The sequence below is a fragment of the Pseudomonas sp. Irchel 3A18 genome (genome assembly GCF_900187465.1).
GTDB lineage: Bacteria > Pseudomonadota > Gammaproteobacteria > Pseudomonadales > Pseudomonadaceae > Aquipseudomonas > Aquipseudomonas cichorii.
Genome location: NZ_FYDI01000001.1, coordinates 230,687 through 345,735, shown reverse-complemented (window position 1 = coordinate 345,735; position 115,049 = coordinate 230,687). Strand labels below are relative to the sequence as shown.

At 59.3% G+C, this 115,049-nt stretch carries 88 protein-coding genes and 5 pseudogenes (1 of these 93 cut by a window edge); 50 read left to right on the top strand and 43 right to left on the bottom strand.

Going from position 1 to position 115,049, the window contains the following annotated elements:
* Positions 1 to 488: pseudogene (locus CKW23_RS01540) on the top strand (hypothetical protein); the annotation flags it as partial.
* Positions 485 to 1,708, top strand: a complete 1,224-nt coding sequence (locus tag CKW23_RS26840; RefSeq protein ID WP_256590387.1) for a hypothetical protein — start codon at positions 485 to 487, stop codon at positions 1,706 to 1,708. The pseudogene CKW23_RS01540 and the gene CKW23_RS26840, both read left to right, overlap by 4 nt.
* 13 nt (positions 1,709 to 1,721) lie before the next feature.
* Here CKW23_RS26840 and CKW23_RS01530 read toward each other — a convergent pair whose 3' ends face one another.
* Positions 1,722 to 2,705, bottom strand: coding sequence for a TauD/TfdA family dioxygenase (locus CKW23_RS01530; protein ID WP_025260689.1), 984 nt, complete (start codon positions 2,703 to 2,705; stop codon positions 1,722 to 1,724).
* Positions 2,706 to 3,011: 306 nt separating this feature from the next.
* Here CKW23_RS01530 and CKW23_RS01525 point away from each other — a divergent pair, with 306 nt between their 5' ends.
* Genes CKW23_RS01525 through CKW23_RS01490 form a run of 8 tightly spaced genes read left to right on the top strand, consistent with a single transcriptional unit; the run spans position 3,012 to position 9,209 of the window.
* Positions 3,012 to 4,232 (top strand): PepSY domain-containing protein, encoded by a 1,221-nt coding sequence (locus CKW23_RS01525; RefSeq protein ID WP_025260690.1) that lies wholly within the window; start codon positions 3,012 to 3,014, stop codon positions 4,230 to 4,232.
* Positions 4,229 to 4,771, top strand: a complete 543-nt coding sequence (locus CKW23_RS01520; protein WP_025260691.1) for a hypothetical protein — start codon at positions 4,229 to 4,231, stop codon at positions 4,769 to 4,771. The genes CKW23_RS01525 and CKW23_RS01520 overlap by 4 nt, the downstream gene beginning before the upstream one ends.
* Entirely contained in the window at positions 4,768 to 5,106 is a 339-nt protein-coding gene (locus CKW23_RS01515) for a hypothetical protein (RefSeq protein WP_025260692.1), read from the top strand. The genes CKW23_RS01520 and CKW23_RS01515 overlap by 4 nt, the downstream gene beginning before the upstream one ends.
* Positions 5,103 to 5,675, top strand: a complete 573-nt coding sequence (locus CKW23_RS01510; RefSeq protein ID WP_095066896.1) for a DUF6162 family protein — start codon at positions 5,103 to 5,105, stop codon at positions 5,673 to 5,675. The genes CKW23_RS01515 and CKW23_RS01510 overlap by 4 nt, the downstream gene beginning before the upstream one ends.
* Positions 5,676 to 5,710: 35 nt before the next feature.
* Complete coding sequence (locus CKW23_RS01505; protein WP_095066895.1) at positions 5,711 to 6,640, top strand: metal ABC transporter substrate-binding protein; 930 nt, start codon at positions 5,711 to 5,713, stop codon at positions 6,638 to 6,640.
* Positions 6,637 to 7,398 carry a metal ABC transporter ATP-binding protein gene (locus tag CKW23_RS01500; protein ID WP_095066894.1) on the top strand — a complete coding sequence of 254 codons (762 nt, stop codon included), beginning with the start codon at positions 6,637 to 6,639 and terminating at the stop codon, positions 7,396 to 7,398. The genes CKW23_RS01505 and CKW23_RS01500 overlap by 4 nt, the downstream gene beginning before the upstream one ends.
* Positions 7,398 to 8,297 carry a metal ABC transporter permease gene (locus CKW23_RS01495; RefSeq protein WP_025260696.1) on the top strand — a complete coding sequence of 300 codons (900 nt, stop codon included), beginning with the start codon at positions 7,398 to 7,400 and terminating at the stop codon, positions 8,295 to 8,297. Before CKW23_RS01500 ends, CKW23_RS01495 begins: the two co-directional genes overlap by 1 nt.
* Positions 8,298 to 9,209, top strand: a complete 912-nt coding sequence (locus tag CKW23_RS01490) for a metal ABC transporter solute-binding protein, Zn/Mn family (RefSeq protein ID WP_025260697.1) — start codon at positions 8,298 to 8,300, stop codon at positions 9,207 to 9,209.
* Positions 9,210 to 9,284: 75 nt separating this feature from the next.
* On the opposite strand, the gene CKW23_RS01485 is transcribed toward CKW23_RS01490, so the two are convergent.
* From CKW23_RS01485 to CKW23_RS01470, 4 genes are all read right to left on the bottom strand, one after another.
* A complete protein-coding gene (locus CKW23_RS01485) occupies positions 9,285 to 9,512 on the bottom strand; it encodes an MbtH family protein (RefSeq protein WP_025260698.1) in 228 nt (75 codons plus the stop codon).
* Between the two features lie 81 nt (positions 9,513 to 9,593).
* Positions 9,594 to 10,994, bottom strand: a complete 1,401-nt coding sequence (locus CKW23_RS01480) for an aspartate aminotransferase family protein (protein ID WP_025260699.1) — start codon at positions 10,992 to 10,994, stop codon at positions 9,594 to 9,596.
* A 179-nt stretch (positions 10,995 to 11,173) separates the two neighbouring features.
* Positions 11,174 to 24,181, bottom strand: coding sequence for a non-ribosomal peptide synthetase (locus CKW23_RS01475; protein WP_177434618.1), 13,008 nt, complete (start codon positions 24,179 to 24,181; stop codon positions 11,174 to 11,176).
* 95 nt (positions 24,182 to 24,276) lie between these two features.
* Complete coding sequence (locus CKW23_RS01470) at positions 24,277 to 25,035, bottom strand: thioesterase II family protein (protein ID WP_025260701.1); 759 nt, start codon at positions 25,033 to 25,035, stop codon at positions 24,277 to 24,279.
* 320 nt (positions 25,036 to 25,355) lie between these two features.
* Between CKW23_RS01470 and CKW23_RS01465 the strand changes: the two genes are divergently transcribed.
* Positions 25,356 to 25,886 carry an RNA polymerase factor sigma-70 gene (locus CKW23_RS01465; RefSeq protein ID WP_025260702.1) on the top strand — a complete coding sequence of 177 codons (531 nt, stop codon included), beginning with the start codon at positions 25,356 to 25,358 and terminating at the stop codon, positions 25,884 to 25,886.
* 77 nt (positions 25,887 to 25,963) lie between these two features.
* Here CKW23_RS01465 and CKW23_RS01460 read toward each other — a convergent pair whose 3' ends face one another.
* Entirely contained in the window at positions 25,964 to 26,485 is a 522-nt protein-coding gene (locus tag CKW23_RS01460) for an SgcJ/EcaC family oxidoreductase (protein ID WP_025260703.1), read from the bottom strand.
* 210 nt (positions 26,486 to 26,695) lie between these two features.
* On the bottom strand, positions 26,696 to 27,217 hold the full coding sequence (locus tag CKW23_RS01455) for an SgcJ/EcaC family oxidoreductase (protein ID WP_025260704.1): 522 nt from the start codon (positions 27,215 to 27,217) through the stop codon (positions 26,696 to 26,698).
* Positions 27,218 to 27,412: 195 nt separating this feature from the next.
* On the opposite strand from CKW23_RS01455, the gene CKW23_RS01450 reads away from it, so the two are divergent.
* From CKW23_RS01450 to CKW23_RS01430, 7 genes and pseudogenes are all read left to right on the top strand, one after another.
* The gene (locus tag CKW23_RS01450; RefSeq protein ID WP_025260705.1) at positions 27,413 to 28,597 is read left to right on the top strand and encodes a sensor histidine kinase; all 1,185 of its coding nucleotides are present in this window, start codon (positions 27,413 to 27,415) and stop codon (positions 28,595 to 28,597) included.
* Positions 28,594 to 29,262 carry a response regulator transcription factor gene (locus CKW23_RS01445; RefSeq protein WP_025260706.1) on the top strand — a complete coding sequence of 223 codons (669 nt, stop codon included), beginning with the start codon at positions 28,594 to 28,596 and terminating at the stop codon, positions 29,260 to 29,262. Before CKW23_RS01450 ends, CKW23_RS01445 begins: the two co-directional genes overlap by 4 nt.
* Before the next feature lie 77 nt (positions 29,263 to 29,339).
* Positions 29,340 to 30,494 (top strand): annotated as a pseudogene (locus CKW23_RS01440) (PAS domain S-box protein); the annotation flags it as partial.
* Positions 30,495 to 30,914, top strand: a pseudogene (locus tag CKW23_RS26835) (LuxR C-terminal-related transcriptional regulator); the annotation flags it as partial.
* Positions 30,905 to 32,792 (top strand): annotated as a pseudogene (locus tag CKW23_RS01435) (ATP-binding protein); the annotation flags it as partial. The pseudogenes CKW23_RS26835 and CKW23_RS01435, both read left to right, overlap by 10 nt.
* A 74-nt stretch (positions 32,793 to 32,866) precedes the next feature.
* A pseudogene (locus CKW23_RS27115) lies at positions 32,867 to 33,238 on the top strand (PleD family two-component system response regulator); the annotation flags it as partial.
* Positions 33,235 to 33,699, top strand: a complete 465-nt coding sequence (locus tag CKW23_RS01430; RefSeq protein ID WP_025260709.1) for a response regulator — start codon at positions 33,235 to 33,237, stop codon at positions 33,697 to 33,699. The pseudogene CKW23_RS27115 and the gene CKW23_RS01430, both read left to right, overlap by 4 nt.
* 6 nt (positions 33,700 to 33,705) lie before the next feature.
* Here the strand turns inward: CKW23_RS01430 and CKW23_RS01425 are convergent, their stop codons facing one another.
* Together CKW23_RS01425 and dusA are read right to left on the bottom strand one after the other, a co-directional pair.
* Positions 33,706 to 34,137 (bottom strand): universal stress protein, encoded by a 432-nt coding sequence (locus CKW23_RS01425; protein ID WP_025260710.1) that lies wholly within the window; start codon positions 34,135 to 34,137, stop codon positions 33,706 to 33,708.
* A 184-nt stretch (positions 34,138 to 34,321) separates the two neighbouring features.
* Entirely contained in the window at positions 34,322 to 35,299 is a 978-nt protein-coding gene (gene dusA / locus CKW23_RS01420; protein ID WP_162883697.1) for a tRNA dihydrouridine(20/20a) synthase DusA, read from the bottom strand.
* Between the two features lie 338 nt (positions 35,300 to 35,637).
* On the opposite strand from dusA, the gene tal reads away from it, so the two are divergent.
* Entirely contained in the window at positions 35,638 to 36,564 is a 927-nt protein-coding gene (gene tal / locus CKW23_RS01415) for a transaldolase (RefSeq protein ID WP_025260712.1), read from the top strand.
* A 79-nt stretch (positions 36,565 to 36,643) separates the two neighbouring features.
* On the opposite strand, the gene rssC is transcribed toward tal, so the two are convergent.
* Together rssC and rssB are read right to left on the bottom strand one after the other, a co-directional pair.
* A complete protein-coding gene (gene rssC, locus CKW23_RS01410) occupies positions 36,644 to 37,129 on the bottom strand; it encodes an anti-sigma factor antagonist RssC (RefSeq protein ID WP_004881040.1) in 486 nt (161 codons plus the stop codon).
* Positions 37,126 to 38,310, bottom strand: a complete 1,185-nt coding sequence (gene rssB, locus CKW23_RS01405) for a two-component system response regulator RssB (RefSeq protein WP_025260713.1) — start codon at positions 38,308 to 38,310, stop codon at positions 37,126 to 37,128. The genes rssC and rssB overlap by 4 nt, the downstream gene beginning before the upstream one ends.
* A gap of 265 nt (positions 38,311 to 38,575) precedes the next feature.
* Here rssB and CKW23_RS01400 point away from each other — a divergent pair, with 265 nt between their 5' ends.
* Positions 38,576 to 38,875, top strand: a complete 300-nt coding sequence (locus CKW23_RS01400) for a PilZ domain-containing protein (protein WP_025260714.1) — start codon at positions 38,576 to 38,578, stop codon at positions 38,873 to 38,875.
* A gap of 76 nt (positions 38,876 to 38,951) precedes the next feature.
* Here the strand turns inward: CKW23_RS01400 and CKW23_RS01395 are convergent, their stop codons facing one another.
* Entirely contained in the window at positions 38,952 to 39,653 is a 702-nt protein-coding gene (locus tag CKW23_RS01395; RefSeq protein ID WP_025260715.1) for a VacJ family lipoprotein, read from the bottom strand.
* Positions 39,654 to 39,842: 189 nt separating this feature from the next.
* Here CKW23_RS01395 and CKW23_RS01390 point away from each other — a divergent pair, with 189 nt between their 5' ends.
* Both CKW23_RS01390 and CKW23_RS01385 read left to right on the top strand, forming a co-directional pair.
* The gene (locus CKW23_RS01390; protein ID WP_025260716.1) at positions 39,843 to 40,448 is read left to right on the top strand and encodes a phosphatase; all 606 of its coding nucleotides are present in this window, start codon (positions 39,843 to 39,845) and stop codon (positions 40,446 to 40,448) included.
* A 106-nt stretch (positions 40,449 to 40,554) separates the two neighbouring features.
* Positions 40,555 to 40,818, top strand: a complete 264-nt coding sequence (locus CKW23_RS01385) for a DUF4404 family protein (RefSeq protein ID WP_025260717.1) — start codon at positions 40,555 to 40,557, stop codon at positions 40,816 to 40,818.
* A gap of 42 nt (positions 40,819 to 40,860) precedes the next feature.
* Here the strand turns inward: CKW23_RS01385 and queF are convergent, their stop codons facing one another.
* From queF to CKW23_RS01365, 4 genes are all read right to left on the bottom strand, one after another.
* On the bottom strand, positions 40,861 to 41,691 hold the full coding sequence (gene queF / locus CKW23_RS01380; RefSeq protein WP_025260718.1) for an NADPH-dependent 7-cyano-7-deazaguanine reductase QueF: 831 nt from the start codon (positions 41,689 to 41,691) through the stop codon (positions 40,861 to 40,863).
* Positions 41,692 to 41,817: 126 nt separating this feature from the next.
* On the bottom strand, positions 41,818 to 43,062 hold the full coding sequence (locus CKW23_RS01375; RefSeq protein WP_025260719.1) for a lipoprotein-releasing ABC transporter permease subunit: 1,245 nt from the start codon (positions 43,060 to 43,062) through the stop codon (positions 41,818 to 41,820).
* 63 nt (positions 43,063 to 43,125) lie between these two features.
* Positions 43,126 to 43,809: a lipoprotein-releasing ABC transporter ATP-binding protein LolD gene (gene lolD / locus CKW23_RS01370; RefSeq protein ID WP_176767545.1), complete on the bottom strand. Its 684-nt coding sequence runs from the start codon at positions 43,807 to 43,809 to the stop codon at positions 43,126 to 43,128.
* A 7-nt stretch (positions 43,810 to 43,816) separates the two neighbouring features.
* On the bottom strand, positions 43,817 to 45,067 hold the full coding sequence (locus tag CKW23_RS01365) for a lipoprotein-releasing ABC transporter permease subunit (RefSeq protein WP_025260721.1): 1,251 nt from the start codon (positions 45,065 to 45,067) through the stop codon (positions 43,817 to 43,819).
* A gap of 101 nt (positions 45,068 to 45,168) precedes the next feature.
* Between CKW23_RS01365 and CKW23_RS01360 the strand changes: the two genes are divergently transcribed.
* A complete protein-coding gene (locus CKW23_RS01360; protein WP_025260722.1) occupies positions 45,169 to 45,756 on the top strand; it encodes a PilZ domain-containing protein in 588 nt (195 codons plus the stop codon).
* Between the two features lie 60 nt (positions 45,757 to 45,816).
* A complete protein-coding gene (locus tag CKW23_RS01355) occupies positions 45,817 to 46,539 on the top strand; it encodes a glycerophosphodiester phosphodiesterase family protein (RefSeq protein WP_025260723.1) in 723 nt (240 codons plus the stop codon).
* 42 nt (positions 46,540 to 46,581) lie between these two features.
* On the opposite strand, the gene sthA is transcribed toward CKW23_RS01355, so the two are convergent.
* The 3 genes from sthA to CKW23_RS01340 all read right to left on the bottom strand — a co-directional run bounded on the left by sthA (position 46,582) and on the right by CKW23_RS01340 (position 53,714).
* Positions 46,582 to 47,976 carry a Si-specific NAD(P)(+) transhydrogenase gene (gene sthA / locus CKW23_RS01350; RefSeq protein ID WP_025260724.1) on the bottom strand — a complete coding sequence of 465 codons (1,395 nt, stop codon included), beginning with the start codon at positions 47,974 to 47,976 and terminating at the stop codon, positions 46,582 to 46,584.
* A 144-nt stretch (positions 47,977 to 48,120) separates the two neighbouring features.
* Entirely contained in the window at positions 48,121 to 49,140 is a 1,020-nt protein-coding gene (locus CKW23_RS01345) for an FAD:protein FMN transferase (RefSeq protein WP_074568984.1), read from the bottom strand.
* A complete protein-coding gene (locus CKW23_RS01340) occupies positions 49,137 to 53,714 on the bottom strand; it encodes a dermonecrotic toxin domain-containing protein (protein ID WP_025260726.1) in 4,578 nt (1,525 codons plus the stop codon). Before CKW23_RS01340 ends, CKW23_RS01345 begins: the two co-directional genes overlap by 4 nt.
* A 292-nt stretch (positions 53,715 to 54,006) precedes the next feature.
* Between CKW23_RS01340 and CKW23_RS01335 the strand changes: the two genes are divergently transcribed.
* Entirely contained in the window at positions 54,007 to 55,299 is a 1,293-nt protein-coding gene (locus CKW23_RS01335) for an MFS transporter (protein WP_025260727.1), read from the top strand.
* A gap of 60 nt (positions 55,300 to 55,359) precedes the next feature.
* Here CKW23_RS01335 and CKW23_RS01330 read toward each other — a convergent pair whose 3' ends face one another.
* Both CKW23_RS01330 and CKW23_RS01325 read right to left on the bottom strand, forming a co-directional pair.
* Positions 55,360 to 56,625, bottom strand: coding sequence for an MFS transporter (locus CKW23_RS01330; protein WP_025260728.1), 1,266 nt, complete (start codon positions 56,623 to 56,625; stop codon positions 55,360 to 55,362).
* Between the two features lie 95 nt (positions 56,626 to 56,720).
* Positions 56,721 to 58,184, bottom strand: a complete 1,464-nt coding sequence (locus CKW23_RS01325) for a glyceraldehyde-3-phosphate dehydrogenase (RefSeq protein WP_025260729.1) — start codon at positions 58,182 to 58,184, stop codon at positions 56,721 to 56,723.
* 215 nt (positions 58,185 to 58,399) lie between these two features.
* Between CKW23_RS01325 and mfd the strand changes: the two genes are divergently transcribed.
* The 3 genes from mfd to CKW23_RS01310 all read left to right on the top strand — a co-directional run bounded on the left by mfd (position 58,400) and on the right by CKW23_RS01310 (position 65,191).
* On the top strand, positions 58,400 to 61,852 hold the full coding sequence (mfd, locus tag CKW23_RS01320) for a transcription-repair coupling factor (RefSeq protein WP_025260730.1): 3,453 nt from the start codon (positions 58,400 to 58,402) through the stop codon (positions 61,850 to 61,852).
* Positions 61,853 to 61,863: 11 nt separating this feature from the next.
* A complete protein-coding gene (locus CKW23_RS01315; RefSeq protein WP_025260731.1) occupies positions 61,864 to 62,388 on the top strand; it encodes a CsiV family protein in 525 nt (174 codons plus the stop codon).
* Between the two features lie 67 nt (positions 62,389 to 62,455).
* The gene (locus CKW23_RS01310) at positions 62,456 to 65,191 is read left to right on the top strand and encodes a DEAD/DEAH box helicase (RefSeq protein ID WP_025260732.1); all 2,736 of its coding nucleotides are present in this window, start codon (positions 62,456 to 62,458) and stop codon (positions 65,189 to 65,191) included.
* A 73-nt stretch (positions 65,192 to 65,264) separates the two neighbouring features.
* On the opposite strand, the gene CKW23_RS01305 is transcribed toward CKW23_RS01310, so the two are convergent.
* The 3 genes from CKW23_RS01305 to psrA all read right to left on the bottom strand — a co-directional run bounded on the left by CKW23_RS01305 (position 65,265) and on the right by psrA (position 67,831).
* Positions 65,265 to 66,005 (bottom strand): S-methyl-5'-thioinosine phosphorylase, encoded by a 741-nt coding sequence (locus tag CKW23_RS01305; protein WP_025260733.1) that lies wholly within the window; start codon positions 66,003 to 66,005, stop codon positions 65,265 to 65,267.
* 9 nt (positions 66,006 to 66,014) lie between these two features.
* On the bottom strand, positions 66,015 to 67,013 hold the full coding sequence (gene nagZ, locus CKW23_RS01300; RefSeq protein WP_176767546.1) for a beta-N-acetylhexosaminidase: 999 nt from the start codon (positions 67,011 to 67,013) through the stop codon (positions 66,015 to 66,017).
* A gap of 101 nt (positions 67,014 to 67,114) precedes the next feature.
* A complete protein-coding gene (gene psrA, locus CKW23_RS01295; protein ID WP_025260735.1) occupies positions 67,115 to 67,831 on the bottom strand; it encodes a transcriptional regulator PsrA in 717 nt (238 codons plus the stop codon).
* Between the two features lie 216 nt (positions 67,832 to 68,047).
* On the opposite strand from psrA, the gene lexA reads away from it, so the two are divergent.
* Entirely contained in the window at positions 68,048 to 68,656 is a 609-nt protein-coding gene (gene lexA, locus CKW23_RS01285; RefSeq protein WP_025260736.1) for a transcriptional repressor LexA, read from the top strand.
* Between the two features lie 9 nt (positions 68,657 to 68,665).
* Positions 68,666 to 69,136, top strand: coding sequence for an SOS-induced cell division inhibitor SulA (gene sulA, locus CKW23_RS01280; RefSeq protein ID WP_025260737.1), 471 nt, complete (start codon positions 68,666 to 68,668; stop codon positions 69,134 to 69,136).
* A gap of 15 nt (positions 69,137 to 69,151) precedes the next feature.
* Here sulA and CKW23_RS01275 read toward each other — a convergent pair whose 3' ends face one another.
* The 7 genes from CKW23_RS01275 to CKW23_RS01240 form a co-directional block, all read right to left on the bottom strand.
* Positions 69,152 to 69,385 (bottom strand): hypothetical protein, encoded by a 234-nt coding sequence (locus CKW23_RS01275; RefSeq protein ID WP_025260738.1) that lies wholly within the window; start codon positions 69,383 to 69,385, stop codon positions 69,152 to 69,154.
* A 63-nt stretch (positions 69,386 to 69,448) separates the two neighbouring features.
* Complete coding sequence (locus CKW23_RS01270; RefSeq protein ID WP_025260739.1) at positions 69,449 to 69,970, bottom strand: DUF6586 family protein; 522 nt, start codon at positions 69,968 to 69,970, stop codon at positions 69,449 to 69,451.
* A 125-nt stretch (positions 69,971 to 70,095) separates the two neighbouring features.
* Positions 70,096 to 72,708, bottom strand: a complete 2,613-nt coding sequence (gene topA / locus CKW23_RS01265; RefSeq protein WP_025260740.1) for a type I DNA topoisomerase — start codon at positions 72,706 to 72,708, stop codon at positions 70,096 to 70,098.
* Positions 72,709 to 72,821: 113 nt separating this feature from the next.
* Positions 72,822 to 73,058 carry a DUF1653 domain-containing protein gene (locus tag CKW23_RS01260; RefSeq protein ID WP_025260741.1) on the bottom strand — a complete coding sequence of 79 codons (237 nt, stop codon included), beginning with the start codon at positions 73,056 to 73,058 and terminating at the stop codon, positions 72,822 to 72,824.
* A 131-nt stretch (positions 73,059 to 73,189) separates the two neighbouring features.
* Complete coding sequence (gene fadA, locus CKW23_RS01255; RefSeq protein ID WP_025260742.1) at positions 73,190 to 74,365, bottom strand: acetyl-CoA C-acyltransferase FadA; 1,176 nt, start codon at positions 74,363 to 74,365, stop codon at positions 73,190 to 73,192.
* Between the two features lie 22 nt (positions 74,366 to 74,387).
* Entirely contained in the window at positions 74,388 to 76,535 is a 2,148-nt protein-coding gene (gene fadB / locus CKW23_RS01250; protein ID WP_025260743.1) for a fatty acid oxidation complex subunit alpha FadB, read from the bottom strand.
* 571 nt (positions 76,536 to 77,106) lie between these two features.
* Positions 77,107 to 77,544, bottom strand: coding sequence for a hypothetical protein (locus CKW23_RS01240; RefSeq protein WP_025260744.1), 438 nt, complete (start codon positions 77,542 to 77,544; stop codon positions 77,107 to 77,109).
* Positions 77,545 to 77,798: 254 nt separating this feature from the next.
* Here CKW23_RS01240 and CKW23_RS01235 point away from each other — a divergent pair, with 254 nt between their 5' ends.
* Positions 77,799 to 78,239 (top strand): universal stress protein, encoded by a 441-nt coding sequence (locus CKW23_RS01235; protein WP_025260745.1) that lies wholly within the window; start codon positions 77,799 to 77,801, stop codon positions 78,237 to 78,239.
* 141 nt (positions 78,240 to 78,380) lie between these two features.
* On the opposite strand, the gene CKW23_RS01230 is transcribed toward CKW23_RS01235, so the two are convergent.
* Positions 78,381 to 80,291, bottom strand: a complete 1,911-nt coding sequence (locus tag CKW23_RS01230; RefSeq protein ID WP_025260746.1) for an ATP-binding cassette domain-containing protein — start codon at positions 80,289 to 80,291, stop codon at positions 78,381 to 78,383.
* Positions 80,292 to 80,497: 206 nt separating this feature from the next.
* Between CKW23_RS01230 and CKW23_RS01225 the strand changes: the two genes are divergently transcribed.
* A complete protein-coding gene (locus CKW23_RS01225) occupies positions 80,498 to 82,426 on the top strand; it encodes a transglycosylase SLT domain-containing protein (protein ID WP_025260747.1) in 1,929 nt (642 codons plus the stop codon).
* 54 nt (positions 82,427 to 82,480) lie between these two features.
* Here CKW23_RS01225 and CKW23_RS01220 read toward each other — a convergent pair whose 3' ends face one another.
* Positions 82,481 to 83,290 carry an MOSC domain-containing protein gene (locus CKW23_RS01220; protein ID WP_025260748.1) on the bottom strand — a complete coding sequence of 270 codons (810 nt, stop codon included), beginning with the start codon at positions 83,288 to 83,290 and terminating at the stop codon, positions 82,481 to 82,483.
* A gap of 82 nt (positions 83,291 to 83,372) precedes the next feature.
* Complete coding sequence (locus CKW23_RS01215) at positions 83,373 to 84,305, bottom strand: chemotaxis protein CheV (RefSeq protein ID WP_025260749.1); 933 nt, start codon at positions 84,303 to 84,305, stop codon at positions 83,373 to 83,375.
* A 492-nt stretch (positions 84,306 to 84,797) separates the two neighbouring features.
* Between CKW23_RS01215 and CKW23_RS01210 the strand changes: the two genes are divergently transcribed.
* The 3 genes from CKW23_RS01210 to CKW23_RS01200 all read left to right on the top strand — a co-directional run bounded on the left by CKW23_RS01210 (position 84,798) and on the right by CKW23_RS01200 (position 87,024).
* The gene (locus CKW23_RS01210; RefSeq protein ID WP_038399922.1) at positions 84,798 to 85,208 is read left to right on the top strand and encodes a hypothetical protein; all 411 of its coding nucleotides are present in this window, start codon (positions 84,798 to 84,800) and stop codon (positions 85,206 to 85,208) included.
* Between the two features lie 266 nt (positions 85,209 to 85,474).
* The gene (locus CKW23_RS01205) at positions 85,475 to 86,368 is read left to right on the top strand and encodes a sensor histidine kinase (RefSeq protein ID WP_025260750.1); all 894 of its coding nucleotides are present in this window, start codon (positions 85,475 to 85,477) and stop codon (positions 86,366 to 86,368) included.
* Positions 86,365 to 87,024 (top strand): response regulator transcription factor, encoded by a 660-nt coding sequence (locus tag CKW23_RS01200; protein WP_025260751.1) that lies wholly within the window; start codon positions 86,365 to 86,367, stop codon positions 87,022 to 87,024. The genes CKW23_RS01205 and CKW23_RS01200 overlap by 4 nt, the downstream gene beginning before the upstream one ends.
* On the opposite strand, the gene yegS is transcribed toward CKW23_RS01200, so the two are convergent.
* Positions 87,008 to 87,925 (bottom strand): lipid kinase YegS, encoded by a 918-nt coding sequence (yegS, locus tag CKW23_RS01195; protein ID WP_025260752.1) that lies wholly within the window; start codon positions 87,923 to 87,925, stop codon positions 87,008 to 87,010. The two genes, CKW23_RS01200 and yegS, sit on opposite strands and share 17 nt — an antisense overlap.
* Before the next feature lie 482 nt (positions 87,926 to 88,407).
* Here yegS and CKW23_RS01185 point away from each other — a divergent pair, with 482 nt between their 5' ends.
* The 11 genes from CKW23_RS01185 (at position 88,408) to CKW23_RS01135 (ending at position 102,692) form a co-directional block, all read left to right on the top strand.
* The gene (locus tag CKW23_RS01185) at positions 88,408 to 89,844 is read left to right on the top strand and encodes an undecaprenyl-phosphate glucose phosphotransferase (RefSeq protein ID WP_025260754.1); all 1,437 of its coding nucleotides are present in this window, start codon (positions 88,408 to 88,410) and stop codon (positions 89,842 to 89,844) included.
* Positions 89,844 to 91,298, top strand: a complete 1,455-nt coding sequence (locus tag CKW23_RS01180; protein ID WP_095066892.1) for a mannose-1-phosphate guanylyltransferase/mannose-6-phosphate isomerase — start codon at positions 89,844 to 89,846, stop codon at positions 91,296 to 91,298. The genes CKW23_RS01185 and CKW23_RS01180 overlap by 1 nt, the downstream gene beginning before the upstream one ends.
* Positions 91,299 to 91,441: 143 nt before the next feature.
* Positions 91,442 to 92,218 (top strand): polysaccharide biosynthesis/export family protein, encoded by a 777-nt coding sequence (locus CKW23_RS01175; RefSeq protein WP_025260756.1) that lies wholly within the window; start codon positions 91,442 to 91,444, stop codon positions 92,216 to 92,218.
* Between the two features lie 16 nt (positions 92,219 to 92,234).
* Entirely contained in the window at positions 92,235 to 94,226 is a 1,992-nt protein-coding gene (locus CKW23_RS01170; RefSeq protein ID WP_025260757.1) for an LPS biosynthesis protein, read from the top strand.
* Complete coding sequence (locus CKW23_RS01165) at positions 94,226 to 95,404, top strand: glycosyltransferase (protein WP_025260758.1); 1,179 nt, start codon at positions 94,226 to 94,228, stop codon at positions 95,402 to 95,404. The genes CKW23_RS01170 and CKW23_RS01165 overlap by 1 nt, the downstream gene beginning before the upstream one ends.
* 1 nt (position 95,405) lies before the next feature.
* Complete coding sequence (locus CKW23_RS01160) at positions 95,406 to 96,722, top strand: cellulase family glycosylhydrolase (RefSeq protein ID WP_025260759.1); 1,317 nt, start codon at positions 95,406 to 95,408, stop codon at positions 96,720 to 96,722.
* A gap of 2 nt (positions 96,723 to 96,724) precedes the next feature.
* Positions 96,725 to 97,948: a glycosyltransferase family 4 protein gene (locus CKW23_RS01155; RefSeq protein WP_025260760.1), complete on the top strand. Its 1,224-nt coding sequence runs from the start codon at positions 96,725 to 96,727 to the stop codon at positions 97,946 to 97,948.
* Positions 97,932 to 99,032: a glycosyltransferase family 1 protein gene (locus CKW23_RS01150; protein WP_025260761.1), complete on the top strand. Its 1,101-nt coding sequence runs from the start codon at positions 97,932 to 97,934 to the stop codon at positions 99,030 to 99,032. Before CKW23_RS01155 ends, CKW23_RS01150 begins: the two co-directional genes overlap by 17 nt.
* Positions 99,032 to 100,447 carry an O-antigen ligase gene (locus CKW23_RS01145; RefSeq protein WP_025260762.1) on the top strand — a complete coding sequence of 472 codons (1,416 nt, stop codon included), beginning with the start codon at positions 99,032 to 99,034 and terminating at the stop codon, positions 100,445 to 100,447. The genes CKW23_RS01150 and CKW23_RS01145 overlap by 1 nt, the downstream gene beginning before the upstream one ends.
* Positions 100,444 to 101,265, top strand: a complete 822-nt coding sequence (locus CKW23_RS01140) for an acyltransferase (RefSeq protein WP_025260763.1) — start codon at positions 100,444 to 100,446, stop codon at positions 101,263 to 101,265. The genes CKW23_RS01145 and CKW23_RS01140 overlap by 4 nt, the downstream gene beginning before the upstream one ends.
* A gap of 11 nt (positions 101,266 to 101,276) precedes the next feature.
* Complete coding sequence (locus CKW23_RS01135; protein WP_025260764.1) at positions 101,277 to 102,692, top strand: lipid II flippase MurJ; 1,416 nt, start codon at positions 101,277 to 101,279, stop codon at positions 102,690 to 102,692.
* A 60-nt stretch (positions 102,693 to 102,752) separates the two neighbouring features.
* Here CKW23_RS01135 and CKW23_RS01130 read toward each other — a convergent pair whose 3' ends face one another.
* The gene (locus tag CKW23_RS01130; RefSeq protein WP_095066891.1) at positions 102,753 to 103,385 is read right to left on the bottom strand and encodes an NAD(P)H-dependent oxidoreductase; all 633 of its coding nucleotides are present in this window, start codon (positions 103,383 to 103,385) and stop codon (positions 102,753 to 102,755) included.
* An 88-nt stretch (positions 103,386 to 103,473) separates the two neighbouring features.
* On the opposite strand from CKW23_RS01130, the gene CKW23_RS01125 reads away from it, so the two are divergent.
* Positions 103,474 to 104,100: a TetR/AcrR family transcriptional regulator gene (locus CKW23_RS01125; protein ID WP_025260766.1), complete on the top strand. Its 627-nt coding sequence runs from the start codon at positions 103,474 to 103,476 to the stop codon at positions 104,098 to 104,100.
* A 69-nt stretch (positions 104,101 to 104,169) separates the two neighbouring features.
* Here CKW23_RS01125 and CKW23_RS01120 read toward each other — a convergent pair whose 3' ends face one another.
* The 3 genes from CKW23_RS01120 to CKW23_RS01110 form a co-directional block, all read right to left on the bottom strand.
* Entirely contained in the window at positions 104,170 to 105,810 is a 1,641-nt protein-coding gene (locus CKW23_RS01120) for a methyl-accepting chemotaxis protein (RefSeq protein ID WP_025260767.1), read from the bottom strand.
* 173 nt (positions 105,811 to 105,983) lie between these two features.
* Positions 105,984 to 106,919 carry a LysR family transcriptional regulator gene (locus CKW23_RS01115; RefSeq protein ID WP_025260768.1) on the bottom strand — a complete coding sequence of 312 codons (936 nt, stop codon included), beginning with the start codon at positions 106,917 to 106,919 and terminating at the stop codon, positions 105,984 to 105,986.
* Between the two features lie 141 nt (positions 106,920 to 107,060).
* Positions 107,061 to 108,170, bottom strand: a complete 1,110-nt coding sequence (locus CKW23_RS01110; protein WP_025260769.1) for an MBL fold metallo-hydrolase — start codon at positions 108,168 to 108,170, stop codon at positions 107,061 to 107,063.
* Between the two features lie 194 nt (positions 108,171 to 108,364).
* On the opposite strand from CKW23_RS01110, the gene CKW23_RS01105 reads away from it, so the two are divergent.
* On the top strand, positions 108,365 to 108,985 hold the full coding sequence (locus CKW23_RS01105; RefSeq protein ID WP_025260770.1) for a TetR/AcrR family transcriptional regulator: 621 nt from the start codon (positions 108,365 to 108,367) through the stop codon (positions 108,983 to 108,985).
* Here CKW23_RS01105 and CKW23_RS01100 read toward each other — a convergent pair.
* Entirely contained in the window at positions 108,969 to 109,646 is a 678-nt protein-coding gene (locus CKW23_RS01100; RefSeq protein WP_025260771.1) for a DJ-1/PfpI family protein, read from the bottom strand. The genes CKW23_RS01105 and CKW23_RS01100 overlap by 17 nt on opposite strands.
* A 115-nt stretch (positions 109,647 to 109,761) precedes the next feature.
* On the opposite strand from CKW23_RS01100, the gene CKW23_RS01095 reads away from it, so the two are divergent.
* Positions 109,762 to 110,805, top strand: a complete 1,044-nt coding sequence (locus CKW23_RS01095) for a GlxA family transcriptional regulator (RefSeq protein ID WP_025260772.1) — start codon at positions 109,762 to 109,764, stop codon at positions 110,803 to 110,805.
* Here the strand turns inward: CKW23_RS01095 and fahA are convergent.
* Together fahA and hmgA are read right to left on the bottom strand one after the other, a co-directional pair.
* Positions 110,745 to 112,040 carry a fumarylacetoacetase gene (fahA, locus tag CKW23_RS01090; RefSeq protein WP_095066890.1) on the bottom strand — a complete coding sequence of 432 codons (1,296 nt, stop codon included), beginning with the start codon at positions 112,038 to 112,040 and terminating at the stop codon, positions 110,745 to 110,747. The genes CKW23_RS01095 and fahA overlap by 61 nt on opposite strands.
* A complete protein-coding gene (gene hmgA / locus CKW23_RS01085) occupies positions 112,040 to 113,344 on the bottom strand; it encodes a homogentisate 1,2-dioxygenase (RefSeq protein ID WP_095066889.1) in 1,305 nt (434 codons plus the stop codon). Before hmgA ends, fahA begins: the two co-directional genes overlap by 1 nt.
* A 129-nt stretch (positions 113,345 to 113,473) precedes the next feature.
* On the opposite strand from hmgA, the gene CKW23_RS01080 reads away from it, so the two are divergent.
* The gene (locus CKW23_RS01080; RefSeq protein ID WP_038399924.1) at positions 113,474 to 114,250 is read left to right on the top strand and encodes an IclR family transcriptional regulator; all 777 of its coding nucleotides are present in this window, start codon (positions 113,474 to 113,476) and stop codon (positions 114,248 to 114,250) included.
* A gap of 121 nt (positions 114,251 to 114,371) precedes the next feature.
* Here CKW23_RS01080 and hppD read toward each other — a convergent pair whose 3' ends face one another.
* Positions 114,372 to 115,049, bottom strand: partial view of a 4-hydroxyphenylpyruvate dioxygenase gene (gene hppD, locus CKW23_RS01075; RefSeq protein ID WP_025260775.1) — the 3' portion only. It continues 402 nt past the right edge of the window; 678 of the gene's 1,080 nt are visible here — the last part of the coding sequence; its start codon lies beyond the right edge, outside the window; the stop codon is at positions 114,372 to 114,374.

The following is a 115,049-nucleotide window of genomic DNA, read 5'->3' as shown; positions in this document are numbered from 1 at the left end:
CATTACTGCCCAGTGGCTACGGCTCTCATGACTACACGATCACGCTGTATCACCGCTACACCAACAAGAAGATATCTCTGGCAACCAAGATGCATTCACTGGGGCTGGATCAGGCCAACACTCTGGCCTTCTGGGATTGCCTGCAACGCTATATGGACGTCACCCAACCTCTGCCCGACCTTCCGGTACTGGAACAAAGCCGCCATCTGGACCCCGTCACCGCCGCCCACGATGCCAGCACCGGCCGCAACTCACGTCGCTGGCGCGATCAAGCAATAACAGGCTGGAAAACTTCGGGAGAAAAGAAACTCAACGAGCAATTGCAACGCTATCCCTGGCAGCAACAGCCCTGCGTGATCAAAGCCCGCCTGAGTGAAGAGCTCACCATCGAAGCCTGGTACCGCGCTCAGGAAGCCAAGGGTATTCAGGCAACACCCAAGGCTGAGGACTTTGCGCCGCGCGCTGATTACGACGAGTCACAGATATGAACGCCTACGCCAATAGCGCTTACCGCAGCGACAGTCAGGAACCACTGCCGCCACCGAGATCGCTTGCTCATATTAACCGTAATGGCCTGTTCAATACACACCTTGCCTTCGGTCATTACGCCGGGCTGGACTCGGCTACGGAAATCACTCTGCAGTTGGAGTGCGAAGAGCATCGGATCTATCAGACGCAAGAAGAAGCGGGCAAAAAACAGGAGGTGTATTGCGATGCAAAGCGCTGGCGCTTTCAGAACTCCAGCAAGATTCCGTACCTTTTATTTGTTTCTAAAATAATGAGCTTTTTCCTTATATGGGGTCCATGGAGCACATGGATTTTATCCCCAATCCCGGAGGAGCTTGGATATGGTGATCCAGATACAGCACTGACATTGTTAATAGCTCTTTTATCGACTGCACTAATGATTGGCTCCTTAGTTTTTTACATGACTGAAAACAAATATCTCCACCACGTTCAGATATCTGGTTTTTTTATCTGCGCAGCCATCGTCCTCTGGCTAAAAGGAACGCTCTGGGGCAGTAGCGAAATGCACATCGCCTTTTGGGGAGGCACCCTCCTTTACTTCATGGGTGCCATCGGCTTCGATTGCCTGCTCTGGCTACACAGCACCATCAGCCGCCATGACGGCAGCGAGTTCAATCGGGTAGACGGCATGGTGCGTTTCAAGCGGCGCTTTCGGCGTTTGTTTGTCGCGCCTTTCGAGGAGTTCGATCCGGTGCTGACGTTACTGCCCAGTGGCTACGGCTCTCATGACTACACGATCACGCTGTATCACCGCTACACCAACAAGAAGATATCTCTGGCAACCAAGATGCATTCACTGGGGCTGGATCAGGCCAACACTCTGGCCTTCTGGGATTGCCTGCAACGCTATATGGACGTCACCCAACCTCTGCCCGACCTTCCGGTACTGGAACAAAGCCGCCATCTGGACCCCGTCACCGCCGCCCACGATGCCAGCACCGGCCGCAACTCACGTCGCTGGCGCGATCAAGCAATAACAGGCTGGAAAACTTCGGGAGAAAAGAAACTCAACGAGCAATTGCAACGCTATCCCTGGCAGCAACAGCCCTGCGTGATCAAAGCCCGCCTGAGTGAAGAGCTCACCATCGAAGCCTGGTACCGCGCTCAGGAAGCCAAGGGCATTCAAGCGACGCCCAAGGCTGAAGACTTTGTGTCGCCGCCTGACTTTGAGAACGGCTAAGTGAAGACCTGCATCACTTGGCCGATTCGGTATGCCCTTTGGCCATAGCCACTACCACCTTGCGCTTGCCGGTAAACGGTGAGCGCGCATGGGCCGAGAGCATGTTGTCCAGCATCAGGACGTCGTTTTCCAGCCAGGGGAAACTGACGGCGCACTCATCGAGCACACCACGAACTTCGTCCAGCAGGCTTTCTTCGATGGCTGAGCCGTCGCCGTAGTAGACGTTGCGCGGCAGGTCTTCTTCGTCCACCACATCGAGCAGGGTTTCACGCACTTCCGGCTGCAGGTTGGAGATGTGGAACAGATGCGCCTGGTTGAACCAGACCATGTCCTGAGTTACCGGATGACGCGCTACTGCCTGGCAGATCTGCCGGGTGCGCAGTTCGCCGTCGTCTTTCCACTCGCATTGAATGTTGTGGGCGCGGCAGTAGGCTTCGACAACACTTTCGTCTTCGGTGTTGAACACCTGACTCCAGTCCACATCCAGGCCATTGCCGAAATTGCGCACGTACATGAGTTTCTTTTCGACGAAGCGATCACGAATGCGTGCCGGAATCCGGCGATAGATTTCACGGCTGTCGGCAATCGGGGTTTCACCGCCGGTTTCGGCAGCGATCATGCTGTAGAACCAGATGCGCATCGGCCATTCCAGGGTGTAAGCCTGCTCGTTGTGCAGGGGGATGCTCTGGTGGGCCGGGTATTCGGTGGAGGTGTAGACACCTTTGGTCACGTTGCTGCGCGGCGTTGAACCGAACTCATAGTTGAGCAACGGGTCGCCAAACCCGGCGGCGAATTCACGAAAGGCTTCCGCACCGCCGACATTGAAGCCGCGGAACAGGATCCCGCCGCTGCGGTAAAGATGTTCGGCAACCAGTGGTTTGAACTCGCCCAGGGCTTCCATCAAGTCCAGGCCCGGCTCGGGCGCCTCCACCAGCATGGGCAAGGTACCGGCCCCGGCCCGTAATGGCCGGATATTCAAACTCAACGCATGACTCATGATGACTCTCCCTTGATGGCAAAGCGTGCGAGCCCCAACGGCCTGACGCAACACCGACGTCCTGATTTAACGTACCCGGCCACCTGAAAATTAGGCCTTTCCCGCAGAAAGACAGCTCACATCCGCCTTTTGAAACATTTACTTTCATTTGGACGAAAGAAATAATTACATCATTTGCATTCTCATTCGTCTTTATTAGATGCAGCGGCAGCATCGGCCAAAAGCCATGACCGTATTTTTACAAAAAGGAGTCTGTGCCCTTCAAAAAATGGCCGCTCTGACACCGTGAATCGAGACCGTTCCCCCATGTCAAAGAAGTCCCGCTCAAAAATCTGGTTTCTCGTCCATAGCTGGCTGGCGCTGCCGATCTGGTTCTTTGTGCTGATCGTGTGCGTCACCGGCACGCTGGCGGTGGTCAGCAAGGAAATCATGTGGCTGGCCAACCCGGAGATGCGTGCCGTCAAGCCATCGGATGATGCGCCACGGCTCAGCTTCGAGCAGATCAGGGCCACCATAGAGCGTAACGAACCGAACCTGATCATCGGCACGATGATGCAGCCGGACGGTGAATATTTCGCCCTGAGCGTCAATGTCACCTACCCCGACGGGCGTTCGGTACCGGCCTATGTGAACCCTTACACCGGACTTATCCAGGGCGTCACGCCGGCCTTCGACTTCCGCCGATTCACCCGCGCCCTGCATGGCTGGTGGCTGGTGCCTTTCACCAACGGCTATTCCTGGGGCTGGTATCTGGTGTCGATACTGGGCCTGCCGATGCTGGTGTCGCTGATCACCGGGCTGGTGGTCTACAAGAAGTTCTGGAAAGGCTTCCTGAAACCCACGTTGCGCTTCAACCATGGCGCGCGAATCTTCTGGGGCGACTTTCATCGTCTGAGCGGCATCTGGTCGATCTGGTTCATTGCCGTCATTTCGATCACCGGCACCTGGTTTCTGATCCAGGCGCTGCTCTGGGATAACCAGATCAGCATTTCCAGCAAGTCCCAGACGGCGTCCATCATTCCCCATAGCAGCGTGCCCCTCACCGCTGACGGCAGCCCTGCGCCGACCATCAGCCTGGACAAGGCCATCGAAATTGCCAAGCAACGGATTCCCGGCCTGGAAGCCAGCTTCATCAGCCCGCCCAGCAATGCATACGCCAATATGGAGGTCGGTGGCCGCAGCTGGTATCCGCTGATGTACCAGACCGCCGAGATCAACCCGTACAGCGGTGAAATCGCCACCTCACACCTGTTGTCGGACCGCAACAATCTGGAGTTCGTCACCGAGTCCATGCGCCCACTGCATACCGGCGACTTCGGCGGCATCTGGATCAAGCTGATCTGGGCCTTCTTTGGCCTGCTGCTGAGCATGATGGTCCTCAGCGGCCTGCTGATCTGGAGTAAACGCACGGCACTGGCCACCCTCAATGCCCTGAAACGCGATGCCAAGGCCGAACAGGCCACCGCCAGGAAACAACAAACAGCACGACCGTCGCTGGCCACCGAAATTCCGGAGAACAACCTGTGAGCAAGGCCGCAACTGCACAACCTGTTTCGACCCTGAGCCGCGTCTGGCACAAATGGCGTTTCCATATCAATATCTTGCTGGTGCTGATTCCCTTGGGTTTCATGCCCAAGTACTTCGCCGATGACGCCCTGCTCCGGGGCGACAAGGGGCTCGGGCAGCGGGATCTGGGCACCATCCAGGTCGGGCCATGGAGCATGAAACTGGCCGAGGAACGCAATGAAGCGCCGATCTTTTCCGGCGCCTCGGGCTACATGAAAAACTTCAATGCCTCGCTGTGCGAAAGCTGCGCCGATCAGGTCAAGGCAACTTACCTGCGCATCGGTAAACCCCGCAGCCTGCGGACTGCCGGGGTGATCTTCTTCGGCGTGGCCTATCGCATGACTGCGTTCATGCAGATCCCGGAAAACACCGATCCCGATCAGGACCTGTGGATCACCATGGAGGGCTGGGACGGATCCGTGCATCAGACCTCAATTGCGCTGCAACAGGCCTCCCCTACGACCGTAGCCTGGCTGAAAAAACAAGGAGCCAAAAAATGATCGTACGCTTCCCGCTACGCCAGTTGGGTGTCAGCGCCCTCTTCCTGCTGAGCGTCGGCTTTGCCGGCAATGCCCTGGCCCACAACCCGATGTGCGAGTGCAAACAGATCGACGCCGAGCAGATCCGCTGCACCGGCGGTTTTTCCGATGGCAGCGGCGCGCCGGGGGTGACGCTGGACGTCATCGGCTATGACGAAACCATTCTGGTGCCCGGCAAGCTGGGCGCGGATTCAACCCTGACCTTCAAGCGCCCTTCCGCCGAGTTCTATGTGCTGTTCGATGCAGGCCCCGGCCATGTCGTGGAAATCGACCAAGCCGATATCGAGGCCCCATGAGTACGCCAACCCGACAGATCGTTCGCCCGGCTGGAGCCGGTCATGAAACCCTTTACGTGCTGCTGTTGTGCCTGCTGATTCTGGGTGTCGCCGCAACTGTAGTAGGCCTGCGTGGCGAGAAGCATGAGGCGGACACTGTTGCCAGCCATCAACTGGATGCACGTCGCGACCTGAGTGCCGCCGAGCAAGGCATCTACGCTGACCTGCGCGTGACACTGGACGAAGTACGCCTGCTGACGCAGGAACAGCAGGAACCGGTCACTCCACAGCAACTGGCCGAGGAAGGCTTTGCGCCCTTTGCTCAGGACGCCAGCTCTGTCAGCCGGGGCAATCATGCCTGGCAAATGGTCGAACACTCCTATCTGGGCCTGAGCCCTACACCGACAGTCGCCGGCTCCTTCCTGCTGCGCATCGAAGCCGATGACAAGGCCGAAGCCGATATCTGGATCACCCGCAAAGACTCGCCTGCCGTCCCAACCGACCTTGGCGACCAGGCTCTGATCAGCGCCGGCTGGCAACAGGTCGTCGCGCAATTCGATGCCGGGGTTACCCGTCAGCATCGACACTGAACCCACGCATTCACTGAAAAGAAGACTGTTTACCCATGCCTATTTCATTGAAACGCCGTCCATTGCTGCGCGTCGTACTGGTTGGCCTGTTCGCCACCCTGCTCGCACCACTGGTCAGTGCCGACCCGGCCAAGCGCCTGCGAATCGGCATCACCCTGCATCCTTACTACAGCTATGTCAGCAATATCGTTGGCGACAAGGCTGAGGTGGTACCGCTGATTCCCGCCGGTTTCAACCCCCACGCCTATGAGCCCCGCGCCGAAGACATCAAGCGTATCGGCTCGCTGGACGTGATCGTGCTCAATGGCGTGGGACATGACGACTTTGCCGACCGCATGATCGCCGCCAGTGAAAAGCCGGATATCGCCACCATCGAAGCCAACGCCGATGTGCCGCTGCTGGCAGCCACCGGGATTGCGGCGCGCGGCGCGGGCAAGGTGGTCAACCCCCACACCTTCCTGTCGATCAGCGCCTCTATCGCCCAGGTCAATAACATTGCCCGGGAGCTGGGCAAGCTAGACCCGGACAACGCCAAGACCTACACCGCCAATGCCCGCGCCTACGGCAAACGGCTGCGGCAGATGCGCGCCGACGCTCTGGCCAAACTCACCAAGGCCCCCAATGCCGACCTGCGGGTTGCCACGGTGCATGCGGCCTACGATTACCTGCTGCGTGAATTCGGCCTGGAAGTCACAGCCGTGGTCGAGCCGGCTCACGGCATCGAGCCGAGCCCGAGCCAGTTGAAGAAGACCATCGACCAGTTGCGGGAACTGGACGTGAAAGTGATTTTCTCGGAGATGGACTTCCCATCCACCTACGTCGACACCATTCAGCGTGAATCCGGGGTCAAGCTCTACCCGCTGTCGCATATCTCCTATGGCGAATACAGCGCCGACAAGTACGAGAAGGAAATGAAAGGCAATCTGGACACCGTGGTCCGGGCCATTCAGGAGGCTGGCGCATGACCGCTGCCGAACCGATTTCCATCACCCGCCGCGGACCTGGCATCACCTTCGCCGATGTCAGCCTGACCCTGGGCCGCACCACCATTCTCGACCGCATCAATTTCACTGTGCGGGCCGGCAGCGTGCATGCGCTGGTCGGACCGAACGGCGGCGGCAAAAGCTCGCTGATCAAGACCCTGCTCGGGCAAATGCCGCATCAGGGCCAGCTCAGCCTGCAATGGCCCGGCTCACCCGGCCTGATCGGCTATGTGCCTCAGGCGCTGGAGTTCGACCGCGGCCTGCCCATGACTGTCGATGACTTCATGGCGGCCATGTGTCAGCGTCGTCCGGCATTTCTCGGTCTGTCCCGCCACTACGCGAACGCCATCGGCGAAGCGCTGGAACGAGTCGGCATGCAGGACAAACGCAAGCGCCGCATGGGCGCCCTGTCCGGCGGCGAACGCCAGCGCGTGCTGCTGGCCCAGGGTTTGATTCCGGCACCGCAATTGCTGGTGCTCGATGAGCCGATGTCGGCCCTCGATGAAGCCGGCATTCAGGTATTCGAGCGTCTGCTGGGCGACTGGCGTCAGGCAGGCATCACAGTACTGTGGATCGAGCACGATCTTGAAGCCGTAAAACGTCTGGCCGATCACGTGACCGGCCTCAATCGCCGGGTATTGTTCGATGAGTCGGCACAGACTGCCCTGACGCCAGAGCGGCTACTGACGCTGTTCTCCGCCCATCCGCGTGCAGCGGACAGCCAAGGGAGTGCCGCGTGATGGATTACGAAAGCTTCCGTCTGTTCATTCAAGGCCTGGCTTCGTCCGGCTACCTGCCAGAAGCGCTGGCTTACGGTTTCGTGGTCAATGCCCTGCTCGCCGGTCTGTTGATCGGCCCGGTGCTGGGCGGTCTGGGCACGCTGGTGGTGGTCAAGCGCTTTGCGTTTTTCTCCGAAGCCGTGGGCCATGCAGCCCTGACCGGGGTAGCCATCGGCATTCTGCTGGGCGAACCCTATACCGGCCCTTATGGCAGCCTGTTCGGTTACTGCCTGCTGTTCGGCATCGTGCTCAATTACCTGCGCAACCGCACCGGTCTGGCACCGGACACCTTGATCGGCGTGTTCCTTTCAGTGTCCCTGGCACTGGGCGCCAGCCTACTGCTGGTGCTGGCGGGCAAGATCAACGTTCACATCCTGGAAAACGTGCTGTTCGGCTCGGTACTGACCGTCAACGGCAATGACTTGCTGGTGCTGCTGATTGTCGGCGCGCTGGTCATGGGCCTGAGCCTGCCGCTGTACAACCGCATCATGCTGGCCAGCTTCAACCCGCAACTGGCCGCCGTGCGAGGCGTCGCGGTCAAGGCGCTGGATTACCTGTTCGTGATTCTGGTGACGCTGATTACCGTGGCTGCCGTGAAAGTCATCGGTGCCATTCTGGTGGGTGCGCTGCTGGTGATCCCCGCAGCCGCCGCACGACTGTTGAGCCAGTCGCTCAAAGGCTTCTTCTGGATTTCGGTCGCCATTGCCACCGTCAGTACCTTGTGCGGCATCCTGCTGCCTATCGTCTTCGACCTGCCCGTGCCTTCAGGCGCGGCGATCATTCTGGTGGCGGGCGTCGGCTTCGCTCTGGCCGCCATCGCCCGCGGCACAGTCCCCAGCCTCAAAGGGAATATCGGATAAATGCCTACTCTGCGCACATTGACCCTCGCCCTGGCTCTCAGCGGCCTGTTCAGCAACAGCCTGTACGCGGCCGAAAGCAAAAGCGCCAGCCCGGAACCGGTCCGGGTTCTGGCCAGCCTGCCCATCACCTACGGCCTGGGGCAGATTCTGCTCAAGGACAGCGGCGTGGTACTGGAACGCGCGGCAGCCGCCAACCTGCCCGGCTCACGCCAGACGGCCTACTTCACCGGTCGCGGTGCCGAAGCCCTGCGCAAACTGAGCGTGGAAGCCGATGCCGTGATCGGGCTGCGTTCGATCTGGGCCGATGACCCGCTTTACCCCAATGCCCGACGCAGCAATATCCGCATCGTCGAAATCGACGCTGCCCGCCCTGTGGATGGCAGCCTGCCGGGCATCGCCTTGCAACCCGGCCAGAACGTCGATGGCTTGAACAGTCAGCCCTGGCTGGCGAGCAATAACATGGGCCGCATGGCCGATGTGATGGCGGCGGATCTGGTGCGCCTGGCTCCGACAGCCAAACCGCGTATCGAGGCGAACCTGGCAGCCCTCAAACAGCAATTGCTCAAACTCAGCGCTGCCAGCGAAGCCAGCCTGGCCAGTGCGGATAATCTGAGCGTGGTCAGCCTGTCCGACCGTTTCGGCTACCTGATCAGCGGCCTCAATCTGGAACTGATCGACACCCAGGTCCTCACCGACGAACAGTGGACACCCGAGGCCCTGCAAAAGCTGACGGCAACGCTCAAGGATAATGATGTGGCGTTGGTGCTGGACCATCGCCAGCCACCGGAGCCCGTGAAAGCGGCCGTCACTGCGGCAGGCAGTAAACTGCTGGTGCTGGGAGTCGATGGAGAAAATCCGGTAGCCGAGTTGCAGGGCAATATCGAGCAGGTCATTGCGGGCCTGACGAAGTAACCCCAACCGCTCCTACAAAATGAAACAAAAACGCCCCGACATTGGTCGGGGCGTTTGTTTTAGGGCGCTACGCAATCAGTGTGCAGTAGCAGCCTGTGCTTCCATCTTCTGGCGCAGGCTCAGTGGGCGCATGTCGGTCCACACTTCTTCGATGTAGGCCAGGCATTCCTTCTTGAAGCCGCTCTTGCCCACAGTGCGCCAGCCGTTGGGGATCGCTTTGTAATCCGGCCAGATGGAATATTGCTCTTCGTGGTTGACCACGACCTGAAAGACGATGTCGTCGCGGTCGAAAACTGAAGTCATTGCTGCTCTCCATGGTTATTCAGTGCCGATGCGCCAATTCACAGCGGCTATGTAAAGTGAACGTATCGCTACGTCGAAAAATTAAAGACTGGCGACGGCTGCCGAAAGTGCTCTGCCGAATATTTCGGCCACTTCGTCGATCTGCTCGGCCGTAATCACCAGCGGCGGCAGGAAGCGCACGACGCTGCCATGGCGTCCGCCCAGCTCCAGAATCAGCCCACGCTTGAGGCATTCACGCTGAACCAGCGGTGCCAGGCGGGCAAATACCGGTGGGTGCCCAAGTGCATCGGGTGCGCCATAGGGGTCCACCAGCTCGGCACCGAGCATCAGCCCACGGCCGCGAATATCCCCCAGTTGCGGGAAGTCGCGTTGCAGGTCGCGCAGGTGCCGGGTCAAACGTGCGCCCATCGTGTTCACGTGTTCGCAGACGTTGTTTTCCTTCAGATAGCGAATGACTGCCGAACCTGCGGCCATGGCCATCTGATTGCCACGGAAGGTCCCGGCATGAGCGCCCGGCTGCCAGGCATCCAGCCATTGGCGATAGACCACTACCGCCAGCGGCAGGCTGCCGCCGATGGCCTTGGACAGCACCACCACATCTGGAATGATCCCGGCATGCTCGAAGGCAAACATCTTGCCGGTACGGGCGAAGCCGCTCTGGATTTCATCGACGATCAGGGCAATCCCGGCCTTCTCGGTGATGCGGCGCAGACCGCGCAGCCAATCCAGATCCGCCGGAATCACACCGCCCTCGCCCTGCACCACCTCGACAATCACTGCGGCCGGTAGCTGCACCCCGGCTTCGGGATCGTTGAGCAGGTTTTCCAGGTAATGCAGATTGGCCTTGACCCCTTGCGCGCCGCCCAGACCGAACGGGCAACGGTAATCGTAAGGGTATGGCATGAACTGCACGCCGGAACTCAACAAGGCGCCCAACGGTTTTTTCGGTCCCAGGCTGCCCATCAGGCTCAAGGCTCCCTGGCTCATGCCGTGATAACCGCCCTGGAACGACAACACCGTGCTACGCCCGGTCGCGGTACGCACCAGTTTCAGGGCGGCTTCCACCGCATCGGTACCGGTGGGGCCACAGAACTGGATTTTTGCTTCCTGCGCCAGTTCCTGTGGCAGAAGACCGAACAGGTCCTGGACGAACTGGTCCTTGACCGGCGTGGTGAGGTCCAGGGTATGCAACGGCAGTTCGTCGCTGATGACCTGCTGGATGGCCTCGATCACGACCGGATGATTATGCCCCAGCGCCAGGGTGCCAGCACCGGCCAGGCAATCGATGAAACGACGCCCTTCGACGTCCTCGACATGAATGCCCCTGGCACGCTTGAGCGCCAGAGGAATGCGTCGCGGATAGCTGCGGGCGTTGGACTCCTGGCGACTCTGGCGGGCCAGCAAGGGCGATTCGTCGAACTGGTAAAGCGTCTCGGCAGGCTGCGCCGGCTGATCTTCAATAAACCTGGTAGCGACTGACATCTGTGCAACCCTCAATACGCTGTCGATAAGCGAAATACTTAAGTGGCCTGATGCACGACCTTCTGGTCGTGCAACGTCAGGCGTTTATTGCTTCATTGAAAACGCGCCAGCTGTCTGCGGATTTACACCCTGTTACGGCTTTTTTATCCGCAGTGCCCTTGCGCCGACGAGAGGCTGATTTACAGCCCCTCCAGTTCAGCCATCAGGTCCGCCAGCCGGTCGAATTTCTGTTCATCGACCTTCTGCCCGCCAAGGCCTTCCAGATGCCCCGCCAACCCTTGAATGGTGTTGAACTCGAACATCGCGCGCAGCGGTACATTGCGTTGCAGCAGCTTCTGCGCCCGGGTCACCACCTGAGTCGCCAGCAGCGAATGCCCGCCCAACTCGAAGAAGTTGTCGGTGATGCCGACACGCTCGACCTTCAGCACATCAGCCCAGATCGTCGCCAGTTGCTGCTCAAGCTCGCTCTGCGGTGCCACATAATCGTTCTGCACCTGGCTGACATCCGGCTTGGGCAGGGCCTTGCGGTCCAGCTTGCCATTCGGGGTCAACGGCATGGCCTCCAGCATCACCAGATGGCTTGGCACCATGTAGTCCGGCAGGCTGGTCTTGAGGTGGCTTTTCAGTTCATCGCGCAGCAAGTCCGGGTCCTGTGCATTGCCACGCGGCACCAGATACGCCGCCAGCACCTTACCCAACGGTCCGTCGATATCCAGCACCACAGATTCACGGATCGCTTCGTGCTCCTGCAGGCGGGTTTCGATCTCGCCCAGTTCGATGCGGTAGCCGCGAATCTTCACCTGATGGTCGACCCGGCCCACGTATTCGAGCACGCCGTCAGCCCTTCTTCGCGCAAGGTCGCCGGTGCGATACAGACGCTCGCCGGTTGCACCGAACGGGTTGGGCACAAACACCGGCACGGTGCGCAACGGGTCGCTGACATAACCACGACCGACACCGGTCCCGGCCACGCACAGCTCGCCGACGGCGCCCAGCGGCACCAGCTCCAGCGCCTCGTCGAGCAGGTACAAACGGTTGTTGTCCGTTGGCGTGCCGATCGGCAGGTAGGTGCTGCGAGTCGACTCCGGATCGACGCGGAAGAACGCCACGTCGTCTGAACATTCGGCAGGACCATAAGCGTTGACCAGCCCGATATCCGGGTAGCGTTGCAACCATTGGCTGGCAAGCTCCGGCGGCATGGCTTCACCAGTGGGCAGCATCCAGCGCAGGCCATCGAGGCTTGCGCGCTCCTCGGCCAGCAACCCTTGAATCAGGGACGGCACGCTTTCCAGCACGCTGATGCGCTGAGCCTGAACGTGACTCAGCAAGGCCTGTGGATCACGGGCGATATCGTTTGGCACGATGTCCACCCTCGCACCGAACAATGGCGCTGCCAGGAACTGCCAGACCGAGATATCGAAGCTTTGCGAAGCGGTCTGGGCAATCACGTCTGCATCGCTCAGGTTCAGATAAGGCACCTTGCTCAACTGGTTATTGAGCATGCCGCGTTGCTCGACCATGACCCCTTTGGGCAATCCGGTGGAGCCCGAGGTGAAGATCACGTAGGCCAGATTGTCCGGCGCGCTGTATCGACCGGGATTGTCCTGCGACAGCTCACTCTGCTGCACCGCTTCCCAGACCAGCAAACGTGGACGACCCGCTTCAGCGATATCGGCCAGCAAGGCCTGAGCCTGGTCACGGCATTCGGCACTGCACACCAGCACCGGCGTGCGGCTTTGCTGAATGATGCCGCTCAGACGCGGGTTCGGCAGCGCCGGGTCCAGCGGCAGGTAACCGGCACCGGCCTTGAAGCTGCCGATGATCATGCCCAGCAGTTCGGGACCACGCTCGGCCAGCAAGGCTATCGGCTGATCGAAACCGGCTCCGGCCTCGATCAAGGCATGGCCAAGGCGGTTGCTGAGTGCATTCAACTCGGCATAGCTGTACTGGCGATCCAGGCAACTGACGACCGTACGTTGCGGATGAGCATCGACCTGCGCCTCGAATAACTCGGCATAGCTGCGCTCCAGCGGGTAGTCGTGATCGCTCCTGTTGCAGCCATCGAGCAGGAACTCGCGCTCCGTTTCACTCAGCAGCGCCAGCTCGGACATATCGCCATGGAAACCTTCGATCAAGGCCAGCAGCAGGCGCTTGAACTCGCCCAGCATGCCTTGCACCGTGGTTTCGTCGAAGTAGCGCTGGTCATAGGACAGATGCAGCCCCAGGTCATCGCCGGGGTAGCACACTGCCGTGAGCGGATAGTTGGTGTGGGTACGGCCTGAATCCGAAGTGGCATTGAGGCTTTGCGCACGGTCCAGCACCGAGACTTCAACCGGCGCGTTCTCGAACACGAACAGACTGTCGAACAACGGCTGGCCCTTGGGCAGCTCGCTGTTTTCCTGGATGGTCACCAGCGGCAGGTACTCGTACTCGCGCAGCTCCATGTTGCTTTCCAGCAAACGGTTCAGCCACTGGCGAACACTGCAACGCTGGTCATCCTGCGGCAAGCCCACGCGCAGGGCGATGGTGTTGATGAACAGGCCCACCGTGCGCTGCATCTGTGGCATGTCGACCGGACGGCCGGCCACGGTCACACCGAACACCACGTCCCGGTCACCGCTCATGCGCCGCAAGGTCAAGGCCCAGGCTGCCTGGGCAAAGGTGTTGATGGTCAGTTGATGCTGCTGTGCCAGTTCGCGCAGTCGTACACCATCGGCCACATCCAGACGGGTGTAGCAATCCCCCACCACCATGCCGCCACTGTCACCGGCATGCTCGCGCAGGAACGGACGGTCGCTCGGGATCGGCGTCGGACGCTCGAAACCCTTGAGGTTCTGCCGCCACCAGTCACGGGCCTGTACCAGACCGCGACGCTGCAACCAGCCGATGTAATCGCGATAGCGCGGCGGCGCGGCCAGGTGTGCCTCGCGGCCTTCGCCCAGCGCGGTGTAGATGTCGAAGAAGTCATTCATCAGCAACGAGCGGCACCAGGCATCGATCAGGATGTGGTGGTTGCTCATCATGAACCAGTAGCGGGCCTCGTCGACACGAATCAGGCGCAGGTGGAACGGCGGCTGATTGAGCAAGTCGAAACCGGCCTCGCGTTCGGACTTGAGCAAGGCTTGCAGACGCGGCTCCTGCTCGCTCTGCGCCACATCGCGCCAGTCCAGATAATCGATCGGCGTGTTGCCGGGTTTGTGAATGACTTGCAGCATGGTTTCGCCGATATCCCAGCAGAACGAGGCACGCAGGGCTTCGTGACGGGCAATGACCGCCTGCCAGGCCTGGGCGAAACGTTGCGGGTCCAGCTCGCTGTTGATGCGATAGCGATCCTGCATGTAATACAGGCCGGTGCCCGGTTCCAGCAGGGTGTGCAGCAACATGCCCTCCTGCATCGGAGTCAGCGGGTAGACATCTTCGATATGCGCTGCCGGTACCGGCAGCGCATCCAGATGCGCCTGATCCAGAGCGGCCAGCGGGAAATCCGAAGGTGTCAGGCCGCCGCTGCCGTCTGCCAGACAATGGGCAATCAGCGCCTGCAACTGCGCCAGATAAGCCTGCGCCAGTTCGGTGATGGCCTGGGTCTGGTAACGCTCTCCACTGAACGTCCAGCGCAGCACCAGTTCGCCGCCGTACACCTGACTGTCGATGCTCAGTTCGTTTGGCAACGGTGCATGGGCGTCATGGGCCGCACCCGCCGACTCATCCAGCGGACGGAACAAGGCATCGCTGCCAAAGCTCTGGTCGAACTGCCCCAAGTAGTTGAAAGTGATCGGCGCGACCGGCAAGGCTTGCATTGCAGCGCGGCTGTTGCCATCGGCCAGATAACGCAGCACGCCATAACCCAGCCCTTTGTGCGGAACCTGACGCAACTGCTCCTTGATCGCCTTGATCGATGCGCCCGGTCCATCCTCGACGGCCAATCCGGGCGTCAGGCGCAGCGGATAGGCGCTGGTGAACCAGCCCACGGTGCGGGTCAGGTCGATTTCGTCGAACAGGGTTTCGCGGCCATGGCCTTCGAGCTGAATCAACGCCGACGCCTGCCCGCTCCAGCGGCAGACCACCTGTGCCAGCGCGGTCAGCAGCAAATCGTTGACCTGAGTCCGATAAGCGCTCGGCGCCTGTTGCAGCAACTGTCGGGTGCTTTGCGTATCCAGACGCACACTGACGGTCTGTGCATGAATATTCTGCTGCCCGCCCTGCGGATTATCGCAAGGCAATTCAGCCCCCGGCCCGCTGAGCTGACGCTGCCACCAGGCCAGTTCTTCGCGCAAGGATTCGCTACCGGCGTAAGCCTGTAGACGCCCGGCCCAGTCACGGAAGGCGCTGGTCTTGGCTGGCAGTTTGACGAGTGCGGCATCGACAAGCTGGCGATAGGCGACTTGCAGATCGTCCAGCAGCACGCGCCATGAAACACCATCGACAACCAAGTGGTGAATGACCATCAGCAGGCGCTGCTGGCCCTGCGGCCCATCCACCAGCAAGGCACGCAACAGCGGGCCGCCTTGCAGATCCAGGCTGCGCTGGGTGTCCGCAAACAGTGCGGCGCACTCGCTCATGTCGGAAACACGCGCTTGCAGCAGCAGGCTTTCACCGGTGACAGCACGGTGCTCGGCCTTCCATTTTCCGGCGTTGTCCCGGAAGCTCAGGCGCAAGGCATCGTGCTGTTCAAGAATCGCCAGCAGAGCCTGCTCAAGATAACGAGGCTCCAGGGCCGTGGTCGGCTCCAGCACCAGCGCCTGATTCCAGTGCTGGCGCTCAGGGATCGGCGTCTCGAAGAACCAGTGCTGAATCGGCGTCAGGGCCGATTCGCCGGTCAGCAGACCTTGCTCGGCCTGAACCAGCTTACTGGTGGTGGCCACGGCGGCCAGGGTCTGAACGGTCTGGTGCTGGAACAGGTCGCGAGGACTGAAATGAATCCCGGCCTGACGCGCACGGCTGACCACCTGGATCGACAGGATCGAATCGCCGCCCAACTCGAAGAAGTTGTCGTTGAGGCCGACTTTTTCCACGTTCAACACCGCGCACCAGATACCCGCCAGGGTCTGCTCCAGTTCGCTGGTCGGTGCCACATAACTCTGACGATTGAGTTCCGGGTCCGGCGCTGGCAAGGCGCGGCGGTCGAGCTTGCCGTTGGCGGTCAGCGGCATGCTGTCCAGCAGGATCAGATGCGCAGGCACCATGTAATCCGGCAGTTGCGTCTTCAGATGCGCCTTGAGCGACTCGCGCAGTTGTGCCTGTTGCTCCTCGCCCTGCCCAACCACATCAGTGACCAGATAACCGGCCAGTTGCTTGCCCGCTGGCGTATCCAGCGCCAGCACCACGGCTTCGCGGATGGCTTCGTGTTCCAGCAGGCGGGTTTCGATTTCGCCCAGTTCGATACGGAAACCGCGAATCTTCACCTGATGGTCGATCCGGCCCAGGTACTCCACCAGGCCATCGGCACGCTGGCGCACCAGATCGCCGGTGCGATACAGACGCCCGCCATTGCCACTGAACGGATCGGCGACAAAACGCTCGGCGGTCATCGCCGCCCGCTCGTGGTAACCCTGAGCAAGGCCGGCGCCGCCGACATACAGTTCACCGGTCGCCCCTTGGGGCACCAACGCCAGATCGGCATCGAGGATATACGCCACCCGAGCGCCCACCACGCTGCCGATCGGCACGCTGGCTTCGCCCTCTTCCAGCCAGGCCGGTGCCAGACTGGCCAGCGGCATGACCACGGTTTCAGTCGGACCATAGGCGTTGAAGAACAGCTCAGGCTTGAACACCGCCCGAATACGCTGCAAATGCTCACCGGTCAGCGCCTCGCCACCGGTAATACACATGCGCACCGGCAACGTCTGGCCCTGAGTCGAAAGCCATTGCGCCAACTGGCTGCCATAGCTTGGGGTGAAACCGAGAATGTTCACGTGCTGGCTGCGGATCAGTTCGCAGATTTCTTCGGCGTCCCACTGCCCCTGGGCACGCAAGACCACCCGCGCCCCGCTGAGCAGTGGCACCAGCAGACGCTCGGTGGCCGCGTCGAAGTTGATGGAATAGAAGTGCAACTCACAGTCATCGGGACGCATCTCGAAGCGGCGAATCACCGCCTGACAATGCATCGCGATTTCACCGTGGGACACCACCACGCCCTTTGGCTTGCCGGTGGAGCCGGAGGTGTAAATCAAGTACGCCTGATGCTGCGGCAGGCTGATGAACGGCAACTCGCTCGCCGGGTAAGCAGCCAGCGCGGGCAAGTCATCTTCCAGGCACCAGCGACCGACGCCTGCAGGCAGTTCGCCCAAGGCCTCAAACAAGGCAGCATGGCTCAACAGCAGACCGACGCCGCTGTCTTCGATCATGTATTGCAGGCGCTCCAGCGGGTACTCCGGGTCCAGCGGCACATAGGCGCCACCGGCCTTGAGGATCGCCAGCAGGCCGACCACCATGTCCAGCGAGCGCTCCAGCGCCAGGCCGACACGCACGTGCGGGCCAACACCACGCTCGCGCAGCATCCAGGCCAGACGATTGGCGCGGCCATCCAGTTCGGCATAGCTCAGGGTTTCACCGGCGAAGGTCAAAGCCGGTGCGCTCGGGCGTGCTTTGGCCTGTTCGGCAAACAGGCTGTGGATGCACTGATCCAGACGCTGCTCACCCGCCTCGACACCCAAGCTGTCGAGCAACTGCTGACGCTCGGCGTCCTGCAACAGCGGCAGTTCGCTCAAGCGCTGCGCCGGATCGGCCAGCAAGGCTTGCAGCAGGTTGAGCAAGTGCCCGGCCATTTGCGCGATGCGCGGCTCGTCGAACAGATCGGTGCTGTAGGTCAGGCAGCAACCCAGGCGATGATCCAGTTCGGTGACTTCCAGGTTCAAGTCGAACTTGGTGGCCCGGGCATCGTTGACCAGGTATTCGACAGTCATGCCGGCCAGTTCGCGGCTCTGCTGGAACTCCCAGCGCTGCACGTTGCACATCACCTGGAACAGCGGGTTATAAGCCGCGCTGCGTGGAGGTTGCAGGGCTTCTACCAGATGATCGAACGGCAAGTCCTGATGGGACTGACCTTCGATGACCGTGTGACGAACCTGCTCGAACAGTTGCTCGACGCACATTTGCCCGTCGAGCTGGACGCGCAGCACCTGGGTATTGAGGAATGCACCAATCAACCCTTCGCTTTCCGGACGAATCCGGTTGGCCACCGGAGCGCCGATGCGCAGATCGTTCTGGCCGCTGTAACGGTAGAGCAGCACCGCCAGGGTGGCGGTCATGGTCATGAACAGGGTCAAGCCATGGCTGGCGTTGAAAGCCCGCACGCGGGCGGCCAGTTCATCGCTCAGGTCGAAACGATACAGCTCGCCCTTGTGGCTCTGCACCGGCGGACGCGGACGGTCGCTCGGCAATTCCAGCAGCGGATGCTCGTTGCCCAGTTGCGCCGTCCAGTAATCCAGTTGGCGCTGACGCTCACCCGCTTCCATCCACTGACGCTGCCAGACGCTGTAATCCAGGTATTGCACCGCCAGGGGTTCCAGCGGCGAAGCACGGCCTTCAAGAAAGGCTTCGTACAGCAGGCCCAGTTCACGGGCAAAGATATCCATCGCCCAGCCTTCGGTGACGATGTGGTGCAAGGTCAGCACGAAGTAGTGTTCCAGCTCGCCAGCACGGACCATGCTGGCACGCAGCAGCGGGCCGGTTTCCAGATCGAAAGGCGTGTGCGCCTCGCTGTCAGCGAATGCTTGCAAGCGACGCTGACGAGCGTCACCTTGCAGCGCCGAGAAATCCTGCCACTGCATGCGCAGGCCGGTTTCCTCGGAGACTTTCTGGCAAGCCACGCCGTTGATGCTCGGGAAGGTGGTGCGCAGGGTTTCGTGGCGCAGGATCAAGGCTTGCAGTGCGGCCTCGAAGCACTCGATATTCAGCACGCCATTCAGGCGCGCCATACCGCCTACGTTATAGGCCGGGCTGTCCGGTTCCATCTGCCACAGGAACCACATGCGCTGCTGGGAATAGGACAGCGGCACTGGCTGGTTGCGGTCGATCCGGGCAATCGGCTGCTGGCTGTTGCGGGCACCGGACGCCTGAATGGCCTGGACCTGCTCGACAAACGCTCCCAGCTCACTGGCCTCGAACAGCGCCCGCAACGGCAGCTCGATATCGCAGGCCTGACGCACCCTGGAGATGATCTGGGTGGCCAGCAACGAGTGTCCGCCCAAGGCAAAGAAGTCATCGCGCAAACCAATGCGCGGCACGCCCAGGACTTCGCGCCAGATACTAGCGACCTGTTTTTGCAGCTCCGTTTCGGGCTCGACGTGTTCACGGCTCTGCCAGACCGGCTCGGGCAAGGCGCGGCGATCCAGTTTGCCGCTGGGGCTCAACGGCATGCTGTCCAGACGCACCAGTTGCGCAGGGACCATGTACTCAGGCAGTTCAAGGGCCAGGGAAGACTTGATGCGCTCGATCTGCCCGGCCTCGGCGTCCTGTTCCAGCGCTGCCGTGTAGTAACCGATCAGTTGCGGGCCAGCGGCGGTTTCCCGCACCAGCACCGCAGCCTGCCCAACGCCTTCTTGAGCCAGCAGACGGGCTTCGATTTCCTGAGGCTCGACCCGAAAGCCACGCAGTTTGACCTGCTGGTCCAGACGCCCCAGATACTCCAGCGAACCGTCCGCCGCCCAGCGCACCAGGTCGCCGGTGCGGTACAGACGTGCGCCCTCTTCGCCCAGCGGATCGACGACAAAACGCTCGGCCGTCAGCCCCGGACGCCCGAGATAGCCGCGAGCCAGACCGACACCGCCGATGCACAACTCACCGGCCACGCCACGGGGCAGCGGGTTCAGGTCGCTGTCCAGAACCCGGCACAGCACGTTGCCCAGCGGACGGCCAATCGGCGAGCGCTCGCCATCCGCCAACTGACAGTGCCAGTGAGTGACGTTGATCGCGGTTTCAGTCGGGCCATAACGGTTGTGCAGTTGCACATTCGGCAGTTGCTCCAGCACCCGGTTGCGCAGTTCGGCAGGCAAGGCTTCACCGCCGGAAAACAGACGACGCAGGCTGCTGCACTGTTGCGCCAGCGGCTCATCGATGAACAGTTGCAGCAGCGGCGGCACGAAATGCAGCGTGGTGACGCCGTATTCCTTGATGCGTTGGGCAATGCGATGCGGATCGCGATGCTCGCCGGGATCGGCCAGCAACAGACGACAGCCCGTAATCAGCGGCCAGAAGCACTCCCACACCGAAACGTCGAAACTGATCGGTGCCTTCTGCATCAGCACATCGGTTTCGTCCAGTGCGTAAGTGGCCTGCATCCATTGCAGACGCTCGGCCAGTGCGGCATGGGTGTTGCCCACTCCCTTGGGTTGGCCGGTAGAGCCGGAGGTGTAGATCACGTACGCCAGGTTATCGCCATGCAGGTGCAGGCCCGGCGCGCTGACGGGCCAGTTTTCCAGGTGCAAGGTGTCCATGACGATGGTGCTGACGCCTTCGGCGCTCGGCAGATCGCCCAGCAAATGGCTTTGGGTCAGCAGCAACGCAACGCCGCTGTCGGCGAGCATGTAGGTCAGTCGCTCGGTCGGGTAATCCGGGTCCAGCGGTACATAGGCGCCGCCAGCCTTGAGGATCGCCAGCAGGCCGATCAGCAGTTGCGGCGAGCGCTCGGCGGCAATCGCCACCTTGACGTCCGGGCCGACGCCCTTGTCGCGCAGGTAGTGGGCCAGACGGTTGGCCTGGGCATGCAGGCTGGCAAAGTCGAGGCTGCCGCCGTCCCACATCAGGGCAATACGTTCCGGGGTCTGGCGGGCCTGAAGGTTCAGAAGCTCCGGCAACCATTGTTCGGCAGGTGCGCAAGGCGCAGCGCCCCAACGGACCTGCTCGGCCAGATCCTCGGCGCAGAGCAACTGCACATCGCCCAGAACGATCTCGGCCTGCTCGCAGACTTGAGTCAACAGACGCACGAACTGTGCGGCCATGCGCACGATGGTTTCGCGCTCGAACAGCTCGTCAGCATAGTCGAAGGACAGGTTCAGCCGACCGTTGCGGTCCTCTTCACTGTGCAATTGCAGGTCGAACTTGGCTTCACGGCTGTGCCACGGCAGTTCTTCGGCCAGCAAACCCGGCAGACGCCGCAAGGCGCTCAGATCCCGCTGCTGATGGTTGAACAGAACCTGAAACAGACCCTGCTCACGGGCCTGCGGGAACGCCTCGACCAGTTGATCGAACGGCAGGTCCTGATTGGCCTGGGCTTCCAGCGCCGCCTGACGGGTTTGTGCCAGCAGCGAGGAAAATGGCAGGCGCGAATCCAGTTGCGCCCGCAGCACCAGGGTGTTGATGAAGAAACCGATCAGGCCCTGGGTTTCATGGCGCGGCCGGTTGGCGCCAGGCACGCCGATACGAATATCGTTCTGCCCGCTGTAGCGATGCAGCAGGCTCTGGAAACCGGCGAGCAGCAGCATGAACGGGGTCGACTGATAAGCCTGGGCGGCCTGTTTTACTGCGGCGCTCAACTCGTTGCTCAGGCGCAGGCTGTAACGCGAAGCGCTGTGTTGCTTGCGGGCCGAACGCGGATGATCGGTGGCCAGAGTCAGGGCTGGCTGCTCGTCACCCAGTTGCGCCTTCCAGTAATCCATTTGACGCTGAGCCTCGCCCCGGCCCAGCCATTCACGCTGCCAGTGGCCGTAATCGGCATAACGCAACGACAGCGGCGCCAACTCCAGTGGCTGCCCCTGAATGGCAGCGGCGTAGAGGCGCGAGAACTCGTCGATCAGCACATTCAGCGACCATCCATCGGCCACGATGTGATGCAGCGTGACCAGCAATTGATGCTCTTCATCGTCCAGCTTCACCAGCGTGACGCGCAGCAACGGGCCAGTTTGCAGATCGAAAGGCAGGCGTGCCTGTTCTTCGCGGATAGCCTGGGCACGGGCCTGACGCTCTTCGCCGGACAGGTCGCTGATATCGATCACCTGCAACGAAAACTCGCTGACCGGATCGATACGCTGCAAGGCCACGCCGTCCTGCTCGTAAAAACGGGTGCGCAGGGACTCATGGCGTTCGATCAGGCGCTGGAAGCTGCTGCGCAGCGCCGTGATATCAAGTTCGCCCCGCAGGTGCAGGCCACCGGGAATGTTGTAGGCGCTGCCTTGCGGGTCCATTTGCCAGAGGAACCACAAGCGGTTCTGGGCCAGGGATTGCGGCAGCGCATCGGTGCCCGGCAAGCGGGCAATGCTGTCTTGTGTCTGGCCATCGCGTTGCAGCACTTCGATCTGTGCAACCAGCGCCGCCAGGGTCGGAGCTTCAAACAACAGGCGCAGGTTCAGTTCGATACCCAGCGCTTCACGCAAACTGGCGACCACCTGAGTCGCGACAATCGAGTTACCGCCCAGCAGGAAGAAGTGATCATCGGCGGCCACCTCTTCCAGTTGCAGGTGTTCACACCAGATTTTCGCCACCTGCGCCTGTAGATTGGAGCTGGAAGCCGAAGCCGCTTCCTTGGCAGCCACGATGCTTTCCGGGAAGACCGCATAACTGTCCAGGCTGCCGTCGGCCAGTCGGGTGCGGCAGGCGGAACGTTGCAGTTTGCCGCTGGAGGTCTTGGGCAAGGCACCCGGATTGAGCAGCACCACCACGCTCGGTGCTTCCTGGAAGGCCTCGGCAACAGCCTGACGAATCATCTTGATCAGCGTCTCGGGAGCCAGGCTTTTCTGCACGCTGCGGCTGACTTCTGCCGCGATGCCAATGCCTTCGTTGCCCTGCTGGGTCACGGCGAACGCGGCAATCCGGCCTTTACGCACCACATCGACGTCACGCTCGACAGCCTTTTCGATGTCCTGCGGGTACAGGTTATGGCCACGCACGATCAGCATGTCTTTCAAGCGACCGGTGATATACAGCTCGCCATGGCGCAGGAAACCCAGGTCGCCGGTGCGCAGCCAGGTACGGCCTTCATGCTCGACGAAAGACTTGGCCGTGGCTTCGGGGTTACGCCAGTAACCGTGGGCGATGCTCGGGCCACAGGCCCAGATTTCACCGATGCTGTTTTCACCCAGTACGGCAAGGGTCTGGGGATCGGCAATCAGCACGCCGTGTTCAGGCTGGCTGGTGCCGCAACTCATGACCGGATTGCCATCGCCCGGTTCGGCCACATTGCGCGCCAGGGCGCGTTCATCCAGACGCAAGGACGGAATGCCCTTGCCACGCTGACCACCCGCCACGAACAGCGTCGCTTCGGCCAGACCATAGGAAGCGAAGAAGCTGTCCGGGGTAAAACCGCAAACAGCGAACTTTTCGGCGAAGCTGTCCAGGCTGTCCTGACGAATCGGCTCGGAGCCTGAATAGGCCACGCGCCAGCGGCTGAGGTCCAGACGCGCCAGCGCCGAATCGCTGACCCGCGAACTGCACAACTGATAGGCGAAATCCGGGCCGCCGCTGATGGTGCCGCCGTACTCGCTGATCGCTTCCAGCCAGCGCAGCGGCCGGGTCAGGAAATAGGCTGGCGCCATGAGCACACAAGGCACGCCGCTGAAAATCGGTTGCAGCAAGCCGCCGATCAAGCCCATGTCGTGGTATAGCGGCAGCCAGCTGACAATCACGTCATCGGGGTTGAGATCGATCCCGAAGCCGTGGCGGATCAACCGTTCGTTAGCGACCAGATTGCCATGGCTCACCTGAACGCCCTTGGGCAAAGCAGTTGAGCCTGAGGTGTATTGCAGGAAAGCGATATCGTCGCTATTCAGGGCAGGTCCCTGCCAGCCTTCGGCAATTGCGTTGTCGAGGGTGTCGACGCACAACAGTTGCGGGGCATTGGCATCCGCCAGCTCATCCATTTGCAGCAAGGCCGTGCGCAGGTCCGAGCCGGTCAACAGCAGGCGCGGCTCGGCATCGGCGATGATCGACAGCAGACGCTCCTGGTGATGACGACGATTGGATTCCGGCGGATAGGCCGGCACCGCAATCACACCGGCATACAGGCAGCCAAAGAATGCTGCCACGTAATCCGGCCCGCTGTGGAACAACAGAATCGCACGATCACCCGGCTCGGCTCGGGCTTTCAGCGCGGCGGCGATGGTCCGCGCACGCCGGTCCAGATCACGGTAGGTCAGCACGATGCCCTGATCTTTTTCGTCAGTGAGAAAACGCAGGGCCAGGTGGTCCGGCGTCTGCTCGGCGCGACGCTGAAGGGCTTGCGCCAGGGTATCGGGGAGTTCAAACGCATCCATGATGAGGTTCCTGCTGTATTCGGCTTGCCAAATGAGGTCTGGATTTCAAGAAAAGGCGCGCGCTGTCGGGCACAAACGCGCGTGAGGCAATCAGGGGATCAACCGGCCGCCAGGGCCATTTGCCGCGCTGCGCCGTTGCGCCAGCGGGTCAGGTGCTGTTCGGCGTAACGCCGAAGGTGACGCAGCAGTTGAGCCTGCTCGTCGACCAGATAGAAGTGATGCCCCTCGAACATGTCCAGGGAGAAACCGGTGCAGGTTTCTTCCTGCCAGTCGAGCAGCTCCTCCACCGTGACGCTGTCCTGCTTGCCGCCAAAGACATGGATCGGCACGCTCAACGGCTCGCGCTCACCATATTTGAAGCTGCCGCAGGCCAGGAAATCGGCGCGCAGGATAGGCAGCATCAATTGCATCAGCTCATCGTTGGCTATCACGTTTTCGCTGGTGCCCTTGAGCTTGCGAAGCCGGGCGATCAGTTGCTCGTCGGTCTTGGCGATGGCGTATTCGCTGACATCACGGCGCACCGGCCCTGCGGAGGCAGACATGAACAGGACCAGCGGCGCAGGCAGGCCACGGGCGCGCAACACATGGGCCAGTTCAAAGGTCAGCAAGGCGCCGAGGCTGTGTCCGAAAATCGCGTAGGGCTTCTCCAGTTCAACACTGATCTCGTCGGCCAGACGGTTGGCCAGCTGTACGATATCGGTCTGCAGCGGCTCGTTCATGCGCATGCCACGGCCTGGCAGTTCAAGAGGACGAACGTTCACCCACTCCGGCAGCTTGCGCCGCCACGGGCTGTAAAACATCGCACTGGCCCCGGAAAACGGCAGACAGAACAGCGTCAGGCTCGCAGGAGTGCTCATATCAGGCCCTGCCATCCGGTAAAACCGACGAAAAAGCTGCGATGCGCGCGCTCGAAACCCATTGTGTCCTCCTGATCTGATCCATGGCCGCCGTCGTGGACGGGCCTGTCATCAATGAGAACGGATGGCATCCGGAAATAATTAGTCGCATCTGAGCCGCGCTACAAAAGTGCACAGGGGGCTAATTGCTCCCTACAGGTGCACTGATTCGATTTCGCATTTGACAATTATTATCATTAAGAATAGTTTACCCGCCGATCAGCAGGTGCCACCCAATACGGGGACACACCTTCTCCAAGATTCGCAGCAAGGTGAATTCCATGACGGAACAAGTGCTCACAAGTAAGTGTGACTCACCCTTACTCCAGGTTTTTATCGACAACTATCTGCTGTTGGTCAAAATCGCCGCCCGCATCGTTGGCTGCCGCTCACGCGCCGAAGATGTGGTGCAGGACGCATTTTTCAGATTGCGTTCCGCCCCCCAGATCACCCTTTCATTCAAGGCCCAGCTCAGCTATCTGTTCCAGATCGTGCGCAACCTGGCCATCGATCACTATCGCAAGCAGGCGCTGGAGCTCAAGTACACAGGCCCGGAAGATGAAGGCTTGAACGTGGTGGTTCAGGGTGCGTCGCCGGAAACCTCGCACATCAATTTCTCCAGCCTGGAGAAAATAGCCGACGCCCTGTCGGAGCTGCCGGCGCGTACCCGATACGCCTTCGAGATGTACCGCCTGCACGGCGTACCACAAAAGGACATCGCCAAGGAGCTGGGCGTCTCCCCTACCCTGGTGAACTTCATGATCCGCGATGCCCTGATTCACTGCCGCAAGGTCAGCGGCGTCAGAAACTGAATCCGTTTTCACCAACGCACAAAAACACATCCGGGGCAAAGGCCCCGGATGTGTTTCAGGTATTCAGACTTCTTGAATCAGCGGCTGACCTGGTACTCAGGCTGCACTTCCGGCATGGCCGAAGAGTGGTGGTTGAGGATTTTCCACTGCCCGTCTACACGCTCGTACAGGAAGGTGTAACGCGCCTGCACCTTGCTCTTCTTACCATCGGCAGCGGTCAGGGTGAAGGTGTAGACACCGCTGTCCATCGCTGCATCCGGGCTCAGACGGCGGATTTCGCGGTAGTTGATCTCACCGACTGGCTTGAGGGCCAGGAAGTGGTCGAAATAATCGGTGATTTCTGCAGGTGTGGCACGCACCTTGTTGGAAACCGTTGGCTGCAGAATGGCATTCGGCGCGTAGAGGCTGACCACGGTCTGCGGGTTGCCGGTTTTCAGTGCATTGTTCCAGCGATCAAACAAACCCGAGATTTCCTGGTCTTTCACGTTGGACGGCTGCTCGGCCACCATGCGATAGGTGTAAGGAGCGGTATCTGCTGCGTGAACCAGCGGAGCACTCAGGGCAAAAAGCATGACCAGGGCGGTTTTTTTCAGTTTCATCGCAACACTCCTACGGGGATCTGTTCAGGGATTCAGTGAGTGCTACTTTGCCGCTGCGGACAGTCGGCGCCATCGGCCAATCGGGGCTATTTGTCTATGCCGTTCGGCATATGACGTGCCCGTTTGCATGAAAAAACCACTTTCACAAACGCAAAAAAGCACATCCGGGGCAAAGGCCCCGGATGTGCTTCAAACACCAGACGTCCTGAATCAGCGGCTGACCTGATACTCAGGCTGCACTTCCGGCATGGCCGAAGAGTGGTGGTTGAGGATCTTCCACTGCCCGCCTACACGCTCGTACAGGAAGGTATAACGCGCCTGCACCTTGCTCTTCTTGCCATCGGCAGCGGTCAGGGTGAAGGTGTAGACACCGCTGTCCACAGCTGCATCTTTACCCAGACGGCGGATTTCACGGTAGTTGATCTCACCGACCGGCTTGAGGGCCAGGAAGTGATCGAAATAGTCCTTTATCTCTGCCGGAGTGGCGCGCACCTTGTTGGAAACTGTCGGTTGCAGTACGGCATTCGGCGCGTACAGGCTGACCACGGTCTGTGGGTTGCCGGTTTTCAGTGCGTTGTTCCAACGGTCAAACAAACCCGAGATTTCCTGGTCTTTCACGTTGGACGGCTGCTCGGCCACCATACGATAGGTATAAGGAGCAGTGTCTGCTGCGTGGACCAGCGGAGCACTCAAAGCAAAAAGCATGACCAGGGCGGTTTGTTTCAGTTTCATCGCAACACTCCTACAGGGCATCTGTTCAGGGATTCAGTGAGTGCTACTTTGCCGTTGCGAACCGCTTTCTCCATCGGCCAACCGGGGTTATTTTTCTATGCCAACCGGCAGATAGGCACCCCGCGCCATCACAGGTTTTAATGGCATCATGTTGTGCCCGCGCGGGCATGAACCCACGCCTGGAGTACGACACAGATGCAAAGCCCTCCACATGATCCAGCAAGTGCCCTGGCGATTCGCACACAATATCGCCAGTCACAAAGCCGTGCCGCACGCCTTCGCCTGCTGGTAGATACCGGACAGGAACTGACCCAGTTGCCTCCCGAAGCCATGCGCCAGCGCGTTTTGCAGCGAGCCTGTGCTTTCGTCGCCATGGACCACGGCCTGCTACTGGAATGGGGAAGCGACAATGTGGTGCGCACCACGGCCCTGCATGGCAGTGAAGAACGCCTGCGCAGCCTGGAAATCGTCGCCGACACTCTGGCCATCGGGCCGCAATGGCTGGAACGCGACCATGCCACGCTGCCCAATGTACTGACGCTGCCCCTGCGCGGGGCCGACGATGGCTCCTTTGGTACGCTGGTACTGGCCAACAGCGTGAATATCAGCGCCCCCGACAGCGAAGACATCGAGTCCCTGCAATTGCTCGCCACCCTGCTGGCGGCGCATCTGGAGAACAATCGCCTGCTCGAAGCACTGGTGGCGCGTGAGCGGACCATGTCCGAACTGGTCAATCAGTTGTTCACCGCCCAGGAAGACGAACGCAAGCGCATGGCCTATGACCTGCATGACGGGCTGGCACAGACCCTCGCCGGCCTGCATCAACGCCTGCAGGGTTTTGCCGGTCGCTGCCCCGAACTGCCAGAGCCGCTGGATAACGACCTGCGGGCAATCCTGACCCTGGCCCAGCACTGCGTCGGGGAAGGCCGGCAATTGATCAGCGGCCTGAGGCCAAGCGTTCTTGACGACTTCGGCCTGCTGCAAGCCGTCGACAAGGACGCCGACCGTCTACGCGAAGCCGGTATTAACGTACACTGGCGCTCACGCTCCATGACCCGCCTGCCCAGCCACCTGGAAATCGCCCTGTTTCGCATTGCCCAGGAAGGCATCAACAACATTCTCAAGCATGCCAATGCCGACAACGTGCAACTGGCGCTCGAGCTGCATGAAACCACTGCCTCGTTGCTGATCGAAGACAACGGCTGTGGCTTCATCATTGACCAGCAATCAAGGAACAACGGCGTCCAGAAGCTTGGACTGGTGGCAATGCAGGAGCGAGCCAGCCTTCTGGGTGGCCGACTGGTTTTTGTCAGCAGCCCGGAATCCGGCACACGGATACGCGCGACCGTCCCTCTCAACACAGACAAGGCAACACTATGACGAATACCTTGCGACTGGTCCTGGCAGACGACCATGAAGTGACCCGGACAGGATTCGTATCGCTCCTGGCTGGCCACCCGGAATTCGAGGTGATCGGTCAGGCTTCCGACGGCCAGCAGGCCATCGAATTGTGCGAGCAGATGCAGCCGGATATCGCGATCCTCGATATCCGCATGCCGGTCCTGAACGGCCTGGGTGCCGCGCGTATCCTCCAGCAGCGCATGCCCCAGCTCAAAGTGGTGATGTTCACCATGGACGACAGCACCGATCACCTGGAAGCCGCCATCAGTGCCGGTGCAGTGGGTTACCTGCTCAAGGACGCCAGCCGTGACGAAGTGATTGCCAGCCTGCAACGTGTCGCCCGAGGAGAAGAAGCCCTCAACAGCGCCGTCAGCGCCCGTCTGCTGCGGCGCATGACCGAACGCAACAGCAGCCGAGCCATCACCACCGAAGCCCTGACGCCCCGTGAGCGCCAGGTACTCGGGCTGGTGGCCAGCGGCTTCAGCAACCGTGAGATCGGCGAGAAACTCGGTATTACCGCTGGCACCGCCAAGGCACATGTGGAGAAAGTCATTGCCAAGCTCGGGGCCGCCGACCGGACCCAGGCGGCGGTGCGCGGCGTGGCTCTGGGCCTGGTAAGTCAGTCTACAGGCGACTGGAGGTAACCTTGCGCAACCTCAAACCCTGGGAAGACCTGTCGCTACGCGGCAAGGCACTGGTGGCGACTTCATTGCCCCTGGTCATGCTGATGTTTTCTCTGACATTCATCTATATCGCTGAACGCCAGACCACCCAGGCCGAAGAGGATGTACGCAGGGCGCTGCTGGTTCGCGGCGATATCCAGAGCGTTCACACCCAGCTCGCCGAAGCCGCTGCCAGCGTGCGCGGCTACCTGCAGACCCGTCAGGAAGACTTCCTGCCGGGCTATCTGAACGCCCAGACCCAGATCGGAGCCGCGCTGGACCGACTTCACACCAACGTGCGCGACGAACAGATGCGCGAACACCTCAAGGCCATTACGCTGCTGATCGAAAACAAGGTCGACGGCCTTGAAATGCTGCACAGCCTGAATCAGGAAGGAAAAGTCACGATTGCGGCCATCCTCATGGAGAACAAATTCATTCTCGATGAACTGCGCAGCCACCTGAATACCATGCGCGAGCGTGAAGACGCCGTACTGGCGGAGCGCACGGCAGTCGCTTCCGAAAACCGGGAACGCTTGTTCTGGGCAACGATTCTGGCCGCAGGCTCAGGCCTGCTGGGCGCCCTCCTGGCCATTGGGATACTGTGCAAAGGCATCGTGGCCCGGGTGCAACAGGTCCAAGGCAATGCACAGCGTCTGGTACAAGGCCATCCACTGCTGCCCCAGCCGCCGGAAAACGATGAAGTCGGTCAATTGGGCACTCGCCTGATGGAAGCCAGCCAATTGCTCGCCAAACGTGAACAGGCCCTGCGCGAAAACGAAGAGCACCTGCAACTGCTCACCGAGGGCGCCAAGGAATACGGGATCTTCGCTCTGGATACCAAGGGCAATGTCATCACCTGGAACACCGGGGCCGAACGCATCAAGGGCTACAGCGAGCAGGAAATCCTCGGCCAGCATTTCTCGTTGTTCTATCCGCCCGAAGAATGTCCGCGGCATCCTGATATGGCTCTTAGCGAGGCCACCCTCAAGGGTCACTACACGGAAGAAGGCTGGCGCTGCCGCAAGGATGGCAGCCGCTTCCTGGCCAGCGTGGTCATCACGGCCCAGTACGACAGCAGCAATGCCCTGCGAGGTTTCTCGAAGATCACCCGGGACATCACTGACCGCCGTGCGGCAGAAATGGCCTTGGGCACGGCCCGTGAAGAAGTGGAACGCGCCAGCCGTGCCAAAAGCGAGTTTCTTTCCCGCATGAAAGTGATGGTTTTCAACACCGACGACGACACCGACCACATGGACGCCGCCATCAGTGCCGGAGCGGTCGGTTATCTGCCCAGGGAAGCCTGCCGCGACGAAGTACTCGCCGGCCTGCAACCTGTGGCTTCTGGTGCCAAAACCCTCAGTAATGCACCGCTGCCTCGTCTGCCCGAAAGCAACAGCCAGCGCACCCTGATGACCGAAGCCCTGACGCCCCGTGAATGCCAGGTTCTGGGTCTGGTGGCCAGCGGCTGCAGCAACCGGGAAATCGGCGAAAAACTCGGCATCACCACGGGGACTGCCAAATCTCACGTGGAGAAGGTCATCGCCAAGCTCGGTGCCGCAGACCGGACACAGGCAGCGGTTCGTGGCCTGGCCCTGGGCCTGGTCAATCAGACATCCGGTGACTGGAGGTGAATTTGATCAACGTCACGCGCTGGGAAGACCTCCCGCTACGCGGCAAGGCATTGGTGGCTATTTCACTGCCACTGGTGATTCTGATGCTTTCCCTGGTGCTCATCTATATCGCCGAGCGCCAGACCACACAGGCTGAAGAAGATGTGCGCAGAGTGCTGCTGGTTCAGGGCGATATCCAGAGCGTTCACACCCAACTCGCCGAAGCGGCAGCCAGTGTGCGCGGTTACCTGCTGACCCGGCGAGAGGACTTTCTGCCGGGTTACCTGAACGCCGAGGCGCAGATCGAAGCAGCGCTGGATCGACTCAATACCAATGTGCGCGACCAACAGATGCGCGAACACCTCCAGGCCATCGCACCGCTGATCGAAACCAAGGTCGACGGACTGGAAACCCTGCGCAACCTGAGCAAAGAAGGCCAGGACACCATTTCGACCATCCTGATCGAGAACAAATACATTCTCGATGAGCTGCGCGACCGAATCCGCACCATGCGAGAACGCGAAGACACCTTGCTCGCGGAACGCACAACAGACGCCGCCGAGACACGCGCCCGTCTTCTGTGGTCGACGTTGCTGGCGGCAGGCTCGGGTGTATTTGGTGCCATCCTTGCCGTATTGATGCTCTCCAGAGGCATCGTGGCCAGGGTGCAGCAGGTGCAAGGCAACGCCCAGCGTCTCGCCCTTGGCCACCCGCTGCTGCCACAGCCGCCGGAAAACGATGAAGTCGGTCAACTGGGCACACGTCTGGTGGAGGCCGGTCAACTGCTGGCTGAACGCGAGCGGGCATTGCGCGAGAACGAAGAGCGCCTGCGTCTGATCATCGAAGGCGTCAAGGACTACGGGATATTCGCCCTGGATGCCAAAGGCTATGTCATCACCTGGAACGCCGGGGCCGAGCGCATCAAGGGCTATACCGAGCAGGAAATCCTCGGTCAGCACTTCTCCCTGTTCTATCTGCCGGAAGAATGCCCGCAACACCCCGACATGGCGCTGCAAGAAGCGACACTCCATGGCCGCTACATGGAAGAAGGCTGGCGCTGCCGCAAGGATGGCAGCCGTTTCTGGGCCAGCGTGGTCATCACCGCCCAATACGACAGCAGCGATGCCCTGCGCGGTTTTTCCAAGATCACCCGTGATATCACCGACCGCCGTGCTGCCGAAATCGCCCTTGGCACAGCCCGGGAAGAGGCTGAACGCGCCAGTCGCGCCAAGAGCGAGTTTCTTTCGCGCATGAGCCACGAACTTCGCACCCCCCTGAACTCCATTCTGGGCTTCGCTCAACTGCTGGACATGGATTCCAGCAATCACCAGAAACCTCAGGTCGGCCATATCCTGCGGGCCGGCCAGCATCTGCTGACGCTGATCAACGAAGTCCTGGACATTGCCCGGATCGAGGCAGGCCATCTGTCGCTCAACCTGGAGCCGGTGCTTTTGCCCGAGGTTCTTCAGGAAGCCTTGAGCCTGGTCTGGCCCATGGCCGCAGATGGCGGTATCCAGTTGGCCGAACTGCCGGAGCTGGCAAGCGACAGTGGTGTGATTGCCGACCGCCAGCGTCTGGTTCAGGTGCTGTTGAACCTGCTGTCCAACGCCATCAAATACAACCGCCCCAATGGGCTGGTGAGAATCGAGGTACAGCAGCAGGACGACCGGGTCACCATCAGCGTCATCGACACGGGCAAAGGCATTGCACTGGATCGACTCGATCAGTTGTTCAAACCCTTCGAGCGTCTTGAGGCCGACTCCAGCGTGGAAGGCACAGGCCTTGGCCTGGCATTGAGCAAAAGCCTGCTGGAAACCATGAACGGCAGCATGACCGTACACAGCACGCCGGGAGAAGGCTGCCGGTTCACCCTGGAATTACCTTATGCACAAGTGCACAAGGCAGAAGAAGCGCCGATTCGCCGGATCAGCGCGATGCCTGCCGAACCGCACCCTGCCCGCGTCGAGCATTACGGCAAAGTGCTGTGCATCGAAGACAACCTGTCGAGCATGGCACTGATCGAAACCCTGTTGCAGCGCAGGCCCGGCATTCAACTGCTGTCCAGCATGCAAGGGCAACTGGGGCTGGATCTCGCACGGCAACACGCGCCGCAATTGATTCTGCTGGATGTGAACCTGCCAGACCTTACGGGTCGCGATGTATTGAAGCGCCTGCGACAATCCCCCAGCACAGCCAACACGCCGGTGTTGATGATCACGGCCGACGCCAGTGACAAGACCCACCGCGAGTTGCGCCAGGCCGGAGCTACGGCAATCCTGACCAAACCCATCCAGGTGCCGGCGTTCCTCGCGCACCTGGACCAATACCTACCGGAGCCTTCATGAGCGGCGATTTCCGTATCCTGATTATCGATGACCAGCGGCCCAATCTTGAACTGATGGAGCAATTGCTCGCTCGCGAAGGCCTGACCAATGTATTGAGCAGCACCGAGCCGCTGAGAACGCTGGACCTGTTCAACAGCTTCGAGCCGGATCTGGTGATTCTCGACCTGCACATGCCGGAGTTCGACGGGTTTGCGGTGCTGGAGCAACTGAACAGGCGCATCCCGAGCAACGACTACATGCCGATCATGGTCCTGACCGCCGACGCCACTCGCGAAACCCGCCTGCGCGCCCTGGCCCTCGGCGCCCGGGACTTCATCAGCAAGCCACTGGATGCCCTGGAAACCATGCTGCGGATCTGGAACCTGCTGGAAACCCGCGCACTGTACAAAACCTTGCGCCAGTTATTGCCGCCGGAAAAGATCGAACTGCTGCGCCAGTATCGGGCACCGGCGCAGGCTTGAGTTCGATTACTTGATGAGAATGACCGGCACCGACACTTCGTGAATCACGCGGTTGGCGACCGAACCCAGCAGCAAACCACCGAAGCTGCCCAGGCCGCGAGTGCCCATCACCACAGTGTCGCAACCCAGTTGCGGCACAGCCAGCTTGACCTGATCGGCGACGTTGCCCAGATCCACGTGAGTCTGATGGGCAATATTTGCCTGCTTCAAGAGCACCACGGCCTCTGCAAGCACGCGATTGGCTTCATTGAAAAGCCCGGCTTTGACGCCCTCGATCATGTCCGGCGCCAGGTAGTCGCTATAGACGACCGGGCTGGCCTGCACGTTGAGCAAATGCACCTGCAGTGGTCGTGCAAGGTTGCCTGACAAACCGATGACGTACTCCAGCGCATGCTTCGAATGAGCCGAGCCGTCATAAGGAACCAGTACTTTGTGCATGACATCTCTCCTTGAATGGGTATGTATTCAACATAGTCCCCTTCAAGGCCAGCAACCATCGCAAAGGCGGCTTTGATTGATCCAGAGCAAATCTGGCGTGAATATTTTTGGCAGCCCGTCGCCAATGAATTCGCACAGGTATGTGTGTAGGGGGAGCGAATTCATTCGCGAAAAAAACAAACCACTAATGCCCCGCCAGAAACTCCGCCGCCTGATCCAGCAGCAACAAGGGTTTTTCCGCCTTGTGAATGTCGACTGACAGCAACTGCCGGAAACGTCGCGCTCCCGGAAAACCATGGGCCATGCCCAGGATATGCCGCGTGACATGGTGCATGGTGCCGCCGCTCTCGATATGCGCAGCAATATAAGGCCGCAACGCTTCCAGAGCCTCTGCACGACTGATGACCGGCGCGGTGCTGCCGAACAGTTGGCGATCCACTTCGGCCAGCAGATAGGGATTGTGATAAGCCTCACGCCCGAGCATCACGCCATCGAAGGTCTGCAAATGCTCCTGGCACTGCTCAAGGGTCTTGATCCCGCCATTGAGGATGATCTCCAGACCAGGAAAGTCCCTCTTCAACTGCGCAGCCACGTCATAGCGCAACGGCGGAATATCCCGGTTTTCCTTGGGCGAGAGCCCTTCCAGAATCGCGATACGGGCATGCACCGTAAAGCTGTTGCAACCCGCCTCATGAACCTTGCCGACGAAATCACACAACTCGGCGTAACTGTCCCGGCCATTGATCCCGATCCGGTGCTTCACCGTCACCGGAATCGCCACAGCGTCCTGCATGGACTTCACACAATCGGCCACCAGCTCGGGATGCCCCATCAGGCATGCGCCAATCATGTTGTTCTGCACCCGATCACTCGGGCAGCCCACATTCAGATTGACCTCGTCGTACCCCACCTCTTCAGCCATGCGGGCACAAGTCGCCAGATCCGCAGGATTACTCCCGCCAAGCTGCAAGGCCAGCGGATGCTCCGCCTCGTCGTAGCGCAGAAAACGCTCACGATCACCGTGGATCAATGCACCTGTGGTGACCATTTCGGTGTACAGCAGGGCATTCTTCGACAGGAGGCGCAGGAAATACCGGCAATGGCGGTCAGTCCAGTCCATCATCGGCGCAACGGAGAAGCGGCGGGATGGCGCAGGCTTCATGGGGCGGGCAGTTGAAGCAGTATTCACAGGTATATTCATCGGACGACTGGAACAGGACAGCGAATTCGGTACACCGAGCAGATCATGCCCGAGCGCAAAGGTTGCACAGTCTATCAGGAAGCATCAAGACTGCGGACGAAGCTTGAGACACACCAAGGGAACAACCAGCCCCAACCACGCTCAAATCCAGTCTGAACCCCTCTTCCATACCCCGAGCGTCATCTATTGCCTGCGAATGAGGAAAGCGCGTCATCAAACGTCGACATCATGGTCTGCGACCTTGAGTGGCAGGCAGCGCTCGGGTAATGTCATCCAACCGCACAGGACAGAGCACGCTAATGACTTCCAAGCTGGAACAACTCAAGAAATTCACAACTGTCGTCGCCGATACCGGTGATTTCGATGCCATTGCCCGCCTCAAGCCGGTAGACGCCACCACCAACCCTTCTCTTCTGCTCAAGGCGGCTTCCAGCGAAAGCAACGCTGAGCTGCTGGCCGAGGCGTTCAGTGGCAGCAAGGGTGATATCGGTCTGGCGTCTGACCGCTTCGCCGTTGCCATTGGTCGCAAGATTCTCGATGTCGTGCCAGGGCGCGTATCCACCGAGGTGGATGCACGGCTTTCCTTCGATACCCATGCGATGATCGAGCGTGGCGAGCGTCTGGCCAGTCTGTACGATGCAGCCGGTATTGGTCGCGACCGGATCCTGATCAAGCTGGCTTCCACCTGGGAAGGCATCAGGGCCGCCGAGAAGCTGGAGAAGGATGGCATCCAGACCAACCTGACCCTGCTGTTTTCTTTCGCTCAGGCCGTGGCCTGTGCCGAAGCCGGTGTGTTCCTGATTTCGCCGTTCGTGGGCCGTATCTACGACTGGTACAAGAAATCGTCGGGCCAGGAGTACACAGGTGCAGAAGATCCGGGCGTGCAGTCCGTAACCCGCATCTACAACTACTACAAAGCCAACGACTTCAAGACCGTGGTGATGGGGGCCAGCTTCCGTAACCTGAGCCAGATCGAACAACTGGCTGGTTGCGACCGCCTGACCATCAGCCCGGACCTGCTCAAGCAACTGGCAGAAGACAACGGCAGCCTGGAGCAGAAGCTCGCACCGGGCAACGCTGGCGAAGCCCGTCAGAGCCTGTCCGAGAAGGAGTTCCGCTGGGCCTCCAACGAAGATGCCATGGCCACGGAAAAACTGGCAGAAGGCATTCGTCAGTTCGCTCGCGACCAGGAAAAGCTCGAAGCATTGCTCGCCGCCAAGGCCTGAATGCACTAAAGGGCGGCCTCCTTGCGAGGGCCGCCCTTTTTATTGCCCGCTGTTCAGCGCGGCAAGTCTGCAGATTCGCTTATCGCTGCCCTTCGAGGGCATTGACCAGGTCATGGAAGGCTTCACGATTGGAGTCGTTCAAGCCCATCAGGATCTTGTGCGCTTCCAGCACCTTGGCCTTGACCACCTCTTCGCACTGATCCTGCGACGGCAGGTCGGTCAGGCATTCAGGGCGCGGGATGGGCCGATCGACGATGTTGAACACCTGATCGAAGCCCATCGACTGCAACAGCCGTGTGATGTCTTCATGGGTCGTCACGAGGGTTGGCAGCAACCCTACCTTTTGACGCGACAGGATCGACAGCTTGGCCAGGAGGCCCAGTGTCGTGCTGTCGATGCTGCGGGTTTCGGTCAAATCGATCACCACGGCCGAAAAATTCAGCGCAGTGAAGATTCTCTCGATCGTCGCATCCAAGGCCGAACACAGCGTCAAGCGCACTTCGCCCACGAACTTCAGTACGAAGGTGCCTTCCTGCTCGGCGAACTGGATTCTACCGGTACTCATTCAAGATTCCTGCGTAACACTAACAAGGCGATATCATCCGGCATCTCCCCTAGCGTAGCCAATTCAAAAACCTCCTGCAGTCCTTCCAGGCTTCCACCAGCAGTCTTCACCATTTGCGGCAAGACCGCTTCCTTTTCCTTGAGTGTATCACCGGGCAGAAGATCCAGTATGCCATCAGACAGCATCGTCAGACTGAAGGACTCGGGCAGTTCCAGTTCATGGTCCTGATAGGTCGCTTCGTTGAACAGCCCGACGGGAAGACCGCGACCCTGTAGATAGTGTGCTTCCCCGTCTGCAAACAGCACAGGTAGCGGCAGATGGCCACCGACGGCATAGGTCAGGATGCCGGTGTCTTCGTCGATAACCCCACCGACCATGGTCACGTGCTTGCCCAGCTTGCAGCTGATGAGGCCACGGTTGATGTGCGACAGCACGTCCGACGGCTTGAACTCAGGCAATGTGCCGCCGCGCTTGGACTCGAACAGCAGGCGCGTGGTCATGAACTTCAACAGCACCGTAATGAAAGCTGAAGACGCACCATGGCCCGAAACGTCAGCCAGATAGAACGCCACGCGCCGCTCATCGACACGGAAATAGTCCACGAAGTCGCCGGACAGATACAGTGACGGGATGATCTGGTGAGCGAACTGGAACTCGTCGATAGCCCAAGGCGTGGTCGGTAGCATGTTCATCTGCACCTGACGACCGGCATCCTGGTCTTCCTGCAGCAGATGAAGGCTCGCCTCCAGCTCGCGGTTGGCCGTTTCGAGCTTCTCGCGGTAGTTCTGGTTTTCCTGAAGCAGGCGGGCACGGTCCAGTGCGCGGTGCACGGAATGTTCGAGAACGGCGAGGTCTTCAAGCGGCTTGATCAGGTAGTCGGCAGCGCCAAGGCGCAAGGCCTCGACCGCATCGCTCATGACGCCCGCACCGGAAACGACAATGACCGGGGTCTGTGGAGAAAGCCCCGTCACCTGACGAATCAGCTCAAGACCTCCCATCTGGGGCATGCGCAGATCGCAAATGACCAGATCGGGCTTTTGCTGCTCGAATGTCTGTATTCCCTGCAGGCCATTACTCGCCTGGAGGACACTGAAGCCACTATCTTCCAGATAGGCGGCGAGACTCGCACGCACTACGTCGTCGTCATCGATAATCAGCAGTGTGGCACTGGTTTTTGGCATGTGGGCAAACGGCGCCAGATGAGGTTGTGTAGGCGGCCCGGACATGCCGGTACCTGCTTACTGGATTCGCTTCTAGCCTCTCTGCAACGGCAGGTCCGCACTCGGACCGGCAATCAGGTTTCAGAGGTGCCCTTCAAGGCGCAGACGGTACTCCCATCCGACGGGCGTTTCAAGCGTACGACCCTGCTCACTTTACGTCTTTACATCGCAAATCGCCGGGAGTTATAAGAACCTACTAATCAGCAACCAAAACGAAGGGCTAGACATGGGTCAAAATGATCGCAGCTACGAGGAGAAACGCGACTACATTCGCATGCGTATCGATGCAGATATCAACCTGCTCCATGCAGGTCAGGTAATTCCAGCCGTCTGCATCGACCTTTCCAGCACCGGAATGCAGGTCGAGGCACCGCGTTCCTTCAAGATCGGAGACAAACTCAGCGTCAGCATAGACTCTGACCACCCGGCACTCTCGGGACTGTCCGCCCAGACAGAAGTCGTCTGGCTGACAGATATCGAAGGCGGCGGGCAAAAGCTGGGACTTTCCATCATTTCGATGAATTGATTGCACCATCGCGTCCCGAAAAAGAAAAAAGGCGACCAAGGTCGCCTTCATTCATCAGGTCAACATTGAGTAACGATTAAAAATCGTCTTCGACCTGACCATCCTTGACCTTGAATTCGCGGTTCTGCAAATAGGCATTGCGGATGAAGGTGTATTTGTCACCGCTCACCATGCGCTCTGCCGACAGCAGGCTGGCGCGCATATCGATCAGGTCCGCAGCGCGCAGGCTATTGCGGGTTGGCACATGGTCGATGTAACGGTACGGTTCGGTGTAGGTATCCGGGTATTTGGCAATGGCATCACGCACAGTGCTCGGGCCGAACAGCGGCAGCACAACGTAAGGGCCACTGCTTACACCCCAGTACCCGAGGGTCTGGCCGAAATCCTCATCGTTGCGCTGCAAGCCCATGTGGGTGCCGACGTCGATGACGCCCAGCAGACCGAACGTGGTGTTGACGATAAGACGCGCAGTATCGACACCGGCAGCCTCAGGCTTGGCCTGCAGGATGTTGTTGGCCAGATTGCCCACATCGCCGATGTTGTTGAAAAAGTTGTGTACGCCGTCTTCGACGAATTGCGGAGCTATGTATTGATAGCCCTGCGCAATAGGCTTGAGGGTGTAGGTGTCGAGGGTGTCGTTGAAACGGAAAATGACGCGATTGACACTCTCCCAAGGATCTTCTTCGGCCGCCTGTGCCGCCATCGGAACGAAGGCAACTCCCACACATACACACAACCGAGCCAGACGCCCGGCAAAGCCTGCACCGATCACGGGCATAGCTGAAACTCCTGATCAAGATGATGACGCGCGACTGCGAGCCCATACGCAAGGATTGGCAGTATAAAGCGTTCCGCCAGAAATAAGTCAGTTCTGTCAGTCCGCCGACAGTTTAAACACAGTCACCGGACATTCATCCGAATGTCACAAAAGCCCGGTAGCGTTCATGAATATTTCAGAGACATTACCATGCTCGCGCCGGTTGCCAACTCCCTGCCTGACTTCCCTGCCCTGCTGTTCGGCCTCAGCGGCTGCCTGGTGGACTTTGGTGCGCAGGCAGGCATCAAGGCCCAGGAACCGGACTTCGCCCTCGCGACGCCCGGCGCCATCGACATTCTGCAAACCCTGAGCCGCCAGGGCATGCCTTGCGCCTGGATCGATGAACTGCCCGAAAACCTGAGTCATGCACTGGCTGCGACTGTCAGCGAATGGGTCACGGCGGCTCCACGCCCGAACGCAAAATGGCCAGCTCCCGACGCCTGCTGGCTGGCCCTGATGGCGCTGAAAGTGAATCAGCTTGAGGGTTGCGTGCTGATAAGCGGCGACCCGCGCCTGCTGCAATCGGGGCTGAATGCCGGACTCTGGACCATCGGCCTGGCATCCTGCGGGCCGTTGTGCGGCCTCTCCCCTGCGCAATGGCAAGCACTGAGCGACAGCGAACGCGAACAACGCCGCGCCCACGCCACCCTCAAGCTTTACGCTCAGGGCGTGCATTCGGTCATCGATCATCTGGGTGAGCTGGAGTCCTGCCTTGCTGATATCGCCCTTCGCCGCAGCAAGGGTGAAAAGCCCTGATACACATCATGCAGGCAAGTCCTGAGTGGATTAGTCTTAATGCATCACGGACCTTTCGCTCAATGCGAGAGTCCATGAAGCAGACTTATCAACAAAGGAGCACGCCATGCCTGCCCGCGAACTGCAAGAACAACTCAATACCCTGCGCGAGCAACTGGAGCACAATCCGCCGTTGTCCGAAGCCGAGCGTGACAATCTCCGTGAACTGATGGAACAGATTGAAACAAAGATCCAGCTGGAAAGCATGACTCAGGACGCCAGCCTGGCCGATGGCGTCAATCTCGCGGTAGAACGCTTCGAGCTGGAGCATCCTGCCATTGCCGGGACCCTGCGCAATATCGTGCAGACCCTGGGCAACATCGGGATCTGACTGCGTGTACAAAAAAGCCCGTCAAATGACGGGCTTCTCTGCTTACTGGCGCGCCAGTCGACGGTTATCGACCTGCAACGTTTCAGTACTGCGATACGGATTGATATCCAGCCCGCCACGGCGCACATAGCGCGCATAAACCGTCAGCCGCTCAGGCTTGAGCAAACGCTGCAGGTCGAGAAAGATCCGCTCCACGCATTGCTCATGGAAGTCCGAATGCTGGCGGAAGCTGACGATGTAAGCCAGCAGGCTCGCATGATCCAGCGCCGCACCACGGTACTCCACTACCACACTGCCCCAGTCAGGCTGGCTGGTCACGGGACAGTTGGACTTGAGCAAGTGACTGTGCAGGCTCTCCTCGATGACACGGGAATCGTCGCAGCGCAGCAACTCGGGTTGCGGATGGTCATAGCTGTCGATGCTGACATCCAGATCGTCGATACAGGCTCCCGGCAAGCTGGCCACACCTTCGCTCTCGATCTCGGCCAGACGGCTGATACGCACACCTACAGGCTTGCCCGCCGCTGCCGACAGGTCCTTTTCAAGGGTCGCCTGCAACTGCTCAGTGCTCTCGAAGGAGGTCTGGTTCAGCGAGTTGAGGTAGAGCTTGAAGGACTTGGACTCGATGATATTGGGCGAGTCAGCCGGGATGCTGAACTCGGCAATGGCCACCACCGGCTTGCCCGACGGTAGTAGCCAGGACAGCTCATAGCAATTCCAGAAATCAACACCCTGATAAGGCAACGTCTGAGCCGTCAGCCCCAGCTCGGCCCACTTCGCAGCGCGCGGAATCGGGAACAACAGGGATGGCGTGTAGGTGGCGATGTACTCACTGGACTTGCCCAGCGGAGAGTGTTCGGCTGCGGGATGCATGGCGATACCTGGAATCTCATGAATTAACCCGGCAAGTTTATAGGGTTTGCACCGGGCTTTCAGCTTTGACGCCTGCGCGCACTGTGACGCCCGTGCAGCAATGAATTCATTGCTGCACGGTATCGGTCATTCGTACCGCAGTGCATGAGCCGGCTGCACCTGGGCGGCGCGCCATGCGGGGTAGATGGTTGCCAGGAAACTCAGGATGAAACCGGCACTGCAGATCAGCACCACGTCCCCCCCCTGCAACTCCGAAGGCAGGTTGCTGATGAAATACACATCGGAACTGAAGACGTGCTGGCCGCTGACCCGCTCGAACCAGCCCACCAGACTGCTGACGTTCAGCGCAGCAATCACGCCCAGCACGCCGCCGATCAGGGTGCCGACGATACCGATCACCGTGCCCTGAACCATGAAGATCGCCATGATCTGACGCGGCGTGGCACCGATGGTGCGCAGGATGGCGATATCCGCGCCCTTGTCGTTCACCACCATGATCAGGGTCGCAATGATGTTGAACGCCGCCACGGCGACGATCATCAGCAGCAACAGGCCGATCATGGTCTTTTCCATTTTCATCGCACTGAACAGGCTGCCCTGGGTGTGGGTCCAGTCATCGGCACGATAATCGGCGCCCAGGCTCGAAGCGATGGCAGTGGAAACCTGCGGCGCCTTGTACAGATCCTTCAACGCCAGGCGCACGCCCTGCACCTGATCGGGCTGCCAGCGTTGCATCTGCGCGGCGTCGGCAATGTTGATCAGCGCCATGGAGCCATCCAGTTCGGCTCCCACCTTGAACACGCCTACTACGGTCAGGCGTTGCATGCGCGGCGTGATACCGCCCGGTGCGCTGCTGACTTCAGGCACGATCAGGGTCAGCTTGTCGCCCACGCTCAAGCGAAAGCGACGAGCCGTGATCTCGCCCAGCACCACGCCGAACTCGCCCGGCTTCAGGTCCTGCAGGTTGCCGCGAATGATGTGCCTGGTCACGATGGAAACCTGATGCTCAAGCGCAGGATCGATACCGCTGACCTGGATCGGCTGCATGGAGCCCTTATAGGACAGCATGCCTTCCATCTCGGTGATTGGCACGGCTGCCGTGACTTCCGGGTTCTTCAGGGACGCTTCTGCCAGGGATTTCCAGTCATCCACCGGCTTGACGCCAGCGATCATCGCATGGGGCACCATGCCGAGGATCCGTGAACTCATTTCACGCTGGAAACCGTTCATGACCGACAACACCACGATCATCGCCAGCACGCCCAGCGCCAGACCGATCATCGAGGTCATCGAGATGAACGAGATAAAGCTTTTACGACGCTTTGCGCGGGTATAGCGCGCGCCGATGAAAATGGATAACGGTCTGAACATTCGCGGAGCACCGTAGAAAAAGGTAAAGACCCCGACGCGATGACTTGCGCCGGGGCGGGTCAATCAGCCAGCGACCAGGCGACCGTCTTCCAGGCGCAGGATGCGGTCCATCTGCCGTGCCAGGTTCATATCGTGGGTCACCACCAGAAACGCAGTACGCGACGAAGTGCTCAGCTCACGCATCAGGTCCTGAATACCCTGGGCCGTGTGATGATCGAGGTTGCCGGTGGGTTCATCGAGCATCACCAGCCCTGGCTGGTTGACCAGCGCACGAGCAATCGCCACACGCTGACGCTCACCGCCGGACAACTCCGATGGCTTGTGCGCCAGCCGATGCCCCAGACCTACACGTTCCAGCAAAGCCGTAGCACGCTGGCGCGCTTCGGGAATCGGTGTGCTGCCGATCAGCAGCGGCATGCAGACGTTCTCCAGCGCGGTGAACTCGGGCAACAGGTGGTGGAACTGGTAGACGAAACCCAGCGCCCGGTTACGCAGCAGGCCACGGGCCTTTTCATTCAGCGCCGACAGCTCTTCCCCGGCCAGCCAGACGCTGCCCTCGGTAGGTGTATCCAGGCCACCAAGCAGGTTGAGCAAGGTACTTTTGCCCGAGCCCGAACTGCCGACAATCGCCACACGCTCACCCGGATGCAACTCAAGCTGCAGGCCGGACAGCACCACGACAGACTCCGGACCTTCCTCGTAGGACTTACCCAGGTTGCGGCAACTCAATACAGCTTTATCTAACATGCCCGACTCACTCATAACGTAACGCCTCCGCAGGCTGGGTGCGCGCCGCACGCCAGGCTGGATACAGGGTGGCGAGGAAACTCAGGGCCAACGCAGCACCGCAGACCTGGAACACATCCTGGGCCATCAGTTGCGAAGGCAGATAATCGATGAAGTACACGTCGGCGTTGAGGAACTTGTGGCCCATCAGGCCTTCAAGCGCCGAAATCGCCGAGCTGACATTGAGCGCCGCCACAATACCCACCGCCGCGCCGATCAGCGTACCGACCACACCGATCACAGAGCCCTGCACCATGAAGATGGCCATGATCTGTCTCGGGGTCGCGCCCAGGGTGCGCAGGATGGCGATATCGCCTTTCTTGTCGTTGACCACCATGACCAGCGTAGAAATGATGTTGAACGCCGCCACCGCAACGATCAGCAGCAACAGCAGGCCGATCATGGCTTTTTCCATACGGATCGCCTGATACAGGTTGCCGTGGGTGCGGGTCCAGTCGCGGGAGTAGAAGTTGTTCTCGCCCAGCTTCTGGGCAATTTCCCATGACGTGCGGGGAGCAGCGAACAAGTCATCGAACTTCAGGCGCAGGCCCTGGACCTGATCCGGCTTCCAGCGATGCAGACGCCCCAGATCCTCGAGGTTGGTCAGGCCCAGATAGCCGTCCAGCTCACCGGCGCCGACGTGAAAAATGCCGACCACTTCAAAACGCTTCATGCGCGGAAACATGCCCGCAGGCGTGACCGTGACTTCTGGAGCAACGAAGGTCAGCTTGTCGCCAATGCCGACACCCAGCTTGGTGGCGGCCTTGTCGCCGATCACGATGCCGAAACTGCCGGGCGCAAGGCTGTCGAGCTTCCCCTGTTTCACAAAGTTGTCGATGATCGAAACCTTGCGCTCCTGAGTCGGGTCAATACCGTTAAGCAGCACCTTCTGGACCTTGCCGTCGTTGGTCAGCAAACCCTGCATCTGGGTGAATGGCGCAACCGCCAGCACCTGCGGGTTTTCCTGGACTTTGGCAGCCAGGCCCTGCCAGCTGGCAATGGGCTCGCCCGATTCGATGGTGGCGTGAGGCACCATGCCCAGCACGCGGGTGCGCATTTCGTGATCGAAACCATTCATGACCGATAACACGACTATCATCACCACTACGCCCAGGGCGAGGCCGATGATGGACGTCAGGGAGATGAAGGAAACAAAATGATTACGTCGTTTCGCACGGGTGTAGCGCGTGCCGATAAATACAAAAAGAGGTCTGAACATGTAGGAATTGTTCGCAGGAATGGGGTCGTCCGTGTGGCGGGCCTTGACGTGCAGCTTTACACTCGAAACTCTCTGACCACAGCAGCTACCATGGGTTCGCCATGTCGACACTAGATGAAGAAGAACGCCGCGAATACTACCGTATCGAAGACAGCGTCGCACTGGAAATTAACCCCCTGTCTCAGGCCGACCAGGCCAGTCAGGAAGCCATGCGCGACACGTCGGTCCTGTTCGATCTGCTCAGCGAACTGCATGTCAGCGAGTTCGAATCCCAGCACCTGCTGCGTCAGCTCGACGAGCGTGACCGGGTGCTCAACAGCTTTCTCAAGTCGCTGAACAAGCGTATCGACCTGCTGGGCCGGGTTGTTGCCCATACCGCGCTGGGCAAGCTTGGCGCACCGCAGCCGGTAAAGCTTTCCGAAGGTGGCCTGCTGTTCACCTCAAACCAGAGCTACACCCTCGGCGAAAAACTGTCGATCAAGATGGTGCTGATGCCCCAGGCTTCAGGCCTGATGCTGAGCGCCACTGTCATTCACTGTAACACTCTGGAAAACGGCGAATTCGATGTAGGCACCGAATTCGTGGACCTGCCGGACGCCCAGCGCCAGTTGCTCGCACGCCATGTGCTGCAACGCCAGGCCCAGCAACGTCGTCAGGCGCTTGAACAAGGCAGCTTGCCCAAGGCCTGAGCCCGCTGCCTTGCACACATCACATTCATGTAATTGGCGCCTTCAAGGCCAGGAGTAATTGTGACGCTTATCTACGGCCACCGCGGCGCCAAGGGCGAAGCACCGGAAAACACCCTGACCAGCTTTCAGGAATGCCTCAAGCACGGCGTACGCCGTTGCGAACTGGATCTGCATTTGTCTCGCGACGGGGAGCTGATGGTCATTCACGACCCGACCCTCAAGCGCACCACGGATCGGCGCGGCAAGGTCAACGAACATCTGGCCGCCGACCTTGTGACCTACGACGCTCGCAAGGGCGGCCCCGGCTGGGTTTCGCCCTGCCCGATCCCGCATCTGGAAGAACTGTTCGAGAAATGCGACTTCGAGCACTGGCAACTGGAAGTCAAAAGCGCTTCACGCAATCGCGCCGCCAATACCGTGCTGGCGATTCGTGAACTGGCTCAGCGCCATGGCTTGCTGGACAAGGTGACGATCACCTCAAGCTCTCGGGAAGTGCTCCGCGCCGCCGTGGAGCTGACGCCGGACATCAGCCGTGGGCTGGTCGCCGAATACGCCTGGCTCGACCCGTTGAAGGTCGCCCAGAGCTACGGCTGCGAGATCCTGGCCTTGAACTGGACGCTGTGTACCCCGGAGCGTTTGCAGAAAGCGCAACGTCAGGGTTTGCATGTGTCGGTATGGACCGTCAACGAACCTGCGCTGATGCGCAGGCTCGCCGACTTCGGCGTAGACAGCCTGATTACAGACTTTCCCGGTTTGGCCAGCGCCACCCTCGAGAATCGCTGAAATCGGTCTCCCCGGCCGGCTCAGGCCACCGGCCGGAGCCGCTTAAAAAAGCCGGTTCAGACCATCGTAGGCCGCTACCCGATAGGCTTCGGCCATGGTCGGGTAGTTGAAGGTGGTGTTGACGAAATACTTGATCGTATTCGCAGCACCCTCCTGGTTCATGATCGCCTGACCGATGTGTACGATCTCCGAAGCCTGGTCACCAAAGCAGTGAACGCCCAGGACTTCCAGGGTTTCGCGATGGAACAGGATCTTCAGCATGCCGACCCGCTCACCGGAAATCTGCGCACGGGCCATGCCCTTGAAGAACGCCTTGCCCACTTCGTAAGGCACACGCGCCTGAGTCAGTTCATGCTCGTTCTTGCCGATCGAGCTGATCTCGGGAATCGTGTAGATCCCGGTCGGCACGTCGTTGACATAACGCCAGCTGCCGTTGTCCACCAGACTGCCCGCTGCCGAACGACCCTGGTCATAGGCGGCGCTCGCAAGGCTCGGCCAGCCGATGACATCGCCTGCGCCGTAGACATTCGGAACGCTGGTGCGATAGCTCTCGTCGACTTCGATCTGGCCACGACCGTTGGCCTTGAGGCCGATGTTTTCCAACCCCAGCTTGTCGGTGTTGCCGGTGCGACCATTACACCAGAGCAAGGCGTCGGCCTTGATCTTCTTGCCGGACTTGAGGTGCAGGATCACACCGTTATCCAGGCCTTCGACCTTTTCGTATTCTTCGTTATGGCGAACCATGACGTTGTTGTTGCTGAAGTGATAACTCAGCGCCTGGGAAATTTCCGAATCCAGGAAGCTCAGCAATTGATCGCGGTTGTCCACCAGCTCGACCAGCACACCCAGGCCACTGAAGATCGAGGCGTATTCACAGCCGATCACGCCAGCACCATAGATGATCAGCTTGCGCGGGGTATGACCCAGGCTGAGGATGGTGTCGCTGTCATAGATACGCTTGTGATTGAAGTCGATATCGGCAGGGCGATAAGGGCGCGAACCGGTGGCGATGATGACCTGGTTGGCCACCAGCTTTTCGACGACGCCGTTGGCGCATACCACGTCGATGCTGTTTTCGTCGGAGAAACTGCCGGTGCCGAAGAACACATCCACACGGTTGCGGGCGTAGTAGCCGGTACGCGAGGCCACTTGCTTGGAAATGACGATTTCAGCGTTCTTCAATACATCCGGAAACGAAAACCAGCGCGGCTCGCCAATGGCCCGGAACATCGGGTTGGTGTTGAAGTGGATGATCTGCTTGACCGCATGACGCAATGCCTTGGAAGGAATCGTGCCCAGGTGAGTGCAGTTGCCGCCGACCTGCCGACGACTGTCGACCATCGCAACCTTGCGCCCCGCCTTGGCGGCATTCATTGCCGCTCCTTCTCCGGCTGGGCCGGAACCCAGTACCACTACGTCGTAGTTGTAGACAGCCATGCGTACTCCTTTAGAACATACCGAGGCGCCACTCTGGCATCTCTGGCTAAATCACGGGGCCCAGTCTAGCGCTGCACCAAGGGGGCGAACATTACCCCTTGGTCGCGTTGAAGGCCACTCTTGTCTGCAATCGATCATTCAGGCTCACTGCGCCTGCACAGCACATAGCTGATCGAACGCCGGGTTGCTGCGAATGATAAAGCGCTTATCGGCACGAATCACAAAAAAAGCAGCAATTTGATGCTGTTGTGCGTAATCCCAGCCTCGCTTCGGCCCCAGAATCAACAGCAGTGTGGACAAGCCATCGGCCATCAGCGCCGAAGGATGAATCACTGTCACCGATGCCAGGTCATGACTCACCGGCGCTCCGCTCAGCGCATCGAGAGTATGGGAATAGCGATGCCCTTCATACTCGAAGTAATGGCGATAATCACCGGACGTCGAAACACCACAACCGTCCAGGGCAAAGATCTTCTGCGCGATCTGCTGATCGTCACGAGGGGCTTCTAGGGCAACCCGCCACGCCGAACCATCGGGCTTGCGCCCTTTTACCTTCAGTTCGCCGGTGACCTGCACCATATAGTCATGTACGCCCAGTTCATCGAGCCGTGCAGCAATGCGGTCCACCGTATGGCCGGCAGCCATGCTGCTCAGGTCTATCTCAACGTCGGAATCCTTGCACAAGCGCCGGTTATCGATGCTCAGGCGTCGATAACCCACTCGCTCACGAGCCCGGGCCAGTTCCCGTGCCGTCGGCACCTGCTGGACGCGGGACTGGGGGCCGAAGCCCCACAGATTCATCAAGGGCAGGACCGTCAGGTCGAAAGCGCCTTGCGTTTCACGGGACAGATGCTCGCCGACGCGCACCAGATCCAGCACCGCAGGCGGCATGACCTGGCATTGACCGGCCGCCATGACATTGAATCGCTCGATATCCGAGTCGCTGCGCCAGGTGGACATCTGCTGATCCACCTCGGCCAGGATCGCCTCGACCTCAGGCTGGACAACACGTATATCGGGCTGGCCCGGATGGCGCACATAGCTGACCGAATAACCGCTGCCCATGGTCGGCCCACCAAAGTTCTGCAAGACAGGCCCGGAATCACAACCGGCCATGACACCGGAAAAAAGCACAAACACCACCCGGCCCAGCCACACCCTCATGGAGCCAGCACCAGAAACAGGCGCTGGGCGGTGTCCTTGCCGATAGCACTGCGATAGATATTGACCACGTCCTTGGCCCCTCCCGAATTTCTGATCAGTGACTTGTAACCGATCATCCGCTGCTCGGGCAATTTCAGATGAGCCGCCGTGAATGCCTGCGCAGCATCGGTTTCGTTTCGATAATGAAAATGCGCCCACCAGAGCAAGCGATTGTCCTTGTCACGAATGGCATATTCCTGAAGAAAGTCATCACGCCTGGCACCCGACATGTTTTTCCTGCCGTCGAAAGAGGAAATGTTGATTTCGCCCTGTCGATGCAGATAGCTGATGCGGGCGGCTGTCGGTGGCTGCGCCTTGATCATCGAGATACGCAGGCTGCGACCCTCGGCAATCAAACGGGCAGCGGCATCACGCAATTGCCCCGCACTTTCGCTCAATTGCCCGGACAGGTTTTCCGATGTCGCCGCGCTATCGGTCATTTGCTCGGCAAGGGCCGTCAACTTGCCAGCCCTCATGACAAGGATATCTTCGATGTCTTCAGGCTCGTACGCTCGTGTCGCTTGCAGACGAGCCTTTTCGAGTGCGGGCTCCACCTCCAGCAGCAATGCCCGGGCACGTCTTTGCAGTTCACCTGCCGATGTCGGCCGCACACCGGGCGTCGGCTTTTCAGGTTTGATGGTCTGGATTTCCACCCACTCGCCATCGGCATGCCGATGCCACGAGCTGATGACCTGGCCAGTCTGCGTATTCATGATGTCGGCGACTTCGCCGGTAAAATCCTTCTCATTGCGACGTACATGCCCGACAAGGGAACGATGACTGCGCGTCCTGATGACTCGCTTGTAGGGCTGCTCGACCCGTGGCACATATTCAACCATCGCAGGCGGAGGCTCGACGTTTTCCTGAATCAACTTCGCCAGTTGGGCTTGAGTTCTCTCGCACAGCGCATTCAACTCGGTCCTGAAGTTCTCGAGGTACTGGACTTGATCATCCGCGAACAAACCGACATCAACGTCGTCAGCAATCCCCTTGGCCTTGTGGTACTCGCGCAAGACACTTTCCAGAACATCGATTCGCTCGGTCAATGAATAGTCGTTGGGCCTTTCAAGCTCTGCATGAGAAGCGAACGCGCCATTGAGCCCCATGTCATTACGCAACTCCTTGAAAGGGCGAAACTCTTCATTGATCTCGATGTGCTCCTTACTGAAACACAGCTCCAGGTACGACATCATGTGCTGGAATTGCCACTCCAGACCAGAGAACAGCTTGCCTTGATACAGAGTCGTAACCTGCTTGCGCCAATACTCTTCGCCCACCTTGGGCACTGCGCGCAGTTTCTCCCAGAGCGATTCGCGAATCTGCGACCAGTGCATGCCTTTTTCCTGCCTGCTCAGCAGCGACTTGAACATATTCAGATAGGTTTCGATGTTCTCATCCGAAACCACGCTTCCGGTCTTGGCCATTTTCGCAATTTCGGTATTGGCAACAATGCCGTTTTCAGCCGCCAGTCGGCCTTCCAGAAACTCCAGATAAATCGTGACCCGTGCAATATCCTGCGCCATCTGCCGCTCAGGAGGTCGATCCCCGACTCTCAACTGCTCCCACAGGCTCATCCGCTGCTTCAATAGCTCGACCTCATCGCCCATTGCCCCTTCGAGACGGTCGAAAAAAAGCTGTCGCACCTCACCGGTGGCCGTATTCAGATGCGTGTTGTAGCCCGTGATCCTGGTCACCAGATCCGTTTCACGCACATCAAGTTCTGCCAGACTCTGATTGATACGGACCAGGTTTTCTGCATTTTGCTGAGCCAGCTTGCGAATGTTTTTCTTAGGCCCGCCACCGCGCAGATGCAGTGACAAGTCCAGGTGCCAGCCTTGACCATCGTGCCTGAGCCACGGACCGGGCACCGATGGATTGTCGGGGCGTACGACTCGTACTCCATCCTCTTCGACCGTCACCCGAAACAGGTCGCTGCCGACTCTTGCCAGCCAGAGGCCATTGAAGCTGTAGAGACCGGCATTCGCTCCCGAGGCAATGGGTTCTCCGGTAACCGTTGCAGGCCAGACCTTGAATTTTTCCAGCTCAAGACGCTGCGCCCCGCTGAGCCGGCTGCCGGGTTGCGACCAGGAAAAATCGAGAGCCGTCCAGGTATCGCTCAGCGGAATGCCAGCAATGGAAGGAGCCTGACGAACGATTACAGGGTCGGCCGCCACAATCGGCTCCGCCATCATCCGATTGCCTGCAATCATGTTCACGGACGCCAGGGTATTGGGAGAAATCCCGGAATGCAGCAATACCAGCGAGATATTGAGCAGCAACTCGGCAAGCTGTGCCGCCCCCCCTTCATCTGCCGAAACCGGCCTGGCAAGTTGCTGGTTGATACCGGACAACAATTGCGCGAGCCACAAGGCATTGGCAACCGGCCCGCTGAACAGCGGCAACACCGTATTAAGCACCAACCAGCCGCCTTCCTTGAACAACGCCCAGCGGCTTTCAGCGTTGGAAACAGCGTTGCGGTCTGCCAGTTCGATCAGCGCCCGGGCATTGGCCTTGAAAAGACCGGACATGATGTCTCCCTTGAGTACATCCGTACCGAGCACGGCTGGCAGGGGTTTTTCCAGCGGCGCGAAATCCGAACCCTGGCCAAACCAGATGATGTGCGGTTCATCGAAACCGCCACTGGCATAAACCGGACGCGCATTGTCACTCAGCCAGACCAGTATGTCGTTTTGCAAGGCTCCGGGTTGTCTGACCGCCGCCAGCAGCGCCGACCAACTGGCAAACTCGGTCAGTGGCTTACGGGCAAAAGGCCGATAAAGCACATGCGGGCCGACAGCCGTGTCCAGCGGGCCTATCACGAACATATTGCCCACCACATCCGGCTGATGGCCCGGCTGACGAACGAAAGCCAATGGTCGCAGGACTATGGGCTGAATGCCCACACGCCGCTCGGACACGATCGTCTGCATGATGGCGCAGACCGATTGATAACCCTTCTGACTCAGTTCGCCCTTGATCTTCTGCTCAAGCGCCTGCAAAGGCAGTTGCAGACGCAATTGACCGGTAAACAAAGCCTCACGCCGTTGCGCCTCGGCGGCGTCAGTCACCAGGTAGCGCTTGAGCAGATCCGGGTAGACCTGGCCGATATCGACCCGCACGGTGAGTTCTTTCAGATAATCCGCCGTCAGCCAGTGCGGCAATGGCTTGCCATCGGTACGCTGGACCTTGATTTCCCCTGCCGGGAGCCCGGAGAGGTTTTCAAGGGCAAACTCGGGAAATGTCATGAGCACCGGATCAACGCTACCCGTTGCAAAAGGCTGTCCTCCTGCCGGCACTGCGGCGGCAGTGACCTTATCGACCCGCACTTGAATCTGATGGGGCAGAAAGTCCACTCTATCAAGGTGATCCTGAGCAATGGCGACAGCCAGAGAGCGGGATGCAAACTCAAGAATAGGCGGCAGCCCTTCATTGAAGGACTTGCCTCTGGAACGCTTCTGGGTCACCGCCAGGGCACTCATCAAACGGCTGTAAGCGTTGCGATCCGCTTCTTGCGCGTTTTTCATCCACAGTGGCAAACGGTCTATGCCCAACGCCGGGGGTTGACCGGGCGCCAGATCGGTCGACTCGAAGAGCGCGCACACATCGGTCAGTGCCGCCAGTAAATGCTCCAGACGATCCAGATCGTAGGCCTGGCTACTCTTGAGGCCCTGTATGCCCACCAACTGGTTTTCCAGCAATGCCATGGCCAGAACACTGAAAATATCGTCTTCGGGCTCATGAGCGGTCCACTGTACGTCCAGTTGCCCGCTCTGATCATCCAGCAGATGCGCCAGACTTCGCTCCCAGGCACTGATCGTCGACCAGCTCTGGCAGCGCCCCGACAACTGATACATTAAGACCTGCTCGCTGCCCTTGGCACCGTTGAACATGACCAGGGTCGGCAGTATCACCGACTCGGCATCCGGCCCGTTGATCTGCAGACGAACAATACAAGTGCGTGGCAACGGCCGCTTTACAGCCAATCGTTCGCGCTCGGCCTTTTCCGGAAAAAGAGCAACATCGTGCAACCAGGCACGAGCCGTGGACTCTTCGGGCCGCGCAGACGTTGCGCCCAGTTCATCGAGCAATGCCTGCTTGATCTTGAACGCCAGCCAGTCCCAACGACTGCTGCAATCGACACGCTCGCCACTGCACTCGCTCCAGTAATTGACCAGTGCCTGCTTCAGGTTCTCGAACAAACCGAGCGCCAATCGATTTACCAGCGCACCGATGGCGGCCATGTCTACCGGCAATGGACCTGAAGCCCCCAGCAGAACATTCAGCGCGTTGGTCCACTTCACGCTGGACTGAGCCGAGAAATGTTCCAGCAGGCAATCGATAAGGTCCCGAGACTCGCCCAGGGCAGACGATGAGGTGGCGACTGCGATCGGGGTATGGGAAACGACCGCAACCTGCGGATCGATGTGCAGCGCTGGATAAAGCTCACGCAACCCCTGACGCAAGGTGGCGGTAGCAACTGCGCGCAAGGTAGGCCGCGCTGCAAATTGTTCTGCAACATCGAATGCAATAGTCATATGAAATCCAGCTCACTTGTTTGAATGGCTGCCCTTCAAGCCAAAAGCCCGGGCGCTATCTCAATGAGCTAAAGCCATATGCACCCTTCGCGAGGCATAAACAAATACCGCGTGCAGTCATTACCCAGCATCCACTGCAAAACGACTGCTGCGTGACATGAAGCTGTTTTAGGTCTAATTTACACATGCAGTTACAATTATGCTGAGGACGCGGGCTTGAGCCTTCGCCACTGCAAAGCAGGACATAAATACAACGATCCCCGAGCTAGACAGCCTAAGCGAGTATTTTCCAATGGCCTCAAACACAGGCAAAGGCAAAGCGATTTTTCGCGTTGTCAGCGGTAATTTCCTTGAAATGTTCGACTTCATGGTCTATGGCTTTTACGCCACGGCCATCGCCAAGACCTTCTTCCCTGCCGACAGCGCATTCGCTTCGTTGATGCTTTCGCTGGCCACTTTTGGTGCTGGCTTCCTGATGCGCCCGCTGGGTGCGATTTTCCTGGGTGCGTACATTGACCGTCACGGCCGCCGCAAAGGGCTGATCATCACTCTGGCGCTGATGGCACTCGGCACCGTTCTGATCGCCTGCGTGCCGGGTTACGCAACCCTGGGCGTTGCCGCGCCGTTACTGGTTCTGCTTGGCCGCCTGCTGCAAGGCTTCTCCGCAGGCGTTGAGCTAGGTGGCGTTTCGGTGTATCTGGCGGAAATTTCCACACCGGGCCGCAAGGGTTTCTTCGTCAGTTGGCAGTCCGCCAGCCAACAGGCCGCCGTGGTATTCGCCGGTCTGCTGGGTGTCGGCCTCAACCACTGGCTCAGCCCGGATCAGATGGGCGAATGGGGCTGGCGCGTGCCGTTCCTGGTGGGCTGCCTGATCGTGCCGGCCATCTTCATCATTCGTCGCTCCCTGGAAGAGTCGCCTGAGTTCGAGGCTCGCACTCATCGTCCGAACCTGCGTGAAGTCATGCGCTCCATCAGCCAGAACTTCGGCCTGGTGCTGGGCGGCATGGCGCTGGTAGTGATGACCACCGTGTCGTTCTACCTGATCACCGCCTACACCCCGACCTTCGGCAAGAACGAGCTGCACCTGTCGGACATCGACAGCCTGCTGGTGACGGTCTGTGTGGGCATATCCAACTTTATCTGGCTGCCGATCATGGGCTCGTTCTCCGACCGTATCGGGCGCAAGCCGCTGCTGATTGCCGCAACCGTGCTGGCCATTGCTACCGCCTACCCTGCCCTGTCGTGGCTGGTGGCACACCCGAGCTTCGGCAATCTGCTGATGGTGGAGTTGTGGTTCTCGTTCCTGTATGGCTCGTACAACGGCGCCATGGTGGTAGCCCTGACTGAAATCATGCCGGTCGACGTGCGCACCACCGGTTTCTCCCTGGCCTACAGCCTGGCGACCGCAACTTTCGGTGGTTTCACGCCAGCGGCATGCACCTACCTGATCCATGTGCTGGATAACAAGGCTGCACCAGGCATCTGGCTGACGGGTGCCGCGATCCTGGGTCTGGTCGCTACACTGGTGCTGTTCCGCAAAGGCGGACATCAACTGCAAGCACCTGGCGCTGCAGCGACTGCCTGATTCACAGCACGCTTCAAGCCAGACAGTAATGCCCCGACCCCGTGTCGGGGCATTTCACTTTCAGGCCTTCAGTTTCCACGGCCTGAAACTCAGCCACAACAATACACCCGGCACCTGCAAGGCAATCATGAGGCCCAGCGACCACTGATAAGCCTCCACCGGAGGCCCTGCACCCTCACCCGCTGGCCATAGATTCAACACGCCGCCCATCAGCCATTGCAGGAAGAACGCGAGTACGAACAGCACCAGATTGAAGGATGAACTCACCCGGCCCGCCAATTCCGGGGAAACCGATTGGGCAATGATTGCGTAGTTCATCGTGGTGGATGTGCCAAAAAAGCTGAAACCCATAGCAATCAGGTACGGTGAAACCGGCAGGCCGCTGGCCATGAGCCCCTGAAAGACGATGAAGATCACCATACCCGCGCCACAGACCATGATCGGCTGCACCCCGAAACGGCGCAGATAATCAGTGATCGCGCCAAATGCCAGGGAGCCGGCAACCATGGCAACAGTGCCGAACAGCAGCACACTGGCCATATCCGGATCACTCAGCCCGGCCATATCGTGCAGCCACGGCCCCATCCACAACGACAGCACCGACATATAGATGGCATGGGCACAGACCGAGTACAGGGCCAGACGCCAGAAAGACCATGACAGGTAAAGCTTGCCCACAGCGGCAAACATGTCGGAGTAACGCACGCTTTTGGCCTCGTAAGCCTTGGGCACGCTGAAATGGATAATGGCGGCGACACAAAAGGTCAGCAGCGCCAGAATCAGAAACGCCTCCCGCCAGGTTACCCAACCAAGCAACACATGCAGCGGCGTAGTGGAAGCCATGGCCCCCAGCCCGCCAATGGACAGCAGGCAAGCCGTCACCAGAGGCAAGCGCTCCACCGGCAACCAGATGGCACAGGCCTTGATGGCACTCATCAGCGACCCGGCTACCCCCAGACCGATCAGGCCACGCCCGATCATCAAGCCCGCTTCGGTACTGGACACGCTGAAGATCACCGAGCCCAGCACTGCCAGCAGCAACATGGGTGCCTGCACGCTACGCGGACCGTAACGATCCAGCATGACCCCCAGCGGAATCTGCGCCGCAGCGAAGGCCAGGAAATACACGCCCGTCAACAATCCCAGGCTGCTGGCAGGCAAACCCAGGTCGGCCTGCAAGTCGACATAGATCACCGCATTGACCGTGCGGAACATGTAAGAGATGAAATGGCCCAAGCCAAAAGGAATGAAAATCGTCAAGAACAACAGGAAGAAGCTGCTTTTGAGCTGCTTTTGCGAACAATCCATCGTCGAACCACCGCTCATCAAGCGACTCTCCATAAACAAAACGGGCCGAAACCTGTAGATACAGGATTCGGCCCGTTTGGGGAACTGCCCGGCAAGACCGGGCAGCTACATCATTACTGCGGGAAGGCTGGCGGATTGACGCCGGCGATATCTTCCATGACGCGGACAACCTGGCAGCTGTAACCGAATTCGTTGTCGTACCAGACGTACAGAACAACGCGGTTATCGTTGACGATGGTTGCTTCGCCATCCACGACACCGGCGTGACGCGAGCCTACGAAGTCAGTGGAAACCACTTCCAGCGAGTTAACGAAGTCGATCTGCTTGTGCAGGTCCGAGTGCAACGCCATGTGACGCAGGTACTCGTTCATTTCTTCGCGGCTGGTGGCTTTCTCAAGGTTGAGGTTGAGAATGGCCATGGAAACGTTCGGCGTCGGTACGCGGATAGCGTTGCCGGTCAGCTTGCCAGCCAGTTCAGGCAGGGCTTTGGCAGCAGCAGTGGCAGCACCGGTTTCGGTGATGACCATGTTCAGCGCAGCGCTACGGCCACGACGATCGCCCTTGTGGAAGTTGTCGATCAGGTTCTGGTCGTTGGTGTACGAGTGAACCGTTTCAACGTGACCGTTGACGATACCGAACTTGTCGTTGACAGCCTTGAGCACCGGCACGATGGCGTTGGTGGTGCAGGATGCAGCGGACACGATCTTGTCGTCAGCAGTGATTTCACCGTGGTTGATACCGTGAACGATGTTCTTCAGCTTGCCCTTGCCAGGCGCAGTCAGAACGACGCGATCGATACCCGGGCATGCCAGGTGCTGGCCCAGGCCGTCGGCATCACGCCACACACCGGTGTTGTCCACCAGCAGGGCGTCCTTGATACCGTACTGGGTGTAATCCACCTCGGCAGGGTTCTTGGCGTAAATGATCTGGATCAGGTTGCCGTTGGCAGTCAGGGTGCTGTTGGCTTCGTCGATGGTGATGGTGCCATCGAACGGACCATGTACCGAGTCACGACGCAGCAGGCTGGCACGCTTGACCAGATCGTTTTCCGCGCCTTTGCGGACAACGATGGCACGCAGGCGCAGACCTTCGCCGCCACCGGTCTTCTCGATCAGGATGCGGGCCAGCAGACGACCGATACGGCCGAAACCATAAAGCACGACATCAGTGCCTTTGGCTGGAGTGGCGTTTTTCTTGCCAACCACACTGGCCAGCTCGTCACGCACGAATTGCTCTGCGGAACGACCGTTGCCTTCGGTCTTGAATTTCACGGCCAGCTTGCCCAGGTCCACCGAAGCGGCGCCCAGCTCAAGCTCACTCATCGCTTTGACGAGCGGGAAAGTCTCGTGCACGGACAACTCAAGTGCGTCGGACTGGCGATGACGCGCAAAGCGGTGAGCTTTGAGAATCGCGATGACTGAACGGTTGATCAGGCTGCGGCCATAGATCGAACTCACCACATTGTTATTGCGGTAGAGCTGACCGATAAGCGGGATCATCGCCTCGGCGAGTGCTTCACGATCGATCCATTCACCAAGACACTGGTCGGGCTTCTGAGTCACGGGAACCTTCCACATGTAGGGGCTGAAAAAAGGGGCTACATTATGCCGCCGCCTTTGTTTATGAGCAATGCGCCGTTGTCAGATCAATGCGCACTACATTTGTTCCTTGTACACGCAGGAAATTTCCGAGCAGGACTTTTACGCCTCAAAACCGACCTGAAAACTGACAGGCACCACCTTCCACCGGTACAATCGCCGCCCCTGTCGCAACGCCTGGAGCCTGACCTTCCGTGCCCGTTCTGCGTCTACCGCTTCTTCCTGCCGCTGCTGGCAAACAACACTGGGGCAACCTTCCCGGTGCCGCACTGAGCCTGGCGATTGCCGAGGCCGCAAGCGCTGCCAAGCGCTTCACCCTGCTTTTGACCGCCGACAGCCAGAGCGCCGAGCGGCTGGAACAGGAGCTGAGGTTCTTCGCGCCGACGCTGCCGGTCCTGCACTTTCCGGACTGGGAAACCCTGCCCTACGACCTGTTCTCACCGCACCAGGACATCATTTCCCAGCGGATCGCCAGCCTCTACAGTCTGCCGGAACTGGATCATGGCGTATTGGTAGTCCCCATCACCACGGCCCTACATCGGCTGGCTCCGACCCGGTTCCTGCTGGGCAGCAGCCTGGTGCTGGACGTCGGCCAGAAGCTCGATGTCGAAGCCATGCGTACGCGCCTGGAAGCCAGCGGCTATCGCTACGTCGATACGGTTTATGAGCATGGCGAGTTCACGGTGCGCGGCGCGCTGATCGATCTGTTCCCGATGGGCAGCAAGGTGCCTTACCGGATCGACCTGTTCGACGACGAAATCGAAACCCTGCGCACCTTCGACCCTGACACACAGCGCTCCATAGACAAGGTCGAGTCGGTCCGGCTGCTGCCGGCCCGGGAATTCCCGCTGCAAAAAGAAGAAGTCACGCGCTTCAAGGCCCGTTTTCGCGAGCGCTTCGACGTGGACTTCCGGCGCAGCACGATCTTCCAGGACCTGAGCAGCGGTATCACGCCAGCCGGTATCGAGTACTACATTCCGCTGTTCTTCGAAGAAACCTCGACCCTGTTCGATTACCTGCCCCAGGACACTCAGGTGTTCTCGCTGCCGGGTATCGAACAGGCCGCCGAAAACTTCTGGAACGATGTGCGCAACCGCTACGAAGAACGCCGCATCGATCCCGATCGCCCGCTGTTGCCGCCTGCCGAACTGTTCCTGCCGGTGGAAGACTGCTTTTCACGCCTGAAAAGCTGGCCGCGTGTGGTTGCCAGCCAGCAGGATGTCGAGCCCGGCGTCGGCCGCGAACGCTTCCCGGCCCAGGGCCTGCCGGATCTGGCCATCGAAGCCAAGGCCAGCCAGCCGCTTGCCGCGCTGTCGAGCTTTCTCGATGAGTTCCCCGGTCGCGTGCTGTTCACCGCCGAATCCGCCGGGCGCCGCGAGGTGCTGCTGGAACTGCTGGATCGCCTGAAACTGCGCCCCAAAACCGTCGACAACTGGCTGGACTTCGTCAACGGCAAGGACCGGTTGGCAATCACCATTGCGCCTCTGGACGAAGGCCTGGTGCTGGAGCAACCCGCGCTTGCGCTGGTGGCCGAGAGCCCGTTGTTCGGTCAGCGGGTCATGCAGCGTCGGCGCCGCGAAAAACGCAACGACGGTGGCAATAACGATGCCGTGATCAAGAACCTCACCGAGCTGCGCGAAGGCGCGCCGGTGGTGCATATCGATCATGGCGTTGGCCGCTACCTGGGGCTGGCGACACTGGAAGTCGAAAATCAGGTGGCCGAATTCCTGATGCTGGCCTACGCCGAAGACGCCAAATTGTATGTGCCGGTCGCCAACCTGCACCTGATCGCCCGCTACACCGGCAGCGACGACGATACCGCGCCGCTGCACCGCCTGGGTTCGGAAACCTGGCAGAAAGCCAAGCGCAAGGCCGCCGAGCAGGTACGCGACGTGGCAGCCGAGTTGCTGGATATCTATGCTCGCCGGGCTGCCCGCGAAGGCTACGCTTTCGCAGACCCGAAAGCCGATTACGCAACCTTCAGCGCCGGGTTCCCGTTCGAGGAAACCCCGGACCAGCAGACCACCATCGAAGCGGTGCGCGCCGACATGCTGGCGCCCAAGCCCATGGACCGGCTGGTCTGCGGCGACGTGGGTTTCGGCAAGACCGAAGTGGCAATGCGCGCCGCGTTCATTGCGGTACACGGCGGACGTCAGGTGGCGATTCTGGTGCCCACTACCCTGCTCGCCCAGCAACACTACAACAGCTTCCGTGACCGCTTTGCAGACTGGCCGGTCCGGGTCGAGGTCATGAGCCGCTTCAAGTCCGCCAAGGAAGTGAACGCTGCCGTGGCCGATCTGGCCGAAGGCAAGATCGACATCGTCATCGGCACCCACAAGCTGCTGCAGGACGATGTGAAAATCAAGAATCTGGGGCTGGTGATCATCGACGAAGAGCACCGTTTCGGAGTGCGTCAGAAGGAACAGCTCAAGGCCCTGCGCAGTGAAGTCGATATCCTGACCCTGACCGCTACACCGATCCCGCGCACCTTGAACATGGCAGTGTCGGGCATGCGCGACCTGTCGATCATCGCCACACCACCTGCCCGCAGGCTTTCGGTGCGCACTTTCGTCATGGAGCAGAACAAGCCGACCATCAAGGAAGCGCTGTTGCGCGAGCTGCTGCGCGGCGGTCAGGTCTATTACCTGCACAACGACGTCAAGACCATCGAGAAATGCGCCGCCGACCTGGCCGAACTGGTGCCCGAGGCACGTATCGGCATCGGCCACGGCCAGATGCGCGAACGAGAACTCGAACAGGTGATGAGCGACTTCTACCACAAGCGCTTCAACGTGCTGATCGCCTCGACCATCATCGAGACCGGCATCGACGTGCCAAGCGCCAACACCATCATCATCGAACGTGCCGACAAATTCGGGCTGGCGCAGTTGCACCAGTTACGCGGCCGGGTCGGGCGCAGCCACCACCAGGCCTACGCCTACCTGCTGACACCGCCACGCAAGCAGATCACGCCGGATGCGGAAAAGCGCCTGGAAGCCATCGCCAACACCCAGGACCTGGGCGCAGGCTTTGTACTGGCCACCAACGACCTGGAAATCCGTGGTGCCGGCGAACTGCTGGGCGACGGCCAGAGCGGCCAGATCCAGGCCGTCGGCTTCACGCTGTACATGGAAATGCTCGAACGCGCCGTCAAGTCGATCCGCAAGGGCGAACAGCCGAACCTCGACCAGCCACTGGGCGGTGGGCCGGAAATCAACCTGCGGGTTCCGGCACTGATTCCCGAGTCGTACCTTCCGGATGTTCATACCCGACTGATTCTCTACAAGCGCATTGCCAATGCCGCCGACGAGGATGGACTCAAGGACCTGCAAGTGGAGATGATCGACCGCTTCGGCCTGCTGCCAGAACCCACCAAGAGCCTGATACGCATCACACAGCTTAAGCTGCATGCCGAGCAACTGGGCATCCGCAAGATCGATGCCGGGCCTCAGGGTGGACGTCTGGAATTTGCAGCCGATACACCGGTTGACCCGCTGACACTGATCAAACTGATCCAGAGCCAGCCCAACCGCTACAAGTTCGAAGGTGCCACACTCTTCAAATTCATGGTCCCCATGGAGCGCCCCGAAGAGCGCTTCAATACGATCGAAGCGCTGCTTGAGCGCCTGACCCCGAAAACTGCTTGAAGGATTCATCCATGCGTCTGTTTCGTTCATTGATCCTGCTGCTGACGCTTGTCGCCCCGACAGCCTTTGCCGACAGCCTGTATCAGGTGGAAATGATCCTGTTTCGCCAGCTCGGCGAGCCTGCCGCAACATTGCAGTTCGCCCCTGAAGACTGGAGCGCGGGCGCCAAACGCATCGACTCCAGCAACGAGCGAAGCCCTGCCTTGAACGACATGACCAAAAAGCTTCAGGACAGCGGCAAATATCAAGTGCTGCTGCAAAAGGCCTGGCAACAGGACATCGGCACCGAAAACAGCAAAATGGCCGTGACCAGCGGCCAGGAACAACTCGGCCACTTCCCGGTAGAGGGCACCATCAGCCTGGCCATCGCACGCTTTACCGATATCTCTGCGGACTTCTGGATCAACCAGCTTGATCCCCATGGCATATTGATCAGCAGTGAGCGCATGAAACAGAGCGCCAGGGTCAAGAACGGCGAGCTGATCTATCTGGATAACAGCAATCTGGCCCTGCTGATAAAAGTTTCTCCCCTTTGAGCATTCAGGAGCGCGACTACGCTCCCTTTCTTTTGAGCATCGCTACGGCGTAGGGCTTTTTAAAACTGTGTCGTCCATTCTCGAAAAAGTCCTTGCCTCTGCATGGACACAGCTATTCAAACCCCAGACTCTTGAGCGGGGGTACGGCTACGCCCTGCAAAAACGCATCGCACTCGAAGAGTCCAGCCCGCAGATCATTCGCACCACCTGCCGGGGCTCGGGGTACGAGCTCTACACCCAGACCCTGCTGTTCAAGGATCCGGATCGCTACAAGAATTTCCTGGTCTGCAAATGCACCTGTCCTGTACACAATGACTGCAAGCACTGCGTAGCAGCCATGCACTTCCTGCAGGACCCGGCAAACAAGCCTGCCATTGCCGCCGCCATGGCCTCGCACACTCCCGAGGTCGTCGAGCCCAAGGCCACTCTGCCCGAACGCCTGATCGACGATATGAAACCCGTACCGCGCCTGATTCTGGCCAGTGTCGAGTTCAGCGCCTATGAGCCGCGCAACGGGCGCATGCAGCGTCATATCCAGCATCGGGCAGCGCTGGCCTTCGCCTATGGCAAGCACTATGCCGTTGGCACGACCAACGTCAGCATTCTGGTCAGTTCCCTGGGCAGCGATCTGGTCAACCAGAAGAGCGACATCATCGAGCACACCGAAACCGAAACCCTGCGCATACGCCGCCAGGGCGAGCAGGAGCGGCAATATCGCCAGCAACTGAACGATATCGGCTTCAAGGTCGCTACCCGGCAAAGCAAGGCCCTGCCCGACAGCGCCGGGGACATGTATGAACTGCCCACCGACAAAGCGTGGCTGCATTTTGTGCTGGACGATCTGCCAAGGCTGCGCGAGCAAGGCTGGGAAATCGAGATACGCGATGACTTCGGCTTCGATGTCACGCCCGTGGATGACTGGTATGCCGTCATCGACGAAGAAACCGAACGCGACTGGTTCGACCTGGAACTGGGCATCATCGTCAACGGCGAACGCCTGAGCCTGCTGCCGATCCTGATCAACCTGCTTCGCAGCCATCCGGAACTGATGAGCCCTTCGGCCGTTGCCAAGCGCGGCGATGAAGAACAGTTGCTGGTCCAGCTCAACCACTTCACCCAGAGTGGCGGCGGCCCGGTACAGGTCGCACTGCCTTACGGGCGGCTCAAACCGGTGCTTGCGACCCTGGGCGATTTCTACTGGCGCGAGGAAGACAGCAACACGCTGCGCATGAGCCGGGCCGATGCTGCGCGCCTGACCGAACTCGATGATATGCCACTGGTATGGCAGGGCGGCGACCGGCTGCGCCAGTTCGCCGAACGGCTGGTGAACATCAAGGATGCGCCGGTCAGCCTGCCCGAAGGGCTGAATGCCACGCTGCGCACTTATCAGCTGGAAGGCCTGAGCTGGATGCAATCCCTGCGCGAGCTGGAAGTGGGCGGCGTGCTGGCAGACGACATGGGCCTGGGCAAGACCCTGCAAACCCTGACGCACCTGTTGATGGAGAAACAGGCCGGGCGCCTGGATCGCCCTGCCCTGGCCGTCATGCCCACCAGCCTGATCCCCAACTGGCTGGACGAAGCCGAAAACTTCACACCGCAACTCAAGGTCCTGGCCCTGTATGGCGCCAATCGTCATCAGGAAGCCAGCAACCTCCAGGACTACGACCTGATCCTGACTACCTACGCCCTGCTGCCACGAGATCTTGAACTGCTGGAGAAACTGCCGCTGCACGTGCTGATTCTCGATGAAGCGCAATACATCAAGAACCCCAACAGCAAGGCTGCCCAGGCAGCCCGCAACCTCAATGCCCGCCAGCGCCTTTGCCTGAGTGGCACGCCGCTGGAAAACCACCTGGGCGAACTGTGGTCGCTGTTCCACTTCCTGATGCCCGGCTGGCTGGGCAGCAGCAAGGAATTCAACAGCAACTACCGGACAGCCATCGAAAAACACGGCAACGTGGATCGTCTGCACCACCTCAACGCCCGCATCAAACCGTTCCTGCTGCGCCGCACCAAGGAACAGGTCGCGACCGAACTGCCACCCAAGACCGAGATCATTCACTGGGTCGAACTCAATGACGCGCAACGCGACGTCTACGAGACCGTGCGCCTGGCCATGGACAAGAAGGTTCGCGACGAGATCACCCGCAAGGGCGTGGCCCGCAGCCAGATCATCATTCTTGAAGCCCTGCTCAAGCTGCGTCAGGTCTGCTGCGACCTGCGCCTGGTCAACGACGACATGCCGGTTCCTGGCAAACAGGGCAGCTCGGCCAAACTGCAAAGCCTGATGGAGATGTTCGAGGAACTGTTGGCCGAAGGTCGCAAGATCCTGCTGTTCTCGCAGTTCACCTCGATGCTGACCCTGATCGAGCAAGAGCTTGAACAGCGCGGCATTCCCTACGCCCTGCTCACAGGCTCGACCCGTGACCGCCGCACACCGATCCACGACTTCCAGAACGGCAAGCTGCCGGTATTCCTTATCAGCCTGAAAGCCGGTGGTACCGGCCTGAACCTGACCGCTGCCGACACCGTGATTCACTATGACCCATGGTGGAACCCGGCCGCAGAAAACCAGGCCACCGACCGCGCCTACCGCATCGGTCAGGACAAGCCAGTGTTCGTCTACAAGATGATTGCCCGCGGCACCGTGGAAGAAAAAATCCAGCGCTTGCAGCAGGAAAAATCGGCCCTGGCAGCAGGCGTCCTGGATGGCCGCTCGGCAGGAGACTGGAAGCTACGGGACGAAGACCTGAAGGCGCTGTTCGCGCCATTGCCGGCTGCGCCGAAGAAAGGCAGGAAATAATCCGCCCCCTGTGGGAGCGAATTCATTCGCGAGAAGCCTCTTCGCGAATAAATCCGCTCACACGGGGTGGGTTTTATTCTGCCGAAAGCACCCGCGCCAGAGTGGATTTCACTTTACCCATGCCATCACGCAGCGCCTGCTCGATCTCGGCCATGGTGATAACAGCCTTCGACTTGCCCGCAGCCGGATTGACCACCAGCGCCAGACAGGCGTAATCCAGCTCCAGCTCACGGGCCAGTGCCGCTTCAGGCATACCGGTCATGCCGACGATGTCGCAGCCATCACGCTCAAGACGAACGATCTCGGCCACCGTCTCCAGACGCGGCCCCTGGGTGCAGGCATACACGCCACGATCACTGAACTCGCACCCTTCAGCCGCCAGTGCCGCAATCAGACGATCGCGCAGCGCCTCGCTGTAGGGGTAGCTGAAATCGATATGGGTGACCTGCTCCAGATCGTCGGCAAAGAAGGTGTGCTGGCGACCGCTGGTGTAATCCACCAGATCATGGGGCACGCAGAAATGGCCGGTTCCCATGGCCGGATGAATACCGCCCACGGCATTCACGGCCAGAATCGCTTGCGCACCGGCCTGCTTCAAGGCCCAGATGTTGGCGCGGTAGTTGACCTGATGCGGCGGCAGGCGATGAGGATGGCCGTGACGGGCCAGGAACATCACTTCGCGACCGGCATAGTCACCGATCTGAATTTCGCCCGACGGCGCGCCATAAGGCGTGTTCATGGGCAGGGACTGGCGAATGTTCAGACCTTCAAGCTGGGTCAGGCCTGTTCCGCCGATAATCGCGTAAACCGTCATTGCAAATCCTTAATCGATCAATTGGGCATTGCGCAGCGCCTGAAGCGCCGTCAGCCAGCGCGGATGCTGGCGATAATCCGTCGAAGCATGAGCCTGGCCACGCATGCGGGCGGTACGCGCAGAAGGCTTGACCTTCAGACGTTGCGCAGCGCTCAGGGCCAGCTCGGCGGCAGCACGGTCATTGCAGACCAGGCCCATGTCACAACCGGCCGTCAGCGCAGCCTCGATGCGACTGGCCGCATCGCCCACCACATGAGCACCTGCCATGGACAGGTCATCACTGAAGATGACACCGTCAAATTGCAGTTCGCCGCGCAGGATCTCCTGCAACCAGCGACGGGAGAACCCGGCAGGCTGCGAATCGACCTGCGGATAGATGACATGGGCAGGCATCACCGCCGCCAGTTGTTTACTCAGACGTGCAAAAGGCACGAGATCCTTGCTGCGAATCTCGTCCAGGCTGCGCTCGTCATTGGGGATTGCCACATGGGAATCGGCTTCCGCCCAGCCATGACCCGGAAAGTGCTTGCCGGTGGCCGCCATGCCGGCAGCCTGCATACCACGGATAAAAGCACCGGCCAGCAAGGCCGCGCGCTCGGGATCGCCCTCGAAGGAACGGGTTCCCACCACAGCGCTACGCTGGAAATCGAGGTCCAGTACCGGGGCGAAACTCAGGTCCAGGCCAACAGCCAGCACTTCGGTCGCCATCAGCCAGCCGCAATGCTCGGCCAATGATTCGGCATCTGGCTTGTCGGCAATGGCACGCATCGCAGGCAAACGCACGAAACCCTGTCGCAGACGCTGGACCCTGCCGCCTTCCTGATCCACGGCCAGCAGCAAGTCAGGGCGAATGGCACGAATGGCCGCGCTCAACTCGCGTACTTGCCGCGGGTGCTCGATGTTACGGGCAAAGATAATCAAACCGCCCACTTCGGGCTGACGCAGAAACTGACGGTCTTCGGCGGTCAACCAGGTACCGGCGACATCGACCATCAGGGAGCCTTGCAGGCCTGAACTCATAGAAAAACCCTTAACACACCATTACCAATCAATCCGGGCATGGTGCTTGATCCTGGAGCCTCGCGCAATGCGAGCGCATCCAGGAATCGTCAGGCCTTGGCGGCGACGGGGGCGCTTGAGGAGCTTTTGGTGCGCGGCTTGAGCTGCGCTGCGATCATGGCGGCGTCTGTCACACCGGTTTCGGCACGCATGCCGGCTGCCAGGAATGGCACCATAAGGCGCATGACCTGCTCGATGGACGTGTTGACGCCGAAATCGGTCTCGGCGATGGCACGCAAGGCCTTGATACCGGACATACTGAAGGCTGCAGCACCCAGCATGAAGTGCACGCGCCAGAACAGCTCGATAGGTGGAATGCGCGGGGCAGCTTCGTTGACCAGGGTCATGTAGCGGCGGAACACCTTGCCGTACATGTCTTCCAGATAGCGACGCAAGTGACCTTGGCTCTGACTGAACGCAAGCCCCAGCAGGCGCATGAAGATCGACAGGTCATTGCCGCTGCGCGGCTGAACCACCAGCGCCTGCTCGACAAGCATCTCCAGCAACTCTTCAAGCGTTGGCTTTTGCTCGGGCCTGGCCTGACGACGCTCCAGCTCGCGTTCGAGACTGATGCAGAAAGGCCCCAGAAAACGCGAGAAAACCGCCTGGATCAATGCCTTCTTGGAACCGAAGTGATAGTTCACCGCAGCCAGATTGACCGACGCCTTGCTGGTTATCAGACGCAAGGAGGTTTCGGCAAAGCCTTTTTCTGCGAACAATTGCTCGGCAGCATCAAGAATGCGTTCAACGGTTTCCGACTGGGCCATGGCTCTCTGCCTAACAAACGAACGTTTGAAACATACGTATCAGCCGGGCCTCTTGTCAAGCGGGCTGTTCATAGAGTGGCCGAACAGTCACTTATCCGACCTCTTGCAGACAGACTGCAACCCGACCGTCGGGCGACGAAAATGAAAAGGACGATTGCCAACACGCCTTCACTGTATATAATCCCAGTCACTGTATAAAAAGACAGAGCGCCTGCCATGATCAAACTGACGCCACGCCAAGCCGAGATTCTGGGCTTCATCAAACGCTGCCTCGAAGACAATGGCTACCCGCCTACCCGCGCGGAAATCGCTCAGGAACTGGGCTTCAAATCCCCCAACGCGGCGGAAGAACACCTCAAGGCACTGGCCCGCAAGGGCGCCATCGAAATGACTCCGGGTGCGTCACGCGGCATCCGCATCCCCGGTTTCGAGGCAAAGCCTGACGAGAACAGCCTGCCGATCATTGGCCGCGTTGCCGCGGGTGCGCCGATCCTGGCCCAGCAGCATATCGAAGAGTCCTGCAACATCAACCCGACCTTCTTTCATCCAAGTGCCGACTACCTGCTTCGGGTCCACGGCATGAGCATGAAGGATATCGGCATACTCGATGGCGACCTCCTGGCCGTACACACCACCCGTGAGGCTCGCAACGGCCAGATCGTGGTTGCACGGATCGGCGACGAGGTCACGGTAAAACGCTTCAAACGTGAAGGCAGCAAGGTCTGGCTCATTGCTGAAAACCCCGAGTTCGCACCTATCGAGGTCGACCTCAAGGATCAGGAGCTGGTGATCGAAGGCCTGAGTGTCGGCGTCATTCGCCGCTAAGGAGACGTTATGCAGTTCCATCAAGCACCGCACACGCAATTACCACTGTTCGAGGCGTTCCTGGCCCAGCCACTCGCCCCGATGATTGCCGAAGATACCGAAAAGGCCTGGGGCAACGAGCCAGAAGCCTTCAGTGAACTGACATTGCGTGGCGCAGCCGGGAGCTGCCTGAGCCTTATGGCACCTATCCTTCGGGAACTGAGCCAGGACACCAACGACCGCTGGCTGACTCTGATTGCGCCACCCCCAAGCCTTACCCAGACATGGCTGAGGGATGCAGGCCTCAACAGAGAGCGAATACTGCTATTGCAACCTCGGGGGAATCAAAGCGCACTGGAGTTGACTCGCGAAGCGCTTAGACTGGGACGCAGCCATACGGTAGTCAGCTGGATCAATCCGCTGGGTTCCGCTGCTCGTCAGCAACTGGTGAAAGCGGCGCGGATCGGGGATGCGCAGAGTTTGAATATTCGACTGGGCTGATTGATTGCCCAGCCGTTAATGAAGGACCCGAGGCCCCGAGTCCTTCTCAAGCTCACCTTCAGCCAACCGTCCGGCCATCTGCACACCTACGCTCAGCATCGCCTTGGCAATCTCGACATGCTGACCTTGCATGAAAGACTTGGCATCTGCAGAGAAATCGAGGGTAACCAGCGCCCCTTCATCATCGGCGCGACGCAACTCTATGCGGCCGTCAGGTAGTTCGACAATTTCAAGAAAAGAGGTAGGCATCAGTACAAATACTCCGCGAAAGGCCAGCATTGTAACAGTCTGCCAGCCTGTAGATCATTGGTTTTAGCACTCGCTCAAGCCTTCACGAAAACGAATGGCCAGACCCTTTAGTTGTTGCCGCCAGCCTTCCAGTTCCTCACGAGTCAGCTCAAAGGCCGGTTTGTCGTCCAGATTTACCGCCACAATCATCGGCTGGGTGACATCTCCCTTGGGAGCTTTAGGAGCGCGAGGCGGTTCAAACAAGGCGTTGTAGGCCGACAGAAGCTGCGCCAGCCAGGTTTCCCTGTTGCGCGCCAACTCGACCAGTTCGGCCATTTCCGGGATTGCTACGGCGTCCAGCACTTCCTGGGTCAACAGCAGCTCGGCTCGTGGTGCATTGGCCTGAGGCAACCGGTAGAAACCGGCAATTTCATGACACAACCCCAGCAGCGCGCCATACAAATGAAACAGGACGGATTCACGCTCGGCCTGTAACAACGCCTGGGCATTGATGGCCTGACCTTTCTCGGCCTTGCCCAGCGCTTCAAGCGCAAGCCCGGCAAAGTAGATCTTCTGATTGGTGCGGGTATAGAGCTCATAGGCCATGGCGGCATTCTCCATAACGGTCAGATAAAAAGAGCATGGCCACAAGCGCCAAAGCTCCCGGCAGGGTCAAACCCGCCTGGAGCCTCCTGGGCAAACTGTGCCCGACCTGCGCCGGGCACACTTGATCAGCGCTTGTCTTCGACCTTCCAGACACCGCCATCATAGAAAGCACGCCAGCCGGTCGGCTTGCCTTCCACTTCGGTCTGGACATATTGCTCTTTGGTCTTGCGGCTGTAACGAATTACCGCCGGACGGCCATCGGGGTCTTTCTTCGGCGCTTCGCAGAGGAAGTGATACTTGGGATCGATTTCATCCTTGTGCGGCACGATCTCAATGACCAGCGGCGCACGGGTTTCACGATTCTTCGGGAACTGGCTTGCGGCCAGGAACAGACCGGAAGCACCGTCGCGCAGGATGTAGGTGTCATCGACCTTGTCGCACTTGAGCTCAGGCATCTTCACCGGGTCCATCTTCGGTGGCGCAGCCTCACCGCTCTTGAGCAGCTTGCGAGTGTTCTTGCATTCGGCATTGGTACAGCCGAAGAACTTGCCGAAACGGCCGGTCTTGAGCTGCATTTCGCTGCCACACTTATCGCACTCCAGGCTCGGACCTTCATAGCCCTTGATGCGATAGGTGCCCTCTTCGATCTCGTAACCCGAGCAGTCCGGGTTGTTGCCGCAGATATGCAGCTTGTGCTTCTCGTCCAGCAGATACGCATCCATGGCCGTGCTGCAGACCGGGCAACGGTGTTTGCCGCGCAATACGCGGGATTCGGATTCACCCTCGTCATCCTCGGCGATCTCGTCACCGGGAGTCAGGTTGACCGTCGCCTTGCAGCGCTCCTTGGGTGGCAGGCTGTAGCCCGAGCAGCCGAGGAAGACACCGGTCGACGCGGTGCGGATCTGCATCGGACGACCGCACACCTTGCACGGGATGTCGGTCATGACCGGCTGGTTGGCACGCATGCCGCTGTCAGGGGCTTCGGCCACTTCAAGCTTCTTGCGGAAGTCGCCGTAGAACTCGTCCAGCACGTTCTTCCAGTCGCGCTCGCCCTGGGCCACATCGTCGAGGTTCTCTTCCATGCCGGCCGTGAAGCCGTAGTCCATCAGGTTGGAAAAGCTCTCGGACAGACGACCGGTGACGATATCGCCCATTTTTTCCGAATAGAAACGACGATTGTGCAATGCAACGTAGCCACGATCCTGAATGGTCGAAATGATCGCCGCATAGGTCGAAGGACGACCGATGCCGCGCTTTTCCATTTCCTTGACCAGGCTGGCTTCTGAGTAGCGAGCTGGCGGCTTGGTGAAGTGCTGGCTCGGGTCCAGTGTCACCAGCTTCAGGGTTTCGCCCTGCGCCATGTCCGGCAGCACACCGTCATCGCCAGGCTTGGAGATCTGCGGCAATACACGGGTGTAACCGTCGAACTTCAGGATGCGGCCCTTGGCGCGCAGCTCGAAGTCACCGGCAGCAACGCTGACCGTGGTCGACAGGTACTGGGCCGGCGGCATCTGGCAGGCCACGAACTGGCGCCAGATCAACTCGTAAAGGCGCTCGGCATCACGCTCCATGCCCGACAGCTTGCTTGGATGGGTATTCACGTCGGACGGACGAATCGCTTCGTGAGCCTCTTGTGCGCCTTCCTTGCTGCTGTAGACATTCGGGGATTCCGGCAGGTACTTCTTGCCGAACTCTGTCTCGATGTAAGCGCGCGCCATGCTGACGGCATCGGCCGACAGGTTGGTGGAGTCGGTACGCATGTAAGTGATGTAGCCCGCTTCATACAAGCGCTGGGCCATCATCATGGTTTTCTTCACACCGAAGCCCAGGCGGTTACTGGCTGCCTGCTGCAAGGTGGACGTGATGAATGGCGCAGACGGCTTGCTGCTGGTCGGCTTGTCTTCGCGCTTGACGATGCTGTAGCTGGAGGCCTTGAGCTTCTCCAGCGCCGCCATGGCCTGTGCTTCGTTGAGCGGCTTGAAGGCCTCGCCGTTTTCCCTGGCGACTTCAAAGCGCACATTGGCGCCCTTGGCAGTACCCAGGTCGGCGTGGATTTCCCAGTACTCTTCAGGATTGAAGGCACGGATTTCGCGCTCGCGCTCCACCACCAGCTTCACGGCAACCGATTGCACACGACCGGCTGACAGGCCACGAGCGACCTTTTGCCAGAGCAGCGGCGACACCATGTAGCCCACGACGCGGTCGAGGAAGCGACGGGCCTGCTGGGCGTTCACACGGGCGATGTCCAGCTCGCCTGGCTTTGAAAAGGCTTCCTGGATGGCTTTCTTGGTGATTTCGTTGAACACCACGCGCTTGAAGCGGCTGTCATCCCCACCGATGGCTTCGCGCAGGTGCCAGGCAATGGCTTCCCCTTCGCGGTCCAAGTCCGTTGCGAGATAGATGGTGTCGGCATCCTTGGCCAGCTTGCGCAGCTCTTCGATCACCTTTTCCTTGCCGGGAAGGATTTCGTATTTGGCCTTCCAGCCGTGTTCGGGGTCGACGCCCATACGCGACACCAACTGGCGCCGGGCCTTTTCCTTGGGGCTCAGTGCGGGCGCTTCGCTCGCAGTTGCCTTGCCACGCTTGGCGGCAGGTTCCTTGGCAGCACTAGCCGAACCGCTGGTGGGCAGGTCTCGGATATGGCCGATACTCGACTTCACCACGTACTGGTTGCCCAAATACTTGTTGATGGTCTTGGCCTTAGCCGGGGATTCCACGATGACCAGCGATTTGCCCATGGATCAGAAAATTCCTGAAAACTAGATGAAAGACAGAGTGGAGCTTATAAAGGCCACGCTATATATAGTGGCTACAAGGTGAGGTCAAGCACAGGCTGTTGTACGGCCCCGACTCACGGACGGGTAAAAAGACTCGGCTCAACCTGAACCAAAGCAAAGCGCGGCACTTGCTCGCCGTCAACCTCGACGGACTCGAGGAACATGCTCAAAGGACGTACCCACATCCCGAAATCACCGTAAAGAGCTTGATAGAACACCACTTCTTCCTCGGTTTCGGAATGTCGCGCAACACTGAATACCCGGTACTCCGGGCCTTTGTAATGGCGATAGAGCCCTGGCTCTAATTGCATGCTGTTGCCCTCTTGAAACATGACTGAAACAACGGGTAAAAAAATGGCTTTTTCCAAAATACAAAAGCCGGGGACCAGGCCCCGGCTCGCATCAATTCAGGGTCCGTTGACGGCAACAGACCCTTTCAATCTCAGATGCGTTCAAAAACAGTGGCAATGCCCTGGCCCAGACCGATACACATGGTCGAGACGCCCAGCTTGCCGCCATTCTGCTTCATTACATTGAGCAAAGTACCCGAAATACGCGCACCGGAGCACCCAAATGGATGGCCCAGGGCGATAGCGCCGCCGTTCAGATTAACCTTCTCGTTCATCTTGTCGAGCACTTTCAGATCCTTGAGCACTGGCAGGGCCTGTGCGGCGAAGGCTTCGTTGAGCTCGAAGAAGTCGATATCGGCAATGCCAAGACCGGCACGCTTGAGGGCTTTCTGAGTCGCCGGTACCGGGCCGTAACCCATGATTGCCGGGTCTACACCCGCAACGGCCATGGAACGGATGACCGCCATCGGCTCGATACCCAGGTCCTTGGCACGCTGGGCAGACATGACGATCATGCAGGACGCACCGTCGGTAATCTGCGATGACGTACCCGCCGTTACAGTACCGCCCTTGGGATTGAATGCAGGCTTGAGCGCCGCGAGACTTTCCAGGGTGGTATCCGGACGGATGGTTTCGTCGTAGTCGAAAACCTTGAGAAAACCGTCTTCGTCATAACCCTGCATCGGGATGATCTCGTCCTTGAACTTGCCCTCCAGGGTCGCCTTGTGAGCGAGCTGGTGGGAGCGCAGGCCGAAAGCGTCCTGTTGCTCACGGGTAATGCCGTGCATCTTGCCAAGCATTTCGGCAGTCAGGCCCATCATCCCCGAAGCCTTGGCGGCATGCAGGGACATGTGCGGGTTCGGGTCGACGCCATGCATCATGCCGACATGGCCCATGTGCTCGACGCCACCGATCACGAACACATCACCGTTGCCGGTCATGATCGCCTGGGCCGCCGTGTGCAGCGCGCTCATGGACGAGCCGCAGAGGCGGCTCACGGTCTGGGCCGCAGAGGTGTGCGGGATCTGGGTCAGCAACGACGCCATGCGTGCGATGTTCCAGCCCTGCTCCAGGGTCTGGTTGACGCAGCCCCAGATGACATCTTCCACCTCGGCCGGGTCGATCTTCGCATTGCGCTCCAGCAACTTGCTGATCAGGTGCGCCGACATGTCTTCGGCACGGGTGTTGCGGTGCATGCCGCCCTTGGAGCGGCCCATCGGGGTGCGACCGAAGTCGACAATCACGACGTCTCTTGGATTCAAGCTCATACGTTCATTCCTCAGAAGGCGCTTAACCGAAGAAGCTCTGGCCTTTACTGGCCATTTCACGCAGCTTCGCGGTCGGTTGATACAAGGCACCCAGCTCGGCATATTGGTCAGCGAGGGCAACGAATTGGGCGACGCCGATGGAGTCGATGTAACGCAGCGCACCACCACGGAACGGAGGGAAACCGATGCCGTAGATCAGGCCCATGTCGGCTTCGGCAGCAGTCTCGACGATGCCGTCTTCCAGGCAGCGCACGGTTTCCATGCACAGCGGGATCATCATCCAGTTGATGATGTCTTCATCGGTCACTTCACGCTGCTCGTAGACGATCGGCTTGAGCACGTCCAGCACGGTAGGGTCGCTGACCTTTTTAGGCTTGCCCTTCTTGTCCGTCTCATAGGCATAGAAGCCTTTGCCGTTCTTCTGGCCAAGGCGCTTGGCCTCGTACAGCACGTCCACGGCAGAACGAGTATCGTCCTTCATGCGGTCCGGAAAGCCTTCGGCCATGACGTCACGACCATGGTGACCCGTGTCGATGCCGACCACGTCCATCAGGTACGCAGGCCCCATGGGCCAGCCGAACTTCTCCATGACCTTGTCGATGCGCACGAAATCCACACCGGCACTGACCAGCTTGGCGAAACCGCCGAAGTACGGGAACAGGACACGGTTGACCAGGAAGCCCGGGCAGTCGTTGACCACAATCGGGTTCTTGCCCATTTTCTTGGCGTAGGCAACGGTGGTTGCCACGGCTTCTTCGCTGGACTTCTCGCCACGAATGACTTCCACCAGCGGCATCATGTGCACCGGGTTGAAGAAGTGCATGCCGACGAAGTTTTCCGGACGCTTGAGGGCCTGGGCCAGCAAGGAGATGGAAATGGTCGATGTATTGGAGGCCAGGATAGTGTTTTCAGCCACATTGGCTTCGACTTCGGCCAGTACCGCCTGCTTGACCTTGGGGTTTTCGACTACCGCTTCGACCACCAGGTCGACGTTGCCGAAGTCGCCATAAGACAAGGTAGGACGAATCGCATTGAGTGCTTCAGCCATCTTGGCAGGTGTCAGACGACCTTTGTCGACACGGCCACCCAGCAGCTTGGAGGCTTCATTGAGGCCCAGTTGAATGGCTTCTTCGCGAATATCCTTCATCAGGATCGGCGTGCCTTTCACCGCCGACTGATAAGCGATACCGCCGCCCATGATCCCGGCACCCAGTACGGCAGCCTGTTTCACGTCCTTGGCCAGTGCATCGTATGCCTTGGCTTTCTTTTTCAGTTCCTGATCGTTCAGGAACAAGCCGATCAGACTCTGCGCCGCAGACGTCTTGGCCATTTTCACGAAACCGGCAGCTTCGACTTCCAACGCCTTGTCACGACCGAAGTTCGCGGCTTTCTGGATGGTCTTGATGGCTTCGACAGGTGCCGGATAATTCGGGCCGGCTTGACCTGCAACAAAACCTTTGGCGGTTTCAAATGCCATCATTTGCTCAATGGGATTGAGCTTGAGCTTGTCCAGCTTGGGCTGACGCTTGGCCTTGAAATCGAACTCGCCGCTGATGGCGCGTTTGATCAGATCCAAAGCAGCGGCCTGAAGTTTTTCAGGGATGACCACGGCATCGACAGCACCGACCTTGAGGGCGTCTTCGGCAGCGTTTTCCTTGCCGGAAGCGATCCACTCGATGGCGTTGTCGGCCCCGATGATGCGTGGCAGGCGGACAGTACCGCCGAAACCGGGATAAATGCCCAGCTTGACCTCGGGAAGACCGATCTTCGCCGTATTGGCAATGACGCGATAATCAGCCGCCAGACACATCTCCAGGCCACCGCCCAGTGCGATGCCATTGATGGCGACGACCGTAGGCACACTCAGGTCTTCAAAGTCGCTGAAGATCCTGTTGGCCTCGAGGTTACCGGCAATCAGTTCGCTTTCCGGCAACTTGAAGTTATCAACAAACTCAGTGATATCGGCACCGACAATGAATACGTCCTTGCCACTGGTGACAATCACGCCTTTGACAGAAGCGTCGGCCTTGAGGGCATCAACCACCTGACGCAGCTCGCTCAAGGTCAGGCGATTGAACTTGTTGACGGACTCACCCTTGAGGTCGAAATTCAATTCGACGATGCCACTTTCAAGAGCCTTAACCGTGATGGCTTTACCTTCGTAAATCATCAACTGATCTCCACAATAGGGAAGCTGAACAATACTCGCCGAACCTTGAGGTTCGACGAGACTACGACGTCGCCGTCGATGAACACGCCAAATCAAGCACACCCGCCGACGTGGTAGTCAGAGTTCTGTCAGAGCCGTCTGACGACCAAACGATCAATTCATACGCCCGTTTGATTTGGGTATGCACACCATCAGGCAAAACCCGAAAATTGTCAATTCGACGAAACATCAATAAAAACGGCGTATTGGCCAGATTGCAGCCTTGCCTTCACCCAAGACCCCAAGTTTGATTTGGCCCCATTCAAAAAAGTGATAATGCAAAGCTCGAAGCAAACCCCGACGCGACTTCTTGCACCGTTGAGGCTCGCAGATGAAAAATACTCGGGAAAAACGCGACAAAACGGAGCGTAAGGTCTAAAGTCTGGCCAGTGCCTGCAAAGCCGCTCATCGGCGCGCAGGACTCGGCGATCTACGGCATTGCACCGTAGCGCCACGAATTATCGGCCTGCCTGGCCAACCCCCAGCCCGATGTTGTTGTCGGGCTTTTTATTGCCCGCACATCGGATGGGCTTCAGGCCAGCGCCTTGAGCACCGCATCGATTTTCGGCAAGACCTGCGGCTCCCCCCTCTCGCCCCAGAACAAAGCAATCATCTGCGCATCGGCCTCGACCTTGAACACGTCCGCTGGCAACGTATTGAAATGATTTATCAGCCCCGCATCCTCACAAGGCTCGCGCCAGCGGTTGAGCCAGACGCCCGGCTCACTCTGCCAATAAGCCCAGCACGCCTTCTGCGAGCCCGAACGAGGCCGATGATATTGGGCGCAAGGGCTTGGAGGCTCCTTGGAGAGCCAGTGCGGCCATTCCTGGGGCGCAAGCTGCATGGCCATTCCCAGGCGCCGCGCCTCAAGGCGCAAAGCCATTCTGCCGCTCTGCTGACGCGAGGGACGCAGCCATACCAGCGGGCTCAACATCACACAAATGATTGACAGAACCACCAAGGTCGTCATATTTCTTGTCCCCGCCCGATCAGGCTCTGTACGAAAAGTGGCCGCAACTGGAAATATCCGGCATCGAAATGGATGCAAATGCGCGCCGATAAAAGGAGATCACCGAAAGAGTCGCAGAGCAGACAGCACCCTTGCTTGCCAGCTTTCGCAGCACTAAAAAATCAAAATAAACAATGGTTTGCAAAAGGGCCTGCCCACAAGCGTGCGAAGAAGCCATACTCACCCTTATCGCAATCCTCTCGGAGGACCTCCTTATGTCGTATCAACACATTCTGGTTGCCATTGACCTCACCGACGAGTGCGACCCAGTCATCCGTCGCGCTCGTGTATTGGCCCAGGCCAGCGATGCCACCCTGTCGATGGTGCACATCGTCGAACCCATGGCCATGGCCTTCGGGGGCGACGTTCCAATGGATCTGTCTCAGTTGCAACAGCAGCAATTCGATCAGGCCAAGGAAAAGCTGGAAAAACTGAAGGAAAAATACCCGGAGATCAAGGCAGGCGAAAGCCATCTGGTCTACGGTCAGCCACGCCAGGAAATCCATCAACTGGCCAAGAACCAGAAGTGCGACCTGATCGTTGTCGGCAGCCATGGTCGCCACGGCCTTGCCCTGCTGCTGGGCTCCACCGCCAATGACGTCCTGCATGGCGCACCTTGCGACGTACTGGCTGTACGCCTTAACAAACCTGAGTAAAGCGAAAAGCCCGGGCATCGCTCCCGGGCTTTTCAAAACAACGTCAGTAAGCACATTTATTCGCGAGAGGCCGGCACATCCAAAGAGATGTATCGGCCTCAATGACGCCTCGCGAATGCATTCGCTCCTACCGATTCGGTATCACTCGTCCAGTTCGGCCCAGCGCTCCAGCAAGGCATCAAGCTGAGCCTGCAGGCTTTCGACCTGAGCCAGCACCGCAGTGGTCTGCTCGGAAGAACGCTGATAGAAGCCCGGCTCGGCCATTTCGGCGGTCAGGGCAGCGATGAGCCCTTCCACTTCATCAATCTGCGCCGGCAAGGCTTCCAGTTCGCGCTGCTGCTTGTAGCTGAGCTTCTTTTTCGCAACCGGCATTTCCTGAGCGGCGACCGGTGCAGCCTGCACCACCGCGCTGTTCAGCTCGGCCTTGCCCGACTTGGTATCGGTCACGCCCAGCAGGCGCGGTGAACCGCCCTGACGCAGCCAGTCCTGATAACCGCCGACGTATTCGCGAACCTTGCCTTCGCCCTCGAACACCAGCGTGCTGGTCACCACGTTGTCCAGGAATGCCCGGTCGTGACTGACCATCAGTACGGTGCCCTTGAAGGTCAGCAGCACTTCTTCAAGCAGCTCCAGGGTTTCCACGTCCAGGTCGTTGGTCGGCTCATCGAGGACCAGTAGGTTGGCCGGCTTGCTGAACAGCTTGGCCAGCAACAGACGGGCACGCTCACCACCGGACAACGCCTTGACCGGCGTACGCGCACGTTGCGGGCTGAACAGGAAATCGCCCAGGTAGCTCAGGACGTGACGGCTCTGACCATCGATGTCGATGAAGTCACGACCTTCGGCCACGTTGTCGATCACGGTCTTTTCCAGATCGAGCTGGTGACGCAACTGGTCGAAGTAAGCGACGTCCAGACGAGTACCGACCTCGACCTTGCCCTCGGTAGGCTGCAGGTTGTCCAGCATCAGCTTGAGCAACGTGGTCTTGCCGGTACCGTTGGCACCCAGCAGGCCGATACGGTCCTCGCGCTGCAGGACCATGGAGAAATCCTTGATCAGCGTCGGACCGCCCGGATGAGCGAAGCTGACGCCTTCCAGCACCATCACCTGCTTGCCGGATTTCTCCGCAGTATCGAGCTGGATATTCGCCTTGCCGGTACGCTCGCGACGCTCGCTGCGCTCGACGCGCAGAGCCTTGAGGGCGCGCACACGACCTTCGTTACGGGTACGACGGGCCTTGATGCCCTGACGAATCCACACTTCTTCCTGAGCCAGACGCTTGTCGAACAGGGCATTGGCGGTTTCTTCCGCAGCCAGTGCCGCTTCCTTGTGGACCAGGAAGCTGGCGTAGTCGCCGTTCCAGTCGATCAGGCCGCCACGGTCGAGTTCCAGAATACGGGTCGCCAGGTTCTGCAGGAATGCCCGGTCGTGGGTGATAAACAACACAGCGCCCTGGAAATCCTTGAGGGCTTCTTCAAGCCAGGCGATTGCGCCGATGTCCAGGTGGTTGGTCGGTTCGTCGAGCAGCAGCAGATCCGGCTCGGAAACCAGTGCCTGGGCCAGCAGCACACGGCGACGCCAGCCACCGGACAACTCGGCCAGGGTCTTGTCAGCCGGCAGTTGCAGGCGGCTCAGGGTGCTGTCGACCAATTGCTGCAGACGCCAGCCGTCACGAGCTTCGAGTTCCTGCTGGACATGCATGAGCTTGTTGAGGTCTTCCTCGGTCACGCAGTTCTGGGCAAGGTGATGATACTGGGCGAGCAAGGAGCCCACGCCATCAAGGCCTTCGGCGACCACGTCAAAGACGGTCCGCTCGTCGGCCACAGGCAATTCCTGGGGCAACTCGCCGATCTTGAGGCCAGGCGCACGCCAGACAGCGCCGTCATCGGGCTTCTGCACGCCCTTGACCAGCTTCAACATGCTGGATTTGCCTGTACCGTTACGGCCGATGATGCACACCCGCTCACCACGGGCGATCTGCCAGGACACCTTGTCCAACAACGGCATGGCGCCGAAAGCAAGGGACACATCGCTGAATTTGAGCAGGGTCATGATCTTCTCCAAAAACCGGGCGCGCATTCTACCTGAGATCACCCGTGGATGTCGGCATTCATGCCACCGGGCAGCGACAGAGTGTGAAAGCCTTATAACATCCGGTTTCATTCAAGGGCGTTACAGCCTGCGGCAATGCTTTCACCCGAGGCTGGCAAAAGGCTAAGCTAGCGGCACTTTTCACGAATCATCTGCTCGGAAGTCTCATGCGCAGTCGCTTGTTCAGCTTTTTATCCTGCCTGCTGCTCTCTGCCACCGCGGCCCAGAACGCTCACGCGGCAGACCTCAGCCAACAACGCCAATATTACGACGAAGCAAAACGGGCACTGGCCAAGGGTGATTCGGGCCCTTATCAAATGTACAAATCGGCACTGGCCACTTACCCGCTGGAGCCCTACCTCGAATACGACGAACTGACTGCGCGCCTCAAGACCGCCAGCAATCAGGAAATAGAACGATTCCTGGCCGAACACGGCGACCTGCCCCAGGCCAACTGGATGAAACTGCGCTGGTTGCGCTGGCTGGCCGAACGCGGCGACTGGCAGCCCTTCGTCAAGTACTACAGCCCCAAGATGAATTTTGTCGAACTGGACTGCCTGTACGGCCAATACCAGTTGAACAACAATCTGCGCGCCGAAGGCTATGCCAACGCCGAAAAGCTGTGGATGACCGGCAAAACCCAGCCGGCCGCCTGCGATGCATTCTTCAGCCAGTGGGCTGCCGCTGGCCAGTTGACCGAACAGAAACGCTGGCAGCGTGCCAAGCTGGCAGCCCAGGCGCGCAACTACAGTCTGGCGAACACCCTGGTCAACAGCCTCAACTCTCTGGCGCCTCAGGGCAAGTTGCTGCTGGCCGTTGCCCAGAAACCGGAGATGCTCAATAACCCGACGCAGTTCGCTCCTGTGGATGAAGCCATGTCAGATGTGGTGGGTCTGGGCTTGCGTCGCCTCGCCAGACAGGACCCGCAAAAAGCCCTGGCCATGCTCGACGGTTACGCCGCGACCATGCACTTCTCCCGTGAAGAACAGGTGGAGATCGCAAAGGAAATCGGCCTGACCCTGGCCCGTCGCTATGACGACCGAGCTCTGGAGGTCATGACCAAATACGACCCCGAGCTGCAGGACAACACTGTGACCGAGTGGCGCCTGCGCCTGCTGTTACGCCTGGGACGCTGGGAGGATGCCTACGAACTGGCACGCCGCCTGCCTCAGGATCTGGCAAGCACCAACCGCTGGCGCTATTGGGAAGCTCGCGCACTCGAGCTTGCCCAGCCGAACAACCCGCTGATCCCGAGCCTGTACAAGGACGTGGCCAAGGAACGCGATTTCTATGGCTTCCTGGCGGCCGACCGGACCCAGAGCCCATACCAGCTCAACAACAAGCCTCTGGCGCTCAGCCCTGCCCTGGTCAACAAGGTTCGCAACACGCCGGGCATACGCCGCGCCCTGGAGTTTCATGATCGCGGCGAAATCGTCGACGGTCGTCGCGAGTGGTATCACGTCAGCCGTCTGTTCAGCCGTGACGAAATGGTTGCCCAGGCCAGGCTGGCCTATGACATGAAGTGGTACTTCCCGGCGATTCGCACCATCAGTCAGGCGCAGTACTGGGACGATCTGGATATCCGCTTCCCCATGGCCCACCGCGACACACTGGTCCGTGAAGCTCAGGTACGCGGCCTCCATTCGAGCTGGGTATTCGCCATTACCCGCCAGGAAAGCGCATTCATGGACGACGCCCGTTCAGGCGTGGGTGCCAGCGGCCTGATGCAGTTGATGCCGGCCACCGCCAAGGAAACCGCCCGCAAGTTCAGCATTCCGCTGGCCTCGCCACAGCAGGTGTTCAATCCTGACAAGAACATTCAACTGGGTGCTGCCTACCTGAGCCAGGTTCACGGTCAGTTCAATGGCAACCGGGTGCTCGCCTCCGCCGCTTACAACGCTGGCCCGGGCCGCGTTCGCCAATGGCTCAAGGGCGCGAACCATCTGGCATTCGATGTCTGGGTAGAAAGCATTCCCTTCGATGAAACCCGCCAGTACGTGCAAAACGTGCTGTCTTATTCCGTGATCTACGGGCAGAAGCTCAATTCACCACAGCCGCTGGTGGATTGGCATGAGCGGTTCTTCGACGATCTGTAAACGCTGCTGGAGGGCAAGTCAGCCGCGCTGCCTTGCCCTCCTCGACACAGCCAGTTACTCCAGAATCTCCACCGGCATCCCCACTTCCAGCACACCCGGCCCGTCATTGACCATATTCTGGCCAAACATCACATCCCCCTCGACTTCACGATAAGTCTTGAGAGTCGTCAGAGGCTCACGGTCTTCGCTGCGCTGGCCGGTAGCCGGATCGATGGTGGTCAGGATGCAGCGTGCGCAAGGCTTGAGGATGCGAAACTCCATCTCACCGATGCGGATGCGTTTCCAGTTGTCCTCGGCAAAGGCCTCGGCACCTTCGATGACCAGATTGGGCCTGAAGCGCAGCATCTCCTGAGGACGCCCGATTCTGGCAGACAGATCGTCGAGCGAACCCTGGCCAATGAGCAGCAAGGGGAAACCATCGGCAAACGAAACCTTGTCAGCGCCTGTGCCATAGCCACTGGGCAGCGAGCGTGCGCGATCCACCGGCACATACACCATGCGGGTCGGCTTGCCGATGAATTCGCTGACCCAGGCGGCCGCCTCCTCTCCCGCATCCGGCACCTGCAAGGTATCGCGCCAGACCGTCACACCGCGCAGAGTCGCCTCCACATCGACAGGCAGAGCCACATCCAGAGGCTGGAAACCGGGAGCAGAAAGGGTCACACCACCTGCCGCATTCCACAGAACGGACAGTTGCGACATGTGCGGCAAGGCACGCTGAGTGAAGAACCGTCCGCTGTTTGCGTCCACCAGCATCCAGCGTCGATCGCCTGCCAGCCCCAACTCATCGAACGCTGCGCGCTGCAGCACTTCGGCTTTACAGGATTTGAGGGGGAAACGATAAAGAGAAGCGAGACGTAGCATTGCCTGTTCCTTGGTGGCTCGAAAAACTGCGACATGAAAGTCGCAGCTTATACGAGGCGCCCCAGGCAAAGCAGCAAATGTTTCAGCCGTCGCTGACCATCAACAGGCGCTGGCGTACGACTTCAACCAGTTTGTCGGGCTGGAACTTGGAGAGGAAGTTGTCGCAACCGACCTTCTTGACCATGGATTCGTTGAAACTGCCGGACAATGAGGTGTGCAACACGATGTACAGACTGCGCAGACGCGGGTCGTTGCGGATTTCCGTGGTCAGGCGATAACCGTCCATTTCAGGCATCTCGGCATCGGTAAAGACCATCAGCAGTTTTTCCTCGACGTTCTCCCCGGCGTCCGCCCAGCCCTTGAGCATGTTCAGCGCCTTGAGACCATCGCTGGCCACATGCAGCTTGAGCCCCAGTTGCGAAAGAGTGTCGCGCAATTGGGCCAGAGCCACCTTGGAGTCGTCCACCAGAAGGATTTCACGACCACGAGCCTGCTCCAGAGCCGGATCTTCCAGCTTCTCGCGGGACACCTTGGCGTTGTAGGGCACGATCTCGGCGAGGACTTTTTCCACGTCGATAATCTCCACCAACTGGTCATCGACCTTGCTGATGGCAGTCAGGTAATGCTGGCGACCGGCGCTGGCTGGCGGCGGCATGATTGCATCCCAGTTCATGTTGACGATACGGTCCACGCCGCCGACCAGGAACGCCTGCACGGAGCGGTTGTATTCGGTCACGATGATGGTGCTGCCCGGGCCTGGAACCAGCGGGCGCATGCCGATCGCCTGGGACAGGTCGATCACCGGCAGCGTCTGGCCACGCAGGTTGACCACACCACAGACAAAGGAGTGACGCTGCGGCATCAGGGTCAGCTTGGGTAGCTGGAGCACTTCCTGGACCTTGAACACGTTGATCGCGAACAACTGACGACCGGCAAGGCGAAACATGAGGATTTCCAGGCGATTCTCGCCCACCAGCTGTGTGCGTTGATCTACTGTGTCGAGAATGCCAGCCATTTATAGCTCCTGAAGCGTTGATCACGATGGGTCTGCAGTACCTGTATCGGCTGCAACAGCCCGGACCTTAATAGCCATAAATACAATGTCCAAGCATTGATGTCACATTACCATCATGCTTTACTGATGTCGCACTGCCTGCGGTCAAATATGACAGAAAACTCTTCTTTGACCCCTACAAAAAACAGACTCGACGCATTCGAGCCTAGGGGTACCCCTGAGCCCTTATCAGGGCTGACCTGATATTCTCAACTCCCAATAGCCATTATTGTGACGCCATTCACAGTGAACGAATGGAATCATGCCTGTGTTCGTGTTCCAGTCCGACAACGGTTTGGCGCCACTCAAGGCTTCATTTTTCAGATGTTCACAAGCAATCCTTAAGCAATATTCGGAAACCCCCTACATACATTCATTTGAAATCACCATTAACTGTCGTCCATTCGCTGCGGGCGAAACAAATTCGCTACCTGAAATGCGTGGAGACAGAGGATGCTGAACAGTAATGAGTGGCAGGAAAAACACGATCAGTTCCTTAGCAACTCGCAGAACCTTCTCTGCAAGTCAGAGGAATGCCTGTCACACCTGGAAATGATCGGCGACGATGAAGACGCCATCGAAGGCCTGCTGACCAATCTGCTCAAACTGAGCCTCGAAGCACAGAGCGCTTCGATCGAAAGCCTTGCCGATTTCTCCAGAAAGCTGCAGCAGTGGCTCAGCGAAGCCTGCCAGTACCCGGGCTTTTCGCCGGAAATCCTGAATACGCTGAAAAGCTGCCTGGAATTGATGTCCTGGCAACTGGAACTGATCGATCCGCAAACCGGCGAACTGCTCATGGATTGCGATGAGCAGCAGGCGCTTCTGGCAAAGTTGTCTGAAATCTCCAGTATCAGCGACCAGTAACAGCAGGTTTACAAGCCATCCCTGCCCAAAGCCCCTTCCTTTTTAAACTCTGCAACCCCATGAAAACATCCAGAAACATTATTAAGAATGCCCACCACACATATTGACCGGCAATTTTCTGTTTACAGAAATGCAGGTTAACCATTAAATCGTCCTGCATTGAGACAAGATTACTGACCGGGAATGGACAGACTCTTGAGTTGACGAGCTGTTATACAACTGCCGGATATCGATCCGCACCGACCATACAAGTGGCGCCATTCGTTATGCATGTCAGCAGGAAGCTCTCAGGGTTTCGATACCTGAACACGAAAAACGGCCACTGGCTGACCAATGCACTGTGCATAAGCGCAATCCTGGGCAACATCGGGCTGTTCCTGAGTACCGATGCCCTGCCCCTTCCACTGCTTGCCCTCAACCTGATCACCTTCATCAGTATCTGGCTCACCCAACTGCGCAACCGCCAGCTGATCCAGCTCAAGCCTCAGGAACTGGCCGAACGTATGCTGGAGGTTCAGGAAAGCGAACGTCATCGACTCAGCCGGGAACTGCACGACGACATCGGACAGATGCTCACTGCGGCAAAGATCCAGTGCAACTGGCTGGAGCGTCGCCTGCCCGCAGAGGCGCAATCCCACGGCGCACAGCTGAATGCCATCCTTGAAGAAACCCTGGATAAAGTGCGCGACCTGTCCAGCATTCTCAATCCCCGCCAGCTGTCGAGCCTGGGACTGGAGGCCAGCCTGCGAGCCCATCTGCTGAAGAACCTCAGCGACAGTCAGGTACGCTGGAGCCTGGAGTGTCAGCAGCGGCTGGCCGGCATTCCCGAAGAAATGGCCATGGCCGCCTTTCGTATCGCTCAGGAGGCCGTGACCAACGTGCTGCGTCACTCCCATGCGAAAAACCTGCTGGTGCGCCTGCAGCGCCTGCCCGGCGGGCTTTCGCTCTTTATCTCGGATGACGGCGTCGGCTTCGAGCCAACAGACAACCCCGCAGATGCCGGCCAGCGCGGCATGGCAGGCATGGCCGAACGCGTCGCCTTGCTCAATGGTTCCTGGAGCCTGCACAGCACGCCGGGGCAAGGCACACAGATCGACGTATTGTTTCCCTGGGCCCCTCGTACACACGAGCGGGCCAATGCACACAAGAAGCCTCAATGACTTGCAATCTACTGCTGATCGATGACCACTCGCTGATCAGGGCGGGCGTACGCGCTCTGATTTCAGACATTCCCGGCTACGCCGTCATTGGCGAAGCGGCCGATGGCAGCCAGCTGGCGAGCCTTGCGCTCGAACTGCAACCTGACATCATCCTTCTGGACATTACCATGAAGGACACCAATGGCCTGGATGCTCTGGAGCAACTGCTTGCGGTACAGCCCCACAGCAAAGTGCTGATCATCTCCATGCACACCGACCCCGACACAATCATGGGCGCCCTGGAAATGGGGGCTCACGGCTATCTGCTCAAGGATGCTACCGCCAGAGAGCTGGAGCAGGCGCTGGAAGCCCTGCGCAACGACGAACGCTATCTGAGCCCCGCCATCGCCCATACCGTGATCAACCGGGCCTTGCGCGGTCCGCGCACCAACAGGTCCGAAGCCCTGGACAAATACAATCTCACCGCTCGCCAACTGGAGATACTGCGTCTGGTGGTACGAGGCAAATCCACCCGGGAAATCGCCATTGGACTGGGCCTGAGCATCAAGACCGTGGAGAGTCACCGATCGCAGATCATGAAGCGCCTGCAGATCTACGATGTTGCCGGGTTGGTACTGTTCAGCGTGCGTGAACGGATCATCAGTCTGGACGATTGAGCGCCTGAACCGCTCCGAGTACAGGTGAATTCTTCGGCAGATGGACCTGCAAGGCCGCCGGACGTGCCACGAAACGCAGGTTCTCGCCCGATAGCGGCTCACCATCCAGATTGATGTCCAGCCCCTGGGCAGACTTGAGTTCGACCCAGGGCAAGCGGGCACGTACAAACATGTTGTCGATCCCCAGGCCGCCTTCGAGCAGGCTCTTGAGCGTGCCGACCACTTCCTGGGGCGCTGGCAGGATGCTGATATCCAGCATGCCATCATCGACCATCGCCTCTGGACACAGCACATGTCCGCCTCCGGCCTGACGACCGTTACCGATGCCCAGGGCCAACAGATTGCCACGCCAGTGGAAGTCCGGCCCGACCAGCTCACCGTGAGCAGCATGCAGCTCGCTGAAGCGCGACAGCCCGGTAAACAGATAGGCTGCGCCGCCCAGCACCTTTTTCAGGTCTTCGGACGTATTGGCCGTGACCTGGCTGCCAAAGCCACCGGTGGCCATGTTCAGGAACAATTTGCCGCCGACTTCGCCGAGGTCCACTGCACGCGGCTCCACATCCAGCAGATCCAGCGCGTCAGCCACTTCCAGCGGTACACCAGCAGCCCGGGCGAAATCGTTGGCAGTGCCCAGTGGCAGGATAACCATACTGCTGTTGGTACGAGCCTGGGCCAGCGCTTCGGCTATGTCGCGTACCGTCCCGTCACCGCCTCCGGCAATGATATGCCGGTGCCCTGCGGCCAGCGCCTCGGTGACCAGCCGCTGGGCATCACCGCCCTCCCAGGTCAGTCGCACATCAAGGTCCCAACCTTGTTTGCGCTTTTCCAGCACGGCGTTGCGGACATCCTCGTTAAGCGACTGCTTGCCGTGCAGAATCAGAATCGCTCTGCGTTTTGTCATGACGCCTCCCCATGTTCGATGATCTGTACAGACACAATTTCCGTATAGCACTTGATGTGACCCCGCCGGGCAGGAAAAGGCCCGTCCCTGAGGATAATTTTTTCCGGGGCACCAACAACGCAGGATTACCCGAAATTACTGGGGAAAAAGTCCTCGAAGACCCTGTGCAGCACTATCAAGGGCAAAATAATATCGCCAGAGTGAAACTTTTTTTGTGTCATGAGCTTTACTGTCAAGAACCCCCCATTTGAGGTGGTTAACCTTCAAAATGCAGAGAAACACTTACGCTATCAAAGGCTTTGGATACCTTGAAAGAATTGACAATACTTCAGGAGAACAAGGGAAAAAACCAAAAACGACAAATAAATGGCTTTTCTTAAGACAAATAAATAGAAAAGATATTTTTTTGACTCTACGATATGACGACTGACAGATCATGGACCGGTGCTCGAGCCATGAGTGCCATGTAGTGAGGGAGCTTTATGCGGTTGCAACCAGTCGACAGTCTTTCGCTGACACGCACCAGCCTGGTCGAATACTTCCTTTTAGGCATCCGTCTGATACATGGAGTTTCCTGCATCCTGCCGGGGATGCTGATCCTCGCGATGATGCACAACGGCACTATCGAAAACCTCAAGGACTACGCACTGATGCCGCTGTTCTTCAGTGTCGTCTGCGTCCTGATCTTTCAGGCACTGGGGGTTTACTCCGAAGCGCTGTTCAGCAACGCATTGCGCTTGCGCGTCATTGCTTTCGCCTGGTCTGCCGCCTTTGGCCTCTTGCTGTTCATGCACCAGACCATGGGCTTTTTCGAGCACCTGAGCAACGAGCAACTGATTTTCTGGTACCTCAGCAGCCTGGCTCTGTTCTGCATCGTCCGTTTGCTGATGCTGGTGTTTTTCAAGCACCAGATGCGTAAAGGCATCTTCCTGCAGAACGCCGTGATTCTGGGGGCTACGGAAAACGGCATGCGCCTGGCCGAATACCTGCTTGAGCATCAGGATATCCGTTCGGGGGTAACCGGCTTCATCGATGACCGCATCGGTCGCATGCCCAAGACCGTCGCCAACCTGCCGTTGCTGGGCAACACCAGCGATCTGGAGCGATTGATCCGTGAGGAAAAAGTTACCCAGGTGCTGGTTGCCCTGCCCTGGACTGCCGAAAACCGCATGGACTACATCATTCGCGAACTGCGCAGGCTGCCGGTGAATGTCTTGCTGGTGCCGGACATGATCGCCTTCCGGCACACCCACAATCGCATTACCGAAGTCGCCAAGCTGCCGATGTTCAATGCCTCCGATGTGCCGCTCAATGGCTGGTCGCCGTTCTTCAAGCGTGCCGAAGACATTGTGCTGTCGACCCTGGCGGTGCTGGCGCTGTCACCGGTCATGCTGCTCATCGCCCTGGCAATCAAACTTGATTCTCCGGGCCCGGTGCTGTTCCGGCAAAAACGTTATGGCTACAACAACCGATTGATCGAGGTCTTCAAGTTTCGCTCCATGCATCAGCATCAGGCCGATGCAACCGCCGAGCAACAAACCACCCGAGGTGACGCCAGGGTCACTCGAGTCGGGCGCTTCATACGCAAGACCAGCCTGGATGAGCTGCCACAGTTGTTCAATGTCGTGGCAGGCAGCATGTCGATGGTGGGACCTCGGCCCCATGCAACGGCAACCAAAGCGGCCGGCATTCTCTTCGAGCAAGCGGTGAAGGAGTACACGTCACGCCACAGGGTCAAGCCAGGCATCACCGGCCTGGCACAGATCCATGGCTATCGTGGTGAAACAGACACCGTGGAAAAAATCGAAAAGCGCGTCGAATTCGATCTTGAGTACATAGAAAACTGGTCCGTCTGGTTCGACCTTTACATCCTTATGCGCACTGTTCCGGCAGTGCTCTTCACTCGTGAGGCTTATTGATGAGCAATCTCATCCCCTGCATCATCGCCGGCGGGTCCGGCACCCGACTCTGGCCAGTCTCTCGCGAAGCCATGCCCAAGCCTTTCATGCGCCTTCCCGATGGCGAAAGTCTGCTGCAAAAAACCTTCAAACGCGCCACAGGGCTGCCGGAAGTCGAGCGGCTGCTGACGGTCACCAACCGTGAAGTGTATTTCCGCACAGCTGACGACTATCGCCAGCTCAACAAGACCAGACTGCCTCTGGATTTCATCCTTGAGCCTTTTGGCCGCAACACGGCGGCAGCCATCGCCGCGGCGGCGCTGCATGTGGCCCGGTTGTATGGCGACAACGCCAAGCTGCTGGTGCTGCCCGCCGACCACCTGATCACCGATGTCGACGCCTTCTCAAAAGTGGTAGGAGTCGCCCAGGAACTGGCCGAACAAGGCTGGCTGGTGACCTTCGGGATTCTGCCGACCAAACCGGAAACCGGTTTCGGCTATATCGAAAAAGGCCCGTCACTCAATGCCGAGGGCTATCAGGTCGCACGGTTCGTCGAGAAGCCGGATGAAGCCACTGCCCAGGGTTATGTGGACGGCGGACTGCATCTGTGGAATGCAGGGATGTTCTGCATGCGCGTCGATGCCGTACTGCGCGAACTTGAAATCCATGCTCCCGACGTGCTGAAAGCGGTCAAGGCCTGTCTTGAAAAGAGCATCAGCAAAGAAGGCAACCATGAACTGCAACTGGAACTGGACAGCGAGCTGTTCGGCCAGGTGCCGGACATCTCCATCGATTACGCGCTGATGGAACGCTCGCAGAAAGTCGCCGTGGTGCCGTGCCAGCTGGGCTGGAGCGATATTGGCTCCTGGCAGGCCGTGCGCGAACTCACTGCCGCAGATGCACAGGGCAACCAATGCAATGGCCAGACCGTATTGCATGACGTGACCAACTGCTACATCGACTCGCCGAAACGCCTGGTGGGTGCGGTGGGCCTGGACAATCTGGTCATCATCGATACGCCGGACGCCTTGCTGATCGCCGATGGCACGCGCAGCCAGGACGTGAAAATCATCGCCCAGGAACTCAAGCGCCAGGGTCACGATGCCTATCGCCTGCACCGCACCGTCACCCGGCCATGGGGCACTTACACCGTGCTCGAAGAAGGCAAGCGCTTCAAGATCAAACGTATCGTGGTTCGCCCGCAAGGCTCGCTGTCACTGCAGATGCACCACCATCGCAGCGAACACTGGATCGTGGTCAGCGGCATGGCACGGGTCACCAATGGCGAGCGGGAATTCATGCTCGACACCAATGAGTCGACCTTCATCAAACCCGGCCACACGCACCGTCTGGTCAATCCGGGAGTCATCGATCTGGTGATGATCGAAGTCCAGAGCGGCGAGTATCTGGGGGAAGACGACATCGTGCGTTTCACTGACATTTATGGCCGGGCACCGGAAGCGGCCAAGGCATGAAGTTCGACGGTAAGGACACCATGGCACGTACACACACAACGATGAGGAACTGAACCACCACGCACTGGACAGGCAGTACCGGCCAACATGATTTCTTTACCCGAAAGGGAGCCTTATTCGTGCATGACAGGAGTTCAGGACCGATGAAAAGCATTCTGCTGTTAATCAGCGTATTGCTGCTAAGCGCTTGCAATACCCCCGCCAGGGTCGGCTTGCCCGATGACGAGGCCCAGATAGAGGCCGGTCAGGCGGCTGGCCGGGCTCTGGCGGGCAAACCCTTGCCACCGGAACGGATTCGCCCCGGAGATACCTTGCGTATCGTGCGCAATACCGGGGAGGCGCCATCCATATCGGCGTTCACCGCCAACTCCATCTATGAGCTGACGCTTTTTCAAGTCCTCAATGACGGGACCTTTTCCTATCCCTACATCGGTACGGTCAAGGCGGCCGGCCTGACCCTGCCGCAATTGAACGACGTACTGGAAAGCAAGCTCAAGGATGTCTATCGCGAAACCGCCCTGACCATCAATATTTCCCAGTCACCGGGCAATACCGTCTTCGTGGGCGGCGCGGTACGCAACTCGGTCACTCTGCCAGTCAATGTGGCCACCAATCTGGAGCAGGCCCTGGTCGGCGCCGGCGGGGTCGCACTGGATGCAGATGCCCGTCAGGTGGCGCTGCTGCGCCTTGAAGAAAACGGCCTCTACAAGACCTACTTTTTCGATTACAGCAAGTTTCTCTGGGCAGACGCCGGTGGTCCTCGAGCACCGGTCCTGCTGCAACGCGGCGATGTAGTGTTCGTCCCCAAATCCTCGGTCGGAAACAAGGTGGACGGTGTCAACCTGTACTTCAACCAGTTGATTCCTTTCGCGAAATCGATAGGTCTGGGCATGAATTACGAGTTGCGTAACAACAACTAATCGTCAGGGAAAAGACATGATCAATATCCGTTCATTTCGCGATCTGCTACGCCTGTTTTTTATCTTCAAGCGCGAAGTAAAGATCACCGTGATGGTGACCTTCGTCATCGTCATTCTGGGCGCGTTCCTGCTGCCCAACCGTTATGAGTCCACCGCGCTGTTGCTGGTCAAGCCCGGTCGTGACACCAGCACCGTGCCCATCGAGCTGTCAGACCGCCAGGCGATCGTGGTGCCCAACGGCCTTCGTGACCCGTTGCTGGACGAAGAGCGCATGCTCACCGGTCGCCCGATCATGCGTATGGTGGCCGAGAAGTACCTGAACGAGCTGTCCAAGATCGAGCCTGAAACCGGCGTCATGGCTTCGGTGAAAAACGGCATCAAGTACGTCGTGCGCTCGATCTTCGAGGCGGGTCACAGCGTGCTGCAATTCCTGGGACTTGCGGAAAAGCGCACGCCGGTCGAGCGCATGGCCGAAGACCTGGAGAAGAACTTCAAGGTCCGTCACGAACAGGGCTCATCGGTGATGGAGCTGACCTTCACCTGGAATGACCCGGTGACCGCGCAGATCGTGCTCAAGACCTGGATCGATGAATACCAGTTGCAACGCACCAAGACCCTGGGACGCGTCAGCCTGTACGGATTCTACGAAACCGAAGTCAAGGCGATTGGCGCCAACATCATTTCGTACAAACAACAGATCCAGGGCTATCTGAACCAGTTGGGTGCAGTGAGCATTTCCCAGCGCCTGGCCGATACATCCCAGGGCCTCAATGACCTGCGTACCGAACGCAACAACACCATCCGCGCCATCGCCTCCACCAAGGCCGGACTCGACACGCTGAAGACACAGCTGGCCGCGCAACCCAAGACCGTCTCGGCAGGCCGTGAGCTGGCGTTGAACCCCAACCGCCAGGACCTGCAAAACCGTATCAACGGCAAGGAAGTCGAGCGTCAGGAACTGCTGCGCTCGTTCAAGGAACAGGCGCCACCGGTGCGTGCCGCCAACGAGGAAATCAACAACCTCAAGCAACTGCTCAAGGAACAGGACGCAACCATCCAGCGCTCCGAAAGCATCACGCCAAACCCTATCTATAACCGCATGCAGAACGTGTATGCCGATCAGCAGACCAGCTACGCCCGCCTGCAAACCCAACTGGCACAGCAGAACGCGCAACTGGCCCAACTGGAAAGCGACCGTCAGTTGGCACTGAAACTGGAGCCTGAGCTTTCGCGCTTGCAGAACGAGCTGGATGCCGCCCAGAAAAGCTACGCGCTCTACACCGACAGCCTGGAAAAGGCGCGCATCGACCGCGAACTGGATAACAGCCAGATCAGCAACATCGCCACCATCGAAGACGCTACGTTCAACGCCAGCCGGGTCTTCCCGAAAAGTCTGTTGATGCTGCTGCTGGCCTTCCCGTTGAGCGTTGTCGTGGGTTTCCTGGCGTTGTACTTCTTCTACTTGCTGGATCAGCGCATCCACGATGGCGACAAGATCGAAGGACGTTTTGGCGTACCGGTCTGGACCAGCCTTCCGGATCTGGAACGTGCCCAGGATCGCAGTGCAGCCCTGACGGCCAACCTGCACCGGATCTACGGCATCCTGCCTCTGGGTCAGGTTGCGCAAAAAGGCCTGGCCATCGGTTTTACCTCCGTGCATAGGGGCGAAGGGGTGAACTTTGTCATCTCGCGCCTGAGTACGCTGCTGACCGAACAAGGCCATAGCGTACGCACTGAAGGCCGTGGGCCGGCCAAACCGGGAGAGATCGTGTTGATCAATGCTTCGGGTGTTTACGGCAACCAGGAGGCTTTTGTCCTGCTGCGAGATGCCGATCAGATCGTGTTGGTGGTGCGTGCCGAGCAGACCACCGTGCCGATGCTCGAAGATGCCCTGACCACCCTGAACACTGCGTTCAAGAAGGTCGACGGCGTGATCCTCAACCGTCGCCGCTTTGAAGTACCGGAGCACGTCCTGAAGTTCCTGAAGCGCATCGGGAGCCGTGCCTGATGCAAATTGCCCTGCTCGCCCCGCTGCCACCGGAGCAGAACGGTATCGCCGATTATGCCGGGCATCTCAAGCATGCCCTGCAAGAGCTGGGCGTGCAGGTGCGCACGCCCTTGCAGGGGATCGGCAACGATCCTCGCCAGGCCGAACAACGTGTCGCCGAAACCGACTGGAGCGGCATCGACCTGGTCCATGCCGAGCTGGGCGGCGGACGGCTGGCAGAATTTCAGGCATTGCGGGCGTTGCGTCAGCGCTTCCCTCATTTGCCACTGACCGCCACCGTGCATGATCCGGAGCGTCTTGTATGGCGCCGGGAAAAACTGCCATGGCCATTATCCCTGGCCAGCAACATGCGCTCTCCCCTGCCGGAAATCGCCACGGTACTGGCCGACCCGTTATGCCTGCGCGAAGAGCGTCAACTGGCAAGAAGCATGACCCGTCTGATCACCCTGACTCAGGCCGGCAGTCAGAGCCTGAAACAGCGCATGGGACTGGAGCAGTCGCAGATGGCCGTGATCAGTCATGGCAACCTGGCAATCGAACCGGTGCCATTGCCGGCCTTGCAGCCTCTGCGGTTGCTGTATTTCGGCTTCATCTATCGCGGCAAGGGTATCGAGGATCTTCTGGATGCTCTGGCCAATGTCTTTGTCGCCCAGCCGCAATTGCGTTCCACTGTGCGACTGACACTGGCCGGTGGCAGCGAACCGGAAATGGCCTTCGGGCCGTCGGGCAGCTATCTGGATCAGTTGCGTCTGCGCATCCGGCAACTGGGTCTGGCGGACCTGGTGGACTGGCAACTCGACCTGCCCGCCGAACAGATCGCCCATGTCATCCAGGCCCATCATGTGATGGTCCTTCCCTATCGCGAGTCCAGCAAACTGAAGCTTCTGGGCAAGCTGCGCGGCACCAGCGGCGCGCTGTCATGGGCCACCGCCTGCGGTCGCGGAGTCATCACGTCGGATGCCCGCTCGTTTGCCGAAGAAGTCTCCCATGGCAACGGCATGATCTACCCTCAGGGCGATGTAGCGGCCCTGACCGAGGCATTGAATCGTATCTGCGCGGCACCACGGATGGCCATCGAGTGGTCCGAAAACGCTACGCGCATAGGCAAGACCCGGGTCTGGAGTCAGACGGCAGAACGTTTCAGGGATGTATTCCGGCAGGCATGCGAGGTGAACTGATATGCGGCGCACATCAAGATCATGGCTGGCCATCGCGGTACTGCTGACAAGCGCGATGACTCTGGGAACCGTCGCTCAGGCAGCGACCGTTCTGCAGGCACCGCGCGCGGTGGTCTGGAAGGACTTTCTGGGCGTCAACGTGCAGTTCCAGTATTTCGCCCCGGAGAACTATCAGCAGCAGATGGAGCGTCTGGACGCACTGGGGCTGAACTGGGTGCGACTGACCATTCACTGGCCAATCATCGAGCCGGTCCAGGATCAGTACAACCTCACGGATCTTGATAACGCCATGGCTGCCATCAAAAGCCATCGCTACAACACCCTCGCCTATCTGGTGGGCTCGGCCCCCTTCGCCAGCAGTTCGGTTTCTACCGCGGCGAGTCGTGATCAGTATCCTCCGCTGGACTTCAACGTCTTCGCCTCACGCATGGCGGCACTGGCCCAGCGTTATCCTCATGTCGGCAACTGGCAGGTCTGGAATGAGCCAAACATCATCTGGCTGCCCCAGGCCGACCCGGTTGCCTACAGTAATCTGCTGTTCACCACCGCCAATGCGATCCGTTCTGTCATGCCGGACAAGACCATCGTGACAGCCGGCATGGCCTACTACAGCCAGATGCAGCACCGCTCGGGCTACATGCTGCAGACGCTGGTGGAAAACGGCTTGGGTTCGCAGAACATTGTGGCGGCCTATCACCCTTACTCCGAATACCCCGAAGGCGACTCGGTCGCGGATCGGGATTTCCTGGTGCGCTCCAATGCCATGAACCAGTTGCTGCACAGCAATGGCGTGTCACAGGTCTGGGCCACCGAATGGGGCTGGTCGAGCTATGCCGGCCCGGTGGAAATGCAGGCCATCATCGGCACTCAGGGCCAGGCCGACTACACCCTGCGCCGCCTGGCACTGATGAGCGCCCTGGATTTCCAGCGCATCTTCCTGTTCAACCTCAGCGATCTGGACGAACGCGCCAGCGCCCGCGATCAGGGTTACGGCCTGCTCGATCTGCAAGCCAACCCCAAACCGGTCTATACCGCGCTGCAAAACTTTCTGAACATCACCGGGCCGCGCCTGGAGCCAGCCGCCCCGCCAACCGTCAGCACTGTCCCCAATGACCTGTTTGCCGTGCCATGGACACGCAGCGACGGCAAACGCCTGCTGATGTTCTGGAGCGCCACCGGCACCACCTTGAATTTTCCGCAAATCCATGAGGGCATCGTGCATGACCCGCTGACCGGCACCCACATTCCATTATCCGGTAGCCAGGGCATCAGCCTGGCCCTTAAACCCACCCTGCAAATTCTGGAATGGAATCCATAATCATGCGAATTCTATGGACACTGCCTTACCTGCCCTGGCCCACCACCAGCGGTGGCAAGACCCGCGAGTACCATCTGCTGCGCAATCTGGCGGCACGCGGGCACCGCATCACCCTGCTGGTGCAATCCAAGACCCCGCTGGACGATGCCTGTCGCAGCGCCCTGGAACCCTGGCTGGAACGCCTGATCGTCATTGACCGGCGCCCGCTGCTCAGCCTGCGCACCCTGCTGGCCGTGGCCTTCGCGCCACCGCCGATGCTGGCCAGCGTCAACGGTTATGCACCGGAACTGGAACAGACTTTTGAAAAGCTGATCGAAGAAGACTGGGACATCATTCAGCTCCAGCACACCTATGCCTTTCAACCATTTGAAGGGCCGCTAAAGCGCTCAGGCAAACCATTCGTGCTCACTGAGCACAATGTCGAATCGGCGCTGGGCGCGGCGAGTTATGACCGTCTGCCCCGCTGGGCCAGCTTCTTTGCCGTCTATGACCGCTGGCGCTACCGGCGCTGGGAACTGCGGGTTTTCCGCCAGACCAGCGAGCTGGTCGCAGTCACCGAAGAGGATGCCAAGGTGCTTTCGCGCCTGAGTGGCCGGGCCACGTCCATCGCGGTCAACAGCGTGGATTGCAGCTACTACGCCAATGTTCATGCAGACCGCTACAACCGCCGCCTGCTGTTCATCGGCAACTACGAATACGGCCCTAACGTGGATGCCATCGAGTGGGCGCTGGACGAAATCATGCCACTGGTCTGGGAGCTGTCACCCACCGTGCGCTTTGCCGTGGGCGGTTTTGGCATGCCCGAGTCCTGGCGCGAGCGCTGGCCCGACCAGCGCATCGAATGGCTGGGTTTCGTGCCGGACCTGCGAGCCCTGCAAAGCAGTTCCTCAATGTTTTTCGCGCCCCTGCGCCAGGGTGGCGGCTCGAAGCTGAAGATTCTGGAGTCCATGGCTGCCGGCCTGCCCGTGGTCACGACCGGGCAAGGCGTTTCAGGCCTGGACGTCACCCATGGCGAGCATTACCTTGGCAGCGAAGAACCAGCACAACTGGCGCGTCTGATCGCCGACAACATCGACAGCCCTGCACGCCTCATCCAGATAGGCGAAGCCGGACGTGCCTACGTGCGCTCACGGCACGACTGGTCGGTTTCGGCCGCCCAGCTGGAAGGCATCTACACCCGAATTTCGCCCCCAAGCAAGGATCTCGCACATGCGTATCGGACTTGATTACCGCGCTGCGGCCGGTTACCCCGTCAGCGGCATCGGCCGCCAGAACTTCGCGCTGGAAGAAGCCTTTCGTGCTCACCCCGATGTGCAACTGCAATTGTTCGGGGTTGCCCCTTATGATCATCCGATCCGGCGCCTGATCCACACGCCACGATGGGCCACCCCGCTCAACTCCGTGCATCGCCTGCCGGATCGTCTGGGCTTTGAAGGCCTGTACCTGCCCAAGGCCTTGCGCGACACCGAAGTCCAGATCTACGTTGCCAATATCAACATGGGTTTGCCGCTGGGGCGCAAGCCTTCCAACGTACGCTACGTGCTGCAGTTGCATGACCTGTTCCAGATCACCCAGAAGAACAATCATGGCTCGCGCCTCAAGGCCGCGTTCTATCGCCTGACCGACTACCTTTCGATTGCCTACTCCCTGAGAGTCGCCGATGTGGTGTGGGTACCCTCGCAATTCACTGCCAATGAAGTCATCCGCCTGTTCCCCTCAGCCAGGAAAAAGCTGCGCATCGTGCCGCTGCTGGTTGAAGGCTTCAAAGATGAGCCAGCGGACATTGCCGCATTGCAATTGCCCGAGCGGTACTGGCTGTGTGTCGGTACCCGGGAGCCGCGCAAGAACATTGCCTGGTTCGTTGACGCCTGGCAGAACGCCCGCCTGCAGTTCCCCACCGTGCCGGACCTGGTACTGGTCGGTGGTAGCGAACCCTTGAACGAGTCCCAGCGCCGCCTGCCAGGATTGCATGTGCTCACCGGCATCAGCGACAGCGAATTGCATGCGGTCTATCGCAACGCTGATCGCCTCTGGCAACCCTCGTATGCCGAAGGCTTCGGACTGCCAGTGATCGAGGCCCTCAAAGTCGGTACGCGGGTTGCGGTAGCCACCGGCTCGTCTCTGGATGAAATCACGCCACCGGACAGCCCGCGATTCTCGCCCACCAACAGCCCGGCACTGGTGCAACTGATGGGTGAACTGTCCACGGCCCCTGAAGAGGACCCCGAAATCTCAAGGACCTGGGCGACCTATTACGCTCCCGAAGCTTTCTACAAACGCCTGCATGAAGCTCTCGAGGAGTTGCGCTGATGCCGGTAGCGATGCCACTCGGATTGTTTTTCGGCCTGGTCTTCGGAGTCCTGATCTGGCTGCTGCCAGCCTCCAAGGTCCTGCTGATAGCGGTCGGGACAGCGTCCATCATTACCGTAATCCGCCAGCCCGTCCGCGGGTTGCTGCTTTTCTGTGTGATCGGTGCCTTCATTCCCTATTCCACGGTACAGATCGGTATTCGCACCACGGTATCCGAAGCCCTGATCATGCTGACCTGGGCCAGCTATCTGTTGCAGGCCATGTTCTTCGAGCAGCACCGCGTGCCGAAGATGATGCGTACCGAGCGTCTGTTGCTGGCGCTGATGCTGTTCAGCGCTTTCCCGTTCCTGATCGGCCAGCTCACCATCGTTTCCGACGGCAACGGCCCGATCAACTGGGTACGCTGGCTGTTCAACCTGTCAATCCTGTTTCTGGTGCCGCGTCTTCTGCACGATGGCAAGACACTGGAGCAGGTGATCATCGCGATACTCACCGGCACCCTGATGATGCTGGTGCTGTCGATTCCGACTTATGTCATCAGTGGTTCGGCGTCGGCCATAACGCCGATTCTGGCGATCATGGGTTACGGCGGCCTCGACGTGTTGAGCGAGAGCCTGCTGTCGCTGTCCAGTCGCATGGGTTCACCGTGGCTGCACCCCAACGTGGCCGGTGGCGCCATGGCGATGATCCTGCCGATTGCATTCTGCTTCGGTATCACCCGCAGCGGCGGGCCGCGCTCCCTGGGCCTGCTCGTTGCGGCACTGGGCGCCATCGGCCTGCTGCTGACCGGCTCACGGGGCGCACTGGTGAGCCTGATGGCAGTCATGCTGTGGATGGCGCGTCGCCGCCTGCCGTATCTCGGTCGCCTGCTGATAGGGGGCGCCATCGGGGGCGTGCTGTTGCTGATGTTCTATCCGCCGTTGCAGGACCGTCTCATGGGACTGTTCAGCAACGACGACACCAGTACCGCCATCCGCTTCCTGGAGTACACGCACTTCCCGCAGGCCATGGCCCTGTTTCCGTTCGGCATCGGTTTCAAGATCGACCCTCCCGTGCCGGGCTACACCCAGTTCGGTATTTCCAACCTGTGGCTGAACTTCATCTACAAGATGGGCATTCCCGGCATGTTGCTGTTCATTGCCGTCACCCTGAGCTGGTGGAAGGAAGTACGCCCGACACCCGGCAAGATCACCCTCACCCCTGACAACGCCATTGGCCTGGGTTGCACGGTCGGCGTGCTTTCTGCGCTGTTCAGCGGTCTGTTCGATCACTATTTCAGCTTTACCAGCGTGCTGGTCGCACTGTTCTGGCTGTTCGTCGGCATCAGCCTGCATGAAGCCAAGCGCCTGCGCACCAAGGCTGCTAGCCCTTTGAAATCCCCCGCCGCCTCAACCGACCTGGGAACACCGCAATGAAACACCGCATGATGCATTCGCATAACCTCAGAGAGGCCCTTCCCGACTACGCCCGCAAGATGGGCGTGGACCTGGAGGAACTGCAGGCCGCCTACCAGTGGATGCTGGACAACGAGGTGTGCTTTGAAACCCGGATCAAGAACACGACCCTGTCGTTTATCTGCTACCTGAATATCGAGCCGCGCATCGAGCATCCTCTGGCCCGACGTTTCTATCGCCTGCTGGCCAGCGAAACACTGGGTGCGCTGATTCCCCTGTACGGCATCAACTGGCCGACCTTACGCGACCGCATGCTGCGCACCTGGGAGCAGATCTACAACATCCTGATCTGTAAGATTCCCAGCCACACCTTGCGCTTGCTCTGGCTGCGCATGGGAGGTGCCAAGATCGGCAAGGGGTCGACAGTCTGGCGCAATACCGAAGTGCTGGGCGTGGACAGCCTGCGCATCGGCAACGACTCCACCGTCGGCTGGCACTGTCAGCTGGATGCCCGTGGCGGTCTGGTGATAGGCGATCATGTGACCATCGCCTCCCATGTGCTGATCATCGCAGGCGGACACGACCTCAACGAGCCCGAATTCTGGGCGGTGGGCGGTCCGGTATTGATTGGCGACTACGCCTGGATCTGTAGCCGCGCCCTGCTCTCGTTCGGCGCCAATATCGGTGAAGGTGCAGTGGTGGGCGGCGGCAGCGTGGTGTCCAAGCCGATCCCGGACTACGCCATCGTCAGCGGACCGAACGCGGAAATCAAAGGCGAACGCGCCCGCAACCTCAAGTACAAAGTGGGCGGCAAAGGCCTGTTCACTTTGTTCCATTAAGCCGCCAGCCCATGCTCGGCTCGACCCTGTGGCTGACCCTCGCGACGCTGACCGGCCTGGCTGCCGGCTTTGCCCGCGAGTGGTTGCTGGTGGCCGCCTGGGGGGCGGGCAGCCAGAGCGATGCGTTTCTGGTCTCGATGTTTCTGCCCGAAGCCTTGCGCATGTCCCTGGCGGCCGGCCTGCTGAGTGCGGCAGCCTTGCCGTTGTATCAACAGCGTTCTGCCGAACGGCAGCAGCACTGGCTTCAGGTGCTTGCACCACGCCTGCTGATTTTCGGGGTGTTGCTCAGTCTGGTGCTGAGTCTGGGTGCCGGGTTATGGGTTCGCCTGATCGGCCCGGGGCTCGATAGCGAAGGCTACGCACAGGCCGGCAGCGGCCTGCACTGGCTGGCATGGTGCGCGCCGGGTTTTCTGCTGCACGGTTTGCTGTGTATTCCCCTGCAAGCGCGTTCACGTTTTGTACTGGCCGGGCTTGGCTCGCTGCTGTTCAACCTGCCGCCCGTGATTTACCTCGCGCTGCTCAGCCACTCGGCAACGACCGAGGGCCTGGCTTTTTCCTGCGTGCTGGGCAGCTTGCTGATGCCGGGCGTGCTGCTGCCGACCCTGTTACGCTCGGGTTGGCGCCCGTGGTCCTGGCAGACCGAACAGGGCGCGACGCGGGAACTGCTGCAACGAATCGGCCCGCTGTTGAGCAGCAACCTGGCCAGCCAGGGCCTGGCGCTGCTGGAGCGGATGGTCGCCTCGTTGCTGGGTGAAGGCGCGGTGACCTGGATCAACCTGGCACGCAAACTCATCAACCTGCCCTTGATTGCCCTGATGAGCCTGAACCAGGTGCTATTGGGCCTGATGAGCGGCAGCGAAAATACCCAGCGCCTGTCACTGCTGCGCCGCGGCCTGGGCAGCGCCACCTTGCTGACCCTGCCCGCAGTGACCGGCCTGATCGGTGCAGCCGGTGCGCTGGTAGTGCTGTTACTGCCCAACCAGACCCACGACGGCCCGCTGCCACAATTGCTGGCCTGGTTTGCCGTGCCCTTGATGTTCGGAGCCTGGAATGCGCTGCTGGCGCGCTATGCCTATGCCGACGGCGATACTCGTCTGCCGCTGAACTGTGAGTTGATTGGCAGCCTGTGCAACGCCGTACTGCTGGGCATCCTGCCGTTTTTCCTGGGTCTGACCGGCATCGCCCTCGCAGCTCTTGGCGGCGCACTGGTCACCGGTTTGCTATTGATGCGTCGCCAATCCTTGCTGGCCGTCGTCCCATGGCGCAGTCACTGGCTGCTGGCTGCACTGTTCATGTCAGTGGCCGCACTGTTGCTGCATCCCTTGCAAGACATCTGGCTGCAACTGACCCTCGGCTTCGCCTATGGCGCGGCGCTGCTGGTCGGGCTGGCGTTGTGGCTGAAGCCGTGGCGGCCTGTTCACGAATAACCCATGTTCTGTGGGAGAAAATCCATCGTCTTCAATGCCGTCTCGCGAATGAATTTGCTCCTACTCAGGCCACGTAACTTTTGCAGGAGGCTCACCAGCAACTCCGGAAGCAAAAATCCGGTGCCCCACTGTACGCGCAGTATCAAGGTGAGCAGCCGCATCCTGTGTTTCGGAATCCAGCAAGAGCTCAGACGTTACGACACGGGCACCGCAGTAATCGAAAATGCCGTGATCGATCTGGGTCTTCATCGCATTAAGATAACCATGCTTCGTGAAAGTACCCGCATCGGCACCGGCGACACCTATCAGGTGGACATTCAAGTGGCCAAGCTTCTTCACCAGCGTGGCATCGGGGCTGAAGTCAAACGCCCAGCCATTGGAAAATACCCGGTCAATCCAGCCTTTGAGGATCGCCGGCATCGACCACCAATAGACCGGATAAAGCAGTACCAAGGCATCCGCCCGCTCGATCCTGGCCTGTTCTGCGAGCACATCGGCAGGTGGCGAAGCCTTTTCGCGATGAACAGCGTGATCGGCCATGTTGAATCTCGGATCGAATGACTCGGCAAACAGATCCGCGATTTCAAATGTATGTGCGGAGTCGGCAAGCATCAGCCCTTCTGCGACCTGTGCCGCAAGGCTATGGGTAAGTGACTGGGGGTCATGATGAGCGACCACGATGAGCGCATGCATAGAGAACACTCCTGTTGATTGCAGATGAAAGACGACGCTTATATACTTTTAGTAAGTTACACCATTAAGTTACTTTTGGTAGGTTTCCATGTCAAGCACTGACACGTCAGTACAGAACCCAGACCCGCAACCGCGCCGCCGGTTATCGCGAGATGACCGGCACCGCCAATTGCTCGACGTGGCATGGCAACTGGTGCGCGAGGAAGGGACTGAAGCGCTGACGCTGGGGAGGCTCGCCGAGCAGGCAGGCGTGACCAAGCCCGTGGTCTATGACCATTTCGGCACCCGTGCCGGATTACTGGCAACGCTCTACAAGGATTTCGACGAACGCCAGACAGCCCTGATGGACGCGGCCTTCCAGACAAGCGATGCGACCCTGATCAACAAGGCCGATATCATTGCATCGTCCTATGTGGACTGCGTCGTTTTGCACGGGGGCGAAATATCCGGTGTCGTCGCCGCATTGGCCAGCTCACCGGAGCTTGAGAAGATCAAGCGGGAGTATGAGGCCATCTTTCTGGAAAAGTGCCGAAATGCCCTGGCTCCGTTTTCCCCCTCAGGCATCATTTCACAGGCTGGCCTGCGAGCGATGCTGGGGGCTGCAGAAGCCTTGTCCAATGCCGCTGCAAGCGCAGAGATCACCTCAGCTCAGGCAAAGGCTGAACTGCTGGAAACCATCACAGCGATGGTCGAAAGGAACAAAAAACCTTCCTGAATGAAAAAGGCAGGATCACTCACCCTCAGTGATCCTGCCCTCCTCTCACCCTGAAAGAATGCCAAAGCCTTAAAGCTGGAACTTCGCCACCAGCACATTGAAGGACGTGGCCAGACGCGAAAGCTCCTGACTCGACGCACTGGTCTGGTTGGCACCCGCCGCGCTCTGGGTCGACAGGTCCTGGATGTTCAGCAGATTGCGGTCCACTTCACGCGCCACCTGGGCCTGTTCTTCGGAAGCCGAAGCAATCACCAGATTGCGTTCGTTGATGGTCGCGACACCGTCGGTAATCTTGACCAGCGCCGAACCTGCACGCTCTGCCAGCTCCTGAGTATTGGTGGCCAGCGACAGGCTCTTGCCCATGGCCGCAACCGCACCGTCGGCACCCGACTGGACAGTACCGATCATGCCTTCGATTTCCACGGTCGAAGCCTGAGTGCGATGAGCAAGAGCACGCACCTCATCGGCCACCACGGCAAAACCGCGTCCCTGCTCACCGGCACGGGCCGCTTCAATGGCAGCGTTCAACGCCAGCAGGTTGGTCTGTTCAGCGATGCTGCGGATCACTTCCAGCACCTTGCTGATATCACGGACATGACCGGCCAGTTGCGCAACCGCCTCGGTCGATTGAGTAATTTCGCTGACCATGGTGGTGATGCCCTTGACGGTCTGATCCACCTGGCCACGGCCATGCACAGCATCTTCAGTAGCGGTTTTCGAGGCTTCGGACGTCGAGACGGCGTTGCGGGCAACTTCTTCGACAGCGGCAGTCATCTGGTTGACAGCAGTGGCCGCCTGCTGGATCTCGTCATTCTGACGGGTCAGCCCACGAGTGCTTTCGTCTGTGACAGCGCTCAACTCCTCGGCTGCTGAAGCCAGTTGTCCGGACGCGCTGGCGATCTCCTGAATGGTGTGTTTCAAACCACGCTGCATGTCGGACAAGGCATTGAGCAATTGCCCGGCTTCGTCACCACGGTCGGAAGCGATCGATAGAGTCAGGTCACCCTTGGCAATACGCTGGGCACTGGCGACCGCAACGGCCAGCGGACCGGTGATCATGCGCGTGATCAGAATGCCCAGAAGGATTGCGACCACAAAGGCAATCGCAATCCCCACCAACAGCAGCAGCGTAGAGCTGGACTTGAGTTCGGCGGCGGCGACGGCACCTTCCTTGATCTGGCGATTATTGGAATCGATCATGACCCGCAGCAGGCTACGGGCTTTTACAAAGTCCTCGCCAGACAAAGTATTCAGACGACTGCGAGCTTCGGTCAGATTACCCGCCGTCATGAGTTCAGACACCTTCCGGGCACCCGAGATATAAGCAGGCATAAGCTTCTCGAACTCATCACCGGCAGCACGCTCATCGTCTTCCAGAGGCGTGGCGCGGTAGGTTGCAAAAACCTTCTGCATACGCTCCAGATCCGACGCCAGCGCCTGGCGAACCCGCTCCTTGTCTGCCTCCGAGACACCGCCATCCTGGGCATCGAGCAATCTGTAGAGCCCACGGTTATGGGCCGTCAGGCTGGTCAGGGTTTCATTGGTATTGCCCACCGAGACCAGATTGTTGGAAAAGGTCAACGCCAGCGCATCGGACAGCCTACTGATTCCAACCATACCCAAGCCACCTACGGCCAAGGTAATCAGGGCACAAACGATAAAGGCTGCCAGCAGCTTGGTCGAGAATTTGGACTGACTCAGAATATTCATGTTGCGGACTCGCAGAAAAGGAGAAGGGCCAGATGAAAGATTTTTTAGGAAGCATCACTATGACATCATTATGCCGCCATAAATTCGCCACACATCTATAAGAATCTTCTTTTCTCTGCGATTTCTGTTTCTGGCTGGTGGTTCAAGCCTGCCCTGGCCTTTGCAGCGACGTGTTAAAGCAGCCCCTGCTCCGCACAAACCTTCACCACCTGCTCGCGAAACCAGCCATTGGCTTCGTCTTCCTCGACTTCCCTGCTCCAGGCCATGTCCAGGGTGAAGCCCGGCAAGTCAGGAGGCAGTTCAAATACAGCAACCCAGGGCTCGGTGGCCAGCAAGGTCTGGATACGGCGCGGCAGGACCAGTATGAAATCGGTCCCTTCAAGCATTTGCAGGGCGGCGCGGTAGCTGGTGGCGCGGGTGATGATGTGGCGTTCGCGGCCCTGACGATGTAACCAGCCATCCACCATATTGGTGTCGGACGTCCAGGGTGTCGGATACACATGATGACGCTGAGTGAAGGTTTCCAGATCGATGCTGGCGCACTGGGGCGCGAACTGTGCGTCCATGACGCAGACCAGATCGTCTTCCAGCAGAACCTGGCTCATCAGCCCTTCGGGAATGCGATGAAAGCCTGGGCCGAAACACAAAGCCAGATCGTACTGGCCCTCATTCAGAGCCTGGCCAGGCAGCTCCTTGCTCAGCTTTTGAACGTTGACGGTCACGGTAAATCCGGCAGCGATAAAGCTGCGCATCAGGTGCGGCAGGACCAGCAGCTCGAAATACTCGGGGGCACAGACCGTGAAGGTTGTCTGCCGGCTGGTGGGGTTGAACAGTTGCAGCCCGTCATGACACAGATTGATCTTCTGCAGGATCTGTTGCACATGGCTGTGCATGGCAATGGCCTTGCGTGTCGGGCGCATCCCGTTACGGGTGCTGATGAACAGATCGTCCTCGAAATTGGCGCGCAACTTCTTCAAACAGTAACTGACCGTCGACTGGCTGACATGCAGTGCTTCCGACACCAGCGTCAGATTGCGCAGCTCGTAGACCGAGGCGAAGACCATCAGGTCCTGCATGTCGAGCTTTCTGAGAGCATTACTGTTGAGCATCGAGTCATCTCATGGCACTGACGGCGGATCGGATCAGCGCAAGAAAGATAACATCAAAATACGATCACGCCGCCTCCCCTTCCATAAGCTTCGCTCTCTTCGGAGCCAACCTCGTTACACGGTGTAACAGGCCTCGAAACATCAGGCATTCTGCCGGCGGCAGTTGCCGCAACCTTGAGATTCGCGCCTGGTTACGGCAGCCTTGACGGGCTCTGCCGGCTCGTCGACTTCATCCACTTCCAGCCACCAGGTTTCGCCACGGCAAGGATACTGGATGTAGAACGGCTGCCCCATCCGCGGCGTGGTAATGGAAACATTCTGCTCCCACGCCAATGTCAGAATGCGGTCGAACGGTTCGTGCCAGGCATGCATCGCCAGATCGAAGGTGCCATTGTGAATCGGCAGCAGCCAGCGACCACCCAGGTCGATATGCGCTTGCAGGGTTTGCTCCGGTTGCATATGCACATCCGGCCACTGGACGTTGTAGGCACCGGTTTCCATCAGCGTCAGGTCGAAAGGCCCATATTGCTCGCCGATGGTCTTGAAGCCATCGAAGTAGCCGGTGTCGCCACTGAAGAAGATCCGCTGCTCATCCGTGAGGATCACCCAGGACGCCCAGAGGGTTTTATTGCTGTCTAGCAGGGTCCGTCCGGAAAAGTGCTGCGATGGCGTAGCGACGAAACGGATGCCCGACACTTCGGTGGACTGCCACCAATCCAGTTGCCGGACCTTGTGCGCAGGCACCCCCCATTCGATCAGGGTATCGCCCACGCCCAGAGGCGTCAGGAAATGCTCGGTCTTGTCCATCAGCGTCTTGATGGCCATGTGATCAAGATGATCGTAGTGGTTATGCGACAGAATCACCGCCTTGAGTGACGGCAGTTCTTCAAGGCTGATCGGCGGCTGATGAAAACGTTTCGGGCCAGCCCACTGCACCGGCGAAGCGCGCTCGGCAAAGACCGGATCGGTCAGCCAGAACTCATTGTGCAATTTGAGCAGCACGGTGGAGTGCCCAAGGCGGAACACCGTCTTGTCCGGTGCCGCCAGCAGTTGCTGGCGCGACAGGGGTTGAACAGGAATCTCGCCGGCGGGCCGGGTGTCTCTGGGTTTGTTGAACATGGCATTCCAGAACACCCCGAGCGTGCGGACAAACCCCAGTGACTTGACTGGCGCGTGGTTACGGTAGCGCCCCTCGTGACGAGACAAGACAGGCAATGAAGAAGCATCGGTTTTGGGGGTTGTCATGGCCATGATTTGCAGACTCCTGAGAACAGGTCGAGATTCCTGACATGCGGCTTCAAGCTATACGCACCTTGCGGGACGTAGCATGAAAAATGTGCAACAGTGTTTTACACTACACGGTGTAGTTTTAAGCTTGCATCATTCGCCACGACAAGTAAACTGCCGAGTGTACTTTTCTCTAAACGCACGTTTGAAGCGAACTTATGAAAGCCCCCATGCGACTTACCGACCAGAAACGCGAATCCATTGTCATGGCAGCCATTGCCGAATTTCGTGATCGTGGTTTTGAAGTCACCAGCATGGATCGCATCGCTGCGCGGGCCGAAGTCTCAAAACGTACGGTCTACAACCACTTCCCCAGCAAAGAAGAGCTTTTTGCGGAAATCATCCAGCGCCTGTGGACGTGCGCGGCCCCATCGCCCGACGCGCCTTATCGACGCGATACCAGCCTGCGCGAACAGTTGCGCGACTTGTTGCGACACAAGATGGACTCCCTGACGGACAGCAACTTCCTGGACCTGGCACGGGTGGTCATCGGCGCCACCATTCACTCTCCCGATCGTGCTCAAACGTGGATGACCCGCATCAACGAACGTGAAGAGACGTTCACCACATGGATTCGCGCCGCCCAGAATGATGGACGCCTCAAACCCACCGACCCGGGCTTCGCCGCCTCCCAGATGCATGCCCTGCTCAAGTCCTTCGCCTTCTGGCCGCAATTGACCCTCAATGCCGACATTCTCACCCCCGAGAAACAAGACGAAGTGATCGAATCGGCACTGGACCTGTTTCTGGGCTGGTACGAGATCAAGCCCGGTCAGTGATGCGCCTGACGATCTCGTGCCGCTGCTCAAGGGATGCGGCCAGACGCTGATGGGTCATGGCCAGAATCCTGGCGGGCGCAGTCGTTGGATTACCCGCATTGAAAGGCGGTGCCGGAGCGTATTCCAGTTGCAGTTGAATCGCCTGGGCCCGCTCTCCCTCAAAGAGTTCAGCCACCAGCGTCAGGGCGAAATCGATCCCGGCCGTCACCCCGCCACCGGTCACCAGATTGCCATCGCGCACCACACGTCCCTGAGTGGCAATGGCCCCAAAGGCCGCCAACAAAGGATGCGAGGCCCAATGAGTGGTTGCGCGTCGTCCTTGTAAAAGCCCTGCGGCCCCCAACACCAGTGCGCCAGTACAGACGGAGGTGACATAACGTGCCGTGCGAGCCTGGTGCCGGATAAATGCCAGAGTCTGTTCGTCCTCCAGCAAGGCATTGATACCAAGCCCGCCGGGAATGCAAATGACGTCCAGCGGTGGGCAGTCATTGAAATCCACCGTCGGCACCAGTGCCAGCCCGGTACTGGAGGTGAGTGGCGCCCGGCTCTTCCAGACCAGATGCACCTTGACCCCGGACAAAGAAGCAAAGACTTCGTAAGGCCCGGTCAGGTCCAGTTGCTGAACATCGGGAAACACCAACAGGCCGATATGCAACGTCATCTCGGTAACTCCATGCAGAAAGTGGGTGGACGCATGAACTGTATCTGGATAGCCTTTGGCAGACATGCCACAAAACCCACTAATTACGCCATTCACATCAAATGAAGGTTTCTGCATGGCTGACAGCCCGAAAATCGTCCATATCGTTGCCTTCGCCGATGTTCAGGTCCTGGATGTCTGCGGCCCTTTGCAGGTGTTCGCCTCGGCCAATCGACGCCTGGAAGGGCTGGGCACACCGCTGCCTTACGCCATGAAGGTCGTGGCGGCAGAACCGGGCAGTGTCATGTCGTCAGCAGGGCTGGGCTTGCAGACATGGCCACTGCCTGCCGCCGAACCTTGCGACACCTTGATCGTCGCCGGTGGTCGAGGCATTGGCGCAGCCATGGAAAATGCAGAACTGGTGAACTGGATACAGCAGCAGGCCGCGACGGCCCGACGGGTGACATCCGTCTGCTCTGGTGCATTTCTTCTGGCCCAGACCGGGCTTCTGGACAATCGCCGCGTGGTGACCCACTGGGATAGCTGCGACAGACTGGCCAAGCGCTTCCCGAGTTTACGGGTCGATCCCGATCCGATCTTCGTCAATGACGGGCGCTTCTGGACTTCGGCGGGGGTCACGGCGGGCATAGATCTGGCACTGGCTCTGATCGAACAGGACCTCGGACACGCCATGGCGTTGGCGGTGGCCCGTGATCTGGTGGTTTTCCTCAAGCGTCCCGGTGGACAGGCGCAGTTCAGCAATGCACTGTCGATGCAGCAAGCCAGCCATCCCACGGAGAACCGCTTCGCCGAGTTGCATGGCTGGCTGATGGAGAATCTGGATGCAGACTTGTCGGTCGCCAGCCTCGCCGCCCGCACCGGAATGAGCGAGCGCAGTTTCGTGCGCCACTACAGCGCCCAGACCGGCACCACACCGGCCAAGGCTGTGGAGCAGCTTCGCGTGGAAGCTGCGCGGCGGCTGTTGAGTGAAAGCACCCTGGCGATCAAACGCATTGCCTCACAATGCGGCTTTGGCAGTGAAGAAACACTGCGCCGCAGTTTCCTGAGGGCAATGTCGGTCACGCCCCAGGCGTATCGGGAACGCTTCAGGCACCAGGCTCAGCCCAGCACCACACCCCGACACTCCCCGAACCCGATAGACACCAGCCCTTCGCGATGACAGCGGGCGCGCAGGATCACTTCATCGCCCGGCTCCAGAAAGCGCCGCTCTTCGCCATTGGGCAGTTTGACAACCTGCTTGCCGCCTTCGGTCATCTCCAGCAGGCTGCCAAACTGCCCGGCCTGCGGACCGGAAAGCGTTCCTGTACCGAACAGATCCCCTGGTTGCAGCTTGCAGCCGTTGACGCTGTGGTGCGTGACCATCTGCGCCACGGTCCAGTACATGTTCAGGCTGTTGCTCAGGGCCAGACGATAGGGCTCCATGCATTGAGCCTTCATCTGTTCGGTCAGCAACAAGACCTCCAGTTCGATATCCAGCGCACCGTTTTCCTGATCAGCAGGATCGAGCAGGTACGGCAACGGCTGCGGGTCGCCTTCGGGACGCGACGGTTGGGCGCTGCGAAACGGAGCCAGGGCTTCAGCGGTCACTACCCAGGCAGAAATCGTCGTGGCAAAGCTCTTGGACAGGAACGGGCCCAGCGGCTGATATTCCCAGGCCTGGATATCCCGCGCCGACCAGTCGTTGAGCAGGCAGAAACCGGCGATATGCTCGCTCGCCCGATCAATCGCAATCGGCGTGCCCTGCTCATTGCCCGGCCCGATCCACACGCCCATTTCCAGCTCGTAATCCAGCCGTTTGCAGGGGCCGAATACCGGTACTTCCTGACCCGGCGCCAATGTCTGGCCATTGGGGCGTTTGACCGGTGTCCCGGAGATGCACAGCGTTGACGCCCGACCGTGATAGGCGATGGGCACGTACTTATAGTTGGGCAGCAAGGGGTTGTCCGGGCGGAACAACTTGCCGACGTTCATCGCGTGATGAATGCCCACGTAAAAGTCGGTGTAATCCCCTATCCTCGCCGGCACATGCAGGCGGCACTCGCTCATCGGATGCAGCAGATTACTGACGGCTTCCAGGCGAGTACGTTGCGGACTGTCTTCTGCGAGCAGGTGCAACAAGGCATGACGCAAGGTCCGACGCGCTGTTGCACCCAGCGCAAAGAAATCATTCAACTGATCGCGGCTGGCGACGTCTGCAACCTTTTGCGCTTCTCCCTCGAAGAAACCGGCCTGCACCGCCGCTTGCAGGTCGAACACCCGATCACCGATGGCCACACCGCCACGGGGGCCTGTATCACCGTGGCTGAACACACCCAGCGGCAGGTTCTGCAAGGGGAAATCGGGATGACCATTGGCCGAGGCAATCCAGCAGTGGCGGGTTGAAGAAGCATTCATCAAGGCTGTTCCTTATTGAAGAGGCTGGCCATGCCATTCCAGCAAGCGTCGTAGTCGCGTTGCAGTTGCTCACAGTCCAGGGCGTGGCGGCTTGGGCGCAGGACCTTGCCAGTCTCGAACATGAAGGCCAGGGTGTTATCGATTTTGTGGGGTTTGAGTTCGGCGGCAATGGCTTTTTCTGCGGTGGCATTGTCAGGGCCGTGGGCGCTCATGCAGTTGTGCAGCGATGCCCCGCCCGGCATGAAACCTTCGGCCTTGGCATCGTAGACACCCTCGATCAGGCCCATGAATTCGTTCATCAGGTTGCGGTGGAACCACGGAGGCCGGAAGGTGTTTTCCGCCACCATCCAGCGCGGCGGGAAGATCACGAAGTCGATATTGGCCTGCCCGTGAACCGCGCCCGGAGCCGTGAGCACCGTGAAGATCGAAGGGTCTGGATGATCGAAACTGACCGTGCCGATGGTATTGAAACGACGTAAGTCATATGTGTACGGCACGTTGTTGCCATGCCAGCCCACCACGTCGAAGGGGGAATGATCCAGTTGCGTGGACCACAGCTCGCCGAGAAACTTCTGCACCAGCTCAACCGGTGCGTCGCTGTTCTCGAACCGGGCAGTGGGCGCCAGAAAATCTCGCGGGTTGGCCAGCCCGTTGCTGCCGATGGGCCCCAGGTCCGGCAGGCGCAACGCACTGCCGTGGTTCTCGCAGATATAGCCACGGGCAGTGGCATCCAGCAGTTGCACGGTGAATTTCATGCCACGAGGCAGCACTGCGATTTCCTGCGGCGCGATATCCAGCAGCCCCAGTTCGGTGACGATGCGCAACCGCCCCAACTGCGGCACAACCAGCCACTCGCCATCGGCATTGAAGAACGCTCGCTGCATTGAGGCATTGGCACGGTACACGTAAATGCTCACACCCTCTGCCTGATCGGCCGCGCTGGTGCTGGCCAGCGCTATCAGGCCGTCGATGAAATCCATGGGCTCAGCCGGAATATCGAAAGCATTCCAGCGCAGGCGATTGGGCGTGATCGGGCCTTGTTCAAGGCCCGTGATCTGCCGGGACAGGCGCTCATATCGAGGATGGGCAGCCGAGGGTTTGATTCGGTATAGCCAGGTACGCCGGGCCTCGGCGCGCGGGACCGTGAAAGCCGTGCCGGACAACAATTCGGCATAAAGCCCCAATGTGTGTTTTTGCGGAGAGTTCTGACCGACCGGCAACGCACCGGGCAACGCTTCACTGCTGAAGTGATTGCCAAAACCGGATTGATACACCAGTGGTTCGTGATCGGGATGAATAGGCATCTGGACCTCTTGTTTTTATTGGGTCGCATAGCGGCGAATCAAAAATCGTAAACCGATTACGAATAACGTAATTTGAGTTTGAGGTGTGGTCAAGCTATAAAAGCTGCCTTTCCAGACTGGCACACCCTCATGACCGACGAAATCGAAAGCCCTGCAAACGGACGCCAGCAAAAGGTTCAGGCGGCCGAAGTCGGCCTGGGAGTGCTCAAGGCTCTGGCCGAACTGACGCCTTCGACTTCGCTGTCGAAACTGGCCGAGCATCTGGGCATGCCGGCCAGCAAGGTCCATCGATACCTACAGGCGCTTATTGCCAGTGGTTTTGCCGAACAGGACGGGGCCACCAACCACTACGGGCTGGGCCGCGAAGCGCTACACGTCGGCCTGGCCTCGCTGGGCAAGCTGGATGTGCTAAAAGTCGCCGCACCTCATCTGGCGACCTTGCGCGACGAACTGAATCAAACCTGCTTCCTGGCAGTCTGGGGCAACAAAGGGCCGACTGTGGTCTATGTCGAGCAATCCACAGGCGCAGTCACGCTGGTGACGCAGATCGGTTCGGTATTGCCACTGCTGAGTTCTTCTACCGGCCTGGTATTCGCCAGCTTTCTGGCGGACAGGGAAACAGCCGCCCTAAGGGAACAGGAAATCCCTCACCTGAACGCAGCGCAGCTAAAAGACGTCGAGCAGCATGTCCAACAGATTCGCGCCAACGGCGTGCATCAGATTCAAGGGTTGCTGATGCCCGGCGTCAACGCGGTGTCTTCTCCGGTTTTTGCCATGGGCAACAAACTGGCGGGCGTGGTGACAGTGGTGGGATCCGGCGCGCTCCTGACCGGCAAGGCACAGGACCTTGCGGCCAGACAATTACTTGCAACGGCACAGGCGATCAGTGGGCGGATGGGCGGCTGAAAGCTGAAAGTCATAAGTTGCAAGCCATAAGCTGCAAGCTGCAAGATTAGAAGCCCATCTGCTCTTTCTTGCAGCTTGTAGCTTGTAGCTTGTAGCTTGCAGCTTACAGCCCTCCCCCCTCCTACTCCTCCGCCATCAACACTCCACGCCGAATCTGATCGCGTTCGATCGACTCGAACAGCGCCTTGAAATTGCCCTCGCCGAATCCATCGTCTCCCTTGCGCTGGATGAACTCGAAGAACACCGGCCCCAGCAGGGTTTCGGAAAATATCTGCAACAGCAGGCGGCGCTGGCCACCCTCGGAGGAGCCATCGAGCAGGATGCCGCGGGACTTCAATTCGGCTTCCGGCTCACCATGGTCAGGCAGGCGGCCTTCAAGCATTTCGTAGTAGGTCTCCGGCGGCGCGGTCATGAAGCGCATGCCGGTAGCCTTCAAGGCATCCCAGGTCTTGATCAGGTCATCGGTGAAGAACGCCACATGCTGGATGCCTTCGCCATTGAACTGCATCAGGAACTCTTCGATCTGGCCTGCGCCTTTGGAGGACTCTTCGTTCAGGGGAATACGGATCATGCCATCGGGTGCGGTCATGGCCTTTGACGTCAGGCCGGTGTATTCACCCTTGATATCGAAGTAGCGAATCTCACGGAAGTTGAACAGCTTTTCATAGAAATTCGCCCAGTAAGCCATGCGTCCGCGATAGACGTTGTGGGTCAGGTGATCGATGAACTTCAGGCCTGCGCCCTCTGGATGCCGGTCCACGCCTTCGATGAAGTTGAAGTCGATGTCATAGATCGAGGT

Coding starts and splice junctions, on each gene's coding strand:
- CKW23_RS01080 (WP_038399924.1), top strand. CDS start 113,474: ATGACCGACGAAATCGAAAGCCCTGCAAACGGACGCCAGCAAAAGGTT.
- CKW23_RS01390 (WP_025260716.1), top strand. CDS start 39,843: ATGCTCGCGCCGGTTGCCAACTCCCTGCCTGACTTCCCTGCCCTGCTG.
- CKW23_RS01155 (WP_025260760.1), top strand. CDS start 96,725: ATGCGAATTCTATGGACACTGCCTTACCTGCCCTGGCCCACCACCAGC.
- fadA (WP_025260742.1), bottom strand. CDS start 74,365: ATGAGCTTGAATCCAAGAGACGTCGTGATTGTCGACTTCGGTCGCACC.
- CKW23_RS01130 (WP_095066891.1), bottom strand. CDS start 103,385: ATGCATGCGCTCATCGTGGTCGCTCATCATGACCCCCAGTCACTTACC.
- CKW23_RS01210 (WP_038399922.1), top strand. CDS start 84,798: ATGCTGAACAGTAATGAGTGGCAGGAAAAACACGATCAGTTCCTTAGC.
- hmgA (WP_095066889.1), bottom strand. CDS start 113,344: ATGCCTATTCATCCCGATCACGAACCACTGGTGTATCAATCCGGTTTT.
- CKW23_RS01470 (WP_025260701.1), bottom strand. CDS start 25,035: ATGAGCACTCCTGCGAGCCTGACGCTGTTCTGTCTGCCGTTTTCCGGG.
- CKW23_RS01220 (WP_025260748.1), bottom strand. CDS start 83,290: ATGCTACGTCTCGCTTCTCTTTATCGTTTCCCCCTCAAATCCTGTAAA.
- sthA (WP_025260724.1), bottom strand. CDS start 47,976: ATGGCTGTCTACAACTACGACGTAGTGGTACTGGGTTCCGGCCCAGCC.
- CKW23_RS01215 (WP_025260749.1), bottom strand. CDS start 84,305: ATGGCTGGCATTCTCGACACAGTAGATCAACGCACACAGCTGGTGGGC.
- yegS (WP_025260752.1), bottom strand. CDS start 87,925: ATGACAAAACGCAGAGCGATTCTGATTCTGCACGGCAAGCAGTCGCTT.
- lexA (WP_025260736.1), top strand. CDS start 68,048: ATGATCAAACTGACGCCACGCCAAGCCGAGATTCTGGGCTTCATCAAA.
- CKW23_RS01365 (WP_025260721.1), bottom strand. CDS start 45,067: ATGTTCAGACCTCTTTTTGTATTTATCGGCACGCGCTACACCCGTGCG.
- CKW23_RS01360 (WP_025260722.1), top strand. CDS start 45,169: ATGTCGACACTAGATGAAGAAGAACGCCGCGAATACTACCGTATCGAA.
- CKW23_RS01510 (WP_095066896.1), top strand. CDS start 5,103: ATGAGTACGCCAACCCGACAGATCGTTCGCCCGGCTGGAGCCGGTCAT.
- topA (WP_025260740.1), bottom strand. CDS start 72,708: ATGGGCAAATCGCTGGTCATCGTGGAATCCCCGGCTAAGGCCAAGACC.
- CKW23_RS01375 (WP_025260719.1), bottom strand. CDS start 43,062: ATGTTCAGACCGTTATCCATTTTCATCGGCGCGCGCTATACCCGCGCA.
- CKW23_RS01115 (WP_025260768.1), bottom strand. CDS start 106,919: ATGCTCAACAGTAATGCTCTCAGAAAGCTCGACATGCAGGACCTGATG.
- sulA (WP_025260737.1), top strand. CDS start 68,666: ATGCAGTTCCATCAAGCACCGCACACGCAATTACCACTGTTCGAGGCG.
- CKW23_RS01305 (WP_025260733.1), bottom strand. CDS start 66,005: ATGACGGTTTACGCGATTATCGGCGGAACAGGCCTGACCCAGCTTGAA.
- CKW23_RS01185 (WP_025260754.1), top strand. CDS start 88,408: ATGCGGTTGCAACCAGTCGACAGTCTTTCGCTGACACGCACCAGCCTG.
- CKW23_RS01445 (WP_025260706.1), top strand. CDS start 28,594: ATGACGAATACCTTGCGACTGGTCCTGGCAGACGACCATGAAGTGACC.
- dusA (WP_162883697.1), bottom strand. CDS start 35,299: ATGAAGCCTGCGCCATCCCGCCGCTTCTCCGTTGCGCCGATGATGGAC.
- CKW23_RS01335 (WP_025260727.1), top strand. CDS start 54,007: ATGGCCTCAAACACAGGCAAAGGCAAAGCGATTTTTCGCGTTGTCAGC.
- fadB (WP_025260743.1), bottom strand. CDS start 76,535: ATGATTTACGAAGGTAAAGCCATCACGGTTAAGGCTCTTGAAAGTGGC.
- CKW23_RS01325 (WP_025260729.1), bottom strand. CDS start 58,184: ATGTGGAAGGTTCCCGTGACTCAGAAGCCCGACCAGTGTCTTGGTGAA.
- lolD (WP_176767545.1), bottom strand. CDS start 43,809: ATGTTAGATAAAGCTGTATTGAGTTGCCGCAACCTGGGTAAGTCCTAC.
- CKW23_RS01260 (WP_025260741.1), bottom strand. CDS start 73,058: ATGCAATTAGAGCCAGGGCTCTATCGCCATTACAAAGGCCCGGAGTAC.
- CKW23_RS01465 (WP_025260702.1), top strand. CDS start 25,356: ATGACGGAACAAGTGCTCACAAGTAAGTGTGACTCACCCTTACTCCAG.
- CKW23_RS01340 (WP_025260726.1), bottom strand. CDS start 53,714: ATGACTATTGCATTCGATGTTGCAGAACAATTTGCAGCGCGGCCTACC.
- CKW23_RS01450 (WP_025260705.1), top strand. CDS start 27,413: ATGCAAAGCCCTCCACATGATCCAGCAAGTGCCCTGGCGATTCGCACA.
- CKW23_RS01165 (WP_025260758.1), top strand. CDS start 94,226: ATGCAAATTGCCCTGCTCGCCCCGCTGCCACCGGAGCAGAACGGTATC.
- CKW23_RS01145 (WP_025260762.1), top strand. CDS start 99,032: ATGCCGGTAGCGATGCCACTCGGATTGTTTTTCGGCCTGGTCTTCGGA.
- CKW23_RS01480 (WP_025260699.1), bottom strand. CDS start 10,994: ATGTCAGTCGCTACCAGGTTTATTGAAGATCAGCCGGCGCAGCCTGCC.
- CKW23_RS01225 (WP_025260747.1), top strand. CDS start 80,498: ATGCGCAGTCGCTTGTTCAGCTTTTTATCCTGCCTGCTGCTCTCTGCC.
- CKW23_RS01200 (WP_025260751.1), top strand. CDS start 86,365: ATGACTTGCAATCTACTGCTGATCGATGACCACTCGCTGATCAGGGCG.
- CKW23_RS01175 (WP_025260756.1), top strand. CDS start 91,442: ATGAAAAGCATTCTGCTGTTAATCAGCGTATTGCTGCTAAGCGCTTGC.
- CKW23_RS01495 (WP_025260696.1), top strand. CDS start 7,398: ATGGATTACGAAAGCTTCCGTCTGTTCATTCAAGGCCTGGCTTCGTCC.
- CKW23_RS01100 (WP_025260771.1), bottom strand. CDS start 109,646: ATGACGTTGCATATCGGCCTGTTGGTGTTTCCCGATGTTCAGCAACTG.
- CKW23_RS01160 (WP_025260759.1), top strand. CDS start 95,406: ATGCGGCGCACATCAAGATCATGGCTGGCCATCGCGGTACTGCTGACA.
- CKW23_RS01170 (WP_025260757.1), top strand. CDS start 92,235: ATGATCAATATCCGTTCATTTCGCGATCTGCTACGCCTGTTTTTTATC.
- queF (WP_025260718.1), bottom strand. CDS start 41,691: ATGCATCCCGCAGCCGAACACTCTCCGCTGGGCAAGTCCAGTGAGTAC.
- CKW23_RS01500 (WP_095066894.1), top strand. CDS start 6,637: ATGACCGCTGCCGAACCGATTTCCATCACCCGCCGCGGACCTGGCATC.
- CKW23_RS01140 (WP_025260763.1), top strand. CDS start 100,444: ATGAAACACCGCATGATGCATTCGCATAACCTCAGAGAGGCCCTTCCC.
- CKW23_RS01425 (WP_025260710.1), bottom strand. CDS start 34,137: ATGCACAAAGTACTGGTTCCTTATGACGGCTCGGCTCATTCGAAGCAT.
- CKW23_RS01460 (WP_025260703.1), bottom strand. CDS start 26,485: ATGAAACTGAAAAAAACCGCCCTGGTCATGCTTTTTGCCCTGAGTGCT.
- tal (WP_025260712.1), top strand. CDS start 35,638: ATGACTTCCAAGCTGGAACAACTCAAGAAATTCACAACTGTCGTCGCC.
- CKW23_RS01270 (WP_025260739.1), bottom strand. CDS start 69,970: ATGGCCTATGAGCTCTATACCCGCACCAATCAGAAGATCTACTTTGCC.
- CKW23_RS01110 (WP_025260769.1), bottom strand. CDS start 108,170: ATGGCCATGACAACCCCCAAAACCGATGCTTCTTCATTGCCTGTCTTG.
- CKW23_RS01430 (WP_025260709.1), top strand. CDS start 33,235: ATGAGCGGCGATTTCCGTATCCTGATTATCGATGACCAGCGGCCCAAT.
- CKW23_RS01230 (WP_025260746.1), bottom strand. CDS start 80,291: ATGACCCTGCTCAAATTCAGCGATGTGTCCCTTGCTTTCGGCGCCATG.
- CKW23_RS01275 (WP_025260738.1), bottom strand. CDS start 69,385: ATGCCTACCTCTTTTCTTGAAATTGTCGAACTACCTGACGGCCGCATA.
- CKW23_RS01385 (WP_025260717.1), top strand. CDS start 40,555: ATGCCTGCCCGCGAACTGCAAGAACAACTCAATACCCTGCGCGAGCAA.
- CKW23_RS01515 (WP_025260692.1), top strand. CDS start 4,768: ATGATCGTACGCTTCCCGCTACGCCAGTTGGGTGTCAGCGCCCTCTTC.
- CKW23_RS01345 (WP_074568984.1), bottom strand. CDS start 49,140: ATGAGGGTGTGGCTGGGCCGGGTGGTGTTTGTGCTTTTTTCCGGTGTC.
- CKW23_RS01150 (WP_025260761.1), top strand. CDS start 97,932: ATGCGTATCGGACTTGATTACCGCGCTGCGGCCGGTTACCCCGTCAGC.
- CKW23_RS01525 (WP_025260690.1), top strand. CDS start 3,012: ATGTCAAAGAAGTCCCGCTCAAAAATCTGGTTTCTCGTCCATAGCTGG.
- CKW23_RS26840 (WP_256590387.1), top strand. CDS start 485: ATGAACGCCTACGCCAATAGCGCTTACCGCAGCGACAGTCAGGAACCA.
- CKW23_RS01455 (WP_025260704.1), bottom strand. CDS start 27,217: ATGAAACTGAAACAAACCGCCCTGGTCATGCTTTTTGCTTTGAGTGCT.
- CKW23_RS01490 (WP_025260697.1), top strand. CDS start 8,298: ATGCCTACTCTGCGCACATTGACCCTCGCCCTGGCTCTCAGCGGCCTG.
- CKW23_RS01095 (WP_025260772.1), top strand. CDS start 109,762: ATGGCTGACAGCCCGAAAATCGTCCATATCGTTGCCTTCGCCGATGTT.
- CKW23_RS01135 (WP_025260764.1), top strand. CDS start 101,277: ATGCTCGGCTCGACCCTGTGGCTGACCCTCGCGACGCTGACCGGCCTG.
- CKW23_RS01505 (WP_095066895.1), top strand. CDS start 5,711: ATGCCTATTTCATTGAAACGCCGTCCATTGCTGCGCGTCGTACTGGTT.
- CKW23_RS01240 (WP_025260744.1), bottom strand. CDS start 77,544: ATGACGACCTTGGTGGTTCTGTCAATCATTTGTGTGATGTTGAGCCCG.
- CKW23_RS01105 (WP_025260770.1), top strand. CDS start 108,365: ATGAAAGCCCCCATGCGACTTACCGACCAGAAACGCGAATCCATTGTC.
- CKW23_RS01400 (WP_025260714.1), top strand. CDS start 38,576: ATGGGTCAAAATGATCGCAGCTACGAGGAGAAACGCGACTACATTCGC.
- rssC (WP_004881040.1), bottom strand. CDS start 37,129: ATGAGTACCGGTAGAATCCAGTTCGCCGAGCAGGAAGGCACCTTCGTA.
- CKW23_RS01180 (WP_095066892.1), top strand. CDS start 89,844: ATGAGCAATCTCATCCCCTGCATCATCGCCGGCGGGTCCGGCACCCGA.
- fahA (WP_095066890.1), bottom strand. CDS start 112,040: ATGAATGCTTCTTCAACCCGCCACTGCTGGATTGCCTCGGCCAATGGT.
- CKW23_RS01120 (WP_025260767.1), bottom strand. CDS start 105,810: ATGAATATTCTGAGTCAGTCCAAATTCTCGACCAAGCTGCTGGCAGCC.
- rssB (WP_025260713.1), bottom strand. CDS start 38,310: ATGCCAAAAACCAGTGCCACACTGCTGATTATCGATGACGACGACGTA.
- CKW23_RS01330 (WP_025260728.1), bottom strand. CDS start 56,625: ATGAGCGGTGGTTCGACGATGGATTGTTCGCAAAAGCAGCTCAAAAGC.
- CKW23_RS01485 (WP_025260698.1), bottom strand. CDS start 9,512: ATGACTTCAGTTTTCGACCGCGACGACATCGTCTTTCAGGTCGTGGTC.
- CKW23_RS01395 (WP_025260715.1), bottom strand. CDS start 39,653: ATGCCCGTGATCGGTGCAGGCTTTGCCGGGCGTCTGGCTCGGTTGTGT.
- CKW23_RS01205 (WP_025260750.1), top strand. CDS start 85,475: ATGCATGTCAGCAGGAAGCTCTCAGGGTTTCGATACCTGAACACGAAA.
- CKW23_RS01530 (WP_025260689.1), bottom strand. CDS start 2,705: ATGAGTCATGCGTTGAGTTTGAATATCCGGCCATTACGGGCCGGGGCC.
- CKW23_RS01125 (WP_025260766.1), top strand. CDS start 103,474: ATGTCAAGCACTGACACGTCAGTACAGAACCCAGACCCGCAACCGCGC.
- psrA (WP_025260735.1), bottom strand. CDS start 67,831: ATGGCCCAGTCGGAAACCGTTGAACGCATTCTTGATGCTGCCGAGCAA.
- CKW23_RS01235 (WP_025260745.1), top strand. CDS start 77,799: ATGTCGTATCAACACATTCTGGTTGCCATTGACCTCACCGACGAGTGC.
- CKW23_RS01315 (WP_025260731.1), top strand. CDS start 61,864: ATGCGTCTGTTTCGTTCATTGATCCTGCTGCTGACGCTTGTCGCCCCG.